This window comes from Pelosinus sp. UFO1 (assembly GCF_000725345.1).
Lineage (GTDB): Bacteria > Bacillota > Negativicutes > DSM-13327 > DSM-13327 > Pelosinus.
Window position 1 is genome coordinate 1,243,929 of sequence record NZ_CP008852.1, and the last position, 115,343, is coordinate 1,359,271.

Sequence of the window (115,343 nt, forward strand, 5' to 3'; positions counted from 1 at the left end):
ATTTAGCATTTTGTTACGAAAAAATAGGCTGTTACGAATTAGCCGAAGGTTATTGCTGGCAGGCACTTACTGTCAATCCTAATTATGTTTGTCCTTTATACAACTTGTTTGTATGGAAAGCAACCAATTTGCCGGCGCCTGAGATATTTCTTTATTTTAAAAATAAGAATAGTTTGGTTCATGAGCAATGGGTGGAAATACTGGCAACTCTGTTTTTGGATATGGGGTTGCCAGGGTTGGCTGCCCAGTGCTATGAGCAGTCTCTGACATTAAGCGCCAATATAAGCCTTAAACGAATAAAAAGTTTATTATATAGCGGCTGCGTACAAGAAGCACAGAAGATGGTAAGTGGCAGTGAGAATGGGAAATTTTCGCCAGATATTGCTATTGAAGAAATTATTGCTCATATTGTTAATGCCGATTATCACACAGCCAAGCAGCGGGCCCTTAGATTATGGATACATTCACCAGCTTCGCGCAGCAAAGCCTGGGCCCTGCTGGCTATTATTGCGCGCAGCAGCTTGGCTAGCGGATATACTAAACCGGAAAAATCCCGGGAAACGGAGATTACGCAAACTTATTTATCCATTCTGGAAAGTTGTTTACATTTAAAACAGAAATGCCCTGGGGTTATACCTGCGTCTGCAACATTTGAAAAGTTGACAACAACAATAGTTGGTATGTTAGCGGAGTCTTCAGCGGAAAGTAATATACACTTGGCGGATTTCTTCCAGCGTAAAGCTGGGGAAATCCGGTCCCTATTGGATTATAAATATAGAGCAGCAAGAGGATTATACGTATGAGTGCGGATAATAAAGGAACTGAGTGTTTGTCCTAAAGGGATTTTTTTTGCATAGCATTGTATAAAATAAGCTTAATGTTAAATAAGAAAAACACTCATTAATTGAGTGTTTTTCTTATTTAACAACCACAAGGGGGATTCTTGCGCCAATCTCTTTTTACTGTAGTATTAGTAAATTTGATAATGACAGGTGTAAAGACTGTAGTGGTTATCGTAGCCGATACAGGGGGAGATTGTGTGCTGGTGACGGTGGCGGTATTGGTAATATTCCCGGTATTTTTCGGTTTCACGACAATTGTAACGATAGCAATATCATTAGGCGCCAGTGTGCCCAGGTCGCAGGTTACAATACCTGCAATTTGGCCGCAGCCGCTGGATGCCGAAATAAAGTCAACATTAGGCGGTAGTGTATCGGTTAAAATGACATTTGTCGCCGGGTCGGGACCATTATTAGTGACAGTAATCTGATAAGTAAGGTTTTGCCCTAAAGGCAGCGGGTTAGGCGAACCGGACTTAGCAATGCTTAGGTTAGCAACGGATGCAAGCTTCAGGGCAAAGACATCATAGGGACCGTTAGTATTAGCCTGTATTGGGCCTACTACAGGAAAACCGGGGGGACCGGGTGGTGGACCAGGCGGTGAGGGGGTCCATGATGAGAAAGTAAAACCAGTTACATAGGTGTTACCGTCTGAGTCTGCCGTGATGCTATAACCTTGGTCATAGCTTTTACCGCCAAGGTATGTGGAATAGATAAGACTTGAGCCGTTAGGCGTAATTTTTGTGATGAAAGCATCATTTAAACCGTTGTTGTCAGTTTGTAGGGGATTTTTTAAAGGAAAACCAGGAGGAACAGCACTGGATGAGTAGGTAGATCCTGTCACATACGTATAGCCGTTTGAGTCTACCGCAATTCCATAACCTTTGTCTTCCTCTGCACCGCCAAGATAAGTGGAATAAACAAGGGAACTGCCGCTAGCATTGATCTTGGTTACAAAGGCATCAATGTTTCCGTTGTTGTCAGATTGTAAGGGATTAGCTGTGGTAGGAAAAGGGGGGGATGAAGCGTTGCTTGATGCGGTGAAACCCGTTACATAGGTGTTACTGGCTGAATCTACGGCGATACTACGGCCTTCGTCGACATCTCCACCACCAAGATAACTAGAATAGCCTAGTGAGCCATCAGCGTTGAGCTTAGTTACAAAGGCATCTCTGATGCCGCCAAAGTCAGGTTGGAAGGAACCTGGGGTAATGGGAAATCCATTAGGGGGGGGGGAGAGGACAGGATCTGACTCAGTAGATCCGGTCACATAAGCGTTGCCAGCCGGATCTACCGTGATGGCATAACCGATGTCATTTTTCCAGCCGCCTAGGTAGGTGGAATAACCCAAGGATCCATCTGCATTGATTTTGGTTACGAAGGCATCCCTAAAACCAATAACACTGTTGTTGTCAGGCTGCATGGGGTTCATGGTAGGAAAGCCGATTGTATCGGCAGAAGAAGATTCAGTATAACCGGTTACATAAGCGTTATTATTCGGGTCTAACGTGATGCTATAACCAATATCATCCTGGGAACCGCCAAGATAAGTAGAATAAATGAGAGTATTGCCGGTAGCATTAAGCTTTGTCACGAAAACATCAAAGTTGCCATTATTATTGGCTTGTATTGGATTAACAGTTGGAAAATCAGTAGAAAAAGTAGTACCCGTCACATAAGCATTACCGGCTGAATCTACGGCGATACTCCAGCCGTTGTCGGCGTCTGTGCCGCCAAGATAGGTAGAATAGACGAGAGCTCCTGTAGCATCTATTTTTGTTATGAATACATTATATAAACCTGCGTTGTCAGCTTGATAGGGGGCTTTAATAGGAAAGCCAGGGGGGCTACTCCATGACGACCAAGTCAAACCGGTGACATAAACATTACCCGCTGAGTCTGATGCGATACCGTAGCCAAAATCGTCATTCGAACCACCTAAGTAAGTACTGTATTCTATTGTTGGGTCAATCACAAGGGGTTTGGTAGTATCATAGTTACCTAACCGGAAGCTGACTTGATGACCATTTAGTATATAACTGGCCAAAACTTCCTGCCTCTGCTCAGTTGCTTCTTGATAAACCACAGGTTTGCCTATGCGGATTTCATTATCCCCAGCGGTTAGCAACAGGTTGCCGTAGTCATCCAGTTGCAGTTGCTCATTTTCGGAAAAATCAAGGGAAATAAGGTCAGGATTGGCACCAGGATGTACTATAAAGTCCCATTTGAGCTGCAATTGATTGACGGAGTAGATGGCATCGATTCCAGGATAGACATCCCGGTATTTAACTTTGGCGTAAGTTGGAATGTCAGTACGCCAATTGTCTGGAGAATTACCAACAAAGTAATTAACCTTGCCAGACTGTTCTTCTAATCCGAGAATCTCTTGTTTTTCGTTAGTGCCGCTAAGTTTTAATCGTACTATAGCGGCTGGATCCAGATTTGCTGCCGTTTGCCGTAAGTTTTTTGCTTGCATATTTCTTTCTATATCCTTATTCGGGGAAGGTTTTAATATCATGATTGCTTCGGAAGGTGTCAGAAGTAGGTTATAGTTACAAGAATTTGACAGGAATTTGACTTCTGGGTCACTTTGTCCGTGATTGATCTGAAAACTTAAAGGCATTGTGCAATAGTTCTTTATGTTAGGGTTCATTTTGCGATCCTCCTACTTGGTACTTTGTTAGGAAGCGGAGTTGCAGAGTGGGCATATTATATTTCCACATTACGATCGTCCTTGTGTATAGATTGTTAGCGTCGTACTTTGCCCTGATAGCTGGGATTGGTAACATAAGCGGGAGTATTTAGCGATTACATCGGGAACAAAGCTGACGACTGTGCCTGGGCTAATCGATTTTGTTGCTGATTGGGTTTCCCAGGTTGCGCCATCTGGACTTGCTTGCAAGTAAGCCACCGCAGCATTTGCGCCACCAGTATTAACAACGAGATAAGTATAATCGTAAACCAAAATATTAAGAGCTGCGGTGCATTGTACACTATTTGCAGTTGCTGCCGTTACGGATTGGTCTAGTGTTGCACGTAGTAGTGACCTAAAATCTTCCGACGTAACTGGGTCTACTTGTATACTATCTGTTACTGATGGGGCCAGTAACGCTTGTAGTGTCCTAACGTCTTCCAGCGGAACCGAGTTTAAGAAGTTTATAATTTTTTCTATCATAGTTAAATACCTCCAATATAGATTATTCAATTGATGTTTGTTATGGAACATAGAAAAATACTTCACATTATCAATTCTGGCATTAAACCTATACAAGGTTTTTTGCGCATGTTTTTTCAAAGTAAATTGCTTACATTTGATATTTTTTACAAACTATCGTAAAATGCGGAGTTCGTTCAGTAGACATTACTTACTTCATAATACTATTACTGTAAAGAAAAAGTTCCTGCTAAACTATAAATAGTATAGTTTAACTTAGAGAGATAGTAATAATGGGAAGGACCATGGAATTATATTAACAAGTTACTACTACAATATAATTCGTACTATCAGGTTAGAGAAGAGAGAAAATTGGTTTTTGGGAATGACGTTATATATTGAATTATCATGTGCACATAAAGGAAGATGGAAAGAGTATTTGAAAATGTGTTTAATAATTCGTTTTACTATAATAATGGGCTATCTCGTTACGATTTCTTGAAAATCGTAACGAGATAGCCCATTGTTTCTATTATGTATGTCCTTGTACGTGAGCCAATGCTGGATTATGCCAGTGTTGGCAATCAGATAGGAGTAAAATATTAATGGATCGGGGGTATAGTTTGCATTCAAAAAAGTGGTCAAAATCCTTACAGAGAAGGGTTTTGACCACTTGATTTATTAAAAGTGAAGGTATATCAAAACATTCCTTTTTTTCGCAAAAGTAAACCAACTGCCCCGCTGGTAATAAGCGCTAACAATAAGACGATCCAAAAACCTGCTGCAGTACCTTGCCAGGGGACCACGAGGCTCATACTCCAAAAGCTGGAAAGCATAGTAGGAATGGCTAATAAAATCGTTACAGAAGCTAAAAATTTCATAATATGATTTAAATTGTTATTAATAACAGAAGAAAAAGCATCCATCATATTGCTTAATATTTCGCTATAGGTTTGAGCTAATTCTAACGCTCTTTTATTTTCAATAATTACACTTTCTAATACATCTTCATCTTCTTCATGCATCTGTAATAAATATCGCATTTGAGGGTCAGAACGCATACGAAGAATTGTTTCTGCTACAATCACATTACCACGTAAAGCAGCCGTAAAGTAGGTTAGGCCCTTTTCTAAATCAAGAAGTTGGAAGACTTCTTGATTGTTTGTTGATTTGCGTAAATGAAGCTCGATTTCATCGGTTCGCTTACGGATATGGCGAATGCTTTTTAAAAAGACGGTATCAGCATGGTATAAAATTTGAAAAAAGAATTGGGTTCTCTTTGCTGTATCGAAAGAAAATCTGTTACTGGCGTTGTTATCTGGGAGTATTTGTATTAAGTCATCACTGATGGTTACTGTTAGTTCTGGTGTTAGGATGATACTAAGCGGGCTAGTTTCATAGCGATCAGTTCCATAGAAAATAGGTACATGAATGATAGCAAGAATACAGTTTTTAGCTAATATAATTCTGGGGCAATCATCTTCGTCAATTGCAAAACGAAAAAAATAGTCTGGTATATTAGCGGAAGCTGACATTTGTTGAATTTCTTCAGTTGTTGGATTGGTTAACTTCACCCAAACCCCTTTTTCCAGGGAATCTAGGGTATCAAATGAAACTTCTTGTAGTTTTTCTTGTAGTGTTTTATATACTGTCAGCATGATTTCTCCTTATTTTCTCATCCTATCCCTTTTGCACCCAATATTGTGCTTTCGAAATGCCTTCTAAATCAATATTGTCTACAATTCCAACAATAGCTGCATCAACAGGGCTGTTATCGCTATTCATTACACGGCGTGCAGAGCTTCCCGTTGATACTAAGACGGTCTCGCCATTTCCTGCACCAACAGTATCGACTGCAACCTGCAAACTAATGGTGTTCATACCGTCTAAATTTAAAGGTTGGACCACCAAAAGTTTACTTCCAACTAAGTTTTCATTTTTAGTTGGTGCCACAACTGTTCCGACAACCTTACCAAGCCACATGAGAATTCCTCCTACATACGAATACTATGCAATCATTACTAGTTATTTGTTTCTGATGTAATTCTTTTGACAAAAGGAGATGGTTTCCTTTGTATTATATTGTGAGACCATAGAATATTCTTGTTTTCGTATAAAAAATGAGAAGGCCCTTATTGGTTAAGGGGACTTCTCATTTTTATAAAACCTAGGTGTATTTATATTGAAGCTTTAAAAATATCTTCTATTTCTTGTTGTGTGCCTTGACGTGGGTTCGTCAGACAACATACATCCATAAGAGCATTCGCTGCAAGGGTGGGAAGATCTTTTTCATTAAAGCCACGGACGTCAGAAAGATTTTTAGGGATGCCAAGGTCTTTAATAAGATCTTTAATAGCATCTACCGCTAGCAAAGCGGCAGATTCGTCGGATAAATCTCTAATGTCCTTGCCTAAAGCTTGGGCAATTTCTGCATATTTTTTAGGGACAGCATGAAGATTATAGTTGGCAACAGCAGGTAACATAATTGCATTTGCTAATCCATGGGGTAGATTATAAAAACCGCCTAACTGGTGAGCCAGGGCATGTACATACCCTAAGCTCGCATTATTAAAGGCAATACCTGCTAGATACTCTGCATAGACCATCATTTCTCTTGCTTTAAGGTCATTGCCGTTTTTGACGGCGGTTTTAAGATGGGCTGCAATGAGCTCAATTGCTTTTAATGCCTTGCAATCTGTAACGGGCGTTGCATTTGTCGATACATAGGCTTCGATAGCATGGGTTAAAGCATCGATGCCAGTGGCTGCAGTAAGGCTAGGTGGCATTGCTAGCATAAGTTCCGCATCGTTTACTGCAATGATAGGCGTAACATGCCAATCGGTAATGGTCATTTTTACATGATTTTCTTCATCCGTTATTACGCAAAAACGAGTTAGCTCACTTCCTGTACCAGCAGTAGTATTGACCGCAATCAGCGGTGCTGAAGGTTTTTTGGATTTATTCATACCAACATAGTTTTTAATTTCTCCACCATTTGTTGCTAATAAGGCAATGGCTTTAGCGCAGTCGTGCGGGGAACCTCCGCCAAAGGATATAAGAAAATCACAGCCGTTATCTTTAAATAACTTTAGTCCATAATCAACTTGAGGGATGGTTGGATTTGGTGAAACGTCATCGTAGATAATAAAGAATATGCCAGCATTTGTTAAGAGCTCTGTTAATTTATCAATTAATTTGATTTCAACTAATACTTTATCGCTGACAATCAGAGCTTTTCTAAATGCCATAGGTTTAATATAAGTTATAATTTGTTCCAAGCAGCCAACGCCTAAAATACTAATCGGTGTCATAAAGTATTCATAAATCTTTTTATTCATAAGGGTATATCCTCCTCATTCCTATTTTATTAAACCATAACACTGCTGTTTTAATTCAGCAAGGTTTGTCATGGAAGCTTTTCACATTTGAGCAATAAATCAATACAACATAACAAAGGAGACCCATAATAAGGTTGTATAATAGTATTATCACTTTGTTATGTAGTAAGGGGAGCGGAAATGCAGACTTTTGGCTAGTTTTTATTAAGGGGAGGTGGAGGATTGTTGGGGAATGTGATTGAGGACTTTCTCACTGGCTTACAGTTTTTAACGCGGATTTCTATTAAAACAAAAAAACAGTGGTCACCCGATAGCTTTAGCCGTAGTGTTAAATTCTTTCCCATTATAGGTGGTATCATAGGTTTATTATTAACGGGAATTGTTTATGGGGCACAAAATTTTTGGGGTGTAAAGTTACCGTTACACCTTATGGCCGTGAGTATAATTCTAATTGAAATTATCATTACTGGCGGATTGCACTGTGACGGATTAATGGATACAGTAGATGGTGTTTTTTCGGGGAAATCTAGGGAAAGAATGTTAGAAATTATGAAGGATAGCAGAGTTGGCGCTTTTGGTGCCATGTCCTTCTGTCTGTTGATTGTAATGAAATATTCATTAATTTTAGACATTGAACCGGTGCTGCTGCCGATAGCGATATTTGTAATGCCGATCATAGGTAGAACTGCTGTTGTCATGGCGATTACTCTATACCCTTATGCTAGGGCTGATGGACTAGGTAAAGGACTTAGTCAATGCGAACATAAAAATACTCTTTATATAGCAGGTCTAATAGCAATTTTATTATTAGTTCCTTTCGGTAAACTTGTTTTACTTAGTAGTGGGGTAGCAATTGCCTTTGCCATCCTTGTTGCTGAATATGTCAATAAACGTTTAGGCGGCTTAACAGGTGATGTATATGGGGCAGTTGTTGAACTGACAGAACTTGTAGCTCTAGTAGTATTTCTTTTTTAGTTTTCATATGTAGTAAAGCTAGTGTAATTTTTATAATAATTATATCTTTCGTTGTGTTAGTGAACAAATTAATACCTATAGAATATACCTTTGTAAGGTGAATAATTTTAAAGCAAGGAAGGGGTGAGGCGTTGACTAAAGTAATTTACGTTAGACATGGTCAAACTTCTTGGAATAAGGCAAAAAAGTACCAAGGGCATAGTGACATTCCCTTAAATGAAAAAGGATTAGAACAAGCCCAATTGGTAGGAAAGCGGCTTGCTAAGGAAAATATAAGTGCAGTTTATAGTAGTGATTTATCCCGTGCAGCTCAGACGGCAAATATCATCGCTCGGTATCATAATTTGCAAGGGATAAAGATAAAAGGATTTCGCGAAATAAACTTTGGCTTGTGGGAAGGGTGTACCTATGCCGAAATTATGGCGCTTTGGCCTGAGGCTTTAACAAGCATGTATTCTTCCCCAGGAGCAATTAAAGCGCCAGAAGGAGAAAGTTTTCTGGATCTTAAATGGAGGGCGAAGGGGGCCTTAAGCCAATGTATTAAGGCGCATGAAGAGGAAACGATTGTGATTGTATGTCATGGAGGCACAATGAGAGTACTGCTTTGTGATGCATTGCAGTTAAGTCTAGATAAGATGTGGTCTATCCGTCAAGATAGTACAGGAATTAATATCATTGAGTACTTTAGTAACCAGCCAATTCTTTCCTTGGTCAACGATACTTGCCATTTAAAATAAGGTTAGATGGGACATTTTTTACCATCTACCCTACTATCTTGCTAACATACTTGTTACACATAGGAGAACAGGTTTCATTGTAGAACTACTGTGACAACTGAATAATTTGCCACCAAACAGGTGCCTCTTACGTAAAGAGGAGAATAGGGAAGTTCGGAAGGATTGTAAAGATCCTTAAACGACGCGGTCGCGCCACTGTAATCGGGGAGATACTCTTACATTGCCACCAGGAAACTGGGAAGGCGTAAGGTTTTATGATCCGTAAGTCAGGAGACCTGCCTGTTATGGCTGTCATTTACCTCCGCGTAAGGGGTAATGCCAGAAGGATGGGATTTTTTATAAAATACCTAGCCTTTTGGGCTAGGTATTTTTATATTTAAAAATGATATGAAAATAAAGGAGGAGTAAAAATGGATTTGGAAAAAAAGGTTGATGAGTTGCTGAACGGAGCAGCAAAACCTCGAGAAAGTTTGGGCCTACTAGAAAAATATTTAAAAAAAATCATCTTGTCTTGGGGAAAGATCAATCCAGAAATGAAGCCTCATCATATAATTTTTGCAGCAGATAACGGTGTGGTAGAAGAGGGAACTGCCAATGACCCGATCGAGATTACTTATTTGCAAACGAAAAATATGGCAGCAGGTCATGCCACGATCAGTTGTTTTTGTCGGCACAATCAAATACCTTATAGCGTAGTTGACATTGGAATTAATAATAAATTAGAAGCTGGTATTAATCGTAAAGTTGCCTTAGGTACTAAAAACTTTATGAAAGAAGAAGCTATGAGTCAGGCTGAATTTGAACAAGCTTGGGATGTGGGCAAAGAAATGGTTCAGCATTTGGTTGAGGAAGGTTATAACCTAATTTCTTTTGGTGAAATGGGAATTGGCAATACCACAACCTCATCAGCAGTGCTTCATGCTTTAACGGGAATGTTACCCGAATTTGTGGTAGGTTATGGGGCTGCCTTAAATGATAATGAATTATTAAAAAGAAAACGGAATGTGGTTGCAAAAGGGGTAGAACGCCATAAAGCCCAAATGAATACTGTAAAAGATATTTTACGTTGTGTAGGGGGATTTGATATTGTTGCTATCTGTGCCGGCATGTTAGAGTGCGCAAGACTCAGGATACCCTTTGTAATAGATGGATTTATAACAGCAGTTGCCTATGCTTGTGCAGCGCGCATCGATGGTACTATTGAAAAACATGCGATTCCATCACATATGTCAAAGGAACCTGGGATGGCCTACTCACTGATGTTGGGAAATATTCTAGCAGAGGATGTATTAATCCGGGCAAATATGGCATTAGGGGAAGGAACAGGTGCTGTTCTTATGGTTTCTATGTTAAAGACAATGTCTTACACAATTCATAATATGGCAAGAATGTCTGATTTTGTGTTAAGTGAGCCTGTGCCTGCTCCCAACCAGGTTGTTGCCATGTAAAGATTGCCTTTACTTGCTAGAATATAGTAATTTATTGCTGTTAGCAGGAACTAGTTTGCTCTTTAGCTAATACTCCTCATATAAAATAGCAAAAAAGTGATATGATGCTGAAGTCTTATGAGGGGGTCTTCTAGTGCAAACAATGAATGGATTTACCTTAGGTGAAATTGTAAATACTCAGATTTTACAGGAAATTCAGGATAAATTCTCAGAAGCTACTGGGTTAGCGTCCGTAATTGTAGACCCTGAAGGAAATCCTATTACCAATCCTAGTAATTTTACGAAATTTTGCACTTATATCCGATCTTGTTCTGAAGGGTTTGCCCGTTGCACCCAATGTGATGATAGAGGAGGGCGGGGTAACCAAAAGCCCTCTGTCTATCGCTGTCATAATGGTTTAACCGATTTGGCGGCACCAATCATTGTAAACAATGAGTATATAGGGGCTTTTCTTGCAGGACAAGTTATTCTTGCACAAGCGGACTATGATACGAAAGCTGAAATGTTTGAGCGAACAGCTAACCTAGGATTGGATTCAGAATTATTGTCAGAGTTTTTTGATATTATAGAGGTTGTACCAGAAAAAAGAATTAAAGCAGCAGCAGACCTAATTTATATCATGTCAAATTATATTGTAGAAATTGGTGTAGCGAATATTGCGAGTAAGCAGCTAGTAAAAGAAGTAAAGGTGAAAGCGGAACTTGAGGCTATGCTGCGTGCTACGGAATTAAAGGCACTGCAATCTCAGGTTAATCCTCATTTTTTGTTTAATACATTAAATACAATTGCAAGATTGGCTATGCTAGAGGGAGCAAGTCAAACACAAGAAGTAGTTTATGCGTTATCAGATCTGCTTCGGAATAATTTAAGAGACATTGAAATTTTACGAAGCTTAGAACAAGAAGTAAAATCCATCAGAGATTATCTGTTGATACAGAAAGTACGTTTTGGAGAACGTATTGAGACTTATATTGAGGTAGATCCTTTGATAATGGAAACGAAGATTCCTCCTCTTACTCTTCAACCTTTAGTTGAAAATGCGATTATTCATGGTTTGGAAAACAAAGTAGAGGGCGGAGTCGTTCGTGTAAGTGGAAAAATTGAAGGAAATGACGTAGTTCTCCTTGTGAGTGATACTGGGGACGGTGTTTCAGCAGAGGATATTCGTACTATTTTCCATGCGGAAAAGCGCAAGCAAATTCATGGTCAAACGACGGGACTTGGAATCATTAATGTTCACAAGCGAATTCAGCATTATTTTGGTAACGAATATGGCCTTACCATGGAGAGTAAAGTAGGGGAAGGAACTAACATTTACATTCGAATTCCCTACTGTTCCTTATAAGAGAGTCTACCAGAGGAGAAAAGAATGTATACATTATTGATCGCAGATGATGAACAATTAGAGCGGCAAGCATTACGATTTATTGTGGAGCAAAAATGTCCGAACATTCGGATCATAGGCGAAACAGGAGACGGAAAGAGTGCTGTTCAGATTGCTGCAATAGAAAAACCAGATATTGTTTTAATGGATATCCGTATGCCTGAAATGAATGGGTTAGAAGCAGCTAAGCGTATTCGATCAGCTTTACCAAACACAATCATTATCATGCTTACCGCTTTTGATGAATTTAGCTATGCAAAACAGGCGTTAACAATTGGGGTTGTTGAGTATTTACTAAAACCTGTTCGTCCAGACGATATAACCCGAACATTGTATCTTACCATAAATAAAGTAAATGAAATCAAAAGAAGACAACAGGAAGAAATTAATCTGCGAAAAAGCGTAGAAGAAGCTATGCCTTTTATCCAAATGTCATTTGTACACGATTTGGTTTCTGGTAATATTAAAGACGTTGAACATTTCCAGGAACGATCTCGGTTTTTAGGCATGAAGGTAGATCCTGGTGTTGTATTGGCTGTTGATGTTGATAATTTTAAGCAGCTGACCTCTAGTGATAGCGAGCTAGAAAAACAAATGATAAAGCAGCGAATTTACAAACTTATTTGCAGCGTTGCAGGTGACGATGCTTTAGTCACCCCTTTTGGCAGTGATAATCTGATCATTTTATTAGGATTTCTTCAGATAGACGATATTGAATCCATCCAGGAAAATACTAAGAAAACTGCAAGTGAGATACAAGAGTGTATTGCTCGGGAGATGAATATCAGTATTACCATTGGAATTGGTCGCTACTACTCTGACCCGAGGGATATCCACAAATCGTATCTTGAGGCATTACATGCCCAGCGGCAACGATTTTATTTAGGTGATAGCCAGATTATCCATGTTGATGATGTACCTTATTTACCAACAGGACCCTTTAATTATCCCTTTCATAATGAGAGAGCTGTGCTGGATAAGGTTCGCTGTGGTGATCGAAAACAGGCCAAAGAAGCTTTGCATGAATTACTAAACGGAATATTTACCAGCAAAGTTACGATTGATACAGTAAAAGCATGCGTACTTGAATTATTAATTGTTTTATCACGCTCAGCAGTAGAAGGCGGTGCCAATTTGGAGCAGCTTACCTTACTGAATTTTAATTGTATTAATCGATTAAATGAATGTACTAATAAAACACAAGTAGAGGCATGGATGTTTGATTCCTTGGATCGTTTTATGGATAATATGCTAGAAAATAGAAGCAGTATGAACCTTAGAGTTATTAATAAAGCCTGCGATTATATAGTAAAGAATTATCATAGAAACATATCCTTGGAAGAGGTTGCGCAAACAGTGCATTTAAGCCCTTTCTATTTTAGTAGGCTCTTCAAGCAGGAAAAAGGTTATAACTTTGTAGATTTTTTAACAAAAATTAGAATTGAAAAAGCGAAAAAGCTATTGCAAAATCCAGATTTTACTGCAGTGCGTATCGCGGCAGAGGTAGGGTACCAAGATGCAAGTTATTTTAGTCGGGTATTTCGCCAGGCAATGGGTATGACACCAAACCAATATCGTAATGAAATACGAAATGGTAAATCGGAATGAGTTTTGAGTTCAATGCAAGAATGTGATGGAGAAAAGCAGAATAGTACAAAGGATATATAAATAGGGATAAAACATAAAGTGGAATGAGAAAGGACTGTTTAAAAGCAGTCCTTTTTTGCTTTTGTGGTAAAAAGATGTAGAGTGAGAAACAAAAAAGTCCTATAACAATAACAACGAGAATAACAACCGATTTTTCACAATATACAGACAGCAATTATGTCCATTGGATAGGCAATATATATGCAAGGTAAAAAAGAAAAAAAGACAAATAGTTATAATTGTCAAACGAATGTGAAGATTGTGAGGGAATTGTATGGCGGTAGAAAAGCCGAGAATGGTCCAAGAATATGTACCAGGTAAGCAGGTAACTTTAGCACACCTCATAGCAAATCCTAAAAAAGAGCTGTGTGAAAAGCTAGGATTGATGTCTAGCAGTTCAGCAATTGGTATCTTAACGATTACCCCTTGTGAAGCAGCGATTATTGCAGCAGATGTAGCTACAAAAGCAGCAGCAGTACAGATTGGTTTTATGGATCGTTTTACGGGTTCCTTAGTACTAGTCGGCACAGTATCTAATGTAGAATCGGCTTTGAAACAGGTAGTTAATGTCCTGGTGGAAGGCTTGGGATTTTCTGGTCCTAAGCTAACAAAGTCTTAATATGCAAAAGGTAATGCTAGTTGGTCCTGTGGGAGCAGGAAAGACATCTTTAATTCATATGCTGCAAAAGGATTCTCAAAAGGCTGAAAAAACACAAAGTATTATATTTACAGATGGAGCTATTGATACACCGGGCGAATATGCACAAATCCCACGTTTTTATTCAGCTTTAATGGTAACAGCGATGCAAGCATCAGCAGTAGCCGTTGTCCAGGATGCGACAGATTTTAAAATAGCTCTTCCGCCTGGGTTTGCTAGTATGTTTTCCCGTCCCGTCGTCGGGGTTGTTACTAAAATTGATGTTCCCGGAATTGATAGAGAAAAGGCTAGGGAGCGTTTACTACAAGTTGGGGTTAAAGAACCGATATTCTTTGTCTCTTCTCATACCGGAGAAGGGCTGGATGAATTAATTGAGTATTTTGGGAAGGGAGGTGTACATAATGAGTGAAGCGTTAGGTATGATTGAAACTAAAGGATTAGTAGGAGCTATTGAAGCTGCTGATGCTATGGTAAAGGCAGCTAATGTTCAATTAGTAGGCTATGAAAAAATTGGCTCTGGTTTAGTAACAGTAATGGTACGTGGCGATGTTGGCGCGATAAAAGCGGCAACAGATGCTGGTGCTGCAGCTGCGCAAAAAGTTGGCGAAGTTGTATCCATTCACGTTATTCCTCGTCCTCATACAGACGTGGAAAAAATTCTTCCCAAAATAAAATAGGTTAATAATTTGGAGGTGGAATCATTATGCAAGAGCAGTTAATCGATAAGGTTATGGATGAAATAAAAAAACGGATGGAAAGTCAAGCTCCTACCGCAGCCGCTAAAGAAGAATGCAAGGGCCCAGTGAATCCTGGAATTACTGAATTTGTTGGTACCGCAATCGGTGATACCATTGGTCTAGTTATCGCCAATGTTGATCCTATGCTGCACGAAAAGATGAAAATTGATCCTAAATATCGTTCAATTGGTATCTTAGGTGCTCGTACAGGGGCTGGCCCACACATCATGGCAGCTGATGAAGCTGTAAAAGCGACAAATACAGAGATCATATCCATTGAATTACCTCGTGATACCAAAGGTGGAGCAGGACATGGTTCTTTGATTCTCTTTGGTGCAGAAGAAGTGTCTGATGCTCGCCGTGCAATTGAAGTAGCGTTAAAAGAATTGAATCGCACTTTTGGCGATGTGTATGGAAACGATGCTGGGCATATTGAATTACAATATACTGCTCGGGCGAGTTATGCGATCAATAAAGCCTTTGGTGCACCTGTAGGTAAAGCTTTTGGACTGATTGTTGGTGCTCCTGCTGCAATTGGCGTGCTCATGTCAGATGTTGCAGTGAAAACGGCTAATGTTGAAGTGGTTGGTTATGGCAGTCCAGCTGGTGGGACTAGTTATTCTAATGAAGTTATTCTAATGGTTACTGGTGATTCCGGTGCAGTACGTCAAGCCGTACTTGCCGCTAAAGACGTAGGCAAAAAATTGTTGGAAGCTATGGCTGGTCCAGCTCCATCGTCAACTACGCCATATATCTAATACAGGGAGGGGAAAAACAATGAAGAGATCAAAGCGTTTTGAAGTCTTAGCTGCCCGCCCTGTAAATCAGGACGGTTTCGTAGAAGAATGGCCAGAAGTTGGTCTGATGGCTATGGGTAGCCCTAATGATCCAATTCCTAGTATTAAAATCGAAAACGGCAAAATCGTTGAAATGGACGGTGTTGCTCGTAGTAATTTCGATTTTATTGAACAGTTTATTGCTGATTATGCCATTGATGTCAAGGTAGCCGAGAAAGCAATGGCTATGGATGCCACTGAAATTGCCAAAATGCTTGTTGACGTCAATGTATCAAGAAAAGAAGTGGTAGATCTTGTTCGTGGTTTAACTGCTGCGAAATTAGTAGCCGTTTTCAATACTATGAATGTCGTAGAAATGATGATGGCAATGCAAAAAATGCGGGCACGGAAAATTCCTTCGAATCAATGCCATATTACAAACGTAAATGACAATCCAGTGTTGATCGCGGCAGATGGCGCAGAAGCTGCATTGCGTGGTTTTGATGAAATGGAAACAACGGTTGCCGTTGTTCGTTACGCTCCATTTAATGCCTTGGCCCTCTTAATTGGTGGTCAAACCGGCAGAGGCGGCACATTGATCCAATGTGCACTCGAAGAAGCAACTGAGTTAGAACTTGGTATGCGTGGTATCACTGCCTATGCAGAAACTATTTCTGTATATGGTACCGAAAACGTGTTTGTTGATGGCGATGATACACCTTGGTCAAAAGCATTTCTTGCTTCAGCCTATGCTTCACGAGGCTTGAAAATGAGATTTACCTCAGGTACTGGTTCTGAGGTTCAGATGGGATATGCAGAAGGCAAGTCTATGTTATATCTAGAAATTCGTTGCATTATGGTTACTAGAGGAGCGGGCGTACAAGGACTACAAAATGGTTCCGTAAGTTGCATTGGCGTTCCAGCAGCTGTTCCATCCGGTATTCGTGCTGTTTTGGCAGAAAACCTTTGCACGACTATGCTAGATATGGAAGTAGCATCTAGTAATGACCAAACCTTTACTCATTCTGATATTCGCCGTACAGCTCGTACATTAATGCAGATGCTTCCTGGCACTGACTTTATTTGTTCTGGTTATGGTGGAGTACCAAACTATGATAATATGTTTGCTGGTTCTAACTGGGATGTTGACGATTACGATGATTGGAATATCATCCAGCGTGATTTGAAAGTTGACGGTGGTTTGCGCCCAGCTTCTGAAGAAGAGGTAATTGCTGTTCGTAATAAAGCTGCTCGGGCTTTACAAGCAGTATTTAAGGAATTAGGCTTCCCTGCAATTACGGATGAAGAAGTAGAAGCTGCAACCTATGCTCATGGCAGCAAGGATGTTCCAGCACGTAATGTGGTTGAAGATTTAAAAGGCGCACAAGAATTGATGAGCCGTGGCATTACGGGCATTGATGTTGTTAAAGCCTTATCGAAGAGCGGTTTTACTGATTTAGCTGAAAATGTTCTAAATCTTTTGAAACAACGTATCTCCGGTGATTATCTCCATACATCAGCTATTCTTGATACCAAGTTTAATGTTATCAGCGCCGTGAATAGCCGTAATGATTATGCCGGCCCAGGAACTGGTTATCGTATGAGCGATGAACGTTGGGAAGAAATTAAAAACATTCGTCAAGCAATTAAACCATCTGACTTTGACGTTTGATTTCAGAAAGAGAGGTGTAATGTAATGGAAATTAACGAACAAATGATTCGTGAAATCGTAATGCAAGTGGTACAAGGAATGGAACAAACCAAACCTGCTACTGCAGTAGTGACAGGACGTCCCATGACTTTGGTTGAAAAAGGGGAAGCACGCCCTGGGACAAGAGCAGACGAAGTGATTATTGCTGTCACTCCAGCTTTCGGTAAATTCCAAAATAAAACCATTGTAAACGTTCCTCATAGTGATGTATTGCGAGAAATGATCGCAGGCATTGAGGAAGAAGGTTTGAGTGCTAGAGTGGTTAGAATATTGCGCACTTCCGATGTAGGATTTGCTGCCCATGATGCGACTAAATTGAGTGGATCTGGCATTTCTATCGGCATACAGTCTAGAGGCACTACTGTAATTCATCAAAAGGATTTACCACCACTAAGTAACTTAGAACTTTTCCCTCAATCTCCTTTATTAGATTTACCTGCTTTCCGCGCTATTGGCCGCAATGCTGCGAAATATGCGAAAGGTGAATCACCAACACCAGTACCAACAAGAAATGACCAAATGGCACGGCCTAAATTCCAGGCAAAAGCCGCTGTGCTTCATATCAAAGAAACAGAACATGTAGTTCCTGGAGCAAAACCAGTTGAACTTACTGTACAATTTTAAATAAGCGGAGGTGATCGAAATGTCTCAAGAAAAAATGATAGAAGATATGGTTCGTGAAGTGTTAAAGTCAATGACTCAAGGGCAAGCGCCTCAAAAATCTCATTCTGCCCCAAGTGCTAAAGCGCAAGGACTAAATGCAGATAAAGATTATCCATTGGCAACAAAACGACCAGAATTATTAAAAAGCCCTACAGGGAAAAAACTTTCAGACATTACTTTGGCTAACGTGTTAAATGGTAGTGTTACACCGAGTGATGTACGTATTGCTCCTGAAACACTTAGAATGCAGGCCGAAATTGCTGATGGTGTTGGTAGAACCCAGTTCGCAAATAATTTGCGTCGGGCAGCTGAGCTAACTGCAATTCCTGATAAACGGATTCTTGAAATATATAATGCCCTTCGTCCTTATCGTTCAACTAGAGAAGAATTATTAGCCATTGCCGAAGAGATGGAAACAAAATACAATGCAAAAATAAATGCCGCTTTCGTGAGAGAGGCTGCAGGAGTATACGAACGCAGAAATCGTCTCAGAGCGGAGTAGGGTGGAATTTTCATGGCTATAGTTGCAGGTGTGGATATTGGCAATTCTACAACAGAGGTTTGTCTGGCTGCTATAGATTCAACAAAGGTCACTCAATTTTTAGCAAGCAGTATTGTCAAAACAACAGGAATAAAGGGTACATTGGCCAATGTACCCGGAATTATCATTGCGCTAGAAGAGGCTTTGAGAAAATCGAAGATGCAGTTAACTGAACTATCTGAAATCCGATTAAATGAAGCAACTCCAGTTATTGGTGATTTGGCAATGGAGACAATAACGGAAACCATTATTACCGAATCGACTATGATTGGACATAATCCTTCTACACCAGGCGGCGTAGGTTTAGGAGTAGGGCAAACGGTTTTATTTAGTCAATTAAGCAGTCTTGTAGCTGGAGACAAAGTGATTTGTATTATTCCACAAGGCATTGATTTTGAAGATGCAGCCAGTGGTCTTAATCTTGCATTATCAAGAGGCATAGACATTCAGGGAGCTGTTGTCCGCCAAGATGATGCGGTGCTGATTGCTAATCGGTTGCAAAAAGCAATGCCGGTAGTGGATGAAGTCACGATGATTGAGAAGGTTCCCATTGGAATGCTGGCAGCAGTAGAAGTGGCTGAGGCAGGGCAAACCATTAGAACGTTGTCAAACCCTTATGGAATTGCAACTGTATTTAATTTATCAGCCGATGATACGAAAATGGTCGTGCCGATTGCTCGCGCCTTGATTGGTAACCGTTCCGCAGTCGTGGTACGTACACCACAAGGTGATGTGAAAGCAAGAACTATTCCAGCTGGATTTATTACTGTCTTTGGACAAAAAGGCAAAGCGGATATTGATGTGGAATCAGGAGCCAATAAAATCATGGAAACGGTGGAAAGGGTGCAACCCGTCCTTGATGTACAGGGAGAAGCCGGAACTCATGTAAATGGGATGTTAGAGAGAGTTCGTCAGGTAATGAGTGAACTGACAGAGCAACCTTTGGCAGATATGAAGATACAGGATATCCTAGCCGTTGATACTTTTGTCCCACAAAAAGTACAAGGTGGATTAGCTGGAGAGTTTGCACTAGAGAATGCTGTAGCTTTGGCGGCCATGGTAAAAACAAGTCGTCTTCCTATGCAGCAAATCGCGAATAAGCTTACCCAGGAATTAGGGGTCAAGGTTGTCATTGCAGGTGTAGAGGCAAACATGGCTATCAGGGGGGCATTGACCACTCCTGGCACGGATAAGCCATTAGCTATCCTAGATATGGGTGGCGGCTCTACGGATGCAGCTATTATTACTAGAGATGAACGGGTTATGTCCATTCATTTAGCTGGAGCTGGTGACATGGTTACCATGCTCATCAATTCAGAGCTAGGGTTAAATGACTTTGATTTATCGGAAGATATTAAAAAGTATCCATTAGCAAAAGTCGAGAGCTTATATCATATACGGTTAGAAGATGGAACGGTACGCTTTTATGAACAGCATCTTAAACCGGAGGTTTTCTCTCGTGTGGTAATTCTAAAAGATGGTGACATGGTTCCTATTCCTAGTTCTCATCCCTTAGATAAGATTCGCCATGTAAGAAGAGAGGCAAAAAAGAGGGTGTTTGTAACCAATGCACTTAGATCTCTTGCTCGCGTGGCACCTACAGGCAATATTCGTCATATTGAATTTGTTGTTTTGGTAGGCGGATCGGCTATGGATTTTGAAGTAGGGGATATGGTAACCGATGCATTGGCTGAATATAGCATTGTTTGTGGACGAGGAAATATTCGGGGTTCTGAAGGTCCACGTAATGCTGTAGCCACTGGGTTGGTATTGTCCTATCTTGACAGAGAGGCGTGAGCGGGATGCTGCAAGATAGAATTAAACCTTGTGTGCTAATCTATATATTTCCCCACTCAGATGGTGATAAAAAGATTCGGGAGGTACAGGCTGGTATGGAGGAAGAAGGAATACCTTGCTCCATTATGTCTAGTAACGAATCAGATGAAATCACTCTAGCGTATCAGGCCGCTTCTGCTTCGAAACTTGGAGTCGGAATCGGAATTGGATCAGAAAATTTGTGCATTCACTATGCTAAATTGCCTGCAAACCAGCCTTTATTTGCTTTAAATGCTGCAGGAACTCCTGCACAATGGAGGCATTTCGGTTACAATGCGGCACGTTTGGTTAAGGGAATTCCTTTTAAAAATCAACCTTCCGAAGATGTAGGTTCTCAAATTATAGATTCGAAGGCCCTATATCAGATTGTTTATAAAATCGTCAATAAAGTTCTTTTAGAAGGTGCCGAAGACCATGGGGAGGTGAAAGCATGGTCAAAGACGCGGTAGGTCTCATAGAAATTGTCGGATTGGCTGCCGCTTTAGAAGCGGCTGATGCAGCTGTTAAAGCAGCTAATGTTGAGCTAATTGGCTATGAACTGACAAAAGGCGGGGGACTCGTAGTCGTTAAATTAAGTGGTAATGTTGGAGCAGTTAAGGCTGCAATTGAAGCTGGTAAGATGGCTGGCAGTAAGGTGAATAAGGTATGGGCTACTCACATTATACCTAGACCCCATGGAGAGTTATCTTGCATGCTGCTCACAAAAGAAACGGTAGGCTTAGCTAAGAAACAGCCAGTGGCTGAAGTGGTAGAACCTGCAAAAGTTGAACTAGGCGAAACTTTACTTGTAAGCAATGAAGAAAATCAGTTAGTAAAGGTTGAGCTAGAAGAACATGAGTCGGAAATTAAAGAATTGTCACCTGTTTTAGAGAAACAGAAAAAAGTTTCCGATTATTGCAATCTTTGTGGTGATCCTGCTTGCCCTAGAGTAAAGGGAGATCCTAAGATCACTTGTATCCATTATGAGAGAAATAATAAGGAGGCGGAATAGTTATGCGTGGAGAAGCGTTAGGAATGGTCGAAACAAAGGGTTTAGTAGGCGCTATTGAAGCTGCTGATGCAATGGTTAAAGCGGCTAATGTAATATTAGTAGGTTATGAAAAAATTGGGTCTGGTTTAGTAACCGTTTTGGTTCGTGGTGATGTAGGAGCAGTAAAGGCTGCTACTGATACAGGTGCAGCAGCAGCACAAAGAGTTGGCGAATTGGTGTCTGTTCATGTAATTCCACGTCCTCATACAGATATCGAAAAGATTCTTCCTAAGGTTGATGAATCTTTATAATTTGTAATAAGAATTTAGGCAAATGAGGTGAGATGATGGAAAAGACAGTAATGGATGAAGTTGTGAAACAGGTAATGCAGGTTTTGTCAAAAGCTACCTTGCTAGAGGAAAAGAAAGGCATTCCTGTAGGCGTATCCAATCGCCACATCCACCTCTCTGCCGAGCATATTGAAATATTGTTTGGTTCTGGCCATACGTTGACGCGGCAAAAAGATTTGAAACAAGTTGGAGAATTTGCTGCTGCGGAAACAGTTACTATGGTTGGGCCTAAAGGCGTAATTCGTGGTGTTCGGGTATTAGGACCAGTGCGCAAGAATACGCAGGTTGAAATTTCCCGCACAGATGGATTTAGCCTTGGGGTAGTGCCGCCTCTGCGTGATTCAGGCGATATAGCAGAATCAGCTGGTATTACGATTGTTGGTTCTCATGGCGCAGTGACCTTGACGGAAGGGTTGATATGCGCAACCAGACACATTCACATGCATACGGATGATGCTCGGCATTTTGGTGTTTCAGATGGAGAACGGGTCAAGGTTGAAATTGGCGGTTCAAGGGGAGCTTCCTTCAAAAACGTGTTAGTACGTGTACATCCAGATTTTCGTCTGGAATTTCATATTGACACGGATGAAGCGAATGCTGTCAATCTGAAAAGTGGTGATGAAGTGACTCTATCGCGATGCGAGGAGGTATAGCGTGGATAATGAAAAGCTGGTGCAACTTGTTACATTAGAAGTTATGCGCCAATTAAAACAAAAACCTGCGGCTATACAAGAAAATGTTGCTCTGGCTGAGCATAAAGCTTTGGCCATTTTTACTGGTGGAACAATTGGCTTTGAGCAGGGTTTGGTAGAGATAAAAAAAATACAAAATCTTAATTTTTCGGTAACAGTAGTCTTATCTGCAGCGGCTGAACAAATTATAGGAATTGATCGTATTAAGGCAGAATTGGGCAGTCACACAACTATTGTTACTGCCCATTCCCCTTATCCTGGCGATGTATTACGGGAGGCTGAACTTGTGCTTGTTCCAGTGCTTACCCAGAATACGGCAGCTAAGCTGGCTCATACTTTGTCAGATACGATGATTTCAACCCTGATTTTGCAAGGTTTGATGATGGGAAAACCAGTAGTAGCAGCGTCGAATGCGGCCGACCCAATGGATAGTTGGCGATTACAGGCTAATATGGGAAAGGCATCACCTGGACTGCTAAAAGCTTTACGTGCAAATTTGCAAAAGCTGGAAGGCTATGGCATACAGCTTGTTCAAGTGACTGCTCTAGCAGAGGAAAGTCAAAAATTATTGGACCGCAAGAGTAAAACGAGTGTAGCTAGTTTGGCAAACAAAAAAAGTGTGCTGGATGCGGTTGCAATAAAAAATGCTTCAGCGAATGGTGCTAAAAGTATTGCAGTTTCTCGTGGAACCATTATTACTCCATTGGCGAAAGACGTTGCCAGGGAATATGGTGTTGAGATTATATTGGAATAGTGAACAAGTAGCAGTAGGAATGGAGAATGCCTATGTGGGTGGGAAGAGTGATAGGTACATTGGTGGCTACACCTAAAGATGAAAGTCTCACTGGCAGCAAGTTGCTGTTTGTGCAACCTATGAAATTTTATGAAGATCAAAGGCGAAATCCCGTTGTAGCTGTAGATACCATTGGTGCTGGCACAGGTGAGACTGTCCTGGTTGTTGAGGGCAGTTCAGCCAGGCATTTACTTGGTAGACCCAACGCAGCAGTAGATTCTGCTATCATTGGAATTATTGATAGTATCGAGTTAAATAAAGAGTTACTCGAGGAGTAATGTATGATGAAAGTATATACAAAAACAGGGGATGAAGGACAAACCAGCCTGTTGAGTAAACAGCGGGTTTTCAAAGATCACGCACGAGTTGATGCCTATGGTACGGTGGATGAGGCAAATGCCGCCATGGGATTGGGGAAGTCCTTAATTACTAATTTACCTTGGGCCGTTGAAATAATTCAGCATATACAAGTGGAACTGATATCCTTAAATGCAGATTTGGCAACAGAAAATTTGGCGGTTGCCGATTATCGTATTACCCAAGATCATGTTACGAGACTGGAGTCAATCATTGACTCCCTAGAACAAAAACGGATTCCACAACATTATTTTGTAACACCGGGAACTTGCTCGGCAAGTGCAGCACTAGACCTTGCTCGTACAATGGTGCGGCGTGCAGAACGTTGTGTTGTTCGGCTCAAAAGAACAGAGAAAGTTACACCGCCAGTATCCTTATACTTGAATCGTCTTTCTGATGTGTTGTTTGTGTTAGCTCGCTGTGTTGAACAAGAGGAACTAATCGCAGAAGTTAAGAATAAGGTGCTACTTGCCTTAAAAGGTAAACAGACCAATTGTACTGGTGAAGATCGAGGAAACGTATTAAATAAAGCAAAAAAGATGATAGCTCTAGCAGAACAAAAAGCAATGGACATAGGAGTTCCTATGGTAATTGCTGTAGTTGATGTGGGAGGAAATCTAGTAGCGCAGCATCGCATGGATGGTGCATTGTTAGCTAGTGTTTCCTTGGCCCTAGATAAGGCTTATACTGCAGTTGCGTTAAAAATGCCCACTCACGAAGTTGCTCCCTTAGTAACCCCAGGGAATCCATTATTTGGGCTTCATACGGCTAATGGTGGCAGATTTATTGCCTTTGGCGGTGGTTTCCCCATTATAGTCAATGGGAATATAGTTGGTGGCTTGGGAGTAAGTGGTGGCGCGGTTGATGAAGATATGATAGTTGCTAAAGCTGGTCTAGCTATAGCTTAACTGTGGCTGGAACTAGGAGGAGGGGAAGATATGAGTTTAGATCAAGCATTAATTGAAAAAATAACATCAGAAATTTTGGCAAAAATGCAAGTGGGAAAAGTTCAATCTTGTCAAGAGGATGGAATTTTTGAGACTGTTGATGAAGCCGTAGCAGCAGCTCGAATTGCATATGAACAGTTAAGGAAGTTATCACTAGAAAAAAGAGAAAAACTAATCCAAGCAATTCGGGATGCATCTTATGAAAATGCAGAAATACTGGCTAAAATGGCAGTGGAGGAATCTGGAATGGGGAGAGTTGCGGATAAAATCATTAAGAATCAAATGGCGGCTCTGAAAACCCCAGGAACTGAAGATCTGACTACGACTGCTTGGAGTGGTGACCAAGGTTTAACCTTAGTTGAAATGGGACCTTATGGAGTGATTGGTGCCATTACGCCTACTACAAATCCTACAGAAACGGTAATTTGTAATGGAATTGGTATGATTGCTGCTGGTAATTCTGTATTTTTTAGCCCGCATCCTACGGCAAAAAATACTTCAATTTGGATTATAAAATTATTAAATAAAGCCATTGTAAAAGCTGGCGGTCCTAATAATTTATTGACATCAGTAGCTGAACCTTCTATTACAGCAGCCAATGCTATGATGAAGCACCCAGGAATTAATATGTTAGTCGCAACAGGTGGACCTGGCGTTGTTAAGGCCGTTTTGTCATCTGGTAAGAAAGCAATTGGTGCAGGGGCTGGAAATCCTCCTGTTATTGTTGATGAAACTGCCGATATTGAAAAAGCTGCTAGAGATATTATTGCAGGTTGCTCCTTTGATAATAATTTACCTTGTATTGCAGAAAAAGAAGTCATTGCGATAGGATCTATCGCTGATGAGTTGATCAACTATATGCAAAAATATGGTGCCTATTTAATTTCTGGTTCTGCAATTGAACGACTTCTAGAAGTTGTCATGACAGTAAAAGAAGAGAAAATAGCAGAAGGTTGTACAGAAAAATCCAAAAAATCATATGGTATCAACAAAGACTATGTTGGTAAAGATGCAAAATATATATTAAGTAAAATTGGAATTGATGTGCCAGACAGCATTCGTGTTGTTTTATGTGAAACCCCAGCAGATCATCCATTTGTAATTGAAGAGTTAATGATGCCCATACTACCTGTTGTGCAAGTCAAAGATATTGACGCTGCAATTGAATTGGCTGTTAAAGTAGAGCATGGTAATCGCCATACAGCAGCGATGCATTCTAAAAATGTGGATAATCTTACTCGGTTTGCTAAAGCGGTAGAAACAACAATCTTTATTAAGAATGCTCCTTCTTATGCCGGAATTGGTGTAGGCGGAGAAGGCTTTATTACATTTACCATTGCTGGTCCTACAGGTGAAGGTTTGACTTCCCCTCGTAGTTTTACCCGCCAAAGACGCTGCGTTCTTGTTGATGCGTTTTCCATCATCTAGGTTCACGAATCGAATAGCAAGGAGTTGGTAGAAAATGCGCGACGAGATTGTTACTGCGGTAAAAGCATCAGGAGTGGTGGGAGCCGGGGGAGCCGGTTTCCCCACTCATATCAAGATAAATGCAAGTGTTGATACCGTAATTGCCAACGGCGCAGAATGTGAGCCGTTACTTAGGGCTCATCAGCACATTATGGCAGCGGAAAGTATGAAATTGGTATTAGGTTTGAAAACGGTAATGCTAGCTACCGGTGCTAGAAAAGGCTATATTGGCTTAAAGCGTAAGTATGAAGAAGCCACGAATAATCTTCGAGCTGCTATAAAACAAATGGGTGAAGAAGAAATTGAACTGTTTTTTTTACCTGATATTTATCCAGCAGGGGATGAGCAAGTACTGGTACATGAAGTAACAGGAAAAATTGTCCCAGAAGGTGGTATTCCATTACATGTAGGAGTCGTAGTTGCTAATGTGGAGACATTAGTTAATGTTGCAAATGCGCTAGAAGGCAAAGGTGTAACAGATAAGTATGTAACGGTTGGTGGCGCTGTAGGTCATCCTGCAACGGTAAAAGTACCTATTGGTATGAAAGTGCAGGACTTGATTGCTTTAGCAGGCGGATCCCTTGTACATCCCTATGCCATCATTGATGGCGGGCCTATGATGGGGAAATTAATTGAACTAGATGCGCCTGTTACGAAAACTACAGGAGGCATCCTTGTTTTGCCGATAGATCACTCTTTAATATTGCAAAAAAACACACCATGGCAGATGATCGCGAATCGGGCAAAATCAGTATGTTGTAATTGCCTAGCGTGTACAGAAGCCTGTCCTCGCCATTTATTAGGGCATAGTTTGGAGCCTCATCGCATTATGCAGGCCATTGGCAGAGGGCAAATTGGCGAATCAGAAATCTTTTCGAGGGCATTTTTATGCTCCGAATGTGGGGCATGTGACACTTATGGTTGTACTATGGGACTATCACCCCGTAGAGTGAATGGAGAATTAAAAAAGCAACTTGCTAAAGCTGGAATAAAGAATCCTCATCACAATAAACCGCAAGAGGTTCATGGGAGTCGTGAATACCGCTTAATTCCTACAAAAAGATTGACTGCTCGTCTGGGGATTTCTCAGTATGATGTGAAAGCACCACTCAGTGAAAAAGAGATTCATGTACAGGAAGTTAGATTACCTCTTTCTCAGCATATTGGAGCACCGGCAGAGGCAATTGTAAAAGTAGGAGATAAGGTTGTAAAAGGGGAACTAATCGCAAAGATTCCTGAAGGGGCAGCTGTAGGAGCCAATCTACATGCTAGTATTTCAGGAGAAGTATTTATTGTAGACAAAAGCATCATCGGCATCCGGAAGGCTTAGGACAACAGGGGGTAAAAGAATGAAACGTGCTATAGGCTTATTAGAGTTAAAAAACATTACAAAGGGTATTTTAGCGGCGGATGCTATGTTAAAGGCTGCTAATGTTGAGATACTCATGGCCCAAGCCATGTGTCCAGGTAAGTATGTTGTAATGGTTGCCGGAGATGTAGGGGCGGTACAAAGTGCTGTTCGGAGTGGGACAGCGGTCAGTGGCTGCGAGAATGTAGTAGATGAATTTATTTTGCCAAACTTACATGATAGTGTTTTTCCAGCATTAACAGGATGTACAGATGTGAAAGAAATACAAGCCTTGGGAATCATTGAAAGTTATTCTGTTGCTTCGGCAATTGTAGCTGCTGATATAGCAGCAAAATCTGCAGATATAAAACTAATCGAAGTTCGACTGGCTAGGGGTATGGGTGGTAAAGCAATGGTCACATTAACTGGTGATGTAGGGGCAGTAACTGCTGCCATACGTGCAGGAGGTAATGCCATTAAAGATACTGGGTTCCTAGTGGATCAACTTGTTTTGCCAGCGCCTCACAATGCATTACACAAAGTTTTATTTTGACATTAATTTTGGCTTATATTTCTTAGTTTACACGATTAGCAAAGTTTCGAGAGTGTTTCAAAGCATTTTGAAACGCAAAGGTCACAAAGAAACACAAATAACGCAAAGATAAGTTTATGTAGTTCCTTTGTGTTTTTTGTGTTTCTTTTTTATTGTAATAAGGTTTAGTTTGGTAAAAAATATGCAATTATTTATTTGTAATAGTGGAGGAGAGAAATGACAACGCAGGATTTTTTAGTAGCATTTGGTGTAATCATTAATGCCTTGCCTGGTGGGTTATATGCATTAACTTTTGGCTTTGCCTCTGTACCAACAGCGGCTGGTTTTATTATTGGCGCAGTTGGCTGTGGTGTTCTGGGAATTGTTTCTCCCATATCCTTTCAAGCAGAGACGCTTACCTTAGCTGGAACAATGGGGCGAACGATCCAGGAAAGATGTTCAATGATTTTTCTGGAAGGGGCAATTCTTCTTGTTGTAGGACTGCTTGGCATATTTCAAGTACTTGTTAATTTTATCGGTCCTGTCATTACAAATGGAATGATGGCAGGCGTAGGTGTAATATTGGCGAAGGTTGCAGTAGAAATGACAACTAGAAATCCTATCGTTGGCGGAACTTCTATTTTCACTGCATTATTGACGTATTACATTACACCAAACCCTGCCGATAAGTTAGTCTATACAATTGTTAGCTGCGTCATCTTATCCTCTATAGCAGCATTTTTCTTTAATAAACAAGGGGATATCCAAATCGATGAGTCTCGTGAGAAGTTTATTTTACAAAAGTTTGTATTTAATAAGACAGTGATTCGCGGTGCTCTTGGCATTAGCGCTCTAAATGTAGGCGCAAACATTGCATTTGGCAATATAACAGCCCAAACATTAGCGAAATCCGAGGTCAATTTAGATCACTTAACGATTATTAGCAGCCTTGCAGATATGGTATCTTCCTTATTTGGTGGAGCGCCTGTTCAGGCCATTATATCAGCAACAGGGACAGCACCACATCCAATTGCTTCAGGTGTGCTTATGATGAGTATCATGGCGATTATTCTGATCACAAAAATGTTGCCCAAGGTAGCCAAGTTTGTACCAAACGAGTCAATTTCTGGTTTTCTCTTAGTATTAGGTGCTATTGTCACTGTACCAATTAATGCAGGCTTAGCCTTACAAAGTGGCTTAGGGAGTAATGATTTGATCATAGGTGGTGTTACCATGACGGTGACTGCCATCACAGATCCCTTTGTAGGTATGGTATCAGGATTAGTAGTTAAATTTCTAATAGGGTTTTTTGGAGGTTAAGGAATATTAGGAAGCCATTCGTCTTTTTACCACAGAGGCGCAGAGAACACAGAGAAAATGGATAGGATTTTAAACAGTTCTCTCAGTGCACTCTGCGCCTCTGTGGTTACATTTCTATCTTTGTTCTTATGCTAAAGCTAAAACATCTAGTATAATGAAAAGGGAGCAGCTAATTGCTAGCGGCTCCCTTTTTATGCATCGAATCAGTTGTATTGTACTAGAGAATACCAACACCTTTTGATAAAGCAAACGCGACGAATCCACCAATCATAGGGCCAACTACAGGCACCCAGGAATAGGACCAATCGGAATCGCCTTTGCCGGCAATGGGGCATATGGCGTGTGCAATACGAGGTCCGAGATCACGGGCAGGATTTAAGGCATAGCCTGTTGTACCACCAAGGCAAGCACCTAATCCAAAGATTAAGACTGCAACCATGTAAGGACCATAACCAGGACTCATTGCTCCCACATTTTTAGAAAACATAGCGAAAACGGGAAATATGAGCATGACGGTAGCAATGATTTCACAAAGTAGGTTCTGAGAATAATTGCGAATTGCAGGTCCAGTGCAAAAAACTGCTAACTTAATGCCCTTATCTTCTGTAATCTCCCAGTGTCCACGAAAGAATAACCAAGTAATACAACCACCAAGAGTACCACCAGCTATTTGCAGAATCATAAGAGTAACTGCTTCTGACACCGCATAACCACCGTTTAACATTTTTGCAAATGTTACTGCTGGATTAAGATCACCTTGCCCACCTAAGGAAACGGAGACAAAAACACCCATTAGCACTGCTACCGCCCAGCCAGCAATAATATTTAGCCAACCGGCACCTTCTGCCTTGGAACCTTTTAATAATGAGTTCGCGACTACACCATTACCAAAAATGATAAGTGTCGTAGTACCTAGAAATTCGCCCAAAAACGGGGTTGCCATTAATAAAACCTCCTTATTGCATTCTTATTAATTTGAATTTACTACCTCCTGCTATATTTGCGAATCTTTAAGAATTACCTTCAGTATAAATTGTCTGGCTACATGACATTATTGCTTTCATAAGAACTGAACTTTTGGCGCTAATACTGCTGATTACTAAAACTGTGATTAACATAGGATTTTATTGCCTCTAAAGTGGGAATTAAAGAACTTGTAATTGAATCGGTGTTCAGATTATTTTTATTGACACATGAAAAATCGGATGATATACTAAGAAAAATTAAATACATAGCTGATTGGAAAACCAAAGGCTAAGGATGTCCCCTGTTTAGGGCGGACGTTCTTAGTCTTTTTTATTTGCTATAAAATAAAAAATGAGGAGGATGAATATGAAATTTGTAAAATTTGCCTTGGTGGTAACAGCCCTTATCGCATTAGCAGGGGGGATTAGTGGTTGTTCATCAAGCACCACGATGGAAAATAAAAATATAAAAGTTAGAATTGCTCATTTTCCTAATATTACTCATTCCCAGGCCCTTGTAGGCAGAGCCAATGGTCAATTTCAAAAAGCCCTAGGAGAAGCAAATCAAATTGAATGGAAAACCTTCAATGCGGGACCCGCAGAAATTGAAGCTTTATTTGCTGGAGAAGTGGATATTGGTTATATCGGTCCTGGTCCTGCCATTAATGGATATACGAAATCAAAGGGGGATCTGCAAATCATTGCAGGGGCAACGGATGCAGGAGCCATCCTAGTAACGAGAAAAGATTTAGTCTTAAAAAATGTAGGGGAACTAAGCGGCAAACGAATTGCTGTTCCACAGTTTGGTAATACCCAAGACTTATCTTTAAGGCACATTCTACAAGAAAATGGATTAACAGATACAACGAAAGGTGGCACCGTAGAAGTAAGGCAAGCAGACAATCCTGACATTAAGACATTGCTTGATAAGGGAGAAATTGATGCTGCCCTTGTTCCGGAACCATGGGGAGCCCGATTAATCAGTGAAGTCAAAGCCAATGTATTATTAGATCATAAACAAGTGTGGAGAGATGGTAATTACACAACGGCAGTTGTTGTTGCTAGAACAAAATTTATTCAAGATCACCCAGATGTAATTGAAAAATTCCTTAGAACTCATGTGGAATTGACAGATTATATTAACAAAAATCCTGAGCCAGCCAAAGAAACGGTGAACGCTCAAATTAAAGAATTTACAGGTAAACCTTTAGCCAAGGAAATTTTAGATGATGCTTTTAAAAGATTAACTGTTACCAATGATCCGGAAAAAGACTCCGTAATTGACTTCGTCAAACTATCCGTCGATGCAGGCTTTATAAAAACAGCACCGGATCTTAAGAATCTATTTAACTTTACAATATTGAATAAGGTTCTAAAGGAAAAAGGGTTAAAGGAAATCGAGAATTGAGGTGTTATAGATGAGTGTAGTAGTAGAAAATGTCAGTAAAAGCTTTATTACCAAAACAGATAATATAAAAACTCTCGATAACATCAATGTTACCTTTCATAAGGGTGAATTTGTTTGTATTTTAGGACCCTCAGGGTGTGGAAAGTCAACTCTCTTAAATATCATTGCTGGCTTAGAAGAAGCCACAACAGGAAGAGTGATTTCTAATGGTACAGAGGTAAAGGGGGCTGGTCCTGATCGGGTTGTTATGTTTCAGGAAGCAGCCCTGTTTCCTTGGCTTAAAGTCATTGATAATGTGGAATTTGGCATGAAAATTGCTGGCATTCCCAAAGAAGAACGCAGAGAAAAAGCGGCAAAATACTTGAAGATGGTACATCTTACTCGCTTTCAAAATTGCTTCATACATGAATTGTCAGGCGGGATGCGGCAGAGGGTTGCATTGGCTAGAGCGTTAACCTTAGATTCAGAGGTACTCTTAATGGATGAACCCTTCGCTGCTTTAGATAGTCAGACGAAGAGTATTTTACAAGTTGAATTGCAGCAAATTTGGTTAGAAACCAAAAAGAATATTATCTTTGTTACTCATAATGTGGAAGAAGCAGTTCTACTGGCAGATCGGGTCATTGTCATGGCAGCCAATCCTGGTGTAATAAAAAAAGAATTCAATATACAGCTTGCTAGACCAAGGCAACCAGAAAATGTGGATTTGGCTTATCTGGCAGCAGACATCATGAAAGAACTAAAAGAGGAGGTGGAGAAGGTTGCCAAAGCTGAATTTGACACTGATTGGACTAGCAAAAAAGGTACTATTTTACCTGCTTCTGATAATAATCTGGGAACTGGCATATAGGATTGGCGTAGATTGGCTACGATTGTGGAAGGCATATATTTTTCCATCTCCTATCGCTGTTTTTACCACCCTTTGGGGGTTGGTAGCAGATGGCACCCTTGCCATTGCCGTTTTGGCAAGTGCCAAAAGAATATTGCTTGGGTATTTTATATCTATCATTATAGGCATATTGGTTGGTCTTGCCATTGTACGATTTAAGTATCTTGATGAAAACGTAAGTCCATTAATATTAGGATTACAAACTTTGCCAAGCATTTGTTGGTTACCTTTCTCGATTCTTTGGTATGGATTAAATGAGAGTGCTATTATCTTTGTTATCGCAGTAGGTTCAACCTTTGCTGTTTCCATTGCCATAGAATCGGGTATGAAAAATATAAATCCTATCTTTGTGAGAGCGGCAAAAACAATGGGTGCTAAAGGATTTAAACTGTACTGGAATGTGATCATTCCTGCAAGCCTGCCTAGTATTATTTCAGGCTTAAAACAAGGATGGTCTTTTGCGTGGAGAGCCTTAATGGCGGGGGAAATGATATCTGCAACCAAGGGGCTGGGGCAGGTGCTTATGGTGGGCAGAGATTTAGCGGATATTAGCCAAGTGATGGCGATTATGATCGTCATTGTTGTGCTTGGGGTTGCAGTAGATAAATTAATATTTGGTCGAATTGAGATCAATATTAGGCAAAAATGGGGCTTAGATAAAGCGTAATGACACCAATTTGTGGGGACTGAGAAAGTAGGTGTAGTTGATGGAGTTAACCATAAAGAATCTTGATACAGATGTTTTGATAGTTGGCGGCGGAACGGCAGGCTGTTTTGCGGCGATAACCATTGTTGAAAATTCAGAGGCTAAGGTAATAATTGCAGAAAAGGCGAATCTTAAACGGAGCGGTTGTCTTGCTGCAGGGGTTAATGCCCTAAATGCCTATATTGTAAAAGGTCAAACACCTGAAACCTATCTTAATTATGTAAGAAATGATGCAGAAGGTGTGATAAGAGAAGATCTTGTATATACCATTTCTCAAAGACTAAATGCAGTCACAGAAAAAATGGAGACATTAGGTCTTGTCATACTGAAGGATGAGACAGGGGAGTATGTTTCTAGAGGCAACAGAAATATAAAAATTAATGGGGAAAATATTAAGCCTATACTCGCTGAAGGAGTAAGGAAAAGCCAAAATGTAACTGTTTTAAATCGAGTGAACATCATTGACTATATTGTGCAAGAGGGAAAAGTAATCGGTGCCTATGGTTTTTCACTAGATAAGAATATATTATACGTTATTGGCGCAAAAGCGGTAATCTGTACTACGGGAGGGGCTGCGGGGCTATATAAACCCAATAACCCTGGATTTTCGAAACATAAGATGTGGTACTCTCCCTTTAATACAGGAGCCGGTTATGCCATGGGAATTAGGGCTGGAGCTGAGATGACGACCTTTGAAATGCGATTTATTGCCCTTCGCTGTAAAGATACCATTGCTCCTACTGGAACAATCGCACAAGGAATTGGAGCGCAGCAAATTAATGGCATCGGGGAAGAATACGAAAAAAATTATGGAGCCGGGAAAACTTCACTTCGGATGTATTCTACCGTAATGGAAAATAAAGCAGGCAGAGGACCTTGTTACTTAAAAACCGTAGGTATTTCACCGGAGCAAGAAGGGGATCTTTATAAGGCTTACCTCAATATGGCTCCTGCTCAAACCTTACGCTGGCTTGAAAATGGTAATGGTCCTGCTGCTGAAAATGTGGAAATAGAAGGTACGGAACCTTACATTGTGGGTGGGCATACAGGAAGCGGGTATTGGGTAGATACCAAACGAGAGACGACACTGAAAGGACTGTATGCAGCTGGTGATGTGGCTGGAGGAAGTCCACAAAAATATGTAACAGGTTGTTTTGCCGAAGGAGAAATTGCCGCATTTTCAGCCCTAGCTTATCTAGAGGGTGTAACAAAAGTGGTACCTGAAATACAAGAGAGTAAGAAAAAGCTGGCAGAGGTAAATCAATTTCTAACTGGTAAAGTAAGCATTTATACCGTAGAAGAAGTAGAAGAAGCCATGCAGAAAGTAATGGATGAATATGCTGGTGGAATTTCGTCTGGTTATACCTATAATTCTCGTAAACTGCAAGAAGCCAAGAAAAGAATTATAGAAATACTAGATATCAGCCAAAAGTTAGTAGCTGAAGACTTGCATCAACTGATGCTGATCTATGAAGTCATTGATAGACTGTATGTATGCCAAACTCTCATTGCCCATTTAGAAGCAAGGCAAGAAACCCGCTGGCATTCTTTTCAGGAAAATGCAGATTATCCAAATCGAGACGATGAAAACTGGTTGAAATTTGTTAATTCACGGTTTGAAGCAGGAAAAATCAAAATAGTAATGCGAGACTTGATTAAAAAGGATGACATCTATGAGCATAAAGATTGATATTCAAAAGTGTACTGGCTGCGGAAAATGCCGTGAGGTCTGTCCTGGCAGTTTACTATATAAAGATATAGCTGGTAAGACACAAATCAGATATCCCAAAGAATGTTGGGGTTGTACCTCTTGTGTAAAAGAATGCAGTTTTAATGCTATTCAATACTATCTCGGTGCAGATATGGGTGGTAAAGGTAGTTTTCTTTATACAAAACAGGAAGGGCAGTTATTGCATTGGATTGTTGTTTTACCTGATGGTACTGAAAAAATTCTTACCACAGATAAGAGTCAAGCAAATGCATATTAGAACAAACGATTTGAGGAGGATGAGATTATGGATCATTTAGATAGATTAGAAGCGCAAAGTATTTTTATTTTGAGAGAAGCGTATAAGAAATTTGGCAAATTGGGGATGTTGTGGTCAATCGGCAAAGATTCAACAGTTATGCTATGGCTCGCGAAAAAGGCGTTTTTTGGTCATTGTCCTTTTCCCTTCATCCATGTAGATACGACGCATAAGATTCCAGAAATGATTACATTTCGCGATCGCATGGCGAAAGAATATAATATAGAACTGATTGTTCATACAAATGAGGAAGCGCTACAGGCAGGCATGGGACCAGACAAAGGCAGATTGGTTTGCTGCAAAGCCTTAAAAACGGATGGTTTGCAACAGGTAGTTACCAAGTATGAATTTGAGGGATTAATTTTAGGGATTCGCAGGGACGAAGAGGGATCCCGTTCTAAGGAACGAGTTTTTAGTGAAAGAAATAAAGATTCGGAATGGGATTATACCAATCAAGCGCCGGAGTTATGGGATCAGTTCAAAACAGATTTTCCTAAGGGCAATCACATTAGAGTACACCCAATTCTCCATTGGAATGAAATGGATATTTGGGCCTATATTGAACGGGAAAAAATTGAGCTTGTCGATCTTTATTTTGCGAAAAATGGTAAACGTTACAGAAGTTTAGGATGTGCTCCTTGCACAGGGCAGATTGATTCAAACGCCGTTACTGTTGCCGAAATTATTGAAGAATTGAAAAATACTAAGGTCGGCGAGAGAGCGGGAAGAGCGCAAGACCAAGAAGATTCCTATGCTATGCAAAAACTTCGTAAAGATGGATATATGTAGCACTGTGGACGTTATTAGATATAGGGAGGTTAACAAATGGATATTACGAGAGAAGTATTAAATATTGTTGTTGTAGGACACGTAGATCATGGAAAGTCCACGGTGATAGGTCGGCTGCTATATGATACAAAATCTCTACCCGAGGGGGCGATTGATAGAGTAAAGAGGATCGCTAAAGAAAAAGGTAAGCCTTTTGAATACGCTTATCTTCTCGATGCCTTCGAGGAGGAGCAAAAACAAGGGATTACCATTGATACGACCCAACTGCAATTTCGCACGGACAAGAGGGATTATGTCATCATTGATGCACCAGGTCATAAGGAATTTTTGAAAAACATGATTTCTGGTGCTGCTAGTGCAGAGGCCGCATTATTGATTATTGATGCTAATGAAGGGATTCAGGAACAGTCCAAAAGACATGGTTATATATTGTCTTTATTAGGTATACAAAAGGCCTATGTATTAGTTAATAAAATGGACTTAATAGAGTACTCCGAAGAGAAGTTTAATAACATAAAACAGGAAATGAATGAGTTTTTGAACAGTCTTCATGTGTATCCTTTAAAATATATACCTGTTTCTGCTTTTCATGGAGAAAATATAACAACCCCCTCAGATAAAATGCCATGGTACAAAGGAGAACCTGTTCTCAGTGCCATTGATTTATTTGAAAAAGATAAAGGGTTAGAGGGGAAACCTTTACGATTCCCGATACAAGATGTATATAAGTTTGATAATAGACGGATTATTGCAGGCAGAATCGAGGCTGGTACTTTAAAAACAGGTGATGAAATTTTAATATCGCCGAGTAATAAGGTGACCAAGGTAAAAAGCATAGAGTATTGGGTAGATAAAGATAAAAAAGAGAGCATTTCTGCAGGGATGTCTGTAGGCATAACAGTGGAAGATGAATTTTTTAATCAACGAGGCGAATTTATTTCCCATACCTACGATACACCATTAACTGCTGATACCTTTAAGGTGAGCTTGTTTTGGATGGGGAAAAACGATCTAGTAAAGAAAAAAGAATATAAGCTCAAACTAGCCACACAAGAAGTAGAATGTGAAGTTTTTGCGATTAATAAGGTAATTGATGCCACTACATTAGAAAATATCGAAAATTCGAATCAAGCAAAGACCAACGATGTGGCAGAAGTAACCATCAAGACGAAACGGAAAATCTGTTTTGATGAGTTTAGAAATAACCAGAATACAGGAAGATTTGTTATTGTAGACGGCTATGATGTTTGTGGTGGTGGAATTGTTACTGGTCTCGTACATGAAAGACAGCTTTCCAGTAAGTTTGCCAAAAAAGACAATGAAATAGTAATAAGTTGTTTTGATGAATATTATTATATTCTTTCTGAGGGCGGGTTAAAGAAGTTAGAGGCAATTCCTCATACCTTTACCATTGGTGATGTCATACCATCCACCGGTGCTACCTACCAATACCCAGAAGATTTTAATCTGGTAGATGTGAAAACGAATCTTATCGGGAAAGTAAGAAAATCTAAGTTGCAAGATATTAGCTTATTAAGCGACATTGCCTATGATAAAGTACCATTTATCGATTCCCAAGGAGCCTACATTCGGGTGCAATCAGGAGAAGACTTTGTAGCTTTCAAGGCAGAGCTTGAAAAGTTGCAATCAGCGAATACTGCTCTGGCTGATTTTGCTAACAAATGGTTCACCTTTATGCACTTTAGACAAGTAAGATATTTGCAAGCGGCGAAATCTTTGGAAATTGAGTATCAAATATAGGCTTTTGCCAGTTATCTAAAACATATATGTTCTAGCTAGTCCGCGCAGGTTCCATTTTATTAATGTTCAGTTGTAACAAAGAAAATTGACTTACACCAACCTTAAGCAGCAGCTTAAGTTAACTTCGTAAAAAAGCAAATTTTAGCTGATCAGAGACCTGAAGGCTAAGGTATATCCAAGATATGCCTTAGCCTTCTAATTTTCGCTAAAAAAGTAGTCACGTCTTGTTAGCACTTTCATATAATAATAGGGTGTATTAAAAACTTTTTAATATGCTGTTGTATTTTTCAATTTGATTTACTGATTGAGATTATGATGGCTTATATAAAGAAGGGGGCCCGAGAGTGCTCAAACTAACCAATCTCCACGCTTCTTATGGCAAGATTCATGTAGTAAAGGGAATAAGCTTAGAAGTAAACAAGGGGGAATTTGTTACGCTTATAGGTAGCAAAGGTGTGGGAAAGACAACAACACGTAAGACAATTATGGGTCTATTAAGGCCTGACTGTGGGAGCATACAATTTTTATCGCAAGAAATCGCTGGCGTAAGGCCAGACAAAATAGTAAATCAAGGAATCGCCTTCGTCTCAAAGGAAAAGAAAATTTTCCCCTTTATGAGTGTCGTAGAAAATTTGCATGTGGGAGCCTACTCTAGTAAAGAGAAAGAAGAAATAAATTGGGGCTTTGAAAGAGTTTATAAATTTTTCCCCCAATTATTTGATTGCAGACGCCAATTGGCAAGGAGTCTTTCGGAAGATCAAAAACAAATGCTAGCAATTGGGCGAGTAGTAATGACTCAACCTAAAATGCTGATACTTGATGACCCTTCTATTACTTTTACACCAACGATTGTGGAACCAGTTTTTAAATTTCTTTCTGAAATACACAAACAGGGGATGACCATTTTATTATTTGAAGAAAATGAACAAATGGCTCTAAAAATCGCTGACCGAGTATATGTCATGAAGGCTGGCAGGATTGTATAGCATGGTGCAATGTTAAAGATTATCAAATTTTATGGAATCATAGTATATACTTGATATAAAGTTCTGACTTATAATGAAAAATAGCGAATAGGGAAATTTAATAAATTAACTTGTACGGGGGACTTTTATCTATGGAACAACAGCTTATAATTCATACAGATTATCATCAACTAAGTAGTGTGCTGCATATACCCCCATGTAATGAAACTGATAAAAAACCTGCTTTCATCCTATGCCATGGGTTTATTGGTAGTAAAGTTGGCCAGCATCGGATTTTTGTTAAAATGGCGCGTAAGCTATGTCGTGCTGGTTATATAGTTTTACGATTCGATTTTAGTGGTTGTGGCGAAAGTTCAGGCGAATATAGAGATGTTACTATCACTGGCCAGATTAAGGAAGCTAAAAAGGCAATTGATCTAGTGGCAAAGCATCCGAATGTTGATTGTGAACAAATTACCTTGGTGGGCCATAGTTTAGGTGGTGCGATTGCCGCATGTGTAGCGGCACAGGATAAAAGAATTCACCGACTCATATTACTATCTCCTGTGGCAAAGCCATTTGATGATATTGTACAGATTGTAGGAAATGATCGTTATCAAAAATGCTTACAAGAAGGTATTGTCAATTACGAAGGTTTTGAAGTAGGGCGAGATTTATTTCTTTCCTTACCCGATGCCCAGCCGTTAGCTGAAATTCATAAATTTCAAGGACGGGTATTACTTATCCATGGTAGTGAGGATGAGGATACGCCATTAGATAATGCTTATCAATATCAGCATATATTTGACAAGAGATCAGAAGGTCAGTGTGAATTACAGGTTATAAAAGGAGCGGATCACACTTACAATTCTCCCTTATGGGAGTTAGAATTACAAAAGATCATTATGCAATGGATATCTTAAGTTTGTTTTTAGGAAGGGCCTTGAAGATTTAATCATCAAGGCCCTTTTGCTATTCTTTTGCTTACAGTTTAAATTTACTGACAAGAGAGTGTAAATTTTGAGACATTGCAAAAAGAGTTTCAGCGGAACTTGATATTTCCTCTATGGATGCGGATTGTTCTTCAGCAGAAGCTGAGATAGTTTGCGTATTGGTGGCAGTTTGAATCGCTACTTGTTTAATATTATCCACCGAAGCAATGATTTTTCCTCCGGAAGTGGAAATTCCTTCAGTAGCCTGATTGATATTTTGTATCTGATGTTCTAATTCTGCTACTACCGCTACAATGTTTTTGAAACTTGTACCTGTCTGGCTAATGATATCAATACCTTTAGACGCTTCTTTTGTACCAGTATTCATAGTATTGATAACCGTTTTGGTTTCTTCTTGAATCTCCTGGATAATTTCCGTAATTTTATCCGCAGCAACATGAGATTGTTCGGCAAGTTTACGAACTTCCGATGCGACAACAGCAAAGCCGCGACCTTGTTCACCAGCTCTTGCTGCTTCAATAGCGGCATTAAGTGCTAACAGATTGGTTTGTCCTGCAATCTCACTGATGACATCAATAATTTCACTAATTTGGCGTGAACTACTGCCTAATTTATCGACAACTTTTGATGAAAGGCTAACTGACTTATTGATTGCTTCCATCTGTAGAATGGCTTGTTTAGCAACGACTTCTCCCGCGCTGGCTACCCGAGAGGCATGTTGTGACCTAGTTGAGACTTCATTCGAGGTAGCAGCGATTATATGAACAGCATCTACCATGTTCGTTATAGTTGCAGCAGTGTGCTCTATTTCCAGAGCTTGCCTAGCAGTACCCGTTGATACTTCGTTTACCGCATCTACAACGTGCAAAGAAAGCTCTGTAGAATGAGCAGTGGTTGTACTTAGCTGTTCGCTAGCAAACGCTACTTGCTCGGAAGCTTCCGTTACTTGCGTAATAATTTGTCGTAAGTGTTCAACCATTAGATTGACTGCTTGGGACATATCACCAATCTCATTATGGGGAAAGTGGGTTAAGGCTTTTTGTTGTAAATCTCCTGCTGCGATGCTTTGTGCCATAGTTGCGATGGTTTTTAGGGGGTGAGATATTTGGCGAGCCAACCAAAAACCACTGGAAGCGGCGATTAGAAAAATTGCGATATTGAGATACAGGGAAATCTTTTTCATGCGTTCAATGGTAAGAGCAACGACTTGAATTTGTGTCGCAACTTGCTTTTTCATAGATTCAACAAAGTTTTCTGATTGTGCTCTTGCCGCATCAATTTCTACTGTAGATGATTCTAGGAATTTGATCGTTTCAGAAATGCCGGACATATTACTAATACCCATACCAATTTCTAAGGTTTTATCAAAATCAGCTGTTACAGATCGTAATTTGTATAATTCCTCAGAGAGTTCAGGATCTAAATTATTTTGCAATTTTTCGAAAAGATTTTGCATCCTTTTACGGGAATACTCATAATTGCTTTTATAGGTAGTGTTCTGACTTGCGATATAAGATCTTGCTTCTGCGTTTTGTATCCAAACTTCGGTGTGAATACTTTTTACATCTTCAATAGCTGGCATTGTATCATATAATAGGGTGTTATATTGCTCTTGCATGGAGCTGATTGTAATGTATGTATAAATATTAAGGCAGGTAAAAGCTATAACGATGAGTATTGAAGTTAGAAAGATTCTTGTCCCAATGTTAATTCGTAACGCAAAATTTGTCTGCATTTCCATATCGCCCCTTATTTTAATCTATAATGTGTAATAATTCTAAGTATTTTGAAAATTACCTCTAATATTTAGATAAAAAGGATAAAAATGTTATTAAAACATTTTATAAAGATGTGGGGAATATATGTAAAACCATCCTTGGGTTAAAAAACAAGCTATTTTCAAAGTTAAATAGGATATTCGAGGGATTTTAGAACGAATATCCTATTTTTTATTGGGATAAAAAATAAGAAAAATTAAATTAATTGTCAATATGTTGTAACCAAACCGTAACAAGCTCTTTTTATAATGAATATGAAAAATAAGGTACTTTTTCTAAAAGTTGTATGAGGAGATCATAAATGAAAAATAGAAAATACATTAGATATTTAGTAGTAGCAGGGGTCTTCATGATAAAGAATCTATTTGGCACTGATGCGCTGGCTAGCGCTGCAGACTTTACAGGGAAAAAAATTGTTGATGTTAGTATCAGTGACAAGAATGCTTTAGTAACAAGTAATATAAGTAATGTGGTTAAGCTAAAATCAGGTGATACGTTCAACGCAGATTTAATCCAGCAAGATATAAAAGCAATTTATGGATTAGGTAGCTTTTATGATGTACAAGCTGATTTCATTGAAGTACCAGAAGGCATTAAGGTGATTTATTCAGTTATTGAAAAAATGGAGATAAAAGATATTGTTTTCAAAGGCAATACTAAGGTTTCCACTGAAAAACTGGAAAGCTTATCTGCTGCAATGAAGGGGATTCTTATCGATAATAAAAAAATAAGTGATGAGGCACAGATTATAGAGAAATATTATCATGATCAAGGATATATAGTAGCAAAGGTAAATGATATTAGAATGGATCAAGAGGGAGTACTCACTGTTTTCATCAATGAGGGTATGACAGAAGACATCGTCATAAAGGGTAATGAAAAGACAAAAAATCATGTTATTACTCGTGAACTAAAATTAAAAATAGGAGAGCCTTTTAATTCGAAAGATGCGAAACGGAGTATAGAGCGATTAAATAATTTGGGTTTTTTTGAAGATGTAAATATGAAATTGAACCCTGGTAGGGAACCTAATGCCGTTGTTGCTGAAGTAGATGTTAAAGAGCAAAAAACAGGAACATTTACTATTGGCGGAGGCTATAGCAAAAGTGATGGATTGACGTCAATTATTGGATTGGGTGATACTAACTTTAAGGGAACTGGAAATAATCTTAATGTAAGCTTTCAGCATGGTTATTCCAGTATTGCAGGTACAGGATGGAATGTAAACTTTACCAATCCATATATCGATAAGAAAGAAACCTCATTAAGCGTTAGCTTATTTAACTCAGTCAGTGAGGTGAGTGATTATGGTTATAATGGTGATAACACGACACTCCGCTCTACGTATTATCGTAGATCCCGAGGCTTTAACATTACCTTGGGACGCCCCGAAGGTGAATATGTAAAAAATTACGTTACCCTTACTAAGCGAACAGATTTGTACGTAGAGCATGATTCTGGACCAGTGGACTATTCAGCTACGGTGGGGGATTCAGACTACAACTCCGCTTATAATGCAAAGTATCTAGCAAAGAATTTTGGTGAGGTGCACAGCGTGACCTTGGCAAGGGTGTATGATACTCGGGACAATATTTTTAATCCTACAGAAGGAAAACGTGTGTCACTAACAACTGAAATTGCCGGTCAAGGACTTGGCGGTCAATTTGATTTCAATAAGTACATTATTGATGGACGTAAATACTTTAAAGTTGGTAGTAAGCAAGTCCTAGCATTTCATGTATCGGTTGGCGCAGTTGATGGGGACGTTCCTGATGCCAGCAAATTTAGTGTGGGCGGAATTGATACACTGCGCGGTTATGAGGACAATGAATTTAAAGGAAATAAAATGTTTACCGCTACAGTTGAATATCGTTATCCCATTGCCAATAAAGTGGAAGGCGTTCTTTTCACTGATGCTGGTAATGCGTGGGATGGTACGTATAAATTAAATGATTTAAAATACAGCGTTGGTATGGGCCTGCGGGTTAGTACGCCTATTGGGCCAATACGTCTTGATTATGGATATGGTAAAGAAGGTGGACGAACCCACTTTAGCTTTGGGACTCAATTCTAAAAATTTTTATTGGCATTGTACAAAAAGCATCACTCTGTATAGAGTGATGCTTTTTGAAAAACAAGGGATAACAGAGCCATTTAGACTTCAATATCATCCTTATTACAGTCTTTCTGGTACAGGACATGTTTTTGTCTTGTCCCTATTTACTTTGTAGCGTTGCTCGCCTTCTTCGAATCTTGCGCGTTCCGCATCAGAGGTTAGTTCTAGAGCAGGAACAGCGCAGGTGTGACCGCCTGCGTTTAAAGAGACCATTGTAAAAAATGCAGTTAGTGCACATTTGCGCGAGGCTTCCTTAAAGAGGTCTTCTACTTCAACGACAACGAAAACTTCCATTGAGGACTTTCCTACAAATGTTAGGTGAGCATGACAGGTTACTAAGTTTCCTACATAGATAGGCTGATGGAAAGTTAGCTCGTCGACCCTTGCTGTAACAACATTTGAGCGTGCATGTCTGTGGGCCACTACATAAGCAGCGTTATCCATTAATTTCATAATTTCTCCACCATGAACATTACCAGCAACATTTGCCTGGTGGGGAAGCATTACTGTTGACATATCTACAGCGGAATCACGAATTGTTTTTGTTTGCATTAATTATTACCCCTTTCCATTGATATATTTTATAAAGAAATAGTTGTAAAAAAGGTTGTTACCATTAGTCTACTTATAGCATAAAACAATCCATTTTTAAAAGCTAATTAAATTTTAAAGAAGATAATTTACATTGCTGAATATTAGGCATAGAAAGAAGACATTGACAGGACAATTTTGCATGGTTATAATTACGTAATCGCAACAGTTTTTTTACAGGACACAAAAGTGTTTTTAAACGTTACTGTAGTTACTGTTTACTTCAATAAAAAGACACATGCAAATACTAGATAAAATACTCCCGCATAGACTAAACGTATGGGAGATAGTTTGTCTCGCTTCAGTGTTATCAGCAAGTAAAAGATAGAGAGAAGGGTCATGATGCCAGCCCATATTAGGTGAAAGTCAAATAGCCAAGGAGTAAAGAATAAGCCGAGGGCAGTAGGAATGGTAGCTTGTATCATCATGGCACCGCTAATATTACCAAGGGCAAGGGTTTCCTTACCTTGGCGAATCCATATCACGGCGTTTAATATCTCAGGTAATTCAGTAGCGATTGGGCTAATAAGAAGAGATACAAGGAGAGGTGGCATATTCCAAAGTCCACTAAGCAGTTCCAAATGCTTAACAAATAGGTGTGAGCTTATAAAAATCAGGAATAGGGAAAGAAAGGTCTGGAATAAAACCCAAAATACAGTTGGCTCTTTTTCCTTTGGTTGGAATGTTAGTGGATCTATATCTTCTTCCCCAACAATACATTCTGCTCCCATTTCTTTATAAAAATACAAGCCATAGGCAGCCAAAAATAAGAATCCTGCAAAGGGTTTGATGCTAAAAACCAGTAATCCCATCAATACTTTAAATATAAAAATTGATACAAACCATAATTGATCGCGACTCAATTTGTTATTATCAATATCAATATCTGTTCCTAATTCACGCTGTTTACGGAAAGAAATAATGCATAGTCCTACAACGGCATAGGCAATGGTTCCCAGTACAAGGGGACCGCCTAAAGCTGCTCCGACTCCAATATCTTTTTGCTCGGCGCTAGTATTGAAAGCAACAGCAATAAGAGTTACCACGCTTTCAGGTAAGGCTGTTCCAAAGGCCGCCAGGATAGTTCCCACCGCACATTGAGCAATATTAAATTTTCTTCCAACCCACTCAATTGCATTAACAAAAAGCTCACAGCTATAATAAATTACGATAATAGCTACTAATAATGTTAGATAAAGACTTAGCATACAAATACCTCCAATGTAAATATATAAGGGGTAAAAACAAAGAGACCTTTGGTGCTAAAAAAGCACCAAAGGTCTCATTACGCACAAATTGCGGGTACTACCAGGTTGGGAAACCATTCTGTTGATAGCACCTATGTTAATTACTCCCCTTCGATAAAATAATTATAGTGTTTTTTAGTATTATAGTCAAGTTTACCAATTATTATACTAAGATATAGTAATGAAATGTATAAAAATAGGCCATAGTGGAGGAATTATAATGAAGGTAATCCTTATTGGAATATTAGCATCTTTCTTTTTCGCATCTACGTTTGTTTTAAATCGTGCCATGGATTTATCGGGAGGAAGTTGGATTTGGAGTGCTTCCTTACGATACTTCTTTTCTTTACCTTTCTTAGTGTTGCTAGTCATGAAGCGCCAAAATATGAAAGCACTCCTGGATGAAATGAGCAGGAAACCCTTAGTCTGGTTTCGTTGGAGCACCATTGGCTTTGGATTATTTTATGCACCTTTATGTTTTGCTGCAGCAAATAATCCAGCTTGGCTCGTCGCAGGAACGTGGCAAATTACCATTGTTGCAGGTTCGTTATTAGTACCTTTTTTTTATGATGAAATAAAAACAGCACATGGTACCTTGAAAATTAGACATAAGATTCCCAAAAAAGAAGTATGTACCTCTCTATTTATCTTACTGGGAGTGGGATTATTACAAAATAGTGGTAGTGAACGAGTAGGGGATGTATGGATGATGCTAATCGGTGTATTGCCAGTCCTAATTGCAGCCTTTGCCTATCCTTTAGGGAATCGAAAAATGATGGCGGTGTGTAAAGAACGGCTGGATGTGTATCAGCGGGTATTAGGTATGACTATAGCCAGTATGCCCTTTTGGATAATACTAGCCATATATGGGGTGGGGACTGTCGGTTTACCCAGTTCAGAGCAGGTGGTTCAGTCTTTTATTGTTGGGATTTTTTCTGGCGTCATCGCCACTGTTTTATTTTTTCTTGCAACGGATATGGCAAAAGGCGACCCCAAAAAACTTTCTGCTGTTGAGGCTACGCAAGCAGGAGAGGTATTTTTTGCGGTAGTAGGTGAGGTAATATTTTTAGGTGGAAAAATACCTACTGGGTGGTCATTGGTTGGAATCGTTGTTATTGTAATCGGTATGGTATTACATAGTATAAATTTAGGCAAAGAGAATCAAAAATAGGAAACGAAAGTCTTTTTAGAAGTATTGTTGGGAAAATAGAAACAGACTAGCAACAAATTTTTGTTGCTAGTCTGTTTTTGGTTATTCTCACTTCTCATAATTAGAACTTATGACTGATACCGAAACCTACACCATCTTTCGTTGCGTAATTATCGCGTTTATCTGATTTATAACCAAGATTCAGAGAGGTTTGACCATCCATTTTATAGTTCAACCCTGCTTGCCATCCTGTAGCTATATCATTAGTCGTTACAGATGCATAGCCATCTAATCTAGGAGCTAAATTAGTATTTACGCCAATACCATAGAAGAATTTATCAGACTCTCCACTGTAACTGCGATCGCCAACGATCAGACGAATATTAGGATCTAATTTGTAATGGACATATATGTCCGTAGTATGGAAATCACCATATTCTGATGAGTAACCATTTCTTTCAATACCTGCAATAAATTTATTGGATAGGGCATTTTCTAAGTAAAAGCTATCATCCTTAACTCTATCTCCATTTTGATCTAAATTGTAATGATTATAGCCAATATTGGTTTCTCCTTGAGCTAAGTCAGTTAGGGGAGCAGCATAGCCAACACTAGTAGCTAACATAGTTCCTACCATAAGGGTCAGTATTTTCTTATTCATAATGATTCCTCCTAAGATAAAAGTATTATACGCAGCAAATGTGGCGGCAAACATCCAGTTCATTTGTTACGTGTATGTAAATGATCGGCTATGTATCGGGTAATAGGTATTTATCATTGCAAAAATGAACCGATACTGTGCCGATCAGTTGATGTATTTAGAATAACATGGAAGTGTGACAAAAATATGACAAAAATGACTGGTTAGTCTGTTTTGTTGGTAAAAAATTGCTTGTCCTTCAAGAAAACCTATGCTAAACTAATTTACTATTCAGTAACGTAATCATAGTACTTTCAAATGACGGAGAGTACTATGTAGAATAATAAAGGAGGGGAAAAGGATGAATTCAATCTATTATTTGTTGGCATTCATTTCGGGATCAGTGTTAACTTTGCAAGTTGGAATTAACGGGAAACTATTACATAGCCTTGGGAGTCCTGTGCTTACTTCATTTATCAGTTTTATGGTAGGTACTATTGGATTAGGGGTTATTTATGTGTGTGCTGCTTTTCTTGGGGTACAAACAGTACCCTCTTTACAGAGCTTTTCTCTTCCCAGCTGGTGGGCATGGAGCGGGGGGATATTGGGAGCATTTTATATTTTTACAGTTATTTTTGTTGCTCCGAAGATTGGATTTGCTAATATGTTTAGCCTAGTTGTTGCAGGGCAAATTATTCTGGCTATTTTGTTTGATCATTTTGGTGTGTTAGGAAACCAGATTCACAGTTTAACTGCGTTAAAATCGGTAGGTGTAGCTCTATTGATCGCTGGTGTATATTTAATTCAAACAAACTAGGATGTAAATGTACAGTATATAAAAAGGTTCTATGCTACAAAAAAGTGCGTACTTGTTAAAAAAACTCCTACTGATTATTATAGTATTAGAGAAATATTGAAAAGTAATATTTCATATTGCTTAGTTCGTGAGCATAAAAATATCTGATAAGGGTAGTTTTTTGAGGAAGTATAAAAAACAATATACTAAAGATACTACCTGGAAGATGCAAGTTCATTGGGGAAGCAGTTAATTAATAGGAGGTTGTATTCATGTCATATTTACTTCAATCATTGCAAGCGGGTTCTTTGGCATTGGCTAATCGCTTAGTTATGCCGCCAATGGCTACCTCTAAAGCTGATAGTGATGGCAAAGTAAACTCAGGAGTACTAGATTACTATACGGAAAAATCCGAGGGCGGGTATTTGTCACTTGTTATCATAGAACATAGTTTTATTCAGCAGACAGGCAAGGCCAGTGAAAATCAGCTTTCTGTTGCCGATGATAGTGTAATAGAAGAATTAAGAAAGTTAGCAAATGTGATTCATCGTAATGGAGCTAAGGCTATCATGCAAATTAATCATGCGGGGAGTGCAGCTGATGAAAAGGTTATCGGCGAAATTCCCGTGGGACCTTCTGTCCTAGCCAATCCACGCAAAGGAACAATTCCTAGGGAACTTACCCACCAGGATATTACTGCTATTGTCAAAGCGTTTCAAAATGCTGCCCGTCGCGTCAAAGAAGCTGGTTTTGACGGAGTGGAAATTCATTCTGCCCATGGATACCTGTTGAACCAATTTTTTTCTCCTTTAACAAACAAGCGTGTGGATGAATACGGTGGAGAAGTGCACAACCGTATTCGCCTTCATCTGCAAGTCATAGCAGCGGTACGTGAAGTCGTGGGTGATGATTATCCCATTCTATTGCGCTTAGGAGCTTCGGATTATATAGAGGGCGGAACAGCGATTGAAGATAGCAAAACTGCCGCACAAGAATTTGAAAAAGCTGGTATTAATATCTTAGATATATCGGGTGGTTTTTCAGGTTATATTGTACCTGGCAACAACTCACAAGGCTATTTTGCCCCACTTACCGAAGCGATTAAGCAAGTTGTGTCCATCCCTGTCATCCTTACTGGTGGTATTATTGATGCGCAAGTGGCTGAGCAATTACTGGCAGAAGGTAAAGCAGACCTTATTGGTGTAGGTAGAGCTGTATTTAAAGATTCTAACTGGGCGAAAAAAGCAGTTGAAAGTCTTCGTTAACAGAGCATTACTGGCATATACGCCAATCTATCTAGCAATATAATCGAAGAGAAAAACTCTATTTGGTAAAAAGGAAGTGATTGGGGGAAAATATCCTAATCACTTCCTTTGCATTATAACAAGTTACTGCGCAGAGTTTTCTGGAGTAGATATTTAGATAGGACTTTACCTTATTAATTGCATTGTGTGCTGGTATTTAACTACTTGAAAGCAAGAGTTGTTCATTTTTAAATCATCAATATGTTAAAGTTAATAAAGTATTATACTAGCGTATTGTGAAAAGTTATCCTGTGGCAAAGGAAAATCATAAAGTAACATTGGAGGTTTAAAAATGAATAGACGTGTAGTTATTACAGGTATGGGGGCTGTATCTTCTTTAGGGTGTGGCGCAGATACACTCTGGAATTCAATCAAGCAGGGGAAATCTGGCATAAGTAGAATTGAGAGAATTGATGTATCCGATTTACCTACGCAAGTAGGAGCTGAAGTAAGGGATTTTGATGCCAATCAGTTTGTGGAGAAGAAGGAAATTAAAAGGTTGGATCGCTTTACACAATATGCCTTGGCTGCTACCCAAATGGCAGTTGAGGAAGCAAAAATAGATTTCGCGGCAGTAGATAAAGAGCGTGTCGGTGTAATTATCGGAACAGGCATTGGCGGTATCGAAACCATAGAAAATCAGCATAGCTTACTTTTAGAAAAAGGAACCAACAGAATTAGTCCCTTCTTGGTACCCATGATGCTGCCAAATATGGCTGCGGGCCTTGTTGCAATTAAATATGGCGCTAAGGGATTCACTGAATGTACTGTTTCAGCTTGCGCTTCATCGACCAATGCGATTGGTGATGCTTATAAAATCATTCAAAGAAATGCCGCTGATGTGATGATTGCTGGTGGAGCGGAGGCATCCATTACAAGATTAGCATTAGCAGGTTTTTGTGCAATGAAAGCCATGTCAACCAATCTGGATGCTGCCACAGCTTCTAGGCCTTTTGATTTAGAGCGAGATGGATTTGTACTAGGAGAAGGTGCAGGCAGCCTTATTATCGAAGAGTTAAATCATGCTTTAGCGCGAGGAGCTACTATTATTGCAGAAATTGTGGGGTATGGCTGTACGAATGATGCATATCATATTACTGCTCCTGATGAGAGTGGGGCCGCCCGATGTATGAAGTTAGCAATCGAGGATGCAGGGCTAAAGCCTCAGGATATTGGTTATATAAATGCCCATGGCACATCAACGCCATTAGGTGATAAGAATGAAACAAACGCAATAAAAACCGTTTTTCAAAAGCATGCATATGAGCTTGCGGTAAGTTCAACAAAATCCATGACGGGTCATTTATTAGGAGCAGCGGGAGCAATTGAGGCTATTATAACCGCTTCTGCTCTGAAAGATGGTTTTTTACCACCAACGATCAATTACAAAACAAAAGACCAGGGGTGTGATTTATATTATGTGCCCAACGAAGGGAAAAAGGCTGAATTATCTTATGCCTTGACAAACTCCTTTGGTTTTGGTGGGCATAATGCAACACTGGTTTTAAAAGCGTTTTAAAGTTTGGGGGCTATTCAAGGTTATGATAGATATGAAAGAGATTGTAGCGGCAAGTGTTAATTATATTGAGAATAACATCTATAACAAGATTAGCTTAGATGATATTGCCCAGCAATCAGGTATATCAAAATATCATTTGCATAGAATGTTTAAGTCATTAACAGGTGAGTCTTTGATGGAGTATGTTCAGTCACGAAAACTTTCGTCTAGTATAAACGAATTGATTCATACCAATATGAGAATTATTGATATTGCTTTAGATTATGGTTTTGATTATGAACAGTCTTATATAAGGGCCTTTCGTAAAAAGTTTGGGCATACACCGCTAAAAGTACGTTTAGAAAATCTATCCGTAATCATTAAGGAAAAATTGAATATACATGATATTTTATCCCTTAATAATTCCATTATATATAAGCCATTTTTCGTTTATAAACCAAAAATGTATTTAGTTGGTAAGCAACATAAAATAGTAAGTAAATCTGGTGATAAGACTGCCAATGGCTATGGGAATGATTTTTATTATAATCATTCCCATAAGATTGTAAATGCAGTGAACCCAGCAGTATATTTTGGTTATACAGACTGGAGTAGAAATGATGAGGGATATATTTATTATATTCCCTCTCTTGAAGTCCCCAATCTATCTCATATACCCGAAGGGATGAAAGGAATCTCAATACCGGCGCATAAATATGTGGCCTTTCGTTTTGTAGGATTTTTTCATCCCAATGATATTAATGGCAGGCAAGTAGGACGGTTATTAGTTCATATGTATTCCAAATGGATTTTTAAGTCAGGTTTTAAGTTTGCTGATACCTTTCGATTTGAGTATATTGATACTTCTATATCAAAAGATAATTATTGTGAATTGGATATATACCAACCTATCATGGAAAATGATAGGAATGGTTTATTCTAGCAAAATAAATGTGAGTAAGTCACATTTATTTTTTTTGCAGAAAAGTATTCAGAAAAATGAGTGGAAGGAATATGTAGTTTGTAGCAGAATAGAAAATAAATGATCATTTAATGAAGAATGTGAATTGAAGAGGTTAATGTATGGATGTAAAATTAAAGTTAGCATATATTTTTATGGATCTTATCCTGCCCTTGGTATTAGGTTATCTATTTCGCCGCAAAAAGTATCTAAGCGAAGTAAATTGTAATAAGATGATTGTATTCAATATTCTAGTATTGTCCACTGCTCTGTCCATTCTTAGTTTTTGGACTTTGCCTTTGAAGTTGGAGTTAATGTGGCTGCCCCTCTTTGGAATCTTACTTAGCATCATTCCTGGTACTACTGCCTTTTTAATATCAAGTAATAAGTATGATAATGGGTTAGAGAAGGGGAGTTACTTAGTATCTGCTATTCTTTCCAATATTGGTACATTAGGTGGACTTTGTGCTTATATTATTTTTGGGGAAGCGGCATTTGCCTATACGCAGATTGTAGGCTTATTTCAAGGACTGGTATTATTCTTATTTTGTTTCCCCATGGCACAATATTATAAAATGAAAAGCAATCCTACAGGTGAAAATAAAAAACTTACTTTTGGAGCTATGTTTTTTAACCGCAACCAGTTACCAGTTGTGGGTTTAGTCATTGGTATATTGCTATGTTTAGGCGGCGTTCCCCGTCCCGATTTTTTAGGTGCAGTATTTGACCCACTCGTTCATCTTTGCGCCTGGACGGCTCTAATTCCAGCAGGGTATTCCATTGAATTTTCAGGGATGAAACAGTATTATGGTACTACACTTGATCTGCTTCCGATAAAGTTTATTATTACGCCAGTGCTAGGCTATTTACTAGCAAGAGAACTTTTCACCGATCCGGCATTGCTTGGCACTATTTTGATAATCGCTAGTGTACCTACTGGAATTAATGCAATTGTAACTGCTAGGCTATATGGATTGAATCTACATGTGTCTGGTGCAGCCTTTGTAGTAACGACTGCCGTTTTTTTAGTAATTGTATATCCGATCTTATTTTTTTGGATTACAACAAATAACGTAGGTATGATTCATTAATTAGGAAGAGTTCACTGATGGTTAAAAAAGGATAAACTGAGTTACAGATACTAAAAAAACTTGAACCATAACAGATATGGTTCAAGTTTTTTTATGTACCAGCAGGACCTAATTCCCTTTTCGCGCCATTAAGTTGGATACTTTATTTGCAAAGCTGATAGGGTCTTCTGGGAGTAGACCTTCAATTAACATTGCCTGCACATACAATAGGTCGCAATAGTCTTTGAAGGCTTCTGAATCAGGAGTAGCTTCATGTAAATCCTTTAAGACATGGAACACATCGTGATTTGGATTTAATTCTAGAATTCTGCTAGCTTTGTACATGGTATTATTCATTTCTGACAAGATTTGCTCCATGGAAAGACTAATGCCATTATCATCACTAACCAAGCAGACAGCACTGGATTTCAGACGATTACTAATCTTCACATCCGCTATCTTGCCTTTCAATTGTTCTTTGATGGCCTTAATTAGAGACTCATTTTCTTTTAATATAGCTTCCGTATCTTTTTTAGCTTCAGGAGAGTCGATATCATCCAAGTTTAATTCCCCGCGGCTAATGGACTGGAACTTTTTCTCTTTATACTCTTGTAAAGCATCGATTGTAAATTCATCAACCTGATCATATAGGTAGAGAACTTCAATCCCTTTTTCTTTCAGCAGTTCCATTTGTGGTAAGCGTTCTACGGAAGCTCGATCTTTACCTGTCGCATAATAAATGACTTTTTGGTTTTCCGCTATACGCTTCGTATAGTCATCCAAAGTAGTCAACTCTTCAGTTGCGTGGGAAGAAGCGAAGAGTAATAAATCTTTTAATTTATCGCGGCTTTGGAAATCCGTGTAAGCTCCCACTTTAATAGCCTTACCAAATTCCTTCCAGAAGGTTTCGTATTTAGGACGATCTTTGGAGAGTAAATTTTCTAAAGTTTTTAATACGCTTTTCTCTAGATTTTTGCCAATTAGCTTTAATTGCTTACTGTGTTGCAACAGCTCCCTAGAGATGTTAAGGGAGAAGTCGGAGGAATCCACTAAGCCTTTAACGAAACGCAAATATTCTGGGAGTAGATCTTGGCAGTTGTCCATGATGAAGACTTGTTTTGAATAGAGGCGAATTCCAGAAGTAGTTTTTTGAGTGTACAAATCAAAAGGCGCACGGGAAGGGATAAAGAGTAAGCTTGTGTACTCTACTGTTCCTTCTGCTTTGGAATGAATAAGTTCTAGTGGATCTTCCCAGTCATGAAAGAGATTTTTGTAAAAGGTATGATATTCTTCTGCCGAGATTTCGTTCTTATTACGAGTCCATAAAGGAGTCATTGAGTTTAAGGTACGAATCTCTACTGTTTGGGTTGCTGGCGCATCTTCGATTACCTTGCCATCTTCATCTTTTGGTTTTTCTTCTTTAATGAAGTTCATTTTAATTGGGTAACGGATGTAATCCGAATATTTTTTTATTAATTCTTCGATGGTATGACGGTTTAGAAAATTGTCTTTAGAGCCGCCTGCAGAACGAAACTCTTCATTAAGGGTGATACTAATGGTAGTACCCCGTTTTTCCTTATCCACTTCTTCAATCGTATAGGTTCCATCTCCGCTAGACTGCCATTTGACACCTTTTGCTTGTCCAGGGGCACGAGTGATTAGGGTTACTTTATCGGAAACCATAAAGGCAGAGTAAAAACCTACGCCAAATTGGCCGATTAATTCATTGTCAGTAGCTGTTTCCTTCTCTTTTAATTTCTGCAAGAAGGATTTAGTTCCTGATTTGGCAATGGTCCCAATATTTTCGACGACTTCATCATAGGTCATACCAATACCATTATCCGATATGCTTAGGGTATGAGTGGCTTCATCGGGAACAATGAAAATTTCAAAATTGGAGTCTCCTTCGAGTAAATCATGATTTGTTAAAGACTCGAAACGAATTTTATCGATAGCATCGGAGGCGTTAGAGATAAGTTCTCTTAAAAAGATTTCCTTATTTGTATAAATAGAGTGAATCATCAAATCTAATAATTGCTTAGTTTCCGCTTGAAATTCCATAGTTTGTTTCGTTTTTGCTGCTTGGCTCATGTAGGAAGTCTCCTTTTTATTATGTAATTAATTTATAGATTACTTCTTTGTTAGCACTCTCAATATGCGAGTGCTAACTTTCTTATATAATACCTTGATTGTTATTTGAAATCAAGATATTAACCATCCAAATTTACGCAATAATAACATTTTTTTACCGCTTTTATTCAATTTACTAGCGAAATTATATTATCTTTCGTTTTTAAATGAATGTCTCATTCCAATATAAATAAGAGAAAATATGTGGGCCGCTGTAGCTTGGTGCTACAACGGCCCACATATTTATAAATGATAGTATGAGCTTGGGGCAGATATCGGAAAGAAATCATGAACTACGTTGAGAGATGTTGTTTTGCATGGAAGGCTGATTGGATAGCCTTTTGAATTGTTTCAGTATTAATTCGTTCAGTCCACTTATCGAAATAACAAGGATAACTTGTTCTGCATGAACTGCATTCTATAAATTGCTTAGTATCCTTTTGCTCTCGATTATCATATAAGTGGGGAAGAAGTTCTTCCGTATTATTAATTCCGGGTGCATTGGAATCTATGACATATGAATATTCATAGGTAGCTTGGTATTTTAATATAAGATGGTCACTATTACAAACGGGACATACAACAGAATTGGTTTGGGTCATAGTAGTTCCCCCTATCTTAGTTTTGTTTGGCGCCTTCAACCTTCGTATTCATTTGTATTATATCCATATTTTAAGAGTATCAAACCGTAAGGATAAAGCCAGGGTTTTTGTTAAAAGTACATTCTCTGTTCTCACTCCACACGGTATGGGTGGTAATTTGATAAGAATGAGAAAAATTCTAGGCTTAAAAATAAAATCATTCCAAGGATTAATGTAATGCTGATAATTTTTTTGTACATACTAAGTGTAAATATTGTAGTTTTTCCGAACAATCAGATGTAAATAAAGGAGTCGATTTTATGAATAAAGTGATTCAATTTCTAACTGACAACACAACATTCTACCTTGCCACGGTTGATGGTGATGCCCCAAGAGTACGGCCCTTCGGATTTGTTATGAACTATAAAGATAAGATGTATTTTTGTACTAGCAATCAAAAAAATGTATACAAGCAGCTAAAAGCAAATCCTCAATTTGAAGTGTCTACAACTTCAAAAACAGGGGAATGGTTACGTCTAAGAGGGAAAGCTGTTTTTGATACAAATAAGGAAACGAAACAAGCCGCATTGGACTCTGCCCCTTTTCTGAGTAGCATGTATAGTGTTGATGATCCAAATTTTGAAGTGTTTTATATTGAAAATGCAGAGGCCAAATTTTACAATAGGACGGGTATTTCTGAAACGATCAACTTTTAAGCAATTGTTATTGAATTATAGCAATTGAGGTCTATTTTACCTCTTATTTTAATTAAAGTTATGGCAATAATACTATTGGAGGTGATAAATATGAAAGAACAGAAATGCAAACAAGAACAAAATAGAAAAGAAAATAAGAACGTTGAATTTGCAAAAGAAATTTTTAATAAAGAAAATAAGAAGCAAAATAAAGAAAAATGCTAAAATAACAAAAGGTGGCTATATAGCCACCTCTTATATTGCAATTAAGGACTTATTGCATATTAGAACCCGGATCAGGATTTTGGAAGGCTGGCGGTTGAAAAATTTTAAGATCAATTTGAATTCTATAGAATAGAAAAAAGATCAGCCCTACTTGCTAACATTTGTTATTTGCGTAGTTAGGGCTGATCTTCGATTATACTAGGTTAAGTAGTCGTGCTGTCTGGGCTACTAAAAAGCATACCAAAAATGCAACTGTAGTGGGAATTATGAAAGTCAGAAAGGTCCATTTTTTACTACCCGTTTCTTTGTAAGCAGATAGAAGGGCAGTAGTGCAAGGCCAATGTAATAGGCAAAACAGCATAGTACAAACGGCCGTTAGCCAAGTCCAATTATTATGGATCAGAATATTTCGCAGTTCCTCAAGACTTTCAAACTCCATCATCTGACCTGAGGATAAATAACACATTAAAAGGATTGGCATAACAATTTCATTCGCAGGCAGGCCCAGGATAAAAGCTAAGAGGATAAAACCATCAAGGCCAATGGCATAACCGAGAGGCTGCAGCCAAGCCGCCAAGTGACCAATAATACTTAATTCTCCTATGTAGATATTTGCCAGCAGCCAGGTGATGGCACCTGCTGGGGCTGCCATTATGATGGCTCGTTTTAAGACAAAGACAGTGCGGTCGATGAGAGAACGATAAAAGATAGGACCGAATTGGGGTTTGCGATAGGGCGGGAGCTCTAAGACTAAAGAAGACGCTTCCCCTTTTAATATAGTGTGGGATAATGCCCAAGATACGGCAAAAGTTACTAAAACTCCAAGCATAACCAAGCACGTAACTACGAGAGAAGCCACTACAGTTTCTAGCTCTGAAATAAACATGCCGCCCATAAAGATAGTAGCAATGGCGATTAGCGTGGGAAAGCGTCCATTGCATGGCACAAAATTATTAGTTAAAACGGCAATCAGACGTTCTCTTGGAGAGTCGATAATACGACAGGAGATCACTCCAGCGGCGTTACAGCCGAAGCCCATACACATAGTGAGAATTTGTTTACCGCAGGCATGACACTTTTTAAATAGATTATCTAAATTAAAAGCTACTCTTGGTAAGTAACCAAGATCCTCTAAGAGGGTGAATAATGGGAAAAATATCGCCATAGGCGGCAACATAACAGCTACAACCCAAGCTAGCCCTCGATACATACCAAGGACGAGCACACCAGTTAACCAATTTGGTGCTCCAGCGATTTCAAACCATACTAATAATTGATCTTGAAAAGCAAAAAGCGCATCTCCAATTATCTCTGAAGGAACATTTGCTCCGGTTATTGTGATCCAAAAGATGGTACTAAGTAATAGCAGCATAATTGGATACCCGAATAGTCGTGAGGTTAGAATATCGTCTAGCTTACTATCCCAACTGCGATTTTCAGAAATTTGTTTTGTAATCGCCGGCCTAGCTATCGCCTCGGCGTTGGCATAAATGTCAGAAACAATTTGATCGCCTAAATTTTCATGATTGAGACGGATTTTTTCCGCTTCAATGCATATTTCTTCTAAAGTCATCATAGGTTTAATTGTAGCATTCATACTGCGGCCTCCTGTAAATATGTCAAACTCAAACCTAAGTAGCTTGTAATACTTTTTATAAAAGCCTGATCACCATCTAGCAGGCGTAGTGCTACCCATCGAGAATTTAAATTAGGGCCTATTACTCTTGCAATATTAGGTAGGAGTTGTTGGATTGCATTTTCTACTTCCGGAGAATACTTAATTTGTCTAGGGGTTCCTATGCACGAGCCTATAGACATTTCATATAACCCTTGACGTAGTTCGTCAAGGCCTACTCCATTTCGGGCGGCAGTGGCGATAACTGGCACGCCCAATTCTTTTTGTAAGGCAGGAATATTGATTTGTATATTTTTTTTTGTCGCTTCATCCATCAAATTGACACAAACAATCACTTTAGACGTTATCTCCATGACTTGCAAAGCTAAATTGAGATTGCGTTCGAGACAAGTGGCATCAAGTACTACTAGTGTAGCATCGGGTTTGCCAAAACAAATAAAGTCTCTGGCTACTTGCTCTTCGACAGTATGAGCCAAGATGGAATAGGTACCAGGTAAATCTACCATTAAAAAAGAGTGGTCAAGATAGGTAAAATTGCCTTGGGCATTATCAACTGTTTTTCCAGGCCAGTTACCTGTATGCTGGTGTAATCCTGTTAGCGCATTAAATACAGTACTCTTACCCACATTCGGATTACCAGCTAAGGCTACGGTAAATTGTCCTGGACGCGTTGTAATGCCAAAATGCTCATGTAAAATCCTATGGTGTTCATCACGATTATTGCTCATTTTGATGTTCCTCCTAATATTAGTTGGTGAGATTAACAGTAATTTGGCTAGCATCTTCACTGCGTAAAGCAATGAGAGTATCTCTCACTAAGTAAGCTATTGGATCTCCTGATGGACTTTTTCGTATACATTGCACAGGTGTCCCAGGAACCATACCTAGATCAAGAATGCGTCGGCGTAATAAACCTTGCAAATTAAGGGATACGACTTGACAAATAGATCCTATCCCTAAGGATGATAATGGAACAGTAGTTGATAATGTATTCATGCTAAAATCTCCTTGTTTAATATGTTTTGTAGACGCTGGTTACAAAACATATTTTATTTTTACTTAATTGTTGATTCCCATTTTGATAAGCGGGTGGTTCTTCTCTCTTTAGAGTAGAGGGAAACTGATAGGGTTGATGACAGTTTTACTATAAGAGATCGCGTTTTAACATAGGAACTGATATTAGCCGTGGCTAACATTTCTTTTAAAAAAATAGTTAGCCTTGGGTAACATGTAGATAACTTAATTTACTATATGAAAAGCGAAAGGTTTTTGTTACTTACATAGGAAGCTGTCAAGAAATATAGAATAAATTAAATTTTTCGAGTTTTGGTAATTGTGTCCCGTATCATCAAAAAAACTAAAGAAAATTATTTTATTTTAAATGGGGCAACATATAAGAAAAAGGAAAGGTGGGTAATTATGCAGGATTATTGCGGTAGTAATGGTTGCTATATGTTAGAGTCAAGTGAGGACTTTGATGGTGAGTTTCTTGAAATTTATCTTAATAGTCCAGTTGTCTATGTTCTTGACAATAATGGTAGCAGTGTTCGTGTAGTAGGTGGGGACCGCCCTGAACCTGATATTATCTTTGAGTTATTCAAAAATGATGAAGATGGTGTCTTATTAACTGATAAGATGGAAGTGCCTTCATTATTTTTACATGGTGTTAAGGAGTTCATAATAGCACTCTTGCAGTATGATAGAGAGGATTTCGGTACAAAGGAAGGACTTTTAAAGGCTGTAGAAAGTCTACTCGACAAGGAAGGCGCAGAATGGGGTATTGTTCATGAATCCGCAGCGGAATGATTGACTAATGACTTCATAAGATTAGTGTGTTTTAAAAAGAAAATGAAGACTTTTGCTTGTGCTAACACATGGCAGAGGTCTTCATTATTTTATAGTAAGATTTTTACAATAGCATAGCTAAACTACATACTAGTAGAAAGAATGCAACAGAATGAACAGTTAGTGTTTTATAAGGTATCACTATTTTACTTGACTTAGTTATTCTAAATAGATAGAGTTTATTAATAATGGCAAGTATCCGCACGTAAGATAGGGAATAGAAAAAATATGTTCTCCTGTACTATCAGTAATGCGGTGAAAGGGGGAGTGAGATATGGAAGTTAAGCATCCTGAATGGTTACAGATTCAATCAGATAACCAAACATTATATGGTTACAATCAGGAGTGGTATAAGACTTCGTTTCAAAGAACGAGGGGCTGCGGACCAACAGCTGCTGCCATGTTGCTTTTATATCTGAATAAACGAGTAATAGAATCTCTGCCATACCAGGGCCATAGTATTCCTGCTATAACAAAGGTACTTGAAGACGTATGGAATTTTGTTACTCCTGGATGGTTGCTAGGACTGAATAGCACTAACAAGTTTTGTAAGGGTATGGAGGCTCTTTTGAGGCATTATAGGCTAGCTTGGCGATGTCATGTACTGAGCATTCCTATGTTTAGATCTAGTCGGCCATCCCTTACGAAAGTTGTAAAGTTTTTGGAAGAGGGGATTGCTTCAGATTGTCCCATCGCATTTTTAAACCTTCACAAAGGGCGAGAGATAGCCTTGGAGAGCTGGCATTGGATTGTGCTAATCGCTTTATCCTATGATGCAGAACAGAAACGTTATATTGCTACCTGTTATGATGGAGGCCGCTTGGTTACATTTGATGTAGGTCTATGGCTGGAAACTAGCAGCTTCGGGGGCGGTTTTGTCTATATAACAGTTTGAAAGAATGAGGATATAAAAGTAAAATGCAGCCAACCTACGAAAGGTGGCTGCATCTTTTACGGAATCAGAAAGTATAACACTTTCTTGATTCCAAGTAAGAACGACTAAGGCTTCTGCCTGCGTCCGAGGATTTGGCACAAGCAAGTCTTTTCTTATATAATTAGGGTCTTTGAGGTTTCCTCTGTGTGTTAACTGTTCGGTCACTTCTCCGGTTGGAAACATCTTTAGGATCACCGAAAGTGACCTTTTTAGAATTAGCGACGATTTTCTGTTTATGTACAATATCCATAAAATCACCTCCCGCTCAATAGTTTATCCATATCATAGTGATTCATGTTATAAAAAGAAAATCGTCCATAAATTGGCAAGATTCATAAATAAGTCTTTACGCTATAAGGGCACAAATTCTGAAAAGTATTTGCAGGAATCAAGCCTCTTATTCGTAAATAGATTACTAATAAGAGGCTTGATTCTCTTAGGTTTATAATCTTGATACTATTTATAGTAAAGGAGTAAAGTGAATGAAAGAAGAGATTATTTCGCAAATCACCAATTTTGTCAGTACTTCCGAGTTGAATAAGTTACCACATACGGAAATAAAAATCTACAATTCTCCTCTAATTGGGTTTGCGGATGTAAACAATCCAATTTTTGAAGTCTATAAGCAGAAGATAGGATCATTTCACCTGACACCGAAAGAATGGTTTGGTTTGGAATTTGAGGATAGTTCCTTGTCCAAAGGAACCGTAATATGTTGGATCCTTCCTTTTACCGAAAGTGTCTTAAAAAGCAACTCCTTAGAAAATGAACTTCCTTCAAAAGAGTGGGCTCAAGCTAGATTTTATGGTGAGCAGTTTAATGATATGCTAAGAGAGTTTGTCGTCAATATAGTCACTGAAACGGGGAGTCGTACGGTTGCACCTTCTTTGAGTTCACACTGGAAGCGAAGCTATGACGATACTATTGGAATTGCATCGACTTGGTCGGAAAGGCATGCCGCTTATGCCGCTGGTCTAGGAACATTTAGTCTAACCGATGCACTAATAACGGAACGTGGCATGGCGATGCGTGTTGGTAGTGTAATCACGGAATTGGTTCTAGAGTCTTCTCAAGCTACATACAACGGAGTTTACGACAATTGCTTGCATTACAATTCCAATAGTTGTGGAGTTTGCATTCGTAGATGCCCAGCCGGAGCGATTTCAAAAAATGGGCACAATAAAGATGTATGCTTTGACTATACGCGCAAAATAGTAATGCCTGCAGTCAATGAAGCCTATGAGGTTACCACGCCCAGTTGTGGGCTATGCCAAACTAAGGTGCCTTGTGAAAAAGCCATTCCCAAAAGGCCCAAAGTAAAATCATAGTAATTAATTAAAGTTTGTAGGGATTTTGTTAATGCATAAGGTGATACTATCTTTTGTATTGATAAATTTAGTAAGAGTATTAATATATTCATTTAGGAGGCAGGAAATTGGAAGGTGAGAACTTGGTTTCCGTGCATAATCAGTATGACATTTTTTTGGCGTCGCCGATTTCCAGCTTTGGTTCAGCTTCCCAGTATATAGATGATAGGTACAATACACTTCAACTCATTGGTATATTAGAAGATAAGGTAGGAACCGTTTTTTACGCTGGGAGAAATCTACCGGATAAGGAAAACTTAGATGGTGATCAGGAGGTAACGAAAGATTTTGAGGCGATCAGAAATTGTGACTACTTTATCATGTGTTATCCTGAAAAAAGTACATCGAGTGTGTTAGTTGAGGCGGGATATGCTCTTGCATTAGACAAGTTTTCTATCTATATTGTCCGAGATCTTTCCGATTTACCATTTCTGTTACAATTTGCGATACGATCGTTTAAAAACGTTCTAGCCTATGAATCAGAGTCCATAGAGGAATCTGCCGTATTTATAGAACGGGAAATTTTCCTAAATAGGGAGAGTAGCGGTAATCGTCCTCCTTATAGAGATAAAATTATGAAATAAGGGTTTAGATTGCCTGTGGTTCTCAATAACGGTATTTTGCCGTATTTTTTGAAACTACATTCATATTTTAGTTCAACTTCGGTAAATACTAATCATAGGAGGTGATCCTATGAAAGAGAAACTTCATCATAAGACGATACGGCATTATAAAAAAATAGCGGCAGCACTTGGCAGTGCTGCAGTTGTTGCAGCTTCGATTATTCCGGGCATAGCTGCAGTAGTTGGATCTCCTGATGTTACCCCGCCAGCAGCGGAGCCTACTACGCAAGAGGCACAACCTCAACAAGCTGATCAGCAGGCGCAAAATGTGTCGCAGGAAGAAGCGGGGGCAAAACAGGTCCTAGATATAACCGCGACTGCATACGCACCAGGACCTCATGACAACGATCAGTGGGGTAACAAGACTCGTATGGGAACACAAATTAGACCTGGGGTAATTGCTGTGGATCCGAAAATAATCCCTCTCGGTTCACAAGTAATGATAAAGTATCCTGATGGTACAAAAGAATATGCAGTAGCAGAAGATACAGGCGGAGCTATCAAGGGACATCGAATCGATGTGGCAAAGTGGACGGTAAAAGAAGCAAGCCGATTTGGTATTAAACCTGTTAAACTATATGTATTAAATACTCCGGAACAGAGTAATGAAGGGCAAGCATAAGTTTACAAGTCTAAGTCCCAACGCTCCTCCAAGATATTTTCACCCCAAGTAGGATTTTCGTGAGAGCTTGTTAATGTGAAACCGTGACTTTTATAGATGTGGCGGGCAGTTTTAAGCAAGCTAAATGTTTCAAGAAAAACGTGTTTATAGCCTTTTTCGCGGCAAAAGTCTAATGCCATTGTGACGAGTCTATGCCCTAAGCCTCTGCCGCGGATTTCAGGCTCAATTAAGAAATATCTTAGCTGAGCAGTCGAATTATCAGACTTGACGATTACTACGCTACCGATAGGTTTGTTTTCTATTTCTGCGATTAGCATGCATTCATAGTTTATATCATAGTGCTTTGCGAAATGATGTAAACCTTTGTCTACATAATCTCTAAAAACGGAATTTAACCCATATTCCTCTTCGTATAAGACGCAATGTCGGGAAAGAATGTAATCAATATCTGAGGCAATAAAATTTCGTATTATAATTGGGTTAACACGATCTGATATGATGTTTTTAATTATTTCCATTGCCTCTGTAACTTTTGTAAGCTGATTCTCATCTAAAGGTTGAATTAGAGAAGCAATGTGCTCATCGGATTTTTGGTTTAGATTTGCGATTGTTTCATTGCCTTTCACTGTTAAAGTAATCAAGTTTATTCGATTATCTTTTATAGACTGAACTTTTGAAATAAGTTGGTTTTTTTCTAAAACCTTGATAATTCTACTCATATAACTACGGTCTATATTTAGGCGAGCGGCCAACGCATTGGAGGTACAATGCGTTATTTTGCTTATTTCAAGCAGTACACGAGCCTCTGTTAAGGCGTAGCCACTCTCTAGAATATGCTGATTAAGTAATCCTAAAATATTGGTATAAAATCGATTGAAACTTCTGATCTTATGAATACAATCTAGATTATTTTGCATAATTAATCCTCCTAAAACTAATTGTGGACTTTGTCCTCTAATTAGTTTATGAAAAATAATGGACTTTGTCAACTAATTTGTGTTGAGGGAAGAAAGGTTCAATGTAACTATAAAATGAACTAGCAACTCAAACATGTGTGATAATTAGATAGAAAAGTATTAGCGTAAAGCTAATACTTTTTCTATAGAAGCAGCAAAGTGGGACATTCCTTTGTTTTTACTTAAAACAAATCAATAGAGTAAAGATAGGAAACGTAATATACGATATGCGAGGAAAAAGAACGTTAGTAGAAGATAAGTAGTATTACTATTTTTTAGTTGAAATATCAACTAAAAAATAGTAGAATGTAATTAGTTGATATTTCAACTAAAAGTAATCATGGGGGAATTGATAGTAGTATGCTTAAAAATAAAGTGCTACGGGAAGTTGGTATGCTTGCTCGTTGTATCCAATCGATTAGTGATATTAAATATCGTGATATCAAATTACAAAGAGGGCAGTTTATCTTTCTGACTCGGATATGTGAATGTCCAGGTATCAATTTAATTGAACTTTCCAATATTCTCAAAGTCGATAAGGCAACAACAACGAAGGCAATACAAAAGCTGATGGAAGAGAATTATGTAATAAGAGAACGCAATAATGCAGACAAAAGAATGTGGCATTTGTTTCCTTCTTCAAAGGCCCAGGAGTTTTATCCTTATATCATCCAACAAGAAAACTGCAATATTGAAAGCTGTTTTACTGGATTTAGTCTTGAGGAAAAGGAAACTGTATATCACTTGCTCAAGAGAATGCGTGAAAATATTGAACAGGATTGGAAGGAACTAAAAACGTGTAAAGAGGATTTAGAATAAAGAGTGTTAAAAAAACTACTCACTAAGGGAGAGGTTAATAATGACAAAAATTATTTTCAAAGAGTATTCTAAGGAGTATAAAGAGGCAATCATTCATTTAATTCTCGATATTCAACAAAATGAATTTAGTATTCCAATAACGAAAGAAGACCAACCAGATTTAAGTGATATACCTAATTTTTATCAATCGGGCAAGGGTAATTTTTGGGTGGCTTTATGCAACAATCAGGTTGTTGGGACGATTTCATTGATAGATATAGGAAATAGCCAAGGCGCATTGCGGAAAATGTTTGTGAAAGATGCCTATAGGGGAAGTAAGTATAATATATCAAAACTATTGTTGCAAAAATTGATGGGATGGGCAAAAGAATGTAGTATTCATGAAATTTATCTAGGAACCACTGAAAAATTTTTAGCGGCCCATCGTTTCTATGAAAAAAATAACTTTATTCAAATAGCAAAAGAGGACTTGCCAAACGGGTTTCCGATCATGAAAGTTGATACGAGATTTTACAAAATTAAGCTTAAATAACAAACTTTGTAGTATGAAAAAACATCCTTAGTCGATTATTGACTAAGGATGTTTACTATTTAAATAAACTTTAAGATTTATGGAACTGTATTAAGTTTATAGAGGATAAATAAAAGACGAATTGAATAATAATTAACATGAAACGCCCACCCAAGACCTAGGAGGAGGATAATGAGAATGAAATTTCCTAAAGAAACTGTGTTACTTATTATTGATGTGCAAAAGGCAATCGATAATCCAGTATGGTCTAAACATGGAAACCGCAATCATCCTAAAGCCGAAGAGAATATGGCGACAATTATTCAGGAGTGGAGAAAATCTGGGCGAAACATAATCCATGTCAAACATGAATCAAAGGAACCTAATTCCACCTATCGCCCTGACAGTTTTGGATGTGAGTTCAAAGAATGTGTTACCCCTATAGCTGGTGAACGAATTATTAGTAAGCATGTGAATAGTGCCTTTATTGGGACAAAGCTTGAAGCAACTTTAAGAGAGCAAAATATTTCAGATTTGGTGGTCTTTGGTGTTATCACGAATAACTCTGTGGAAACCACAGTGAGAATGGCTGGAAATTTGGGATTTAATACATACGTAGTAGAGGATGCAACGTTTACCTTTGCAAAACCAGATTATTATGGACGTATTTATAGTGCAGAGGAGGTGCATGGGATATCCCTGGCAAATATGAATCATGAATACTGTAAGATTATCAGCACGAGTGAATTAATGAATATGTTATAAAATAAATACCTTTGTCAAAGCTGTTTTTGGGGGTGAGTGTTATTTGTATTACATGCCAGATTTTACTTGAGGAAGTAATGCCAAAGATTTATAGGCAGCTTCATATTTCTTCATAATCTTCCATTGGTTCAATGATGGTAAAAAGAATGAGAAGGGTCATTAATGAGCTTGTGGATAAGAAAGTAAATACCATATCCCAGTTGAATTTATCCAAGAGAACACCTACGACAAAAGGGGCAAATGCACCGCCCAACGATCCGGCTGTGTTAATGATTGAAGCTGCAAAGGGACACTTCTCTTTTGATGCAAGACCCATAGGATACACCAGAAAGGTGGAGTAACCTAGATTCAAAAGAATACCGGCAAGTAAGAGAACGGTGCTGAGAACGATTGGATCATTAGGGGCATACAACAAGGAATACATCATACATACGGTAGAGGCGGCAGTTAAAATCATTACTGGTTTGCGGCGTTTATCAAAGATTTTATCCGATAACCATCCGCCAATTAGATTCCCTAACATAGCACCTACCCAGGGGGCTGCTGCCACAAAGCCCATTTTTATAATGGAAAATTTCTTAACTGTAACAAGATAAGTAGGTACCCAAGTCATGATGGCATAGGTAATTCCAACCATGAAGAAATATCCCAAAGCACAGCCCCAGATGTTCCAGGAAAAAAGTACTTCTCGATTGGTATTAAGGGGCTGGATTTTCTTCGTACGTATGATCTTGTCTAACCAGCGTAATGAGTTAATTTTCTGGAGTTTCTTACTATTAATGGTATCTTCGCTGGCGGTTATCCCAGAATTTATATAATCAACCTCGATCTTTGAGCAATAGGGACTGTCTTTGGGATTATCTTTTACTAACCACCACCATAGGACAGCAGAAATAAAACCAGGAATAGCAAACAGGTAGAATACTTCTCGCCAACCAAATACCAAAATGATCCATGCGCAGATTGGCGGCACAATTGCAGGAGCAAATTTTATGGATGACATGAAAATGCCTGTTGCAGTTCCTTTTTCCTGGGGAGGAAACCAGCGGTTAATGGTAGTTACGATTCCAATATTGAGCGGTCCCTCGGAAAATCCCAATAATAGCCGAGCAGCCTTAAGCTGGAAAACTGAAGTAGCTACTCCCATGACAAGGGTTGCTAAAGAAGTTAAAATAATGGATAAAGAGAAAAGTTTACGTACACCGTATCTGCCAAAGAAAAATCCCGCGGGAATTTGAATGATAGCATAGCCAAGATAAAACAAGCTAGTCATGGCACCTATATCTGTGTTAGTCAATTTGAAACTTTCTTTAATAAATGGAACGATCACACCAATATTGGCTCTATCCGCACCGGCGATCATGTAAACAAGAAATATCATTGATACAACTATCCAACGAAATTTGGTCTTTTTCTTTAGTATTGTTTGGATATTTTGCTCTATAACGTTTTGCACGATTGATTGCCCCTTTCTTGGCACCTTCTCTTTATCCGATATATTCACAGCCGCGCTCTTGAAGCGCTTTATCCACCCAAGTCCGATCCCAATTCATGTTTTCGATATCTTTCATGGTTTGTTGTTCAGCAAGATTTTTCGCTTTGGTTTTTTGTAGCAGCTCTGGTGCATCTTCTGGCTTAATAACGACTAGACCATCTTCATCACCGATAAGAATATCTCCAGGCTGAATCACTACACCGCCGCAGGAAATCGGAGCATTAATTTCTCCAGGACCGTCTTTGTATGGACCAGCAGGTGTAATCCCTGCTGCATAGATTGGCATATCAATTTTTTTCAGGGTTTCTATATCCCGAATGGCTCCGTCAATAACAAAGCCCCCAAGACCCCGTTTTTTTGCCCACAATACCATCAATTCGCCCATAATAGAATTACTCATGTCACCTTGTGCATCGACTACTAGAATATCGCCAGGCTGTGCGAGATCAAGGGCTTTGTGAAGCAGCAGATTATCACCAGGACGTGATCGAATGGTAAAAGCAGGGCCTAGTAAAGGGGCCTGATTCATAGGACGAATTCTTGCATCTATACAGAACATTCGATTCATATTATCTGCAATATTAGCCACTGGTAAGCCTGCAAAACTTTTAATTAAGTCTTTTGACGGACGATTTATCTGGGTGTAAATACGTAATCCTACATTTGACATGGTTAACACTCCTTTTATTCCATTATGTACAAAAATATATTTTGGAGCTAGACTTTTCTAATGATATTATCGGGCAATGCACCCCCTTCCATTTTCGCGATATTTTGAAAGGATAAACGGAGAACTTCTTCCAAGACATCGCGTGTGCCTCCGGCGATATGGGGAGTAACAAGCGCATTATCAAGCCCAAACAGCGGATTGTCTTTATGTACAGGCTCTGAAGCAAATGTATCCAAGCCTGCACCAAGTAAACGACCCTCTTTTAAAGCCTGTGCAAGTGCCAGCTCGTCTACGATATTGCCTCTAGCAACATTAATTAAGATTGCATTAGGTTTCATTAACCTAAATTCTTTTTCCCCAATCATATTTTTAGTTTCAGGAAGTAATGGAACGTGGAGACTCATAATATCAGATGTTGATAACAAATCTTTCAATGGTACGTAACTTACGCCAAGTTCTTTTTCTTTTTCTGGTGAAAGTCTGTATGCGTCGAAATAGATTATTTTGGTTCCAAACCCTTTAGACAACCTAGCGACTTGTTTACCAATGTTGCCAATGCCAATGATACCATGGGTTTTGCCTTTCATCTCAAACATAAAGGGGCGGTATTCGAACATCAGCCACTTTCCTTGTTTGGTTTCTCGGTCTAAAAAATGCAGCTTGCGGTATAAACATAAAATCATGCCGATTGTCATCTCTGCCACACTGGTTGAATTTACCCCGGGAGTACTGGAAACCATAATCTCCATTTCAGCGGCGGCGATTAAATCAATGTTGTCTACCCCGCTGCCAGTCTTTTGTATTAGTTTTACATGGGGAGCCTTTTCCAGCAATTGGCGTTTAATCGGAAAGGCCGCGGTAATTAAATACTGTGCTTGTGAGAGGCAAAGTTTTCTTTGGCTCTCATTTAACTGATCCCAATACGCTACTTCTGTGCCTGGACTTTTATAAGTCTCAATAAACTCATGTGCTGCAGGTGATACTTTCTCAAAGTAAATTACTTTTGTACCCATCATTAACCTCCTGAATTTTTTGAATTGACTAAATGTTCTATCTAATCTAATATTAAATAGAAATGTTTAAATAGTAAAACGAATTAAATGGCTATATAATAGCAGGATTTATGGTATTTGGAGGTACATCATGTATACTCTTGGAATTGAGACTTTCCTTAGTGTGGTACGTTCACAAAGTTTAAGCAAGGCAGCAGGAGAATTAAATTTAGCCCAAACTACAGTTAGTCAAAGATTAAAAGTGCTGGAACAGGAACTTGGTATTACTTTAATCGAACGAGGCAAAGGAATAAAACAAATTCGGTTAACACTTGCTGGCGAAGAGTTTTACAAGTTGGCTGAGCAATGGAGTTCCATTTGGCGGGAAGCCAAAATTCTGCAGGCACAAGGGCCTAAACTTTCTTTAGTGGTGGGTTCTGTTGACAGTCTAAATACGTTTGTATTGCCACAGGTATATCGTACTCTAAATAAACATCATCCACCAATTAAACTGGAAATCTGTACATCTCATTCGATTGATCTTTATGCAGAAGTTGAAAAAAGACATATCCATGTTGCCTTTGTTCTTCGAGAATTGGTTCATCCCAATATTCAGGTCACCAAATGTTTTACAACACCAATGGTAGTGCTGCGTCCAGCCACAACTGGTGAGCAGGAATCTACCATAGTCCCTCCTTCGGAGTTGGACCCCAATCATGAGTTATTTATGCCTTGGGGGCAAGGATTTCAAACTTGGCATGAACACTGGTGGGATCCACTTTCTCCTTCCAGAATAAAACTCGATAGCACACACTTGCTCCTTAATCTCCTGCAAGATCCTATGCAATGGGCAATTGTTCCCAGGTGGGTTGCCGAAGCGGCTTTGAAGTCTGGGAATTACTTTATTTACAGGCTTACAGATCCGCCTCCGGACTATATATGCTATAAAATTACTCACAAAAATCCCACAAGCCTTACACTTCGAGCGTTAGAGATTTTTGATCAATATTTTATTTCTGTTAGTGGTTAATGAATCTGCCTGTCTTAAGAATAAGAAGGTCTTGCATACATTGGACAGAAGTAGAAAAGAAGGGATGTTAGACTGACATTCCTTCTTTTCTATCAGGCGTGTGAATGAATTATCACACAAGGTATAGGAATATTGATAAAATAGCCTAAAGAGTGTGGTTTTTAATGTAGTAATATGCTATCATGAGATCAAAATAAATATATAATTTAAGTGTAATCTTATAATAAGACGTTGAGTCTGTTATAGCCTCGCATTATGCGATAATGACTCTTACCAGACGACTGGTAAGAGTCTGTTTTTTTTAGAAAGTCATTTAAGATTAGTAGATTAATGTTTAAGGATGAAGGGGATGAATATATATGGAAAATCTTTGGTTAATTTATGCGCTACTATCGGCTTTGACCGCTTCGCTGGTTGCGATATTTGGAAAAATTGGCTTACAATCAATCGATGCAAATGCTGCTACTGCTATTAGATCCATAATTATGGCTGTTTTTTTAGTTGCAGTAGTTGCTGTTCAAGGAAATTTGGGGCAATTGTCGTCAATTATTTCTGATAAAAAGGCGATTTCCTTTATTGCACTTAGTGGGATTGCTGGTGCACTATCATGGTTATTCTATTTTTTGGCTCTAAAGGTTGGGAAAGTATCACAAGTTGCTCCCATAGATAAATTAAGTGTTGTAATTGCTGCAATCATCGCCGTAGCTTTTCTCGGTGAAAAAATTAGCACATTAGGCGGAATTGGTATCGCCCTTATTGCACTTGGTGCTATATTAGTTGCTGTAGGATAAATGATCGGCTAAGCCTTAAGGTTAAGCTAAACGGATGAAGGTTTCAAATGGAGTTAGTACTCCACCTGAAACCTTCGTTTTTTTATTCTGTTTTGTTTCTCAGTGTCCTCTAGTGATAGATAAAATGAGGATAATATGTTTTAGCTAAGACGGGCAACGGGTTTTTGCTGGGCTCGAAGGTGTAAAGAAAATTTCCGAATGTGGCAACTTTCATTCCATAAGTGGAAATAAAGTTGCCAATTGATATAACTATTGAGCAGATATTGGACTGTAAGCAGTGCTGAAAAAGTGGTAAGAGTGGATTATTGGATAGACTGGTACGTATTACATTTTTTCTGGCATAGAAATTGCACATTTAAATTACAGTCAATGAACAATAAGAACTATGGGAGGTTATTTTTGTGGAAAAACATCACAATCTTGGTTATGATACTACAATCATTCATGCTGGTCAGTCGCCAGATCCGACTACCGGTGCGCTTGCCACTCCAATTCATCAAACGTCTACTTTTGTATTTGAGAATGCCGAACAAGGAGCAGCACGGTTTGCCTTGGAGGAAAATGGTTACATATACACCCGTCTGGGAAATCCTACGCAACATTCTCTTGAAGAAAAAATGGCTGCTCTTGAAAAGGCAGAAGCAGCTCTGGCTGTTGCTTCTGGCATGACGGCAATCGCTGCCTCGTTTTGGACGGTTTGTGGTAACGGTGATCACATTGTAGCATCGGATACGTTATATGGATGTACTCATGCCTTGTTATCTCACAGCATGCCTAAATTTGGGATTGCCGTCACTTTTGTTGATGCGTCTAATTTAGAAAATATTCGTAAAGCCATACGGCCTAATACGAAAGTAGTATTTATTGAGACTCCGTCTAATCCGACACTTACCATTATTGACATTGCGGCAACTGCCAAGTTGGCCCACGAGCACAATGTCAAACTTATGGTAGATAATACATTTATGTCTCCTTATTGCCAGCGTCCTTTGGAATTAGGTGCCGATATAGTAGTGCATAGTGCTACTAAATATATCAATGGTCATGGAGATGTTATTGCTGGTATTGTTTTAGGAAAAAAAGAATTCATCAATGCGGTAAGGTTTGTTGGTGTAAAAGATGTTACCGGCGGCTGCATCAGTCCCTTCAATGCCTGGCTGACTCTGCGCGGCCTGAAGACCCTTGGCGTCCGGATGGAAAGACATTGCCAAAATGCTCTGCAGGTTGCTAAATTCCTTGCGGGACATCCCAATGTAGAAAAAGTAAATTACCCGGGTTTGCCAGGACACCCTGGACATCAGCTAGCCAAATCCCAAATGTCAGGCTTTGGCGGTATTATAAGTTTTGAAGTAAAAGGAGGCGTTGAAGCCGGACGTAAGATTATGAATAGTGTTAAACTTTGCTTACTGGCAGTCAGCCTTGGCGATACGGAAACGCTAATTCAACATCCTGCCTCAATGACCCATTCACCCATACCTCGTGAAGAACGCCTAAAAGCAGGTATTACTGATGGACTAATTCGATTATCTGTGGGTTTAGAAGACCCTAGTGATATTATCTTTGACCTAGATCAAGCGATAAAAAAGGGGAGTGCCAATATTCTCGATAAGCCCAATATAAAGTTGGCCTTCTAATTGCTATTATTTTGATGTTCTTGATAAATTGCTACTAAGTAAGTACTCCAATCCATAACGACGAATTTTAGTTAAAACTGCTGTATGGGAAAGACCAATATCACGGGCTGCTCCCCTGGCACTTCCATGTCTTTTTAAAGCTTTTTCCAAGATCAATCTTTCCGTATGGTCGATCACTTGTTTCAAGCTTTTTTCCCTTACATCAGGCCGAGTCTCATTAACACCTAATTGATTATGTAGTAAAAGATCTGAGATATCAATTTCTTTACCCAAAGTTAGGTGAATGGCACGTAGAACTACATTTTGTAATTCTCGCACATTACCTGGCCATTCATAGTGGACTAAAAATTCAATTGCAGCTGGCGAAAAATCGAATTGCCTGTTTAGTTCTGCACAATACTTAGCATGAAAGTGCTGCAAAAGTATGGGAATGTCCTCAGGGCGTTGCCTTAACGGAGGAATTTGGATGGGGATTACATTAATACGGTAATATAAATCCTGACGAAACTGTTTTTTTAGGATCATTTCTTCTAAATTTCTGTTAGTAGCCGCAAGAATTCGTACGTCAATGGGTATCTCTTGCGTCCCACCTACACGACGGACAACTCCCTCTTGGAGAACTCGTAACAGTTTTCCTTGTAAAGCAAGTGGCAATTCACCAATTTCATCAAAAAATAGAGTTCCCTTGTGAGCTGCTTCAAATAATCCACTTTTACCACCTTTTCTTGCACCGCTGAAAGAGCCATCTTCATAACCAAATAATTCGCTTTCTAATAAAGCTTCTGGAAGTGCTGCGCAATTGATCGGCACAAAAGGTTTAAGGCACCGGGTACTAGCATGGTGAATGGCTTGAGCGAACATTTCCTTGCCTGTACCACTTTCTCCCCCAATTAGAATACTGCAGTCATTTACTGCTACCCTTTGGGCAATCTTAATTAGCTGTTCCATGGATGAGCTAACATAGATGATATTATCAAACTCAAATTTCTGGTTTTTCATAATCGATTTAACAAGTTGTTTGGCCGATTTCATACTTTTTAACGTAGCAACCGATCCAATTATTTGATTAGTTTCATCTCGTATCGGTTGCCCAGAGCATAAATAATGGAGAGGGCCTCGGGGTGTAGCAATTAACATTTGTTGATTATCAAAGGATTTCCCTAATTGAAGTCCATTAAAATGCAAATTTGATCCGATAATTTGGGTGATGTCTTCCCCTACGGATGTCGACTTATCGATCCGCAAGAGTTGTGCAGCAGTGGAATTGATATATCGAATTGACCCTTCTGAGTCTAAACCGATAATACCATCATTTGCAAATTCCAATACCGTTTGCAATTCTTTTTCGCGTTGTTCATAAGGCTGTAAAGCGATATTCGTAATGCCATGGATATCACTGTGATGTAACAGTTCCCTTTTGATTGAATCTGCAATTTTATTATTATCATCTAGTAGATCACCATCTAAATGAAACTTAATAAAAATTTGTCCGGTTGATACCTCCATAGACTTTATGCTTACTCCTTCCTGAGAAAAAACCTGGGCTACTTCTTGAATCATACCAATACGGTCACCTGTTTTTAACATCCAGCGAATCACAGTCATTAGAATCACTTCCTAATAGTTGTTATCGTGTTTTGCTTTTATAAATATTGTAGCAAAGATTTAAAGAATTGAACTAGTTGGTATATAGTTACGCCAAGGTTTCGTTATTTCCTTTATATGTAAGGGGTTTATGCATAGGACTAACCTTCGTCAATGATTTGACGGAGGTTTATTTCTTTGCAGAAAATGCACTAGAAAATTAACTAGTAAAAGTTATATAGTCGTGAAAATACAGTTATTGACAATGTAAGTATTATCCAATACAATATATATCAGAAGTAAATATATCAACTTGATATAGAAAGGTAAAATGATATGATTGATTATATAATCTTAGGATTTTTATTAGATAAAGAAATGACTGGTTACGATATTAAGCAAAAAATTAATGTAAGTACAGCTAATTTTTACGATGCAAGTTTTGGCAGCATTTATCCAGCCCTAAAACGCTTGGAAGCACAAAAGCTAATTGTTTCAAAAAAAAGTATAAAGAAAGGAAAATTCAAAAACATATATCATATTCTTAATTTAGGTAGACAAACCTTCTTAGATTGGGTTAAAGAACCACTTGTGCTACATCAATCTCGAAATGAATATTTGCTCAAGATATTTTTCTATCGTCATCTATCCAAGGAAGAAGTGGTTAGTCGAATCACACAATTTATAAAGTTGTTATCGGAGTATAAAGAGAATCTGGTCAAGATTGAACCCTTAGTTGCTTCACAAGCGGACTTCTTCCAAATGTCCACACTACGTTATGGATTGGATAATTATCAGTTTTTAATTGATTGGTTTCAAAAGTATTTAATAATTATAGATCAAGAATATTCAAAAACTGAATAAGCTTATTAAGACTCTAATGGAATCCAGGCTAAAAAAGCCATACTATATAAATTGAGGGGAGAATAAGTGATGAAAATTGTAGCTATTAATGGGAGCCCTAGAGGCAAGGCTAGTAATACGAATGTCATGGTTACCGCTTTTTTAAAGGGAGCACAAGCGGCAGGAGCAGAAACTGTAAATGTTTATTTAGCAGAAAAGGAGATCAAACATTGTAAAGGATGCTTTTCCTGTTGGATCAATAACCCCGGACAATGCGTAATTAAAGATGATATGGCAGAAATAATTTCGCTTACAGAAGGTGCAGATATTCTTGTTTTAGCTACGCCACTTTACTTTGATAATATCTCTGGTATTCTAAAAGACTTTATGGACCGCAGTATAGTAAAGGGCGATCCTCATTTTCAAAAAGACCCAACAGGAGAATGTCGGCACTTGAAAAGTACAAAAGGACCATCTCCTAAACTAGTAATGATATCTAATTGTGGTTTTCCTGAAAGATCTCACTTTCAAGTAATTTCTCATTGGGTTGAGAGAGCAGCACTTAACATGCATACCGAAGTCATCGGCCAAATTTATGCAACACAAGGGGGACTTCTGACTGCTCAAATAGAAGATTTACAACCTGTTATTTTTAACTATCTACAACTTTTAGAAAAGGCTGGAGAAGAGGTTGTTACGAATTTGAGAATATCCGAGAAAACTGATAAATTATTAGAACAAAGCTTTATCCCTGATGAGATTTATATTAAACAAGCTAACAATTATTTTGATACTATAATAAAACAGAGTTAGATTACTCGCCTATTTTGAAGCGCCAATGAATATTGAATGATGTTATTACCCAATGGTACTAAAAGGATATAAGCTGTGTAAAAATTAAAAGAACCCAGGATGCGTGTAAATACGTATCCTGGGTTTTAAGCATTATTGACTGTCTACTTTTGAGGTTTATCAATTAGCTTAGAATGTTATAGAAGTAATTAATAAACTGGAAAGTCCGATTAGGTAATAATATTTTCTCTATCTTAGGCAGGAATATCATATGATATTACAGAAATTTCCTTTTAATACAACAAAATTTATCCATCTAGCCGAATCTTAAAGAAAAACGGTCTAGGCCATAAATTCATTTAGGAGGGTATTAGAATGATACGATTGCTTACGGAACAGGATAGAGTCCAAGTTATGAAGTATTTGCAAAAAGATAGTTTTGGAGGGGCTTTTATAATAGGAAATTTGTTAGGATTTGGCTTAGAAAATCATAAGGACCAGAGAAGATGCGGTGATTACTATGGCTATTTTTCTCAAGGAGAATTAATAGGAGTATTACCCTTTTATAATATGGGCAGCTGCATCCCCGTATTTGAAGACGAAAAAGAAGTGGTTACGTCCTTTGCGGATATTATGAGGATGCGACAGTTCCAAGTTCTAATAGGAATGAAAAAGTTTATTAAACCCTTATATGATGTCGTTTCTAATGAAAAGGAGATAGTAAGTTACCAAGAAAGCAGCTACTTTGTAAATAAGCATTTTAGCCCTTTGGCTATAGAAAATACAACTTTTTCCGATGCCCGTGAAATCAATAATAATGATGCAGTGGAATTTATCAGAAGGGCTTATCGGGAAGGATTCCATCAAGAGCATACTCCTGAAGAAACAAAGAAAATAATAGAACAACGCAATGCGGAGGAAGAATTTCTTTTTCTAATAGTTGACGGTAAAATCGTTGCACAGGCCTATATTCAAGCTGTTACTGATAAAATCAATCAAATTGGCGGAGTATTCACTTTGGAGGGGGAACGTAATAAAAGATATGGTAAGGCCATTGTATCGGAACTATGTCGTCGAATTATTGCTAGGGGCAAAATTCCAACTCTTTCAGTTCGTAAAGATAATACTCCAGCAGTTAAAGCATATGTCACTCTTGGCTTTTCACATCATGATGATTATCTAATTGTTAAGTGCAAAGTATAATTAGGTGAGGGGCATAGAAAACCTAGAAAGTCATTAAGACAATATTTGTGTTTTAAATCAGTTTGTACTAAAGCTACGAACCTGTGCTATAACGGTTATCAGCCATTCCTTCGTATTTTGAACCTGCCCAAAAACAGGGTTTACAGTGAAGTAACATTTTCTCAACCATTCTGTTAGGTTAGTCGGCATAATAAAAGAAGGATAAACTCTATGATACTAGAGTTTATCCTTCTTCTTTCATTCAGATGCTTTTTCGCCGAACTTAACCTTTCTAATTTAAATAAACAGCAGATGTGAAACTAGTATTATGCATGCTACTTTGGATTGTTTCTAGGGATAATATGGTATATAGTTAGAATTAACCGAAGCGGAGGTAGTACGAAAAGAAAAATCTTGGAGGAAGGAATTATGCAATTAGGCAGAAGCTCAAAAGATATTATAAACAGCTATCTTTATTGGAGTAGTTTATATAGCCTTCCGCGCTGTATCTTTACAATTATGCTTAGTTCATTGTCATATTATTTGTCTACAGAGTATTGGTATTTCTCTTGGATTGCTCTTTTACTCCTTTGTCTTTATGCGCTGAAAGGATCATCCTTTTTCACATTTCTAACGGGATTTTTTTCATATTTACTTGGATCATCCAATCCTCATGCGGTGTTGCCCCTTATCGTTTACTGGCCTTTGATTATTATTAATGCTATTCTATTTGCCAGTGTACTTGCTATCTTTCATCATTTTGCCGTCAAATGGAAAGGACGGGATACAAGCTTTATCTTTGCGTGCGGTTTAACTGCACAGGAATTCATTGTGTCACTATATTCTCCCCATGGTACTGTACATAGTATAGCTTATACACAAATATCTAACCCTCCCATTGTTCAAATTGCATCGATCACAGGTATTTGGGGTATTACTTTTTTAATGGCACTCATCCCTGCAAGTATTGCTTTAGCTTATCATTATCCTCAGAATCGAAGGTTAACCATAAAAACAAATCTAATTCCAGTAAGTCTACTTTTATTCACGATTTTATTTGGATTTTATCGCTTACATACGCCTTTGGAAGGGCCTAGTATAAAAGTTGGCATTGCTTCGATATCTACTAATTTAGAACAATATGCAGTCGTAGCAGCAAATCGGGATAGACATCAAGTTACAGACACGATTCAACGTTATATTCAAAAGATTGACTTGCTTGCACAATCAGGGGCAGAAGTTGTTTTGCTGCCAGAAAAGATTATTACGATAGAAAAGTACGACGATAATTTTCAGCGTCTATTTAATACAGCACAAAAGAATAAAGTTAACTTAATTGTAGGAGTAACTAGAAAAGATGATAGGGATTTTTACAATTCGGCCTATATCTTTTCTCCAGCAGGAGAAGTTCTTTTAGAATATGATAAAAAACATCTACTACCAGCGTTTGAAAGCAGGTATACTTCAGGAACTACGCTTGGAATCATAGATAAGTGGGGCATTGAAATTTGCAAAGATATGGACTTTACCCAACCTGCACTCGATTATAGTAAGCAAGGAGTAAATATTGTTTTCGTTCCTGCACTGGATTTTCATGACGATGGTTGGAGTCATGCGCGTGTTGCAATTATGCGAGGTGTTGAAGGGAATTATGCAGTAGCACGAGCTGGACAGTGGGGATTATTAACCTTAAGTGATAGTAGAGGTCGTATTATAAATATGGTATATAGCGATGTAGAGGATGACAGCGGAGCTGTGTTAGTGAGCAAGGTAGACCTTGGGCAGGGAAAATCAATATATAGCAAATTGGGTAATAGTTTTGGATGGTTATGCCTAGGAATGTTTATTATACTGAGCATTTCTATGTTGATTATAATACCTAATAAATCTAAAATCAGGGAGATGAAGATATGGATTGCAGAATTGTTAAAAAAGAGGCATTCAAGGTTATAGGCAAGGTGTCCAAAGTATCCACAAAGGGAGGGGCAGAACTAAGAGAAATTCCTGAGTTGTGGGATAAATGTAATTCTGATGGAACTTGTCAGAGAATATGTTCAATCGATCACAGACAAAATATACTAGGTATTTGTATGGACTTTGAACATGATAAAGAACAATTTTCTTATATGATTGCAATAGAAGATATAAATAATTTGCAGGATACTGGTTTTGAAACCAGAGAAATTCCGGCTGGCACTTGGGCAGTTTTTACATCAGTAGGGTCTATGCCAAATGCCATACAAACAGTATGGGAAAAAATCTTTAAGGAATGGTTACCCACGTCAGGCTTTAAGCACGCTGATGCACCTGAACTTGAAGTATATTTTCCTGGAAATCCATCAGCGCAGGATTATAAATGTGAAATATGGATACCGATAATAAAGAATAGCTAATAGGAGATAGGTATTAATACATAAATGCAAACATTGTTGAATGTACTAATTTTAAGTGTAACAGAGATTTTTTATTTATTCGGGATATTAATTGCAGTAGGTTTGTTATTAGGTTGGATTGAATCGCTTTCAAATGGATGGGCATATAAAGCCTTTGGTAAATCGGGTATAATGTTAACTGCATGTATAGGGACACCAATACATGAAATAGGTCATGCTCTAATGTGTTTACTATTTGGGCATAAAATTATTTCTATAAAACTTTTTGATATCAATCCTAATAATTCAACCCTTGGATATGTGAATCATAGTTTCAACAAGTATAGTCTATATCAAAGAAGTGGGAATTTTTTCATAAGCATTGGGCCGATATTTAGTGGTACAGCAGCCATATTATTCTTTATGTACATGCTAGAGCCTAATACCTTCAAAGCATTGCAGATGTACATAGTATCAGCTCCTGTAGGGAGTAACAACATAGTAGACTTTATAAAATGGTCAGGGCACTCCATCATGATAGTGTACAAAGGAATAGTAAGCAATGGAAGCATAAGTTCTCCAAGTTTCTGGTTATTCTTAGTATTAACAATATGTACGTCCTCACATATCGCGTTAAGTAGGGCGGATATAGATAATGCGAAATCAGGGCTGATCGTTACTTTATTAGTGGTTGTACTATTTAATATAGGTGCATCGTTATATGGAATTGAAACCCTAAAATATGTATTGGCAGTTGCTAAGTATAATATCTACTTACTATCTGTGTTATCTGTATCGATTGCTTTTTCCCTCGTAACAGCTTTAATAATGGGGATCTTTTGTAGTATAAAAGGCTATCATAGAAACTAATTATGTCAGGTTGAGGCAAGATAATTTTGAAGGAGATAATTACATGGGAGAAAAGGCTGATTATAAAAAAGAACTAAAAGAATTATACAAAGCATCGTCTAAAGCATGTTCAGTCATAGAGGTTCCGGCTATGAGATTTCTAATGATTGAGGGAAAAGGAAATCCAAATGAATCACTTGAATTTCAAAATGCCGTGGAAGCGTTGTTTAGCGTTTCCTATACCTTGAAATTCATGATTAAAAAATCAGCTAGTATAGACTATGGAGTAATGCCTTTAGAAGGTCTGTGGTGGTGCGACGATATGGGAAAATTCAGTGTGGAAGATAAAGATAACTGGAAATGGAAGCTAATGATTATGCAGCCATCTCACATAACCCATGAGAACTTTCTCGAGGCAGTTGAAAAAGTAAGGCGGGAAAAAAAACTAAATGCTGCTGATAAAATTAGCTTTGCTACATATGACGAGGGAAAAGCCGCACAGATATTACATATTGGACCTTTTTCAGAGGAAGGGCCAACCGTTCAAAAACTTCATACATTTATTTTGGACAATCAATATCAGATGAGAGGAAAACACCATGAAATTTACCTTAGTGACACTAGGCGAGGTAAAGCAGAAAACTGGAAAACTATTATTAGACAACCGATTATGTGATTAGCGGCAGTGAGCTGCCCTGGATGGGAATCTTAGAGCAGTTCAACATCATTAAAGAAAGTTGAACGCCCACAAGAAGAGTGTAACTCCTTTTTGTGGGCGGCTTTTTATTGTTTGTGTAAGGGATGAATTTTAGCACGCAATCTAAGGGCGGGTTGAATATAGACTCAATGGATGGTATGATTGTAAAAAAATGGGCGTGAGGTTATTAATGTATAAGAAATATTTTAGTTTTTTACATAAAGCCGATAAATCGGTAAATGAAAGCGTGTTGGTAGAAGATTACCTGGATAATAATCATTTAATCGAATTGCGTCAAGTTGAGAAGATATATCACACTGATGCAGGGGATTTTACGGCACTCAGAGGTGTTGATTTACAAGTCAATGCAGGGGAATTCCTGGCGATTATTGGTAAGTCGGGTAGTGGGAAATCGACAATTCTTAATATGATTACAGGTGTCGATCGACCTACTGCAGGTGAAGTAATGATAAATGGTACGGCCGTGCATAAAATGCAAGAAAACCAAATGGCAGTGTGGCGTGGGCGCAATATCGGCATTGTATTTCAGTTTTTTCAATTGCTGCCGACCTTATCCGTTTTAGAAAATATTATGCTGCCGATGGATTTCTGCAATATGTATAGACCTAGTGAACGGCAAGAAAGGGCGATGTCATTGTTAGCAATGGTTGAAATGACTGGTCAGGCGCATAAATTGCCTACTGAGCTTTCTGGCGGTCAGCAACAGCGGGTAGCGATTGTACGTGCGTTGGCGAATGACCCACCGATTATCGTAGCCGATGAACCAACGGGAAATTTAGACTCTAAAACAGCGGATGCTGTTTTTACGTTATTTGATGAGTTGGTTGGACGTGGGAAAACAATTTTAATGGTTACACATGACAGCGACATAGAGAGACGTGTTGGGCGGTCGATTACAGTTGCAGATGGTGAGATAGTGAATCAAACTGCAGATCATAAAATTGTTAATCAGGCGTCCACAGTAGGAGGAAATCCGTCATGATGATTGGCGTGCGGTGGCTCAAGGTGCTCCGTGACCTATTGAATAATAAGATTCGCACGCTGTTGGTAGTATTATCGATAGCAGTAGGTGTTTTTGCCATCGGCATGGTAGCAGGCACTTATGAGATTATATTACGGGATTTAAGCAGTAGTTATAAAGCTGTGAATCCGGCTATGGCAACCATTTATTCCAGCTCATTTAAAGAGGAGTTTTTAGAATCCATTCGTAAGGTAAAGGGAGTTTCAGGAGCGCAAGGACAGCGGACACTATCTATGCGCGTAAAGGTGGGGCCTGATAAATGGCAAAAGCTAGAGATGGCTGTAATCCCTGATTATAAGGATATCCAAATTAATAAGCTGAAACTGATTAGTGGTTCCTGGCCACCGCCAGAAAAACAGATGCTGATTGAACGGAGCGGATTGAGTGATATAAAGGCCAACGTGGGTGACGAGGTGGAGGTAGAGAGTTCGGATGGTAAAAAACGCAGCCTGCGTATTGCAGGAGTCGTTCATGATATTAACCAGAATCCCACCGCCTTTTCAGGCAGAATCTATGGATATATCACTCTTGAGACGTTAGATGCCTTAGGATTGAAATGGGAACTAGATACCGTCAACATCACGGTTGATGGGGATCCCCCTTCGGAAGAATATATTGCTCAAGTTGGACAAAAGGTATGGGAAAAAATTGAGAAAAGTGGACGTAAGGTTTTCTGGATGTATAAAAATAAGCCGGGTGAGCATCCGGCTCAATCCATGATCGATGCGTTATTGATGACCCTCGGCGCAATGGGGATATTGTCATTGATATTAAGCGGGTTTTTGCTGGTAAATACCATCTCTTCACTTTTAACGCAGCAAGTCAGGCAAATTGGAGTCATGAAGGCGATCGGCGCTTCCACGAAGCAGATTATCAAAATGTATCTCATGTATGTGATTATTTATAGCCTATTGGCATTGATGATAGCTGTGCCTTTGGGGATTTTAGCAGCGGGAGTTGTATCGAAATTTATTGCCAGTTACATAAATTTTGATATTTCAGGTCTTGCCATTTCTTATCCTGTATTAGCTGCGGAAGTGGCTACCGGTTTACTTATCCCATTACTGGCTGCAATACTCCCAGTTGTTAGAGGGGCCAGGATTACCGTGCGGGAAGCTATTAATTCTTATGGTGTAGGCAGTGCAGGCGGTTTTGGTACAGGGATGATTGATCGAATTACCAGACGGATGAAAGGTGTGTCTCGTCCAGTTCTTTTATCCCTGAGGAATACATTTCGCCGTAAAGGGCGCTTGGCACTTACTCTGATTACCCTAACTGTCAGCGGGGTAATTTTTATCTCCATATTCAGCGTGCGCGATTCTATGATGCTAACACTTGATGATGCATTGGATTATTTTAAATATGATATAGAAATTGATGTTAAGAATTGGTCTAGAGTAGAACAACTCGAACAAACGGCGATGAATGTACCAGGCGTGTCAAAGGCGGAAAGTTGGAGCTTTGACGGTGCGAGATTATTGAAAAGTGATGGCAGGGAGAGCGAAAGTACTGAGATTGTAATCATGGCGCCGCCAAGTGGGACCAAAATGCTTAAACCGATTGTGCTGCAAGGGCGTTGGCTTGTACCTGAGGATGAAAGCGGAATTGTTATTAATACTGAGGTTTTGAAGGATCATCCAAATGTTAAGGTAGGCGACCGATTGGCGATTAAACTGAGTAAGTCTGATAAGCAAAAAACCTACTGGACAGTAGTGGGAATTGTCAGAGGTGTTATGGCCGGACCTTTTGTGTATGCCAATTACTCCTATTTTTCAAATGTAGTAGGTAAACCGGGGCAAGGTATTAACGTCTTTGCAGTTACAGAAAGTCGCGATCCTGATGTTCAGATGCAAATCTCTAAAACCCTGGAAAAGCATTTTAAAGATTCCGGCATGCCAGTAAGTCGTATACAGACGATGTCGGATTTAAAGGCGCAAATCCAGTCTCAATTTAATGTAATTATTATATTCTTACTCGTGATGGCTTTGATGCTTGCTATTGTGGGCGGTTTAGGGTTGATGGGAACGATGAGTATTAATGTACTTGAACGTACCCGTGAGATTGGAATCATGAGGTCAATTGGCGCATCCAATTGGGCGGTACGAAGAATATTTATCATTGAAGGTGTACTGATTGGGATATTGAGCTGGGGATTGGCGATGATTATCGCGTTACCGATTAGTAAACTATTCAGCAATATGCTAGGAAATGCTTTTATGCATGCGCCCTTTAGTTTTACTTTTTCTGTTGGCGGTGCTATATTATGGCTCATCATTGTAATTGTTTTAGCTGCTGTTGCCAGCTTTTTACCGGCTTGGAATGCTTCTCGGTTAAGTATACGGGAGGTCTTGGCTTATGAATAATGAATTGCAAAGGGGATTTATAATGAATTTAAATAGCAAAGGTAAAAAATGGACAGCAGTCGTTTTAATAGTTATTATCTTATTGGCTGGTGGCGGATATTATGCTTTTCACCGGGAAAGTACGCCAACACAGCAGCCTATACTGCCGCCAGTAAAGGCGAGCAATAAGGTAGTAGCAGAAGGAAAAGTGATTCCGGTAAAATATTCGGTGCTCAGTTTCTCGGTAAGTGGTATTATATCGGAGATTCTTGTGGCTGAGGGAGACAAAGTAGAAGCAGGGCAAGTTCTGGTTCGGTTGGATAGCCGGGAGCTTCAAGCCAAATCACAAAGTGATCTAGCGGAATTGGCTAAGGCTCAGGCAAGTCATAGCAAAACTAACGCCGGGCTTAGGCCACAGGAAGTAACGATGAAGCAGGCAGTAATGGAACAGAATCGTGCTTCGAGTGAAGAAGCAAAAGCAAACTTTGAGCGAACCAAGCGACTTTTTGAGCAGGGCGCTGTTTCAGGGCAGCAGTTGGATAAGGACAAGACAGCCTATCTAAAATCAATGGCCGAATTGCGGCAGGCGGAGGCTGACCTCGACATGGCGAAAGCCGGTTCAAGATCGGAAGATATTGCAGTGACAGCGGCGGATGTAGCTGCTGCTAAAGCAAAATTGCATGGTACACAGGAAAGTATCGTACTTACAGAACTTCGGGCGCCTTTTAGCGGTACTATAGCATCGATAGATCTTAAAGTAGGTGAATTTGTTTCGATTGATCCGGCTAAACGTGATGAAAACGTAGAAATAACAGATAATGATAATATTCAGTTAGCAGATTTATCAAAATGGCAAATTAAAACTACGGATTTGACGGAGATTAATATTGCCCGCATCAAGGAGGGGGCCGAGGTGAAAATTACCTTTGATGCGATTCCTGGGCTGGAGCTTCCTGGAAAGGTAACGCGAATCAGGCCCTTTGGTGAGAAAAAACGCGGTGACATGACCTACGCGGTATTCATTGAGCCTCTCCAAATGGATGAACGGATGCGTTGGAATATGACGGCATCGGTGTCGATTGAAGCATCATAACTCTAAATTGAACAATCATAGTAGAGATCTCCTCAATTAGTTTAGCCTTTAATTAGATAGTGATAACATCATCTATCGATTAGGTAACATAGCATGCCGTGGAAGTGTGTTGGAAGAAGTTTAAAAGATCGTAAAGTACCCTTACCAAAAAGGCGAGAGTACTTTACGATTTTTTACGGAATCAGAAAGTATAACACTTTCTTGATTCCAAGTAAGAACGACTAAGGCTTCTGCCTGCGTGTCCGAGGACTTGGCACAAGCCAAGTCTTTTCTTATGTTATTGCGTGACAGTTACAGTTGGTCTTTTGTTTAGTAGACTCAACTTCATTTGCATGGTTGAGCCCCCATTGGCAGAGGGTGGACAAAATGGGTAAAAGACTTTTACCAGCCTCTGTAAGAGAATACTCCACTTTAGGTGGTATTTGAGTATAGATTAATCGATTCACTAATCCGTTTTCTTCTAGCTGCCTAAGTTGCTGAGTTAACATTTTTTGTGTAATCTGAGGCAATGATCGCCTGAGATCGCTAAATCGTATTGTCTTTTCACCAATATACCATAATATCATTGATTTCCATTTTCCACCAATGAGGCCCAGTGTTAAGTCCATGGAGCACCTGTATTCTGCGTTCTTATACGTAATGGTCATTATACTCACTCCTCGCAGTTTCATTCAAGGGGCTAATTTAATTATTGACGGTATATTAAAAGGTACTATAAAACAAATAAGTACCTACTTGCCAAAAAATACCTTATGATTTAAGATTATACCATAAGAAGTGATTCGGGAAAAGAAAAACCGAAAGAATAAATCACTGAAATTAATATAAATCTTGGAGGAAAAGAAAATGAAAAAAACTTTTGTAGCAGCGTTAGTAGGAATGAATATGATGGCAGCTGGGATTGCTTCAGCTAATCAAATTATCCCAGAAATAAATCCAATAAAGCCAGGTATTGAAACTGTAACGACTAGTAATGGGAAAAATGGTTCTCAATATGCAATGATTGACCATAACCCTACTATCTATGATAAACAGGTAGTCGGTGTACATACTGTGGAAGGTTGGGTCAAAAATAATGTAGTCCACACTACAATAGATGGAGTTGCCGCTTATTCCCATCCCATTAATGCAGATCTTGAAACAGTAGTAATGAATAATAGCAGCAAGAATGGAACTCAATACGCCGTAACTGATCATAATCCCGCTAACTATAATAAACGGGTAGTTGGTGGACATATTGTGGAAAGTTCGGTCAAGGATGATGTAGTTAACACCGCCATCGACGGAGTCATTACTAATTCTTATCATATCAATGCAGATCTTGAAACTGTAATGATTAGTAATAGCAATAACGGCTCTCAATATGCTGTGATCGATCATAATCCCACTAATTATAATAAACGGATCGTTAGTGGACATTCTGTAGAAAGTTGGTCCAAAAACGATGTAGCTCACACCATAGTTGACGGAGTTGCTATGAAAGGTGACGAATAAAAGGAATAGTAAGTAAAAGGGGCTGTCTTAAAATTTCATTTTGAGACAGCCCCTTTACTTAATTCATTTCATTTAGAAGAGAAAAATCAATAAAAATAATAGGGAGATAATAATGGAGCTAATTACAGTAAATAAAGACTTATGTATTCAATGTGGAATTTGTGCAGAAGTATGTCCAGCGAAAGCTTTGGGAATGGGGGAAAATGGTCCAGAAGCAATAGTACCACAAGCCTGTAATGGTTGTGGACACTGTGTTGCTGTGTGTCCTCATATGGCAATTGATAGTAGCAGAGCACCTTTAGCAAATCAGTCTGATTTATTAGAATTTCCAGTTATAAATGAAAAAACTGCTCAACAATTTCTTAGGTCACGTAGATCAATTCGCTGCTATAAGGATACTGCGATTCCAAGAGAACAACTACTAAAGTTAGTTGAAATCGCTCGATTCGCTCCCACAGCCAGTAATAAGCAAGGGGTGTCCTATATTATTGTTGAGGATAAGAAAATCATTCAAAGGGCTACTGAGATTACGATTGAGTGGATGGAAGAAGAATTGAAAAAGGAAACCACATCCCATTGGAGCTTTCCATATCATGTTCGTAACTATAGGGAAAAAGGTGTAGATACTGTTTTACGTAATCATGCTCCTTTAATTTTAGCAACTGCGCAAAAGAATTTTAACAATGGACGAGAGAATACGATTTTTTCTCTTGCTTACCTTGAACTTTTTGCAACGGCTCTTGGATTGGGTTCTTGCTGGGCGGGACTCTTCGAAATGTGCATATTTGCAAACCATGACCCTTTGATAGAATTGTTCAAAATCCCCGAAGATAAAGTGATAACAGGAGCAGTTATGGTTGGTTATCCCAAATATAAATATAAAAGGCTGGTTGACCGTAATCCATTAGATGTGGCTTGGCTGTAATCAAGATAATAAAATAGAAAAGGTAGTAGTCAAAAACTGTACTGCTGATTAGGCCCCCAAAATACCCACAAAAAAGTGTGTAATTTACTACTTAACTTTGAAATGGTACCATAAGTAATAAATCCAAGGCAGGAAAATTAATAAGGAGGGATTAAGATGAAAGATGTAGAGAAAACAGTAGGTAACTTAATTGATAAAGTGAATGTTTCTTTATCGGCCCTATAGACAGTGAAGGATTTTTATTTTACTACAAACACTTCGTCTATGAGAGTAAGTCAGTAAAATCGAATTTCACTAATTGTTATAGGGAGATTGCTTAATGTTAATAAAACGACATCTATTACTATTTATTCTAATTACTGTTTTTATAATGTATACTTCCAGCTCAATATTATCAGCAAAATCAATTGAAAGAGAAAGAGGAGTTGAAAAAAATATGATCGTTACTAGTAGTGGTGTTATTAATGGTATAATTGATAAAAAGTATGGGAAATATGGAGCACAATTTTCAAAAGGCATGCCAACTCATTCAATACCATTAGCAATAAAGGAATATCCTAAAGACACTAAGACGTTTGCTATAATCATGGAAGATAAGGATGCGATTCCGGTTGTAGGATTTTCATGGCTGCATTGGTCTGTTGCCAACTTAACTAAGGATTCACTAGAGGAAAATGCAAGCATAGACGCAAAAGATTTTATCCAAGGGACAAATAGCTGGTCTAGTACTTTACTTCCCCAACCATTAGATAGATATGAAGCCGCAAAATATGGGGGACCGACTCCTCCGGACAAACCTCACAATTATGAAATACATGTGTTTGCATTAGATACTACACTAGACTTACATAAGGGTTTTTATGTGAATGAGCTATATAAAGCTATGGATGGGCATATATTAGCTCAATATACATTAAAAGCAATTTATAATAACTAAGATAAACCATCTTGGGATTTTCATTAATTGTAGCACAGGCTAAGTTAGGCGGGAGGATAAATATTGAAAATACGAAGCGAATTTACTTGTCCTTTAGAATTAACACTTGATATGATTTCTGGGAAATGGAAACCGATCATAATTTGGAGACTACGCCTAGGAAAGCAACAACTCTCTACACTTAATAAAGATATTCAAGGCATAAACCAAAAGATGTTAATACAGCACTTGAGTGAATTAATTGAGTGTGGAATTGTTGAGAAAATTACGTACCTAGGTTATCCTTTAAAAGTAGAATATTTTCTTACAGAAATCGGTTTCAAATTCTTAGAGGGTTTAGAAGTTTTTCAAAAAATAGGTCAAGAATACTTTAATCGATATCAAGGGGCGGTTCCGCAAAAGGAAGTCATTATATAATTATGTGGAATAAGTATGGCTTGTTATTAAGTCATGACCAGGTGGCATCGATATCATGTTAAGGCACTATCGATTATTTGCTGAAGGCCTTAAGTAAATAGGTGAATACAGTAGTTGGAATAATCACCCCGGTAGCATCGGCGGTGATTATTTTTTTTTGAGTAAGCATAGAGGTAAATGAAAGAATTTAGAGTGTGGAAAATGGTTGCTCTTTACAAGGATATCTTTTCAACATTACAGCTTATCTTCCTAATATTACAGCTTACTTGTGGGTGTATTGAATGGAGTAATTTATTAACATATACTAGAAATAGGAAGAGGGGGTGGTCAAGATAAAAATTACCATTGAAAATATACCTGATGGAATTGAGCCAGAGATAATTATAAGATGTAACGAAGTTGATGATTCATTACTGCAGCTTATCGATTCCATTAAATCAGCTTCCAAAAAGCTAGTAGGAATCACAGATTTGCAACTGCATATTATCAATCCTAAAGATGTATTTTATTTTGAATCAGTTGACAATAAAGTATTTATATATTGTCAAGAAAAGGTTTTTGAATCAAGGCTAAAGCTTTATGAGATTGAAAAGGCATATGAGAACTGGGATTTTTTTAGAGCATCAAAATCAACAATCCTTAATATTACAAAAATAGACTCTATAAGGCCAGTTTTTTATGGAAAATTTGAAGCGTTACTTCAGAATGGAGAAAGAGTAGTTATTTCCCGGCAATATGTTCCTGTATTCAGAAAGAAATTAGGATTATAGGGAGGTTTTATTAATGAGATTAAGTCAATATTTAAAACATTTCATGGCGGATACTTTTAAAGCTAGTGGATGTTTGATGATGATTGCTGCTATATTTTTGGGACTTAACTCTATAGAGACAGTTAAAGCCACACTGCTATGGCAAATTATCGTAATAGCATCAGCATATACACTTTTCAAATTTGCGTTTGTAAATAATCTTGATTTAGGGAAAAAAGCGCAATTAATCGTATTTATTATTTGTTCTACACTAGCAAATATAATGGTAGTACTATGGCTGTATTTAATTAGTCCTAATATAGATAGTAATCTTATAATAATGTATATCATTGTAATTTTAATTGTGAAGGGAGCAGCTTTTGCAATGATGTATATTGACGGTCAAGAACAAGCAAAACAGCTCAACGAAAAACTAAGCGAGTATAAAAACGGCACTAGTGAATAAAAAAAATATATTCAAATTTAATTCCAATGAGAAACAGTTTTTAAATGACAATGGTGTCATGTCCATAAAAGCAACAAATCCATTAAGTTAAGATAGCAACTGCGGGGTCTAATTTAGTTTGAAAACTAAATTAGACCCCGCAGTTAATTTTATGTAAAAATAAAAAACAAATCGATTTCTATTCATTTGTTCATGTCTTTGTTCATTTATGAAAGTAAAGACATGTGCAGAGTGAAGCTCTCCTAAGTCATCATTAATTTCGCCGGTGTTTCAATCTATTCATAAGTAATCCTTAAATTAATATAAATCATAATAGGATTTATCATTTAAGGAGGAGATGGATTATGCCGAAACGCTATCTTACCAGCAATCAGGGAGCTCCTGTTACTGATGATCAAAATTCATTAAGTGTAGGTGAAAGGGGACCAATAGTACTTGAGGATATAGTTTTCCTCGAAAAGATTTCACATTTTGACAGGGAGAGAATTCCTGAAAGAGTAGTACATGCTAAAGGAGCCGGAGCTTTTGGTTTTTTTGTACCCTATCAATCAATGGCTTCATTGACCAAGGCAAATTTTCTACAAGATCCTGAAAAGAAAACACCTGTTTTTGTTAGATTTTCGGTAGCAGGCAGCTCTGTCGGTGGCGCAGACACAGTGCGGGATATCAGAGGATTTGCTGTAAAATTTTATACAGAAGAAGGTAATTACGATCTTGTTGGCAACCATATTCCAGTGTTTCCGATTCGAGATCCTCTTCAGTTTCCTGATTTGTTTCATGCCTTAAAGCCAGATCCGGTTACGAATGTCCGGGGAGGGCCGATAGCAGCTAGCCGTTTTTGGGACTTCATGTCGTTAAGGCCAGAGTCAATGAATTTTCTTACCTACTTGTTTGCAGATAATGGGACTGTCAAAAGCTATAGAACAATTCCAGGGTACGGAGTTAACACATATAAGTGGGTTAATTTGTGTGGGGAAGCGGTATATGTTAAGTATCACTGGGAACCTTGTGAAGGTGTTGAATACATAGACAGCAAGACAGCAGTTCAACTTGCAGGCATGGACCCTGACGTAGCAAGCAGAGATTTATTCGATGCCATTGCGGCAGGGCATACTGTTGAATTTGAGATGCGTGTACAAATAATGAGCCTTGAAGATGAATGTGAGCAAGCGTTTGATCCATTGGACTCTACAAAAATTTGGCCGGAAGACTTATTTCCATTAATGCCAGTAGGTAGAATGGTGTTAAATAAGAATCCAGGGAATTTTTTTGTTGAAGTCGAGCAGTCAGCCTTTTCACCGGCGGCTATTGTACCGGGCATCGATTTTTCGAATGATAGAATTCTACAAGGCCGTATTTTTCCTTATGGAGATACCCAAAGATACCGTATAGGGGTCAATTATTTACAACTTCCAACAAATATGCCTAGAAAATCGATAGCAAATATGATGCAAGATGGAGCCATGCAAACTATGTATAACGAAGGTATTGCCAACTACTTACCAAATACATTAGGTGGTGGGATGCCTATGGAGGCACCTAAGAAAGGGCAACCCGATCAGGAATTTGTTTCAGGCAGTATAACTCGGCAGGAAATAGCACGCGACAATTATTATCAAGCTAGGCTTAGATATCGAACTATGACTGCGCTGGAAAGGAAACATCTGGTTTCCAATATTGTAGAAAGTTTAAATCAAGCGTATGAGCCTATTCAAAGAAGAATGATTGAACATTTTATGAGGCTAGATAGTGAATTTGGTAGCAGAATAGCACAGGGAATAAATTTGATGATATAAAGGTGAAACGTATCACTGGTAATAGTGACACTTCCCTTGATATTTTGATCTATTCTTGAATGCGGATACATAAGGAGAACATCAAACCGAAACATAAAAAGAGGGCTATGACTATAAAAGTAATAAGGTGACTTCCGATAGTAAGATAATAAAAATTTACCCCATGGAATATGAATCCTTGGGGTAAATTTTATAGCAATACAGATGAATAATTATTAATGATTCAATTGACAATAACGTCAATATAAGATAAACTCAATTCGAGACTTATCGAACTTTAATACAACTAAAATAGGAGTTGCAAAAATGGATACAAAAAAAATGGCGAAAATATTTAAAGCTCTTTCGAATGAGAATCGATTAGAATTGTATTTGAAAATTGCCGAGGCTCATGAAGCCAGTTTTGAGACGGGTGGGGAATGTTGTATTGCAGATATCATGGTTTGTTTGAATATTGGTGCGCCGACAATTTCACATCATATTAAAGAATTGGTGAATGCAGAACTCATTTTCACTGAAAAAAGGGGAAAATTTCTAGTGTGTAGGGTAAATGAAGAACTAGTGACTGAAGTAAGCAAGATGTTAGCCCTACAAAATTCGTTACAGAAATAGATATAATTTTTTTGCAATACAATTCGATTATTGCAAAAGTATTAAAGTATAAAATTATAATGAAAGAGTTCAAATGAGATATTTATAAGCAAGATAAAAATTAATAATAGAAAGATAAGGGAAATAAAAATGAAAATATTTTATTTTACAGCTACAGGAAACAGTTTGTACGTTGCCAAAAGAATCGGTGGAGAACTATGTTCAATTCCTCAGATGTTAAAGGAAGGAAAGCGTGAGTTTGCAGATGAAGCGATTGGCTTTGTATTTCCCTGTTACGGCTTTGCCCCCCCAAGGATGGTAATGAATTTTATTAAGGGGTCAAAGTTTAAGGCCAATTACTTTTTTGCAATTATGACTTATGGTAATAAGGCATCCGGGTTAGGGGACATGGAAAAAATCGGGAATCAGGCAGGCATTCAGTTCAACTATACAAATAAAGTTCTTATGGTTGATAATTATCTTCCTATATTTAAAATAGAAGACCAGCTAAAAAAAGAAAACACGAAAAAAACGGAAGAAAAGCTAGAGCAAATAGTAAGAGATATTAAAAGCAGAAAAAAACAGCTCATAAGAAAAGGATTTGTATCAAATGTCTTATCTAAAGGTGTCTCTAAATTCATCAATAAACTTCATCGTGATAATGGGGATAAGCAGTTTATTATTCGAGACAATTGTAATGGTTGCAAAGTATGTGAAAAGGTTTGCCCTATAAGCAATATTAAAGTTGATAGAAAACCCGAGTATTTGCATAAATGCGAAGGATGCTTTGCGTGTATACACCATTGCCCGCAAACTGCAATACATCTAAAAATTGAGCGCAGCAATACTAGATTCATGAATCGGAATGTGAAACTAAAAGAAATCATTGATGCGAATAATCAGAGCAAGGTCTAGATGTGAAGTGACAGTGGCGGCACGTCCGTAAAATTATCTATAGTAACGTGATAAAAATAGCAAAAATCCTGCATCCTTATATAAGTGATGCAGGATTTTTTTACTAGCAGTATAATTGGTAAATGTTACCATATATTATTAACGTACTATATATTCTAAATAATCCACTCTCTTGCAGAGCCTGAAGCGAACATAACATTATAAAATTTAACATTACGAGAGGAGATGAACTTTGAAAAATTTATTTAACATACTATTTATTACTATTTTCCTTTGTCTTATTACTGCTATTACAGTAACGGCAGAGGTAGAAACACGCTTTATCAATGGAATTCCAGTCACTGGTGAGTTTGATGTAGCTTTGGAGGTTTTTGATACTAAAATTGTTGAAATTATGAAGGAACATAACATACCTGCAGGAACGATGGCGGTTATGCATGATGGACAAATAGTTCTAAGTCATGGGTATGGTTATTCTGATAAGGACAGGAAAATACCTACCCAGCCCGGAACACGAATGAGGATAGCAAGTATAACAAAATCTTTCACTAATGCTGCTATTAAACATCTCATTAGCGAGGGGAAAGTTAGCTTAGATGAAAAAGTGGTTGATGTACTAAATATTAAGCCGCTTGGAGGTAATTACTATGATCCAAGGTGGGAAGATATTACCATTAGTCATTTAATTTATCATAAGGGCGGCTGGGACAGCCAAGCTGCTTTTGATCCTATGTTTTCGATGAAAAAGATATCTAATGAAATGGGGCTAAATGGTCTTCCTTCCATAAGCGACATTGCAGCATTTATGATGTCGCAGCCGCTGCAATATAATCCGGGGGAAAAGTATGCTTATTCGAATTTTGGATATGCATTACTAGGCATTATTATTGAACAGGTAACAGGGAAGTCCTATTACGATTATCTTTATACAGTAGTCTTACATCCACTAGGGTTAGAAGATGTAAAGCCTGGCTATTCGCTACCTGAAAAACGCGATTCAAATGAGGTAGGGTGGTATTCCGACCCTTTTATAACTCAATCCTTATTTGACCAACGAAAAGATGTGTATTTGCCTGATGGCGGGTTCTATCTAGAAAACTTAGATGCAAACGGAAGGTTAATAGCTTCTACGGAAAGTCTTGTGAAATTTGCTCAAGTATACTGGCTAAAAGGAGAGATTCGGAATCCAGGGGAAAAGCAACAGTGGATACATACTGGAAGTTTACCTGGAACGGCATCAATTTTGCTATGGCGGGCAACTGGCACTAACATAGCTGTTATATTTAATCAACGTAATAATTCAACCGACGTGGTTCCAGACGGAATAGGTAGAAATGATTATTATCAAACCATTACTAAAAAGGCGATAAGTGAAGCGGCAGATAGTGTTTCTTTTTGATGATAAAAATGCTTAGTAAAAAACCTGCTAGTTCAGACTAGCAGGTTTTTTACTGACTTATTTTCTTAGATGCTTTACTTATTTTTATGTTTTACATTAATTACTTATTGTTAGTTCACCTAGTTTTTCAGCAAGACTCTTATACCAGGAAGAAGTTAATACATTTGTTCCAATACCGCACGCATCCATATGATCAATCGTATCTAACAAGGGCATGGAATTCCACTTGCCTATTTGTGGCACCCCATTATAGTTGACGATTCTATCGGAAGACCAGATTTTTGGACCATTCTGAGAAATGGTATTGACCACGCCATCATTGGGCTTCCAACTGTCATCAATAATAACACGCCCTTGTTCATTACGCGTATAACTTCCTATGAATGTTCCAAATGGATATAGCAAGGGAGTCATATTAATTACATGGGGAAGCTCATTGTTCGTCAGAATACTTGGGACAGTTGCACAAGTAGAATAAGAAAAATAGTATACATCAGATTGTGCCTTAACCCATGAATTCAGCACGCGAGCGCCATCAGTACTTAAATCCCAATTTGCAAGATCATTCGTACTATTCCAGATGTTGCTGTTAAACACCCTGTTTGTATAGTCTGTAAGACTTTCTCCTAACTTTCTATTCAAACCCCACTGATCAAGTTTAAAATCATAGATAAGCTCTTCCCCTGCACCGGTAAAGGAGGCAAGAGAGGCCACCAAATTCTTGGCGAAATCATCAAAGATATTGATTCCGTCTGCAAGGGTGGTACCATCATGAGTAGAAGCAATAGTCGTAACACTGTGAACCCACGATTTACCACCTGCAAAGAGGGGACTCAATTGGGTCGACGTTGCAGTTCTTTCCTCTGCGCTTCCTTCCTTCAGTAGTTGAACAAGGGTACGCACTGTTTGACCACCCATACTATGAGCTACAAGATGAATTTTATTTATTTTACCTTCTGTTGTGAGATTGCCCCATTCAGGATAGAGACCGGGATATGTTCTTCCATACCTGCTATGCCCCTTCTGTGTAGAATGTGCTTGACCGTAGTCTACCGTTCCGCTCTTGATATAGGCATACAACTCACATGCTCTGTCCCAGTTGCTAGATACAGGTCCTACCGTTGCAGTATAAGTCGTATAACCGCTTGAGGCAAGTTCCTGTTCATAATCAGTCACGCCGCCCCAATATTTTAGTCCCAGCACCTCGTTTCTACCCCAACCCATAAATCCATGGACGAGCACGATCGGGTAAGAGTTGGCTTTTGTTCTCATTACCTTTTCTTTCGTTTGACTTACAAAATCCATTTTAAATTCCTCCTTTTAATTGTGATATACTTACTACATTCTGGTGTGGATTGGAATTCAACCAGTAATGTAAAATTTTCCCTCATTCTTTATCCGTACATAATTAGCTAGTTGAAGATAGGTATAAGAAGTGAATTGAATCAGTTTTAACGGAAATGAAAACCCCTCATTCGTGGGAAAATAAAACGACGAATGAGGGATTTTAAAAAAATAATTGAAGAAGTAGCTATAAAATTCCTACAAGGGTTTTCATTAGAGTTTGCAGGAATTTTATGTTAAAACATTAACTGTATTAACATAAGCAGTGATATGCTGATGAATTAATATATTTTTTGGAAAGTGAAAGGGAGCAGATGAGAGTAATCGTATATACATTAAATTCTTTTGCAAAAACAAAAGATGGAGGAAATCCTGCAGGAGTTGTATTGCAAGCAGATGGTCTTTCAGATGAAGAAATGTTAGATATCGCACAGCAGGTAGGCTTTTCTGAGACAGCGTTTGTACAAAAGTCAGAGAAAGCAAATTATAAAGTACGTTTTTTTACCCCTAATTCTGAGGTTGAATTATGCGGTCATGCGACAATCGCAACGTTTGCTTTATTAAAAAATAAAAAGATGATTGACGATGGAATTCTGTGCCAAGAAACAAAAGCAGGTATTTTAAATATTGACGTTGATCATGATAAAATTTATATGAACCAGAATACTCCAGAGTATTTAAATATCATTGATAAAAATGAAATTACAGAGAGCTTAAATATTACTCAGAATGATTTTATTTCCCATTTGCCGATTCAGATAGTTTCTACAGGATTAAAGGATATAATGATTCCTGTCAAAAGTTTGGATAGGTTATTTTCAATAAAACCAGATTATAAGAAAATAGCTGCACTAAGCAAAAGGTACAATATAATTGGCTTTCATGTTTTTTCCTTAGAAACTAAATTTGATTCTACTGCACATTGTAGAAATTTTGCACCTCTTTATAATATAAATGAAGAATCGGCCACGGGCACATCAAATGGAGCTTTAGCTTGCTATTTATATAATCATGGCGTTATTAATCAAGAACAGTCCTCTGAACTTGTATTTGAGCAGGGATACTCTATGAAAAAACCTTCTGAGATTTTAGTAAGGTTAAAGATAGATAATAATAAAATTTGTGAAGTTAAGGTTGGAGGGACGGCTATTATAAAGCGAAAATTGGAGTTTAGGCAAATCATTCGATGATGTAAGGTATCTTTGTATGTAGGCTTGAAAGCTGTTGTAACATTCAATATTTCATATTTACTGAGTTCTCCCGGGCATACAAGAAAAATAGTAATCGCTAAGTGCGTTTTAGGTTTCCTCAGACTTAGGTCTGAAAAAATTTAAAACGCACTTTTACTTGAATTTGTAAGTATACAAGAAATAGACAAAGGACTTTGCGTAAAAATATAGAAATTTACCAATATAATCCTTATTGCAATATTATCCAGTTTACTACTGATAATCAAAAAGGAGCATATACTTACAATGCATTAGAGATTGGGGGGAGGGTTGATAAATTTGTAAAAAAGGTTTGGCAAGCCAGTAGTAAAATTTATTAACGAGGAGTGTGCATATGAAAAAGGTAGATTTTATGAGTCATGACCTGCAAGTGCCTGAACTAACACTTCGGGGAATGTTGCTAGGAATGCTAATTACAGTCCTTTTTACAGCATCCAATGTTTATTTGGGCTTAAAAGTAGGGCTTACGTTTTCGTCTTCTATTCCTGCAGCAGTTATTTCGATGGCAGTTTTGAAGATGTTTAAAGATTCCAATGTCTTGGAAAATAATATGGTTCAGACCCAGGCATCGGCTGCGGGTACTCTTTCAGCAGTTATATTTATTATTCCCGGTTTATTAATGCTAGGGTATTGGCAGGGATTTCATTTCTGGCAGACCTTGATGGTTTGTGCTTGTGGCGGCTGCCTCGGCGTGTTGTTCACGATTCCATTGCGCCGTGCTATGATTGTCAATAGTGATTTGCCTTACCCTGAGGGGCTGGCAGCTGCAGAAATTTTGAAAGTAGGTAGTGGTAACGCTGCTGGAGCCAAAGAAAATGGCATAAAGGATATTATGGCCGGTGGTATTGTTTCGGCTATTGTCAGTTTGTGTGCGGATGGTTTTCAAGTTATTTCATCGGGAGTGCACTATTGGTTCACCTTTGGCAAATCTACTTCCCAGCTGCCTCTCGGCTTTTCTTCTGCTTTATTGGGAGCTGGTTATTTGATTGGTATTGCCAGTGGTATGGCAATGTTAGTGGGTACTATTTTGGCGTGGGGTGTACTTGTGCCGTATCTTACATCTGTGATGTCACCGGCAGCTGGACAGAGCGCCAGTGCGTTTGCATCCGCTGTGTGGGCACAAAAGGTTCGCCTAATCGGTGCTGGGGCGATTGGCATTGCTGCAATATGGACGCTGATCACTTTAGTAAAACCTATCATAGAGGGTATGCGCATTTCGATACAAGCTATGAGGAGTTCTGAAACAGGAAAAGGTTTGCACCGTATGGATACAGATTTGTCCCCTAAAACGACAGCGATGGTTTTGGCTATTATTGTTATCGGCTTACTGGGAACGTTTTATTCCTTTATTGCGGACGGGAATTTGTCAGCAGGTGCCACCTGGATGTTTATTATTGCAGGCGTTGCCGTCGCAATCTTAATGGGATTTTTTGTAGCTGCTGCGTGTGGCTACATGGCCGGATTAATTGGTACATCGGCTAGTCCGATTTCGGGGATTGGCATTCTGGGAATTATTGTATCCTCACTTGTCGTATTGGGCATCGGTACAGCAGTGAGTCTTTTTGATACGGAAGCAGGAAGTAAATTCGCTACTGCTTTAGCTATTTTCATGACGAGTGTTATTGTCAGCATTGCTGCTATTTCCAACGATAATTTGCAAGATTTAAAGACTGGTTATCTCGTCGGCGCTACGCCATGGAGGCAGCAAGTATCCTTATTGTTGGGCTGCCTTATCGGAGCTTTTGCTATTGCACCAGTACTGAACTTATTATATGAAGCATATGGTTTTGTTGGGGCTATGCCGCGCGCTGGAATGGACGAAAGTCAAGTTCTATCTGCACCACAGGCGACTTTGATGACTACGATAGCCAAAGGGATTTTTAGTCATAATCTAGATTGGAATTATATTCTTTTCGGCGTAGGAGTCGGGATTGTGATCATTATTGTAGATTTACTATTGAAAAAGAACTCAACAAAATACTACCTGCCGCCGTTAGCTGTAGGCATGGGAATTTATTTGCCGCCTACATTGGAAGTTCCGCTTATCATAGGTGCTGTCATGGGTTACTTTGTCAATCGTTATCTGCGTAATCGGGCGATTGAACGGAGTCCGAAAAATATTGAAGAAGATGTGGAAATTTGCAACCGCCATGGCGTACTGTTTGCATCTGGGCTTATTGTTGGTGAAAGTTTAATGGGGGTTATCATTGCCATTATCATTGTATTTTCAGTAACAAGTGGTGGCAGCGATTCGCCGCTGGTACTCGTAGGCAAGGAATTTGGCCCCACAGCGGATTGGCTTGGATTGACCGTATTTATCGCAGTACTTGCAACATTTATTTATCGCGTTGTTAGTGTAAAATTTAAAGCCAATTAATGAGTCAAAAGACGTTTATAAGAGCGACAACTCCTGCAAAGTTCGGCTTTGCAGGAGTTGTATTTTAATTAAAATAAAGTGCGATATGAGATTTTTGAAAAAAAGTAAAATAAGTTTTGTCGTTATAGCAAATTTTCCATTAAATGCATCCATTACAAAGAGGTAGGAACCAAACTGTACCAATACAGTTTGGTTTTTTTCAATTGTAGTGATATGGGTATGACACTATAATAATCTAAGAAGATAAAACAAATGATACTAAATAAGAGGATCATTGCTGATTCTATATTTTGAGTACTTTTATATTTGAAAATTGGGGGATATTTTAATGGCTTTTGGTAAGGATTTTTTATGGGGTGGAGCAGTTGCTGCTCATCAATTAGAAGGTGGGTGGAATAAAGGCGGAAAAGGACCTAGCGTAGCAGATGTGATGACTGCTGGTGCACATGGTGTACCAAGAGTTATTACGAATGGAGTAGTTGAAGGTGAAAATTATCCTAACCATGAAGCAATTGATTTTTATGGTCACTATAAAGAAGATATTGCTTTATTTGCAGAAATGGGCTTTAAATGTTTTAGAACAAGTATTGCATGGACACGTATTTTCCCTAAAGGTGATGAATTAACACCAAATGAAGAAGGGTTACAATTTTATGATAATATGTTTGATGAAATGATAAAGCATAGAATTGAACCTGTTATTACATTAAGTCATTTTGAAATGCCGTATCATTTAGCTAAAGAATATGGTGGATGGAGAAACAGAAAGGTTATAGAGTTCTTTGTACGATTTGCAAAGGTTGTTTTTGCCAGATATCAGCATAAAGTAAAGTATTGGATGACTTTTAATGAAATTAATAACCAGAAGAATACTGTTAATGAAATTTTCGGATGGACATGTTCTGGACTTCTTTTTCAAGAAGGTGAAAACAGGGAAGAAGTGATGTACCAGGCTGTTCACCATGAATTGGTTGCCAGCGCATTGGCAGTTAAGGCTGGACATGAAATAAATCCTGAATTTAAAATTGGATGTATGGTTTCTTTTGTTCCTATTTATCCATTCTCTTGTAATCCTGATGATATGATGCTTCAGGTAGAATCAATGCATGACCGTTATTTCTTTGCTGATGTACACTGCAGGGGGCATTACCCTTCTTATGCATTAAAAGAATGGAAAAGAAAAGGATACAATATCAAGATGGAAGCAGGGGATGAAACAATATTAGCTGAAGGAACTGTAGATTACATAGGTTTTAGCTATTATATGTCTGATGTTGTTAAATCTGGTGTTAGTACGGCTGACGGAAATTCAATCTTGGGATCAAGTACCAGCGTTAAAAATCCATATGTAAAAGCCTCTGACTGGGGATGGCAAATTGATCCTGTAGGGCTGAGATATTCTTTAAATCTCTTATATGAGAGATATGAACTACCTTTGTTTATTGTAGAAAATGGCTTTGGTGCTATTGATAGTAAGGAAAAAGATGGTTCATGTAATGATGATTATAGAATTGATTATTTAAGAGCACATATTAAAGAAATGGAAAAAGCGATTGAATTAGATGGTGTTGATTTAATAGGATATACTCCTTGGGGATGCATTGATTTAGTCTCATTTACAACAGGAGAAATGAAAAAACGTTATGGCTTTATCTATGTAGATAAGGATAATGAAGGAAATGGAACTTTAGAAAGATCCAAGAAGAAATCATTTGACTGGTATAAGAAGGTTATTGCATCGAATGGAGAAGAATGTGACGGTTGAAGGCAACCACTGTCCGCGTATTTGACTGCTGTGAGCGAAATGGGTGAACAGAATATAACGCATTACAAAAGAACGGCTGGAATCTTTGAACTCAAAGATTCCAGCCGTTTTAGCCTGATATCCAATTTTCTTATCGGCCAATATAGCACAAATGTATTTTATATTTATCTGAAGATTAGCTATAATACGATTATATATGACAGCGTTTTTCCAGATACGAATGAACTCGGTCATACTTTAAGTTACAAGTTGTTCCTAATTTAAGAAAAGGAGATGAAATCATGGGTTTTTTAGATGGACTTTTTGGTGAAAAACCGGCTGAAAAAAGAAGAAAAAAGGTTGCCTCTCAGCAACAGCCGACGGTAGTACCGATAGAGGATACTAAAGAAGATATGGAGGAAGTGGTAGCTGTTATAGCTGCAGCGGTATATCAGATGATGGGTACAACTGATGTTGCACTGAAGATTACAAGAGGTAATAACATCTGGGCACTCGCCGGAAGACAGCAGTTGATGGATAGACGTGGAAGCTAGAAGCAGTATTACAATACAACCATTTATGGGTAGTACTTTTGGAAAAATGAATATAGGAGGAATAAAAAATGGAAGCTTTGATTTATCAATATCCCTGGTTAGACGAGCTGCTTATGGGCTTCATCGCTCTTTCCTGGAAACACATAGTTATGTGGGGCATTGGGGCATTACTTATCTATCTTGCTGTAAATCGTGATTATGAACCGGCACTCTTATTGCCAATTGGTTTTGGTGCAATATTGGCTAACATTCCTCATTCTTCGGCAGTTTCGAAGATTGTTGGGGAAGAAGGATTTTTGTGGGTTTTATATCAGGGGGGCATCGCCAACGAGTTGTTTCCTGTCTTAATTTTTATTGCAATTGGTGCCATGTGTGATTTTACACCGCTTATTTCCCGGCCCTCTGTTATGTTGTTTGCCGCAGCCGCTCAGTTTGGTATTTTTGCCACTGCTGTTGGTGCAACCTTTTTAGGGTTTTCCTTTGAACATGCTGCGTCCATCGGGATTATCGGCGCGGCTGACGGACCTACCACCATTTATGTAGCCAGCCGTTTTGCAAAAGAAATGCTTGGCCCTTTGTCTGTAGCAGCCTATTCTTATATGTCACTGGTTCCCGTTATTCAACCGCCGGTAATCAGAGCGTTGACGACCGAAGCGGAACGTAAAATGAAAATGAGTTATGAAGATCGGGAACCTGTTTCTCAAACAACTAAGTTTTTGTTTCCCGTGATGATTACACTGATTTCCGGTATCGTAGCTCCTATTTCAGTAGCTCTGATCGGCAGCTTGATGTTTGGCAATATTCTTAAAGAATCAGGGGTAGTAGAGAATCTTTCCAATGCTGCCCAGAATGAGTTGGCAAATTTGGTGACTTTATTGCTGGGGATAACCATTGGCGGAACCATGTCAGCCGAGAAGTTTTTAACAGTTGAAGTGGCTATGATTATGGGATTGGGTGCAGTGGCTTTCGTATTTGACACTGCTGCTGGAGTGTTATTCGCTAAATTTATGAACTTATTTAGTTCTACTAAGATTAACCCTATGATTGGTGCTTGTGGTATTTCCGCATTTCCCATGTCAGGGCGGGTTATTGCTAAGATGGCGTTGAAGGAAGATCCGACTAATTTTATCATACAGCATGCCATTGGTGTTAATGTAGCTGGGCAGGTGGCATCAGTTGTAGCTGGCGGGTTAGTACTGGCATTGATACCTGCGTTAGCAAAATAAATGGAGGTGTAACCGATGGATGGAGCATTGATTAAGGCCCTTACCATGATGTGTATTGCTTTACCGACTATGTTTTGCGTTATTTTGGTTTTTATATTGGCGACGAAAATGTTGCATAAGGCTTTTCCTGTATCTCTTGAAGATGAAGAAGAGTAGAAGGCTAGCGGAATTTTAAACTTAATAGATTAATACAATATAGGTGGGAAAACTCTTTCCCACCTATATTTATTTACAGGAGGGCTCTAGGTGTCTAAAAAAGAAACAAATAGGAGTAGGTTGGTGGTTGAATCTAGGGTAGCAAAGAAGAATCTGATTGTAATGGCCACAGCCATAATAATATTTTTAATCATGGCGACTATGGCAATTGTAAAATGGTTTGTGTTGCAAATATATCAGCCGGCAGAACTGTTATTTTATGTTGTTATCCTAATAGCCCTGGTGAGGCGGGTAAGTGCAAAATATAAATACGAAATAGATTCCACATGCCTGCGGATTGCCAAACATACAGTAACTGGTGAGACGGCTTATGAAGTGCCCTACCAGAATATAATCGGGATATATCATTACCAGCCAAAGCTCATTGGCGTTATAAAATTCAGAAGGACGTATTCTCTGCATTCAGCTCTTGATGGACGAGAAGTGTGGACGTTGGCGTATACTGTGACTGGTCGACAAGGCAAGACGGAAATATGCCGGATATATTTTAAACCTGGGGAAGACCTATTATTAGAACTTAAAGCTGTCATGCCGGATAAAGTAATGGTAGCTGAAGATGTAGTAATAAAGAAAACAATAACCGATGACTAATGGGGAAATTGTAGCAAAAAAGGCTTCACGACATTCAAGTCGTGAAGCCTTTACATTTGCGTCCAGTATGCTAGTTAGCTGCTTATAAGTGAATTAAGCCTGTGACGACTGCATATCCAAACCAAAGCAGAGATATAGCGATTGCAGGAAGTAAACAGAACTTTTGGAAGTCGCCGAACTCAACTTTATTTAGACCTACTAAAAGGTAAGTGGAAGGAACAAGTGGACTTAAGAGATGGCAGCCTTGACCGATGAGAGCTGCACGGCCCATTTCAGCGGCACTGATGCCATAAACTGAAGCAGCTTTAGTCAAGACAGGCAGAACTCCAAAGTAAAACGCATCATTAGTTAAGAAGAAGGTACCAGGTAAGCTGATAAGCGCTGTAATGGAACCAAAATGGGGTCCCATAGAAGGCGGAATAGCGGCTATAATCGTTTGGGACATGGCATCTACCATTTTTGTTCCGGACATAATTCCCATGAAAATACCTGCGGCAAATACCATGGAAACTACTGGGATCGCATTCGCACCGTTGGCAATAATGCGTTCATTTTGTTCTTTCAAGCTGTGATAGTTGACTAATAAAGCTAAGCCTGTACCAATCATAAATAGGATACCCAAAGGTAGAACTTCTTTAACCAGGCAAACCATAAGAAGTACAGTCATACCAAGATTTATCCAGAACATTTTTGGACGTTTTAGTTTTTCAGCTTCAGGATCAACGGCAACCGAAGCTGAAACCTCAGCATGAGCATCATTTAACACCAATGTACCAAGTCTAGAACGTTCTTTTAGGCCCCATCTGTAGGCCACAAATAGTACCCAAAGAGAACCTATGGCCATGGCTGGAATAAGAGGAACGAAAACATCGCCAGCCTCAAGCTTCAAGGAAGCTAATACACGACCAGTAGGCCCCCCCCATGGGATAATGTTCATTACACTGTTCATCATAAGTACAATCGAAGGTAAAATCAAAGGATTAAGTCCTAAGCGTCTGTGTACTGCTAGCATAGCAGAACAGGTTACCATGTAGGTCGTAGAACCGTCACCGTCTAGGGAAACAATCATCGCCAGCAGTGCTGTACCTATGGAAACTTTAACAGGATCACCTTTCACGGTTTTAAGAATTTTGTCAATTAGAGGATCAAATAAACCTGCGTCAATCATGACACCAAAATATAGAATTGCAAAACAGATCATAATACCGGTTGGTGCAACTTGTTTAACTCCATCCCACATCATTTTTCCGAGCTTGGGGTCGAAGCCCGATACAGCCACTGCGAAGATTACAGGAATAATCATCAGGGCAGTCATGGCAGACATTCGTTTTGACATAATTAGATACATGAAAACAGTAATCATTAAAAACCCAGCAATTGCCAATGTAGACATTAGTAGTCCTCCTCAAAAAAAGATTTTCTGAATAAAAAAGAAATTAGTTTGTAATAACAGACTGCAAACAGATTAATCAGCATATGTGGATGAGCCTGTCCATTACTAAACAGCAGTTTAAGTTTGTAATCTTCTGATAATTAAACTGCCGTTCATGCATGGTTCACATGAACTTAGTATAAGATGTTTTCTTGCAAATTGTAAAATTCAAACTATTGATAGCTGGCTATCAAATATAGTTATTGTTGTAGGAGAGTTATATAAACTGGACCATGGTCTTTTGCACAAAATCAATAAATTTTTTCAGAACCGTCATTTCTAAGGCTTCTTCATTGTGAATCATCCAGGAAGCACGTAAAATCGGTTTTTTTTCTTGGTCTGTCAGCATAATCTTGTGCAATGTGTCCACATCTTGTAATATCCTGCCTGGCATAATAGCATAGCCGAGGCCATGTTTGATCATTTCTTTACAAGTGGCAAGTTTATCTACTTCCATACTGATTGTAGGGGGTTGTGAAAAATTTTCCCGCCACCACTTATCAATTTTTGCTTTAATGAGACCGTCAGATTGATAATTGATGCGGGGCAGAGTAGGAAGATCCTTAAGAGTCACTTCATCTCTGGAAGCAACATAAATAGGTTCTTCAAATAATAGGTGTTTATGGCTGGACCAGCCATAATCCGAGCTAACAAAGCCGATATGCACCTCTTGATTGTAGACTAAGTTGAAGATATCTTTGCTCCAAGTAGTTAATACCTTGAATTCTACCTGCGGATTTTGCTGCTTGAACAGCTTTAAAAGGGGTGGCAGCGTCCACATGGTAAAGTAGCTGGAAGCACCTAACCGCAAAGTTCCGGTAACTGTTCCGTCTAGGTTGAGTACTTGTTCTTGAATCTTACGTAGCTTTAATAAAACTTCCGCAGATGATCTAGCTAAAAACTCTCCTTGTGGCGTAAATCTAACCCCTTTACTTGTTCGGTGCACAATGGTAATACCGAATTCTTTTTCAATTTGCCGCAAGCGGGCTGTTAGAGCGGGTTGCGAAATAAATAGCGCTTGTGCAGTTTTAGTGATATTTTTCTTTTCATGTAGAACCTGTAAAATCATCCAATCCCGATCTTCCATGACGTACCCTCCTGAAGATGTCAATAATCTGCTACATTAGGGATACTTACCCCAATATCTTTATTCTAAGCAGCATGATATAAATTTTTCTTATGACTTAGTATAGCATAAATGTATTTTAATTTTGTCTGAATATTAGATATAATGCAAATAAAATGAAGTTTTTATAATAATGGCGATGTAAGAGACAATCATTGCAGGGTGATGATTGGCGACAAGACCGAATTATTGGAGGGAATGTTATGAGCAAAATACAAAAAACAGCCCAAGCGGGAACTGTCGAGTCTTCGGATATTATGATTGTGTTAGCACCAGTTCAGACGGGCAGTGGTTTAACAATCGAAGTGGTTACGCCCGCTATGAAACAATATGGGGCGCAGATAAAAGAAATTATTGTGAAAACCTTAGTAGCCCAGGGCATCGAGGACGCACACGTTCATGCTATTGATAAGGGTGCGCTGGACTATACTATCGAGGCTCGGGTAATGACAGCCATCTCACGGGCTTTGGAAGCAGGGGAGGAGAAATCATGAAACAAGAAAGACTACGCCGTGCTATGATGTTTATGCCAGGTAACAATCCAGCAATGCTGCAGAATGCGGGAATATACGGTGCAGATACTGTAATTTTTGACCTTGAAGATGCCGTGGCTATCAGTGAAAAAGATGCTGCACGTCAACTGGTTCATAACGCCATTAAGCGTTTTACATTCCCATGTGAAGTGGCTATCCGTATCAATCATATTCAGACACCTTATGGAATGGACGACCTGAGGGTGGTGTTGGCAGCCAAGCCCGACTTAATTCGTCTTCCAAAAGCAGAATCAGCGGAGGATATCATCATTGTAGATGAGATGATAACCAAAGCCGAAGAACAGTATGGTTTTGCGCCAGGGAGCATTCAAATGATGGCGGCCATTGAGACCGCTAAGGGACTTATGAAGGCTTATGATATTGCCACTGCCAGTCCGCGTATGGTGGCATTGGCTATTGGAGGAGAAGATTTCATTGCGGATTTAAAAACAACCCGCAGTCGGGAAGGACAGGAGTTATTTGTTGCTAGATCCCAACTTCTGCTTGCTGCCAGGGCGGCTGGTATTGCAGCCATTGACTCGGTATTTAGCAATGCCAATGATGAGGAAGGTTTTATTGCAGAGACTAACATGATTAAAAAATTAGGGTTTGATGGCAAATCTGTAATCAATCCACGTCAGGTTCGTATAGTTCATGAAATTTTTACCCCTACAGAAAAAGAAGTGCTGCATGCTGAAAGGGTTTTGGCCGCTTATCAGGAAGCTGTTGAACGTAAAGCTGGAGTAGTGGCTTTAGATGGAAAAATGATTGATACGCCGATTGTTAATAGAGCCGAGCGAGTGTTGGCTTATGCAGCGGCTATCAGAAGATAAGGAGAGGGGATTGGTGATGATAAATTCAGTTGGAAGAGTAATTCCTGAAACGATTAAAGGTCTAAATAACATTCGTCCCTATGCCGGACCATTTGCGTTCACACCAGAAGGCCGGATGGCTGGAGCTAAAATACGGATAAGTAAACCGGGGGCTGATAAAGTTCTCTCGTCCATTGAACAGGCTATCGAAGCGTCTGGTTTAAAAGACGGGATGACAATATCCTTTCACCATCATTTCCGTAATGGAGATTATATACTTAATCAAGTAATTGAGGCCATTGCCCGCAAAAATATTAAAGGCTTAACATTGGCACCAAGTTCTCTCAATGGTGTGAATGATGCAATCATACCCTATATTGAGCAGGGGGTTATTATTGCAATTGAAACCAGTGGAGGCCGAGGCAAACTGGGAGAACTTATGACCTCAGGGAAGCTTTCTAAGCCTACCATTATACGTTCTCACGGGGGACGGGCCAGAGCCATTGAAAACGGTGAACTGCATATTGATGTGGCTTTTATCGGTGCACCTTGCTGTGATCGCGCTGGTAATATGAATGGTATTCATGGTAAATCAGCCTGTGGTTCCTTGGGTTATGCCATGGTGGATGCAGCGTATGCAGATAAAGTTGTGGCAATTACTGACAATTTGATGGATCATCCGGTGCATCCGATTAGCATTCCCCAAACTCAGGTAGATTTCATCGTAGTTATGGACAGCATCGGCGATCCGGCAGGAATTGCCTCCGGAGCTCTTAGAATCAGCCGTAATCCCCGGGAACTTTTAATTGCTGAATATGCTGCTGGTGTTATTGAGCACTCCGGTTACTTTAAAAATGGATACTCCCTGCAGCTGGGAAGCGGCGGAGCTTCGCTAGCAGCTGCAAAATTTATCAAAGAAAAAATGATCGCGCAAAAAATTACCGCAAGCTTCGGCATTGGTGGCGTTACTGCCCCCTTTGTCGAGATGTTAGAAGAAGGCTTAATAGAAAATATTTTTGATGTACAGGATTTCGATATCCCCTCTATACAGTCTATAAGAAACAATCCAAAACATCGGGAAATGTCAGCTTCATTCTATGCTAACCCCCATAATGGCGGTCCTATTGTTAATGACCTGGATATAGTTATCTTAAGTGCTACAGAAGTAGATGTTGACTTTAATGTCAACGTAATTACTGACTCTAATGGCGTAATCATGGGAGCCTCTGGCGGTCACTCGGATACTGCGGCTGGAGCCAAGCTGGCTATTGTTGTAGCGCCGCTTCTTCGGGGCAGACTTCCAATGGTTATCGACAGTGTCAATACCATTGTAACGCCTGGTGAGACTGTTGATGTTGTAGTAACAGAACGCGGTATCGCCATAAATCCAAGACGACTTGATTTAATTGAAAATCTAAAAGGAACAGGATTGCCGATAATGAGCATCCAAGAACTTCAAAAGATTGCCTATGATCTGGCAGGAAAACCAGAACCAATTAAGGTTAGCGATGAAGTAGTCGCTGTTATTGAGTATCGTGACGGCTCAATCATTGATGTTGTACGCAAGCCCGTTTGAGAAAGAATTAAGTCAAGAAAATTCTCTTTGACTAATCCTGAAGAAGCAGCCTTCCCTATATGTTGAGGGGAAGGCTGCTTTTTTATGCACAAATGCAAGGTTGCAGGAAGTCCATGATGTAGATATACATGAATATAGGAATCTCTCGTCCTTTACTGAATGGGAGACTACCTATTTTTTTGATAAATAAGAACGCTTTTTCTCAAGATACAATTAAAAATGGGTGTATATCGATTATATGATTCTTGAGGTTGAAAAAAATATATTCTTGATAAAATGCAATTAGTTATATATAATAATTACTATAAGTAACTAATTGCAGTATTAGGAAAAGAGGGATAGCATGACGAAGGATGATATGGTCATTCCAATATTAGAAGCTTTGTGGCTTGCGAAAAAAGCAATAGAATGTATGCCAGAATTACCTAAGGATATGAAACCTAGTCATATTCGTGTACTTAATGTGATTTACAAAAAGTACAATCAAAATGGGAGCGTTCGGGTTACGGATGTGAGTACAGCTATGCAGATTACTAAGCCTAGTATTACAAAGCTGATAAACGAACTGGTTGATATAGGAACTGTAAAAAAAACAATAGCTGATGATGATAAAAGAATTGTACTAGTAGAACTTTCCCCTTTTGGTAAAGAATGTGTACAAAAGTATGTTCTAGATTATCATGCCAAATTGGCGGAATATTTTTCTGAAATTGATCAAGAAAAATACCTCTCCATGATAGAGACGGTAGAGTTTATTTATCAGTCTATGAAAGAGGTATCGGAGAAAAAATGATAGATTCTAAGATTAGAGGTATAGAAATGACAACAGAATCTAACATGTCTGAACGAAATACCATTATTGCCGTTGTATCCATTGCGATTGTTACCTTTATTGGTATTCTCTCGGAAACAGCGTTAAATATTGCCTACGCTTTATTAATAAATGAATTTGGCATATCAGCAGTTGTAATTCAATGGCTAACCACAGGGTATCTGTTAACGTTATCCATTTTATTGCCACTTTCTCCACTATTTGTAAAGCGTATTCGGACAAAAGTATTATTTCAGGCAGCAGTCACCATTTTTACTATCGGAACACTTCTTTGCGCTCTCACATTGAATTTTGAAATGCTGTTCTACGGAAGAATTGTTCAGGCAATAGGAACCAGTATTTCGTTTCCATTAATGATGAACATCATTTTAGAAAAAATTCCAGTTACTAGGCGAGGCAAATTTATGGGAATCATTGGACTTGTCACTAGTTTTGCACCTGCGTTGGGTCCTACTTTTGGTGGGTTCGTTATTGAATGGATAAACTGGCACTGGATTTTTATCAGTATGCTGCCAATACTTGTGGTCTCTTTTATGCTGGGCAGCAAATATATTCCTGACATTCACTCGAAGGAAAAAATATCGGTTGATTATCTATCAGTTCTTTTGTCCACCATTGCTTTTGTGGGTATTGTCTATGGAGTGAGTATATCAGCTGACTTAGGCTGGAACAGTCCTGCCGTATTTGGCTATATTATGATTGGAGGGCTTAGTCTGGCTACCTTTGCGTATAGACAACTACATTTGGCTAAGCCGTTGATTCAGGTGCGTGTGTTTTCCAATTCAATGTTTACCATAGGTGCATTTATTGTCATGATCAGTATGATGAGTGTCTTAGCGGCAGGCTTTGTGTTGCCACTGTATATACAAAAAACATTAGGATATTCCAGCATCGCTGCAGCCTTGGCAATGTTGCCCGGTGCGGTAGTCAATGGAATCATGTCTCCGCTTACCGGCGAGTTTTACGATAAACATGGTCCTAGGCTTTTACTTTCTACAGGTTTTTTGCTGCTTAGTCTTACCCTGTTTATTTTTTCATTTGTATCTATTACCTTCATCGAATTAACCATTACCTATACTGTCTTCATGTTTGGCGCTTCTATGCTGGCAATGCCAGCGCAAACTAATAGTCTCAATCAGCTGCCTAGGCAATACTATGCAGATGGAGCTGCCATTATGGGCACATTGCAGCAAGTGGCCGGTGCTGTGGGGACCGCGCTTGCCTCAAGCATTTTAACGATGAACAGTGTAAAGTATAGCCAATCATTTTCCAACATGACGACAGATGGTATCGCTCAGTCGATTGCCTTTGGAACCCAGCAGAATTTCATGGTTTTTCTGATTTTATCTGTTATCGGTTTGATATTGGCATTGTTTGTGCGAAGAAATATGCTTTGTACTTAATAACAAGAATGTCATTGCTATTGCTGATCCATCTCTATTACCAACACGTAGAGTATGAGGGTACGGATAATGACGGAGCTATTGATGTTATTAAAAGAATAGTATGAGGGGCTGTCTCAAACTAATATGCTCCCCTAAAGGTAGATCGATTAAATAATAAAATACTACCCTTAAGGGGAGCATTTTCATCTCAAAAATAAACCAATACAGCGGCTTGGAAAAACTAACAATCTCACTTGAAGGATAAATATAGGATTTGTTTAACTAGTTATAGAAATATCCCAAAATCAATGAAAAATTCTTAATAATAATTGAGTATAATCGCTATCTAAAGAATATTGAAATGGGAGGGTAAACAAATGGAAAAATCTTATTGTGTAGGTATACTTTTGTTTGACGAGGTTGAAGTATTAGATTTTGCAGGGCCATTTGAGGTTTTTTCTATCGCTTCTGCTCCAGAGCAATTGAACAAACCGTTTTTAGTACAAACGGTATCGCAGTATGGTAAGATGATAAAGGCTAGAAATGGACTGATGGTGCAACCAAATTTTAGCTTTGAAAATGCTCCTGATTTCGATATTCTTATTGTTCCAGGTGGATATGGAGCTGAAGAAATAGAAATAAATAATGGAACGGTAATACAGTGGATTAAGAATCAAAAAAACAAAGTGGAATTAATTGCTTCTGTATGTACAGGTGCCTTTTTGTTAGCGAAGGCAGGATTGCTTAATGACAAACGAGCCACTACCCATTGGATGGATATTGACCGCCTTGAAAGGGAATTTCCCAATGTGAACATGGAGAGGAATTGCAAATTTATTGATGAAGGTTCAATTATTACTTCTGGCGGAATCTCTGCTGGAATACATATGTCATTTCACATCCTTAAGCGGCTATTGGGTGAAGATGTTGTGAAAACAACTGCAAGACGTATGGAGTATGATATTACTATTTAGATTTGTATCTTGGAAAAAGGATGAAGCAAGTTTAGCTACAGAAGTATTAGCGTAATGCTAATACTTTTTTTATACATACTAAGGAACGTGCCATATTTGGTAAATAACACTAAATAAATGTAAATTCTTTTATTCATTATCTTGACAGGGGTTTTGTCTAAGATATATGATTGTCATAACAATAAATGTCATGACAATCATATGGAGGAAAATATGCATTTTAAATTGGATGATTCACTCGGCTTTTGGATAAATGTCGTTGCTGGAAAAATGAAAAATGAACTGAATCGTAGTATCAGCAAGTATGATATCACGGCTGAACAGTGGGCCGTTTTAAGTAGGTTGTGGGAAGAGCAGGGGATAACACAGAAAGATTTAGCGGAAAGAACAGGCAAAGACCAGCCCAATACTGGACGAATTTTGGATAAGTTAGAAAAGAAAGGATTGGTTAATAGAATTCCTGACACACAAGATCGGAGAATAGTTTTAGTTTACCTTACTGACACGGGGTGTGAACTGAAAGAGAAACTCATCCCGATTGCTACTGATGTTCTAATCCGTGCCCAAAGAGGTATAGATGACAAAGACATTACATATTTAAAGCAAATTCTTGAAAAGCTTTCTCGAAACATCTGATTTTTAAATTTAATACTTGTCTCGACAAGTAATTAATAATCTGTAAATAGTAAACGGAACATCACGTACTTTAACTCTTTTATGGAGGTATCTGTATGGAATCAAATGAAACAATTCGAGTTTATAATGGGGCTGTTGCGATTATTACTGGTGGTGCATCGGGAATTGGTGCTGCACTTGGCAGAGAATTGGCAAAACGGGGTTGTGAAGTGGTTCTTGCCGATCGGCAGATAGACTTGGCGGAGGAGGTTGCTGAGACAATCCGTACTGCAGGTGGGAAAGCAAGCGCAGCAGAGCTTGATGTTACTAGTTTTGATGCTGTCGAAGCGATGATTTATAAAACCATCAAACGCACTGGCAGATTAGACTATATGTTTAATAATGCTGGAATTGGTACATTCGGCCCAGCTTCTGTTTACAAAATCGAAGACTGGGATTCTGTTCTTGATGTCAATCTCCGAGGCGTAATACATGGAATTCAGGTAACTTACCAGATTATGCGGGAGCAGGGATTTGGCCATATCGTTAACACCGCCTCATTGGCTGGTTTGTTAGCTTCGCCAGGGAGTATAAGCTACACAACCACTAAACATGCTGTTGTCGGACTGTCAAAGACACTGCGGATTGAAGCCGCTCCGTTAGGGATTCGCGTAAGCGTTCTCTGTCCCGGGTTTATTCGTACCCCGATTCTCAAAGGGGGCGGAAAGTATGGGAAAATGCTTATGGATATTTCGCCACAGCAACAGGAAAATATGGAAAAAATGATAGAGAAGTTAAGGCCGATGCCACCGGAGCTTTTTGCTGTAAAAGCAGTGGATGCGATCGCCAAGAATAAGGCAATTATTGTTCTTCCGAGCTGGTGGAAGCTCTTCTGGTGGTTGGAGCGGTTATTTCCGGCATGGAGTTTGCATTTGGCGCAGAAAAGATATAAAACCCAAGTCGAAAACTTTAAGTAGGGACAACGACCATACCTTCTAAATTGGGCGAAAAGATATTTTAATAACTCAACTTTTGCAGCAAGAAATAGGCAAATAAGCCTACTACTTTTCATTAGCAGTGTACGATGGTATGATAAAGATATATATGCGTTACTCTCTAAAAAACAGGCTAAAGATA

Annotated in this window: 112 protein-coding genes and 1 riboswitch (1 of these 113 only partly in view); of the genes, 88 read left to right on the forward strand and 24 right to left on the reverse strand. The window is 38.7% G+C overall.

The genetic code is table 11. The features are described 5' to 3' along the window. Positions 1 to 803, forward strand: partial view of a glycosyltransferase gene (locus UFO1_RS05525; protein ID WP_038668843.1) — the 3' portion only. Its footprint begins 946 nt before the window's first position; only the last 803 of its 1,749 coding nucleotides appear in the window; the start codon falls outside the window, past its left edge; its stop codon occupies positions 801 to 803. Between the two features lie 118 nt (positions 804 to 921). Here UFO1_RS05525 and UFO1_RS05530 read toward each other — a convergent pair whose 3' ends face one another. From UFO1_RS05530 to UFO1_RS05550, 5 genes are all read right to left on the reverse strand, one after another. Next, positions 922 to 3,492, reverse strand: a complete 2,571-nt coding sequence (locus UFO1_RS05530; protein WP_038668845.1) for an SBBP repeat-containing protein — start codon at positions 3,490 to 3,492, stop codon at positions 922 to 924. A 69-nt stretch (positions 3,493 to 3,561) separates the two neighbouring features. Continuing rightward, positions 3,562 to 4,014, reverse strand: a complete 453-nt coding sequence (locus UFO1_RS05535) for a DUF6385 domain-containing protein (protein ID WP_038668846.1) — start codon at positions 4,012 to 4,014, stop codon at positions 3,562 to 3,564. Between the two features lie 677 nt (positions 4,015 to 4,691). After that, positions 4,692 to 5,651, reverse strand: coding sequence for a magnesium transporter CorA family protein (locus tag UFO1_RS05540; RefSeq protein WP_038668848.1), 960 nt, complete (start codon positions 5,649 to 5,651; stop codon positions 4,692 to 4,694). 22 nt (positions 5,652 to 5,673) lie between these two features. Continuing rightward, entirely contained in the window at positions 5,674 to 5,976 is a 303-nt protein-coding gene (locus UFO1_RS05545) for a EutN/CcmL family microcompartment protein (RefSeq protein WP_038668851.1), read from the reverse strand. A gap of 194 nt (positions 5,977 to 6,170) precedes the next feature. Next, the gene (locus tag UFO1_RS05550; protein WP_038668854.1) at positions 6,171 to 7,331 is read right to left on the reverse strand and encodes an iron-containing alcohol dehydrogenase; all 1,161 of its coding nucleotides are present in this window, start codon (positions 7,329 to 7,331) and stop codon (positions 6,171 to 6,173) included. 222 nt (positions 7,332 to 7,553) lie between these two features. Here UFO1_RS05550 and cobS point away from each other — a divergent pair, with 222 nt between their 5' ends. The 24 genes from cobS (at position 7,554) to UFO1_RS05670 (ending at position 29,220) form a co-directional block, all read left to right on the forward strand. After that, positions 7,554 to 8,306 carry an adenosylcobinamide-GDP ribazoletransferase gene (cobS, locus tag UFO1_RS05555; RefSeq protein WP_038668857.1) on the forward strand — a complete coding sequence of 251 codons (753 nt, stop codon included), beginning with the start codon at positions 7,554 to 7,556 and terminating at the stop codon, positions 8,304 to 8,306. Between the two features lie 131 nt (positions 8,307 to 8,437). Beyond that, positions 8,438 to 9,043, forward strand: a complete 606-nt coding sequence (gene cobC, locus UFO1_RS05560; RefSeq protein ID WP_038668860.1) for an alpha-ribazole phosphatase — start codon at positions 8,438 to 8,440, stop codon at positions 9,041 to 9,043. Between the two features lie 101 nt (positions 9,044 to 9,144). Then, a riboswitch (cobalamin riboswitch) is annotated at positions 9,145 to 9,341 on the forward strand. 112 nt (positions 9,342 to 9,453) lie between these two features. Further along, entirely contained in the window at positions 9,454 to 10,491 is a 1,038-nt protein-coding gene (locus tag UFO1_RS05565; protein WP_038668863.1) for a nicotinate-nucleotide--dimethylbenzimidazole phosphoribosyltransferase, read from the forward strand. Between the two features lie 142 nt (positions 10,492 to 10,633). After that, positions 10,634 to 11,836 carry a PocR ligand-binding domain-containing protein gene (locus UFO1_RS05570; RefSeq protein ID WP_236639404.1) on the forward strand — a complete coding sequence of 401 codons (1,203 nt, stop codon included), beginning with the start codon at positions 10,634 to 10,636 and terminating at the stop codon, positions 11,834 to 11,836. Positions 11,837 to 11,860: 24 nt separating this feature from the next. Then, positions 11,861 to 13,483, forward strand: coding sequence for a response regulator (locus UFO1_RS05575; RefSeq protein WP_038668867.1), 1,623 nt, complete (start codon positions 11,861 to 11,863; stop codon positions 13,481 to 13,483). Between the two features lie 313 nt (positions 13,484 to 13,796). Continuing rightward, positions 13,797 to 14,141 (forward strand): ethanolamine utilization microcompartment protein EutS, encoded by a 345-nt coding sequence (gene eutS / locus UFO1_RS05580; protein ID WP_038668870.1) that lies wholly within the window; start codon positions 13,797 to 13,799, stop codon positions 14,139 to 14,141. Between the two features lies 1 nt (position 14,142). Then, complete coding sequence (locus tag UFO1_RS05585; protein WP_038668873.1) at positions 14,143 to 14,589, forward strand: EutP/PduV family microcompartment system protein; 447 nt, start codon at positions 14,143 to 14,145, stop codon at positions 14,587 to 14,589. After that, entirely contained in the window at positions 14,579 to 14,857 is a 279-nt protein-coding gene (gene eutM, locus UFO1_RS05590) for an ethanolamine utilization microcompartment protein EutM (RefSeq protein WP_305809537.1), read from the forward strand. The genes UFO1_RS05585 and eutM (UFO1_RS05590) overlap by 11 nt, the downstream gene beginning before the upstream one ends. Positions 14,858 to 14,883: 26 nt before the next feature. Next, the gene (gene pduB, locus UFO1_RS05595; RefSeq protein ID WP_038668879.1) at positions 14,884 to 15,675 is read left to right on the forward strand and encodes a propanediol utilization microcompartment protein PduB; all 792 of its coding nucleotides are present in this window, start codon (positions 14,884 to 14,886) and stop codon (positions 15,673 to 15,675) included. 19 nt (positions 15,676 to 15,694) lie between these two features. After that, positions 15,695 to 17,365 carry a propanediol/glycerol family dehydratase large subunit gene (locus UFO1_RS05600; RefSeq protein WP_038668881.1) on the forward strand — a complete coding sequence of 557 codons (1,671 nt, stop codon included), beginning with the start codon at positions 15,695 to 15,697 and terminating at the stop codon, positions 17,363 to 17,365. A gap of 24 nt (positions 17,366 to 17,389) precedes the next feature. Then, entirely contained in the window at positions 17,390 to 18,028 is a 639-nt protein-coding gene (locus UFO1_RS05605; RefSeq protein ID WP_038668883.1) for a propanediol/glycerol family dehydratase medium subunit, read from the forward strand. A gap of 19 nt (positions 18,029 to 18,047) precedes the next feature. Further along, a complete protein-coding gene (locus UFO1_RS05610; RefSeq protein WP_038668886.1) occupies positions 18,048 to 18,569 on the forward strand; it encodes a diol dehydratase small subunit in 522 nt (173 codons plus the stop codon). A gap of 12 nt (positions 18,570 to 18,581) precedes the next feature. Beyond that, a complete protein-coding gene (locus UFO1_RS05615; RefSeq protein ID WP_038668888.1) occupies positions 18,582 to 20,405 on the forward strand; it encodes a diol dehydratase reactivase subunit alpha in 1,824 nt (607 codons plus the stop codon). Positions 20,406 to 20,410: 5 nt separating this feature from the next. Then, positions 20,411 to 20,893: a glycerol dehydratase reactivase beta/small subunit family protein gene (locus UFO1_RS05620; RefSeq protein WP_038668891.1), complete on the forward strand. Its 483-nt coding sequence runs from the start codon at positions 20,411 to 20,413 to the stop codon at positions 20,891 to 20,893. Beyond that, a complete protein-coding gene (locus UFO1_RS26105) occupies positions 20,875 to 21,435 on the forward strand; it encodes a BMC domain-containing protein (RefSeq protein ID WP_038668894.1) in 561 nt (186 codons plus the stop codon). The genes UFO1_RS05620 and UFO1_RS26105 overlap by 19 nt, the downstream gene beginning before the upstream one ends. Before the next feature lie 2 nt (positions 21,436 to 21,437). Next, positions 21,438 to 21,725 (forward strand): ethanolamine utilization microcompartment protein EutM, encoded by a 288-nt coding sequence (eutM, locus tag UFO1_RS05630; protein ID WP_038668895.1) that lies wholly within the window; start codon positions 21,438 to 21,440, stop codon positions 21,723 to 21,725. A gap of 32 nt (positions 21,726 to 21,757) precedes the next feature. Beyond that, on the forward strand, positions 21,758 to 22,417 hold the full coding sequence (pduL, locus tag UFO1_RS05635) for a phosphate propanoyltransferase (RefSeq protein ID WP_051788840.1): 660 nt from the start codon (positions 21,758 to 21,760) through the stop codon (positions 22,415 to 22,417). 1 nt (position 22,418) lies between these two features. Then, positions 22,419 to 23,210: a flavoprotein gene (locus UFO1_RS05640; RefSeq protein ID WP_038668901.1), complete on the forward strand. Its 792-nt coding sequence runs from the start codon at positions 22,419 to 22,421 to the stop codon at positions 23,208 to 23,210. 32 nt (positions 23,211 to 23,242) lie between these two features. Beyond that, on the forward strand, positions 23,243 to 23,527 hold the full coding sequence (locus UFO1_RS05645) for a EutN/CcmL family microcompartment protein (protein ID WP_038668904.1): 285 nt from the start codon (positions 23,243 to 23,245) through the stop codon (positions 23,525 to 23,527). 3 nt (positions 23,528 to 23,530) lie between these two features. After that, on the forward strand, positions 23,531 to 24,514 hold the full coding sequence (locus tag UFO1_RS05650; protein WP_038668908.1) for a cob(I)yrinic acid a,c-diamide adenosyltransferase: 984 nt from the start codon (positions 23,531 to 23,533) through the stop codon (positions 24,512 to 24,514). Between the two features lie 30 nt (positions 24,515 to 24,544). Next, the gene (locus UFO1_RS05655; protein WP_038668911.1) at positions 24,545 to 25,981 is read left to right on the forward strand and encodes an aldehyde dehydrogenase family protein; all 1,437 of its coding nucleotides are present in this window, start codon (positions 24,545 to 24,547) and stop codon (positions 25,979 to 25,981) included. 34 nt (positions 25,982 to 26,015) lie between these two features. After that, entirely contained in the window at positions 26,016 to 27,350 is a 1,335-nt protein-coding gene (locus UFO1_RS05660; protein WP_038668914.1) for a 4Fe-4S dicluster domain-containing protein, read from the forward strand. A 19-nt stretch (positions 27,351 to 27,369) separates the two neighbouring features. Beyond that, positions 27,370 to 27,921 carry a BMC domain-containing protein gene (locus UFO1_RS05665; RefSeq protein ID WP_038668918.1) on the forward strand — a complete coding sequence of 184 codons (552 nt, stop codon included), beginning with the start codon at positions 27,370 to 27,372 and terminating at the stop codon, positions 27,919 to 27,921. 216 nt (positions 27,922 to 28,137) lie between these two features. Then, a complete protein-coding gene (locus tag UFO1_RS05670; RefSeq protein ID WP_038668922.1) occupies positions 28,138 to 29,220 on the forward strand; it encodes a guanine permease in 1,083 nt (360 codons plus the stop codon). Between the two features lie 217 nt (positions 29,221 to 29,437). Here the strand turns inward: UFO1_RS05670 and UFO1_RS05675 are convergent, their stop codons facing one another. After that, entirely contained in the window at positions 29,438 to 30,163 is a 726-nt protein-coding gene (locus UFO1_RS05675) for an MIP/aquaporin family protein (protein WP_038668925.1), read from the reverse strand. Positions 30,164 to 30,552: 389 nt separating this feature from the next. On the opposite strand from UFO1_RS05675, the gene UFO1_RS05680 reads away from it, so the two are divergent. From UFO1_RS05680 to UFO1_RS05720, 9 genes are all read left to right on the forward strand, one after another. After that, positions 30,553 to 31,593, forward strand: coding sequence for an aliphatic sulfonate ABC transporter substrate-binding protein (locus tag UFO1_RS05680; RefSeq protein ID WP_038668928.1), 1,041 nt, complete (start codon positions 30,553 to 30,555; stop codon positions 31,591 to 31,593). 10 nt (positions 31,594 to 31,603) lie between these two features. Then, a complete protein-coding gene (locus tag UFO1_RS05685; protein WP_038668931.1) occupies positions 31,604 to 32,443 on the forward strand; it encodes an ABC transporter ATP-binding protein in 840 nt (279 codons plus the stop codon). Positions 32,444 to 32,465: 22 nt separating this feature from the next. After that, positions 32,466 to 33,149, forward strand: a complete 684-nt coding sequence (locus tag UFO1_RS05690) for an ABC transporter permease (RefSeq protein ID WP_236639333.1) — start codon at positions 32,466 to 32,468, stop codon at positions 33,147 to 33,149. A 40-nt stretch (positions 33,150 to 33,189) separates the two neighbouring features. Continuing rightward, the gene (locus UFO1_RS05695) at positions 33,190 to 34,878 is read left to right on the forward strand and encodes an adenylyl-sulfate reductase subunit alpha (RefSeq protein WP_038668934.1); all 1,689 of its coding nucleotides are present in this window, start codon (positions 33,190 to 33,192) and stop codon (positions 34,876 to 34,878) included. Then, the gene (locus UFO1_RS05700; RefSeq protein ID WP_038668937.1) at positions 34,862 to 35,176 is read left to right on the forward strand and encodes a ferredoxin family protein; all 315 of its coding nucleotides are present in this window, start codon (positions 34,862 to 34,864) and stop codon (positions 35,174 to 35,176) included. Before UFO1_RS05695 ends, UFO1_RS05700 begins: the two co-directional genes overlap by 17 nt. 27 nt (positions 35,177 to 35,203) lie before the next feature. Next, on the forward strand, positions 35,204 to 36,004 hold the full coding sequence (gene cysD / locus UFO1_RS05705) for a sulfate adenylyltransferase subunit CysD (RefSeq protein ID WP_038668940.1): 801 nt from the start codon (positions 35,204 to 35,206) through the stop codon (positions 36,002 to 36,004). Between the two features lie 36 nt (positions 36,005 to 36,040). Continuing rightward, a complete protein-coding gene (locus UFO1_RS05710) occupies positions 36,041 to 37,765 on the forward strand; it encodes a sulfate adenylyltransferase subunit 1 (protein WP_038668943.1) in 1,725 nt (574 codons plus the stop codon). Positions 37,766 to 38,109: 344 nt separating this feature from the next. Further along, positions 38,110 to 38,751, forward strand: a complete 642-nt coding sequence (locus tag UFO1_RS05715) for an ABC transporter ATP-binding protein (protein ID WP_038674944.1) — start codon at positions 38,110 to 38,112, stop codon at positions 38,749 to 38,751. A 131-nt stretch (positions 38,752 to 38,882) separates the two neighbouring features. Beyond that, positions 38,883 to 39,653 (forward strand): alpha/beta hydrolase, encoded by a 771-nt coding sequence (locus UFO1_RS05720; RefSeq protein WP_038668946.1) that lies wholly within the window; start codon positions 38,883 to 38,885, stop codon positions 39,651 to 39,653. A 61-nt stretch (positions 39,654 to 39,714) separates the two neighbouring features. On the opposite strand, the gene UFO1_RS05725 is transcribed toward UFO1_RS05720, so the two are convergent. Then, positions 39,715 to 41,418: a methyl-accepting chemotaxis protein gene (locus UFO1_RS05725; RefSeq protein WP_038674945.1), complete on the reverse strand. Its 1,704-nt coding sequence runs from the start codon at positions 41,416 to 41,418 to the stop codon at positions 39,715 to 39,717. Positions 41,419 to 41,762: 344 nt separating this feature from the next. Here UFO1_RS05725 and UFO1_RS05730 point away from each other — a divergent pair, with 344 nt between their 5' ends. Beyond that, on the forward strand, positions 41,763 to 43,535 hold the full coding sequence (locus tag UFO1_RS05730) for an outer membrane protein assembly factor (RefSeq protein WP_038668948.1): 1,773 nt from the start codon (positions 41,763 to 41,765) through the stop codon (positions 43,533 to 43,535). Positions 43,536 to 43,637: 102 nt separating this feature from the next. On the opposite strand, the gene UFO1_RS05735 is transcribed toward UFO1_RS05730, so the two are convergent. Together UFO1_RS05735 and UFO1_RS05740 are read right to left on the reverse strand one after the other, a co-directional pair. Further along, entirely contained in the window at positions 43,638 to 44,129 is a 492-nt protein-coding gene (locus UFO1_RS05735; RefSeq protein ID WP_051788842.1) for an acyl-CoA thioesterase, read from the reverse strand. A 257-nt stretch (positions 44,130 to 44,386) separates the two neighbouring features. Next, entirely contained in the window at positions 44,387 to 45,376 is a 990-nt protein-coding gene (locus tag UFO1_RS05740) for a sodium:calcium antiporter (RefSeq protein WP_038668952.1), read from the reverse strand. Between the two features lie 259 nt (positions 45,377 to 45,635). Here UFO1_RS05740 and UFO1_RS05745 point away from each other — a divergent pair, with 259 nt between their 5' ends. Further along, the gene (locus tag UFO1_RS05745) at positions 45,636 to 46,586 is read left to right on the forward strand and encodes a multidrug resistance efflux transporter family protein (RefSeq protein ID WP_173406209.1); all 951 of its coding nucleotides are present in this window, start codon (positions 45,636 to 45,638) and stop codon (positions 46,584 to 46,586) included. A gap of 100 nt (positions 46,587 to 46,686) precedes the next feature. On the opposite strand, the gene UFO1_RS05750 is transcribed toward UFO1_RS05745, so the two are convergent. Continuing rightward, positions 46,687 to 47,226, reverse strand: a complete 540-nt coding sequence (locus tag UFO1_RS05750) for a hypothetical protein (protein ID WP_038668958.1) — start codon at positions 47,224 to 47,226, stop codon at positions 46,687 to 46,689. 340 nt (positions 47,227 to 47,566) lie between these two features. On the opposite strand from UFO1_RS05750, the gene UFO1_RS05755 reads away from it, so the two are divergent. The 5 genes from UFO1_RS05755 to UFO1_RS05775 all read left to right on the forward strand — a co-directional run bounded on the left by UFO1_RS05755 (position 47,567) and on the right by UFO1_RS05775 (position 52,855). Then, the gene (locus UFO1_RS05755) at positions 47,567 to 48,022 is read left to right on the forward strand and encodes a DMT family transporter (protein ID WP_038668961.1); all 456 of its coding nucleotides are present in this window, start codon (positions 47,567 to 47,569) and stop codon (positions 48,020 to 48,022) included. Positions 48,023 to 48,273: 251 nt separating this feature from the next. Next, positions 48,274 to 49,266, forward strand: coding sequence for an NADH:flavin oxidoreductase (locus UFO1_RS05760; RefSeq protein WP_038668964.1), 993 nt, complete (start codon positions 48,274 to 48,276; stop codon positions 49,264 to 49,266). 331 nt (positions 49,267 to 49,597) lie between these two features. After that, positions 49,598 to 50,824, forward strand: a complete 1,227-nt coding sequence (fabF, locus tag UFO1_RS05765) for a beta-ketoacyl-ACP synthase II (protein WP_038668966.1) — start codon at positions 49,598 to 49,600, stop codon at positions 50,822 to 50,824. A gap of 22 nt (positions 50,825 to 50,846) precedes the next feature. After that, positions 50,847 to 51,746 (forward strand): helix-turn-helix domain-containing protein, encoded by a 900-nt coding sequence (locus UFO1_RS05770; RefSeq protein WP_038668969.1) that lies wholly within the window; start codon positions 50,847 to 50,849, stop codon positions 51,744 to 51,746. Between the two features lie 140 nt (positions 51,747 to 51,886). Continuing rightward, positions 51,887 to 52,855 (forward strand): AEC family transporter, encoded by a 969-nt coding sequence (locus UFO1_RS05775; RefSeq protein WP_038668972.1) that lies wholly within the window; start codon positions 51,887 to 51,889, stop codon positions 52,853 to 52,855. Positions 52,856 to 52,963: 108 nt separating this feature from the next. Here the strand turns inward: UFO1_RS05775 and htpG are convergent, their stop codons facing one another. Continuing rightward, positions 52,964 to 54,925, reverse strand: coding sequence for a molecular chaperone HtpG (htpG, locus tag UFO1_RS05780; RefSeq protein WP_038668975.1), 1,962 nt, complete (start codon positions 54,923 to 54,925; stop codon positions 52,964 to 52,966). Between the two features lie 332 nt (positions 54,926 to 55,257). After that, the gene (locus UFO1_RS05785) at positions 55,258 to 55,566 is read right to left on the reverse strand and encodes a hypothetical protein (protein WP_038668978.1); all 309 of its coding nucleotides are present in this window, start codon (positions 55,564 to 55,566) and stop codon (positions 55,258 to 55,260) included. Between the two features lie 299 nt (positions 55,567 to 55,865). On the opposite strand from UFO1_RS05785, the gene UFO1_RS05790 reads away from it, so the two are divergent. After that, a complete protein-coding gene (locus UFO1_RS05790) occupies positions 55,866 to 56,261 on the forward strand; it encodes a pyridoxamine 5'-phosphate oxidase family protein (RefSeq protein WP_038668980.1) in 396 nt (131 codons plus the stop codon). A 397-nt stretch (positions 56,262 to 56,658) separates the two neighbouring features. Here the strand turns inward: UFO1_RS05790 and UFO1_RS05795 are convergent, their stop codons facing one another. From UFO1_RS05795 to UFO1_RS05805, 3 genes are read right to left on the reverse strand one after another with little or no spacing between them, the layout of a single operon-like run. Further along, a complete protein-coding gene (locus UFO1_RS05795; RefSeq protein ID WP_038668983.1) occupies positions 56,659 to 58,062 on the reverse strand; it encodes a nucleoside recognition domain-containing protein in 1,404 nt (467 codons plus the stop codon). Beyond that, complete coding sequence (locus tag UFO1_RS05800; protein ID WP_038668987.1) at positions 58,059 to 58,829, reverse strand: FeoB small GTPase domain-containing protein; 771 nt, start codon at positions 58,827 to 58,829, stop codon at positions 58,059 to 58,061. The genes UFO1_RS05795 and UFO1_RS05800 overlap by 4 nt, the downstream gene beginning before the upstream one ends. Positions 58,830 to 58,848: 19 nt before the next feature. Then, positions 58,849 to 59,097: a FeoA family protein gene (locus UFO1_RS05805; RefSeq protein ID WP_038668990.1), complete on the reverse strand. Its 249-nt coding sequence runs from the start codon at positions 59,095 to 59,097 to the stop codon at positions 58,849 to 58,851. Positions 59,098 to 59,520: 423 nt separating this feature from the next. On the opposite strand from UFO1_RS05805, the gene UFO1_RS05810 reads away from it, so the two are divergent. The 5 genes from UFO1_RS05810 to UFO1_RS05830 all read left to right on the forward strand — a co-directional run bounded on the left by UFO1_RS05810 (position 59,521) and on the right by UFO1_RS05830 (position 63,492). Continuing rightward, entirely contained in the window at positions 59,521 to 59,907 is a 387-nt protein-coding gene (locus tag UFO1_RS05810) for a hypothetical protein (protein ID WP_038668993.1), read from the forward strand. 313 nt (positions 59,908 to 60,220) lie between these two features. Beyond that, complete coding sequence (locus UFO1_RS05815; protein ID WP_038668996.1) at positions 60,221 to 60,841, forward strand: hypothetical protein; 621 nt, start codon at positions 60,221 to 60,223, stop codon at positions 60,839 to 60,841. 521 nt (positions 60,842 to 61,362) lie between these two features. After that, positions 61,363 to 62,208 (forward strand): hypothetical protein, encoded by an 846-nt coding sequence (locus UFO1_RS05820; RefSeq protein ID WP_038668999.1) that lies wholly within the window; start codon positions 61,363 to 61,365, stop codon positions 62,206 to 62,208. A gap of 107 nt (positions 62,209 to 62,315) precedes the next feature. Then, the gene (locus UFO1_RS05825) at positions 62,316 to 62,831 is read left to right on the forward strand and encodes a hypothetical protein (protein ID WP_038669002.1); all 516 of its coding nucleotides are present in this window, start codon (positions 62,316 to 62,318) and stop codon (positions 62,829 to 62,831) included. A 109-nt stretch (positions 62,832 to 62,940) separates the two neighbouring features. Next, positions 62,941 to 63,492 (forward strand): 3D domain-containing protein, encoded by a 552-nt coding sequence (locus UFO1_RS05830; protein WP_038669005.1) that lies wholly within the window; start codon positions 62,941 to 62,943, stop codon positions 63,490 to 63,492. Between the two features lie 2 nt (positions 63,493 to 63,494). Here UFO1_RS05830 and UFO1_RS05835 read toward each other — a convergent pair whose 3' ends face one another. Beyond that, complete coding sequence (locus tag UFO1_RS05835) at positions 63,495 to 64,409, reverse strand: helix-turn-helix domain-containing GNAT family N-acetyltransferase (RefSeq protein WP_038669008.1); 915 nt, start codon at positions 64,407 to 64,409, stop codon at positions 63,495 to 63,497. A gap of 399 nt (positions 64,410 to 64,808) precedes the next feature. On the opposite strand from UFO1_RS05835, the gene UFO1_RS05840 reads away from it, so the two are divergent. The 3 genes from UFO1_RS05840 to UFO1_RS05850 all read left to right on the forward strand — a co-directional run bounded on the left by UFO1_RS05840 (position 64,809) and on the right by UFO1_RS05850 (position 66,543). Then, entirely contained in the window at positions 64,809 to 65,267 is a 459-nt protein-coding gene (locus UFO1_RS05840) for a MarR family winged helix-turn-helix transcriptional regulator (RefSeq protein WP_236639334.1), read from the forward strand. A 40-nt stretch (positions 65,268 to 65,307) separates the two neighbouring features. Beyond that, positions 65,308 to 65,799, forward strand: a complete 492-nt coding sequence (locus UFO1_RS05845; RefSeq protein WP_038669010.1) for a GNAT family N-acetyltransferase — start codon at positions 65,308 to 65,310, stop codon at positions 65,797 to 65,799. A gap of 171 nt (positions 65,800 to 65,970) precedes the next feature. Then, the gene (locus tag UFO1_RS05850) at positions 65,971 to 66,543 is read left to right on the forward strand and encodes a cysteine hydrolase family protein (protein WP_084159782.1); all 573 of its coding nucleotides are present in this window, start codon (positions 65,971 to 65,973) and stop codon (positions 66,541 to 66,543) included. A 100-nt stretch (positions 66,544 to 66,643) separates the two neighbouring features. On the opposite strand, the gene UFO1_RS05855 is transcribed toward UFO1_RS05850, so the two are convergent. Genes UFO1_RS05855 through UFO1_RS05865 form a run of 3 tightly spaced genes read right to left on the reverse strand, consistent with a single transcriptional unit; the run spans position 66,644 to position 69,721 of the window. Further along, complete coding sequence (locus UFO1_RS05855) at positions 66,644 to 67,999, reverse strand: MFS transporter (protein WP_236639335.1); 1,356 nt, start codon at positions 67,997 to 67,999, stop codon at positions 66,644 to 66,646. Between the two features lie 31 nt (positions 68,000 to 68,030). Continuing rightward, positions 68,031 to 68,708 (reverse strand): RraA family protein, encoded by a 678-nt coding sequence (locus UFO1_RS05860; RefSeq protein WP_038669017.1) that lies wholly within the window; start codon positions 68,706 to 68,708, stop codon positions 68,031 to 68,033. 47 nt (positions 68,709 to 68,755) lie between these two features. Further along, on the reverse strand, positions 68,756 to 69,721 hold the full coding sequence (locus UFO1_RS05865) for a 2-hydroxyacid dehydrogenase (RefSeq protein WP_051788843.1): 966 nt from the start codon (positions 69,719 to 69,721) through the stop codon (positions 68,756 to 68,758). 130 nt (positions 69,722 to 69,851) lie between these two features. Between UFO1_RS05865 and UFO1_RS05870 the strand changes: the two genes are divergently transcribed. The 3 genes from UFO1_RS05870 to megL all read left to right on the forward strand — a co-directional run bounded on the left by UFO1_RS05870 (position 69,852) and on the right by megL (position 73,155). Then, positions 69,852 to 70,730, forward strand: coding sequence for a LysR family transcriptional regulator (locus UFO1_RS05870; protein WP_038669020.1), 879 nt, complete (start codon positions 69,852 to 69,854; stop codon positions 70,728 to 70,730). Positions 70,731 to 71,089: 359 nt separating this feature from the next. Next, positions 71,090 to 71,521 (forward strand): EamA family transporter, encoded by a 432-nt coding sequence (locus tag UFO1_RS05875; protein WP_038669023.1) that lies wholly within the window; start codon positions 71,090 to 71,092, stop codon positions 71,519 to 71,521. Between the two features lie 401 nt (positions 71,522 to 71,922). Further along, the gene (gene megL / locus UFO1_RS05880; protein ID WP_051788844.1) at positions 71,923 to 73,155 is read left to right on the forward strand and encodes a methionine gamma-lyase; all 1,233 of its coding nucleotides are present in this window, start codon (positions 71,923 to 71,925) and stop codon (positions 73,153 to 73,155) included. 6 nt (positions 73,156 to 73,161) lie between these two features. Here the strand turns inward: megL and UFO1_RS05885 are convergent, their stop codons facing one another. Beyond that, on the reverse strand, positions 73,162 to 74,760 hold the full coding sequence (locus tag UFO1_RS05885) for a sigma 54-interacting transcriptional regulator (RefSeq protein WP_038669026.1): 1,599 nt from the start codon (positions 74,758 to 74,760) through the stop codon (positions 73,162 to 73,164). Positions 74,761 to 75,075: 315 nt separating this feature from the next. Between UFO1_RS05885 and UFO1_RS05890 the strand changes: the two genes are divergently transcribed. From UFO1_RS05890 to UFO1_RS05935, 10 genes are all read left to right on the forward strand, one after another. Then, positions 75,076 to 75,603, forward strand: a complete 528-nt coding sequence (locus tag UFO1_RS05890) for a PadR family transcriptional regulator (RefSeq protein WP_051788845.1) — start codon at positions 75,076 to 75,078, stop codon at positions 75,601 to 75,603. Between the two features lie 69 nt (positions 75,604 to 75,672). Further along, positions 75,673 to 76,395, forward strand: a complete 723-nt coding sequence (locus UFO1_RS05895; RefSeq protein WP_038669029.1) for a flavodoxin family protein — start codon at positions 75,673 to 75,675, stop codon at positions 76,393 to 76,395. A gap of 354 nt (positions 76,396 to 76,749) precedes the next feature. Next, positions 76,750 to 77,577 carry a GNAT family N-acetyltransferase gene (locus UFO1_RS05900; protein ID WP_038669032.1) on the forward strand — a complete coding sequence of 276 codons (828 nt, stop codon included), beginning with the start codon at positions 76,750 to 76,752 and terminating at the stop codon, positions 77,575 to 77,577. Between the two features lie 408 nt (positions 77,578 to 77,985). After that, entirely contained in the window at positions 77,986 to 79,509 is a 1,524-nt protein-coding gene (locus tag UFO1_RS05905) for a nitrilase-related carbon-nitrogen hydrolase (protein ID WP_084159783.1), read from the forward strand. Beyond that, positions 79,467 to 79,949, forward strand: coding sequence for a GyrI-like domain-containing protein (locus UFO1_RS05910; RefSeq protein ID WP_038669034.1), 483 nt, complete (start codon positions 79,467 to 79,469; stop codon positions 79,947 to 79,949). The genes UFO1_RS05905 and UFO1_RS05910 overlap by 43 nt, the downstream gene beginning before the upstream one ends. A gap of 24 nt (positions 79,950 to 79,973) precedes the next feature. Further along, positions 79,974 to 80,798: a hypothetical protein gene (locus tag UFO1_RS05915; RefSeq protein WP_038669038.1), complete on the forward strand. Its 825-nt coding sequence runs from the start codon at positions 79,974 to 79,976 to the stop codon at positions 80,796 to 80,798. Between the two features lie 43 nt (positions 80,799 to 80,841). Further along, entirely contained in the window at positions 80,842 to 81,453 is a 612-nt protein-coding gene (locus UFO1_RS05920) for a GyrI-like domain-containing protein (protein WP_038669041.1), read from the forward strand. A gap of 211 nt (positions 81,454 to 81,664) precedes the next feature. Further along, positions 81,665 to 82,477, forward strand: a complete 813-nt coding sequence (locus UFO1_RS05925; RefSeq protein ID WP_084159784.1) for an ABC transporter ATP-binding protein — start codon at positions 81,665 to 81,667, stop codon at positions 82,475 to 82,477. After that, complete coding sequence (locus UFO1_RS05930) at positions 82,474 to 84,879, forward strand: ABC transporter permease (protein ID WP_038669044.1); 2,406 nt, start codon at positions 82,474 to 82,476, stop codon at positions 84,877 to 84,879. Before UFO1_RS05925 ends, UFO1_RS05930 begins: the two co-directional genes overlap by 4 nt. Then, on the forward strand, positions 84,872 to 85,951 hold the full coding sequence (locus tag UFO1_RS05935; protein ID WP_038669046.1) for an HlyD family secretion protein: 1,080 nt from the start codon (positions 84,872 to 84,874) through the stop codon (positions 85,949 to 85,951). The genes UFO1_RS05930 and UFO1_RS05935 overlap by 8 nt, the downstream gene beginning before the upstream one ends. Positions 85,952 to 86,223: 272 nt before the next feature. Here the strand turns inward: UFO1_RS05935 and UFO1_RS05940 are convergent, their stop codons facing one another. Continuing rightward, positions 86,224 to 86,598: a helix-turn-helix domain-containing protein gene (locus tag UFO1_RS05940; protein ID WP_038669049.1), complete on the reverse strand. Its 375-nt coding sequence runs from the start codon at positions 86,596 to 86,598 to the stop codon at positions 86,224 to 86,226. Between the two features lie 199 nt (positions 86,599 to 86,797). Between UFO1_RS05940 and UFO1_RS05945 the strand changes: the two genes are divergently transcribed. The 10 genes from UFO1_RS05945 to UFO1_RS05990 all read left to right on the forward strand — a co-directional run bounded on the left by UFO1_RS05945 (position 86,798) and on the right by UFO1_RS05990 (position 95,640). Beyond that, on the forward strand, positions 86,798 to 87,445 hold the full coding sequence (locus tag UFO1_RS05945) for a hypothetical protein (protein WP_038669053.1): 648 nt from the start codon (positions 86,798 to 86,800) through the stop codon (positions 87,443 to 87,445). A 112-nt stretch (positions 87,446 to 87,557) separates the two neighbouring features. Next, complete coding sequence (locus UFO1_RS05950; RefSeq protein WP_038669055.1) at positions 87,558 to 88,370, forward strand: nitroreductase family protein; 813 nt, start codon at positions 87,558 to 87,560, stop codon at positions 88,368 to 88,370. A 319-nt stretch (positions 88,371 to 88,689) separates the two neighbouring features. Beyond that, positions 88,690 to 89,307, forward strand: coding sequence for a YbhB/YbcL family Raf kinase inhibitor-like protein (locus UFO1_RS05955; protein ID WP_236639336.1), 618 nt, complete (start codon positions 88,690 to 88,692; stop codon positions 89,305 to 89,307). A 63-nt stretch (positions 89,308 to 89,370) separates the two neighbouring features. Further along, entirely contained in the window at positions 89,371 to 89,724 is a 354-nt protein-coding gene (locus tag UFO1_RS05960; protein ID WP_038669057.1) for a helix-turn-helix domain-containing protein, read from the forward strand. Between the two features lie 323 nt (positions 89,725 to 90,047). Further along, a complete protein-coding gene (locus UFO1_RS05965; RefSeq protein ID WP_201771057.1) occupies positions 90,048 to 90,494 on the forward strand; it encodes a LytTR family DNA-binding domain-containing protein in 447 nt (148 codons plus the stop codon). A gap of 13 nt (positions 90,495 to 90,507) precedes the next feature. After that, positions 90,508 to 90,939, forward strand: a complete 432-nt coding sequence (locus UFO1_RS05970; RefSeq protein WP_038669060.1) for a hypothetical protein — start codon at positions 90,508 to 90,510, stop codon at positions 90,937 to 90,939. A gap of 344 nt (positions 90,940 to 91,283) precedes the next feature. Further along, entirely contained in the window at positions 91,284 to 92,735 is a 1,452-nt protein-coding gene (locus UFO1_RS05975) for a catalase (RefSeq protein ID WP_038669063.1), read from the forward strand. A 306-nt stretch (positions 92,736 to 93,041) separates the two neighbouring features. Beyond that, positions 93,042 to 93,347, forward strand: coding sequence for a helix-turn-helix transcriptional regulator (locus UFO1_RS05980; protein WP_038669066.1), 306 nt, complete (start codon positions 93,042 to 93,044; stop codon positions 93,345 to 93,347). Between the two features lie 129 nt (positions 93,348 to 93,476). Beyond that, on the forward strand, positions 93,477 to 94,241 hold the full coding sequence (locus UFO1_RS05985; protein WP_038669068.1) for an EFR1 family ferrodoxin: 765 nt from the start codon (positions 93,477 to 93,479) through the stop codon (positions 94,239 to 94,241). Positions 94,242 to 94,473: 232 nt separating this feature from the next. Then, entirely contained in the window at positions 94,474 to 95,640 is a 1,167-nt protein-coding gene (locus UFO1_RS05990; protein WP_038669070.1) for a serine hydrolase, read from the forward strand. A gap of 96 nt (positions 95,641 to 95,736) precedes the next feature. Here the strand turns inward: UFO1_RS05990 and UFO1_RS05995 are convergent, their stop codons facing one another. Continuing rightward, a complete protein-coding gene (locus tag UFO1_RS05995; RefSeq protein ID WP_038669073.1) occupies positions 95,737 to 96,945 on the reverse strand; it encodes a triacylglycerol lipase in 1,209 nt (402 codons plus the stop codon). A 353-nt stretch (positions 96,946 to 97,298) separates the two neighbouring features. On the opposite strand from UFO1_RS05995, the gene UFO1_RS06000 reads away from it, so the two are divergent. The 7 genes from UFO1_RS06000 to UFO1_RS06025 all read left to right on the forward strand — a co-directional run bounded on the left by UFO1_RS06000 (position 97,299) and on the right by UFO1_RS06025 (position 104,921). Continuing rightward, positions 97,299 to 98,174, forward strand: coding sequence for a PhzF family phenazine biosynthesis protein (locus tag UFO1_RS06000; protein WP_038669076.1), 876 nt, complete (start codon positions 97,299 to 97,301; stop codon positions 98,172 to 98,174). A gap of 373 nt (positions 98,175 to 98,547) precedes the next feature. After that, a complete protein-coding gene (locus UFO1_RS06005) occupies positions 98,548 to 100,590 on the forward strand; it encodes an OPT family oligopeptide transporter (protein ID WP_038669079.1) in 2,043 nt (680 codons plus the stop codon). A gap of 328 nt (positions 100,591 to 100,918) precedes the next feature. Then, positions 100,919 to 102,355, forward strand: a complete 1,437-nt coding sequence (locus tag UFO1_RS06010) for a 6-phospho-beta-glucosidase (protein WP_038669082.1) — start codon at positions 100,919 to 100,921, stop codon at positions 102,353 to 102,355. A 281-nt stretch (positions 102,356 to 102,636) separates the two neighbouring features. Beyond that, positions 102,637 to 102,888, forward strand: coding sequence for a hypothetical protein (locus tag UFO1_RS06015; protein WP_038669085.1), 252 nt, complete (start codon positions 102,637 to 102,639; stop codon positions 102,886 to 102,888). Between the two features lie 68 nt (positions 102,889 to 102,956). Further along, entirely contained in the window at positions 102,957 to 104,114 is a 1,158-nt protein-coding gene (locus tag UFO1_RS06020; RefSeq protein ID WP_051788846.1) for a sodium ion-translocating decarboxylase subunit beta, read from the forward strand. 15 nt (positions 104,115 to 104,129) lie between these two features. Further along, entirely contained in the window at positions 104,130 to 104,270 is a 141-nt protein-coding gene (locus UFO1_RS25410) for a hypothetical protein (protein ID WP_173406210.1), read from the forward strand. 90 nt (positions 104,271 to 104,360) lie between these two features. Beyond that, positions 104,361 to 104,921, forward strand: coding sequence for a hypothetical protein (locus UFO1_RS06025; protein ID WP_038669088.1), 561 nt, complete (start codon positions 104,361 to 104,363; stop codon positions 104,919 to 104,921). Between the two features lie 82 nt (positions 104,922 to 105,003). On the opposite strand, the gene UFO1_RS06030 is transcribed toward UFO1_RS06025, so the two are convergent. Further along, a complete protein-coding gene (locus tag UFO1_RS06030) occupies positions 105,004 to 106,314 on the reverse strand; it encodes a CitMHS family transporter (RefSeq protein ID WP_038669091.1) in 1,311 nt (436 codons plus the stop codon). Between the two features lie 256 nt (positions 106,315 to 106,570). Further along, positions 106,571 to 107,440 (reverse strand): LysR family transcriptional regulator, encoded by an 870-nt coding sequence (locus UFO1_RS06035; protein WP_038669093.1) that lies wholly within the window; start codon positions 107,438 to 107,440, stop codon positions 106,571 to 106,573. A gap of 242 nt (positions 107,441 to 107,682) precedes the next feature. Between UFO1_RS06035 and citD the strand changes: the two genes are divergently transcribed. The 8 genes from citD to UFO1_RS06075 all read left to right on the forward strand — a co-directional run bounded on the left by citD (position 107,683) and on the right by UFO1_RS06075 (position 115,183). After that, positions 107,683 to 107,973, forward strand: a complete 291-nt coding sequence (gene citD, locus UFO1_RS06040) for a citrate lyase acyl carrier protein (protein WP_038669095.1) — start codon at positions 107,683 to 107,685, stop codon at positions 107,971 to 107,973. Then, complete coding sequence (locus tag UFO1_RS06045) at positions 107,970 to 108,845, forward strand: aldolase/citrate lyase family protein (protein ID WP_038669096.1); 876 nt, start codon at positions 107,970 to 107,972, stop codon at positions 108,843 to 108,845. The genes citD and UFO1_RS06045 overlap by 4 nt, the downstream gene beginning before the upstream one ends. A 16-nt stretch (positions 108,846 to 108,861) precedes the next feature. Continuing rightward, the gene (gene citF, locus UFO1_RS06050; RefSeq protein ID WP_038674957.1) at positions 108,862 to 110,400 is read left to right on the forward strand and encodes a citrate lyase subunit alpha; all 1,539 of its coding nucleotides are present in this window, start codon (positions 108,862 to 108,864) and stop codon (positions 110,398 to 110,400) included. Between the two features lie 343 nt (positions 110,401 to 110,743). Then, entirely contained in the window at positions 110,744 to 111,193 is a 450-nt protein-coding gene (locus UFO1_RS06055) for a MarR family winged helix-turn-helix transcriptional regulator (RefSeq protein WP_038669099.1), read from the forward strand. A 26-nt stretch (positions 111,194 to 111,219) separates the two neighbouring features. After that, on the forward strand, positions 111,220 to 112,635 hold the full coding sequence (locus tag UFO1_RS06060; protein WP_038674958.1) for a DHA2 family efflux MFS transporter permease subunit: 1,416 nt from the start codon (positions 111,220 to 111,222) through the stop codon (positions 112,633 to 112,635). Between the two features lie 359 nt (positions 112,636 to 112,994). After that, positions 112,995 to 113,591 carry a DJ-1/PfpI family protein gene (locus UFO1_RS06065; protein WP_038669102.1) on the forward strand — a complete coding sequence of 199 codons (597 nt, stop codon included), beginning with the start codon at positions 112,995 to 112,997 and terminating at the stop codon, positions 113,589 to 113,591. Positions 113,592 to 113,804: 213 nt separating this feature from the next. Further along, positions 113,805 to 114,227, forward strand: a complete 423-nt coding sequence (locus UFO1_RS06070) for a MarR family winged helix-turn-helix transcriptional regulator (RefSeq protein WP_038669105.1) — start codon at positions 113,805 to 113,807, stop codon at positions 114,225 to 114,227. A gap of 95 nt (positions 114,228 to 114,322) precedes the next feature. Continuing rightward, a complete protein-coding gene (locus UFO1_RS06075; RefSeq protein ID WP_038669109.1) occupies positions 114,323 to 115,183 on the forward strand; it encodes an SDR family oxidoreductase in 861 nt (286 codons plus the stop codon). Positions 115,184 to 115,343 lie beyond the last annotated feature (160 nt).

What these genes read in the sequence shown, in the direction of transcription:
- UFO1_RS05530 (WP_038668845.1), bottom strand. Translation starts at nt 3,492, where the DNA reads ATGAACCCTAACATAAAGAACTATTGCACAATGCCTTTAAGTTTTCAG.
- UFO1_RS05535 (WP_038668846.1), bottom strand. Translation starts at nt 4,014, where the DNA reads ATGATAGAAAAAATTATAAACTTCTTAAACTCGGTTCCGCTGGAAGAC.
- UFO1_RS05540 (WP_038668848.1), bottom strand. Translation starts at nt 5,651, where the DNA reads ATGCTGACAGTATATAAAACACTACAAGAAAAACTACAAGAAGTTTCA.
- UFO1_RS05545 (WP_038668851.1), bottom strand. Translation starts at nt 5,976, where the DNA reads ATGTGGCTTGGTAAGGTTGTCGGAACAGTTGTGGCACCAACTAAAAAT.
- UFO1_RS05550 (WP_038668854.1), bottom strand. Translation starts at nt 7,331, where the DNA reads ATGAATAAAAAGATTTATGAATACTTTATGACACCGATTAGTATTTTA.
- UFO1_RS05565 (WP_038668863.1), top strand. Translation starts at nt 9,454, where the DNA reads ATGGATTTGGAAAAAAAGGTTGATGAGTTGCTGAACGGAGCAGCAAAA.
- UFO1_RS05570 (WP_236639404.1), top strand. Translation starts at nt 10,634, where the DNA reads ATGAATGGATTTACCTTAGGTGAAATTGTAAATACTCAGATTTTACAG.
- UFO1_RS05575 (WP_038668867.1), top strand. Translation starts at nt 11,861, where the DNA reads ATGTATACATTATTGATCGCAGATGATGAACAATTAGAGCGGCAAGCA.
- eutS (WP_038668870.1), top strand. Translation starts at nt 13,797, where the DNA reads ATGGCGGTAGAAAAGCCGAGAATGGTCCAAGAATATGTACCAGGTAAG.
- UFO1_RS05585 (WP_038668873.1), top strand. Translation starts at nt 14,143, where the DNA reads ATGCAAAAGGTAATGCTAGTTGGTCCTGTGGGAGCAGGAAAGACATCT.
- pduB (WP_038668879.1), top strand. Translation starts at nt 14,884, where the DNA reads ATGCAAGAGCAGTTAATCGATAAGGTTATGGATGAAATAAAAAAACGG.
- UFO1_RS05600 (WP_038668881.1), top strand. Translation starts at nt 15,695, where the DNA reads ATGAAGAGATCAAAGCGTTTTGAAGTCTTAGCTGCCCGCCCTGTAAAT.
- UFO1_RS05605 (WP_038668883.1), top strand. Translation starts at nt 17,390, where the DNA reads ATGGAAATTAACGAACAAATGATTCGTGAAATCGTAATGCAAGTGGTA.
- UFO1_RS05610 (WP_038668886.1), top strand. Translation starts at nt 18,048, where the DNA reads ATGTCTCAAGAAAAAATGATAGAAGATATGGTTCGTGAAGTGTTAAAG.
- UFO1_RS05615 (WP_038668888.1), top strand. Translation starts at nt 18,582, where the DNA reads ATGGCTATAGTTGCAGGTGTGGATATTGGCAATTCTACAACAGAGGTT.
- UFO1_RS05620 (WP_038668891.1), top strand. Translation starts at nt 20,411, where the DNA reads ATGCTGCAAGATAGAATTAAACCTTGTGTGCTAATCTATATATTTCCC.
- UFO1_RS26105 (WP_038668894.1), top strand. Translation starts at nt 20,875, where the DNA reads ATGGTCAAAGACGCGGTAGGTCTCATAGAAATTGTCGGATTGGCTGCC.
- eutM (WP_038668895.1), top strand. Translation starts at nt 21,438, where the DNA reads ATGCGTGGAGAAGCGTTAGGAATGGTCGAAACAAAGGGTTTAGTAGGC.
- pduL (WP_051788840.1), top strand. Translation starts at nt 21,758, where the DNA reads ATGATGGAAAAGACAGTAATGGATGAAGTTGTGAAACAGGTAATGCAG.
- UFO1_RS05645 (WP_038668904.1), top strand. Translation starts at nt 23,243, where the DNA reads ATGTGGGTGGGAAGAGTGATAGGTACATTGGTGGCTACACCTAAAGAT.
- UFO1_RS05650 (WP_038668908.1), top strand. Translation starts at nt 23,531, where the DNA reads ATGATGAAAGTATATACAAAAACAGGGGATGAAGGACAAACCAGCCTG.
- UFO1_RS05655 (WP_038668911.1), top strand. Translation starts at nt 24,545, where the DNA reads ATGAGTTTAGATCAAGCATTAATTGAAAAAATAACATCAGAAATTTTG.
- UFO1_RS05660 (WP_038668914.1), top strand. Translation starts at nt 26,016, where the DNA reads ATGCGCGACGAGATTGTTACTGCGGTAAAAGCATCAGGAGTGGTGGGA.
- UFO1_RS05665 (WP_038668918.1), top strand. Translation starts at nt 27,370, where the DNA reads ATGAAACGTGCTATAGGCTTATTAGAGTTAAAAAACATTACAAAGGGT.
- UFO1_RS05670 (WP_038668922.1), top strand. Translation starts at nt 28,138, where the DNA reads ATGACAACGCAGGATTTTTTAGTAGCATTTGGTGTAATCATTAATGCC.
- UFO1_RS05675 (WP_038668925.1), bottom strand. Translation starts at nt 30,163, where the DNA reads ATGGCAACCCCGTTTTTGGGCGAATTTCTAGGTACTACGACACTTATC.
- UFO1_RS05680 (WP_038668928.1), top strand. Translation starts at nt 30,553, where the DNA reads ATGAAATTTGTAAAATTTGCCTTGGTGGTAACAGCCCTTATCGCATTA.
- UFO1_RS05685 (WP_038668931.1), top strand. Translation starts at nt 31,604, where the DNA reads ATGAGTGTAGTAGTAGAAAATGTCAGTAAAAGCTTTATTACCAAAACA.
- UFO1_RS05695 (WP_038668934.1), top strand. Translation starts at nt 33,190, where the DNA reads ATGGAGTTAACCATAAAGAATCTTGATACAGATGTTTTGATAGTTGGC.
- UFO1_RS05700 (WP_038668937.1), top strand. Translation starts at nt 34,862, where the DNA reads ATGAGCATAAAGATTGATATTCAAAAGTGTACTGGCTGCGGAAAATGC.
- cysD (WP_038668940.1), top strand. Translation starts at nt 35,204, where the DNA reads ATGGATCATTTAGATAGATTAGAAGCGCAAAGTATTTTTATTTTGAGA.
- UFO1_RS05710 (WP_038668943.1), top strand. Translation starts at nt 36,041, where the DNA reads ATGGATATTACGAGAGAAGTATTAAATATTGTTGTTGTAGGACACGTA.
- UFO1_RS05720 (WP_038668946.1), top strand. Translation starts at nt 38,883, where the DNA reads ATGGAACAACAGCTTATAATTCATACAGATTATCATCAACTAAGTAGT.
- UFO1_RS05725 (WP_038674945.1), bottom strand. Translation starts at nt 41,418, where the DNA reads ATGCAGACAAATTTTGCGTTACGAATTAACATTGGGACAAGAATCTTT.
- UFO1_RS05730 (WP_038668948.1), top strand. Translation starts at nt 41,763, where the DNA reads ATGAAAAATAGAAAATACATTAGATATTTAGTAGTAGCAGGGGTCTTC.
- UFO1_RS05735 (WP_051788842.1), bottom strand. Translation starts at nt 44,129, where the DNA reads ATGCAAACAAAAACAATTCGTGATTCCGCTGTAGATATGTCAACAGTA.
- UFO1_RS05740 (WP_038668952.1), bottom strand. Translation starts at nt 45,376, where the DNA reads ATGCTAAGTCTTTATCTAACATTATTAGTAGCTATTATCGTAATTTAT.
- UFO1_RS05745 (WP_173406209.1), top strand. Translation starts at nt 45,636, where the DNA reads ATGAAGGTAATCCTTATTGGAATATTAGCATCTTTCTTTTTCGCATCT.
- UFO1_RS05750 (WP_038668958.1), bottom strand. Translation starts at nt 47,226, where the DNA reads ATGAATAAGAAAATACTGACCCTTATGGTAGGAACTATGTTAGCTACT.
- UFO1_RS05755 (WP_038668961.1), top strand. Translation starts at nt 47,567, where the DNA reads ATGAATTCAATCTATTATTTGTTGGCATTCATTTCGGGATCAGTGTTA.
- UFO1_RS05760 (WP_038668964.1), top strand. Translation starts at nt 48,274, where the DNA reads ATGTCATATTTACTTCAATCATTGCAAGCGGGTTCTTTGGCATTGGCT.
- fabF (WP_038668966.1), top strand. Translation starts at nt 49,598, where the DNA reads ATGAATAGACGTGTAGTTATTACAGGTATGGGGGCTGTATCTTCTTTA.
- UFO1_RS05770 (WP_038668969.1), top strand. Translation starts at nt 50,847, where the DNA reads ATGATAGATATGAAAGAGATTGTAGCGGCAAGTGTTAATTATATTGAG.
- UFO1_RS05775 (WP_038668972.1), top strand. Translation starts at nt 51,887, where the DNA reads ATGGATGTAAAATTAAAGTTAGCATATATTTTTATGGATCTTATCCTG.
- htpG (WP_038668975.1), bottom strand. Translation starts at nt 54,925, where the DNA reads ATGAGCCAAGCAGCAAAAACGAAACAAACTATGGAATTTCAAGCGGAA.
- UFO1_RS05785 (WP_038668978.1), bottom strand. Translation starts at nt 55,566, where the DNA reads ATGACCCAAACCAATTCTGTTGTATGTCCCGTTTGTAATAGTGACCAT.
- UFO1_RS05790 (WP_038668980.1), top strand. Translation starts at nt 55,866, where the DNA reads ATGAATAAAGTGATTCAATTTCTAACTGACAACACAACATTCTACCTT.
- UFO1_RS05795 (WP_038668983.1), bottom strand. Translation starts at nt 58,062, where the DNA reads ATGAATGCTACAATTAAACCTATGATGACTTTAGAAGAAATATGCATT.
- UFO1_RS05800 (WP_038668987.1), bottom strand. Translation starts at nt 58,829, where the DNA reads ATGAGCAATAATCGTGATGAACACCATAGGATTTTACATGAGCATTTT.
- UFO1_RS05805 (WP_038668990.1), bottom strand. Translation starts at nt 59,097, where the DNA reads ATGAATACATTATCAACTACTGTTCCATTATCATCCTTAGGGATAGGA.
- UFO1_RS05810 (WP_038668993.1), top strand. Translation starts at nt 59,521, where the DNA reads ATGCAGGATTATTGCGGTAGTAATGGTTGCTATATGTTAGAGTCAAGT.
- UFO1_RS05815 (WP_038668996.1), top strand. Translation starts at nt 60,221, where the DNA reads ATGGAAGTTAAGCATCCTGAATGGTTACAGATTCAATCAGATAACCAA.
- UFO1_RS05820 (WP_038668999.1), top strand. Translation starts at nt 61,363, where the DNA reads ATGAAAGAAGAGATTATTTCGCAAATCACCAATTTTGTCAGTACTTCC.
- UFO1_RS05830 (WP_038669005.1), top strand. Translation starts at nt 62,941, where the DNA reads ATGAAAGAGAAACTTCATCATAAGACGATACGGCATTATAAAAAAATA.
- UFO1_RS05835 (WP_038669008.1), bottom strand. Translation starts at nt 64,409, where the DNA reads ATGCAAAATAATCTAGATTGTATTCATAAGATCAGAAGTTTCAATCGA.
- UFO1_RS05840 (WP_236639334.1), top strand. Translation starts at nt 64,809, where the DNA reads ATGCTTAAAAATAAAGTGCTACGGGAAGTTGGTATGCTTGCTCGTTGT.
- UFO1_RS05845 (WP_038669010.1), top strand. Translation starts at nt 65,308, where the DNA reads ATGACAAAAATTATTTTCAAAGAGTATTCTAAGGAGTATAAAGAGGCA.
- UFO1_RS05850 (WP_084159782.1), top strand. Translation starts at nt 65,971, where the DNA reads ATGAGAATGAAATTTCCTAAAGAAACTGTGTTACTTATTATTGATGTG.
- UFO1_RS05860 (WP_038669017.1), bottom strand. Translation starts at nt 68,708, where the DNA reads ATGTCAAATGTAGGATTACGTATTTACACCCAGATAAATCGTCCGTCA.
- UFO1_RS05865 (WP_051788843.1), bottom strand. Translation starts at nt 69,721, where the DNA reads ATGGGTACAAAAGTAATTTACTTTGAGAAAGTATCACCTGCAGCACAT.
- UFO1_RS05870 (WP_038669020.1), top strand. Translation starts at nt 69,852, where the DNA reads ATGTATACTCTTGGAATTGAGACTTTCCTTAGTGTGGTACGTTCACAA.
- UFO1_RS05875 (WP_038669023.1), top strand. Translation starts at nt 71,090, where the DNA reads ATGGAAAATCTTTGGTTAATTTATGCGCTACTATCGGCTTTGACCGCT.
- UFO1_RS05885 (WP_038669026.1), bottom strand. Translation starts at nt 74,760, where the DNA reads ATGACTGTGATTCGCTGGATGTTAAAAACAGGTGACCGTATTGGTATG.
- UFO1_RS05890 (WP_051788845.1), top strand. Translation starts at nt 75,076, where the DNA reads ATGATTGATTATATAATCTTAGGATTTTTATTAGATAAAGAAATGACT.
- UFO1_RS05895 (WP_038669029.1), top strand. Translation starts at nt 75,673, where the DNA reads ATGAAAATTGTAGCTATTAATGGGAGCCCTAGAGGCAAGGCTAGTAAT.
- UFO1_RS05900 (WP_038669032.1), top strand. Translation starts at nt 76,750, where the DNA reads ATGATACGATTGCTTACGGAACAGGATAGAGTCCAAGTTATGAAGTAT.
- UFO1_RS05905 (WP_084159783.1), top strand. Translation starts at nt 77,986, where the DNA reads ATGCAATTAGGCAGAAGCTCAAAAGATATTATAAACAGCTATCTTTAT.
- UFO1_RS05910 (WP_038669034.1), top strand. Translation starts at nt 79,467, where the DNA reads ATGGATTGCAGAATTGTTAAAAAAGAGGCATTCAAGGTTATAGGCAAG.
- UFO1_RS05915 (WP_038669038.1), top strand. Translation starts at nt 79,974, where the DNA reads ATGCAAACATTGTTGAATGTACTAATTTTAAGTGTAACAGAGATTTTT.
- UFO1_RS05920 (WP_038669041.1), top strand. Translation starts at nt 80,842, where the DNA reads ATGGGAGAAAAGGCTGATTATAAAAAAGAACTAAAAGAATTATACAAA.
- UFO1_RS05925 (WP_084159784.1), top strand. Translation starts at nt 81,665, where the DNA reads ATGTATAAGAAATATTTTAGTTTTTTACATAAAGCCGATAAATCGGTA.
- UFO1_RS05930 (WP_038669044.1), top strand. Translation starts at nt 82,474, where the DNA reads ATGATGATTGGCGTGCGGTGGCTCAAGGTGCTCCGTGACCTATTGAAT.
- UFO1_RS05935 (WP_038669046.1), top strand. Translation starts at nt 84,872, where the DNA reads ATGAATAATGAATTGCAAAGGGGATTTATAATGAATTTAAATAGCAAA.
- UFO1_RS05940 (WP_038669049.1), bottom strand. Translation starts at nt 86,598, where the DNA reads ATGACCATTACGTATAAGAACGCAGAATACAGGTGCTCCATGGACTTA.
- UFO1_RS05945 (WP_038669053.1), top strand. Translation starts at nt 86,798, where the DNA reads ATGAAAAAAACTTTTGTAGCAGCGTTAGTAGGAATGAATATGATGGCA.
- UFO1_RS05950 (WP_038669055.1), top strand. Translation starts at nt 87,558, where the DNA reads ATGGAGCTAATTACAGTAAATAAAGACTTATGTATTCAATGTGGAATT.
- UFO1_RS05955 (WP_236639336.1), top strand. Translation starts at nt 88,690, where the DNA reads ATGTTAATAAAACGACATCTATTACTATTTATTCTAATTACTGTTTTT.
- UFO1_RS05970 (WP_038669060.1), top strand. Translation starts at nt 90,508, where the DNA reads ATGAGATTAAGTCAATATTTAAAACATTTCATGGCGGATACTTTTAAA.
- UFO1_RS05975 (WP_038669063.1), top strand. Translation starts at nt 91,284, where the DNA reads ATGCCGAAACGCTATCTTACCAGCAATCAGGGAGCTCCTGTTACTGAT.
- UFO1_RS05980 (WP_038669066.1), top strand. Translation starts at nt 93,042, where the DNA reads ATGGATACAAAAAAAATGGCGAAAATATTTAAAGCTCTTTCGAATGAG.
- UFO1_RS05985 (WP_038669068.1), top strand. Translation starts at nt 93,477, where the DNA reads ATGAAAATATTTTATTTTACAGCTACAGGAAACAGTTTGTACGTTGCC.
- UFO1_RS05995 (WP_038669073.1), bottom strand. Translation starts at nt 96,945, where the DNA reads ATGGATTTTGTAAGTCAAACGAAAGAAAAGGTAATGAGAACAAAAGCC.
- UFO1_RS06000 (WP_038669076.1), top strand. Translation starts at nt 97,299, where the DNA reads ATGAGAGTAATCGTATATACATTAAATTCTTTTGCAAAAACAAAAGAT.
- UFO1_RS06005 (WP_038669079.1), top strand. Translation starts at nt 98,548, where the DNA reads ATGAAAAAGGTAGATTTTATGAGTCATGACCTGCAAGTGCCTGAACTA.
- UFO1_RS06010 (WP_038669082.1), top strand. Translation starts at nt 100,919, where the DNA reads ATGGCTTTTGGTAAGGATTTTTTATGGGGTGGAGCAGTTGCTGCTCAT.
- UFO1_RS06015 (WP_038669085.1), top strand. Translation starts at nt 102,637, where the DNA reads ATGGGTTTTTTAGATGGACTTTTTGGTGAAAAACCGGCTGAAAAAAGA.
- UFO1_RS06020 (WP_051788846.1), top strand. Translation starts at nt 102,957, where the DNA reads ATGGAAGCTTTGATTTATCAATATCCCTGGTTAGACGAGCTGCTTATG.
- UFO1_RS25410 (WP_173406210.1), top strand. Translation starts at nt 104,130, where the DNA reads ATGGATGGAGCATTGATTAAGGCCCTTACCATGATGTGTATTGCTTTA.
- UFO1_RS06030 (WP_038669091.1), bottom strand. Translation starts at nt 106,314, where the DNA reads ATGTCTACATTGGCAATTGCTGGGTTTTTAATGATTACTGTTTTCATG.
- UFO1_RS06035 (WP_038669093.1), bottom strand. Translation starts at nt 107,440, where the DNA reads ATGGAAGATCGGGATTGGATGATTTTACAGGTTCTACATGAAAAGAAA.
- citD (WP_038669095.1), top strand. Translation starts at nt 107,683, where the DNA reads ATGAGCAAAATACAAAAAACAGCCCAAGCGGGAACTGTCGAGTCTTCG.
- UFO1_RS06045 (WP_038669096.1), top strand. Translation starts at nt 107,970, where the DNA reads ATGAAACAAGAAAGACTACGCCGTGCTATGATGTTTATGCCAGGTAAC.
- citF (WP_038674957.1), top strand. Translation starts at nt 108,862, where the DNA reads ATGATAAATTCAGTTGGAAGAGTAATTCCTGAAACGATTAAAGGTCTA.
- UFO1_RS06055 (WP_038669099.1), top strand. Translation starts at nt 110,744, where the DNA reads ATGACGAAGGATGATATGGTCATTCCAATATTAGAAGCTTTGTGGCTT.
- UFO1_RS06060 (WP_038674958.1), top strand. Translation starts at nt 111,220, where the DNA reads ATGACAACAGAATCTAACATGTCTGAACGAAATACCATTATTGCCGTT.
- UFO1_RS06065 (WP_038669102.1), top strand. Translation starts at nt 112,995, where the DNA reads ATGGAAAAATCTTATTGTGTAGGTATACTTTTGTTTGACGAGGTTGAA.
- UFO1_RS06070 (WP_038669105.1), top strand. Translation starts at nt 113,805, where the DNA reads ATGCATTTTAAATTGGATGATTCACTCGGCTTTTGGATAAATGTCGTT.
- UFO1_RS06075 (WP_038669109.1), top strand. Translation starts at nt 114,323, where the DNA reads ATGGAATCAAATGAAACAATTCGAGTTTATAATGGGGCTGTTGCGATT.